Source organism: Actinophytocola glycyrrhizae, assembly GCF_042653545.1.
Classification (GTDB): domain Bacteria; phylum Actinomycetota; class Actinomycetes; order Mycobacteriales; family Pseudonocardiaceae; genus Actinophytocola; species Actinophytocola glycyrrhizae.
In genome coordinates, this window is sequence record NZ_JBHSIS010000002.1 from 740,107 (window position 1) to 855,449 (window position 115,343).

Here is a 115,343-nt window from a genome sequence, read left to right on the forward strand (position 1 = left end):
GCCGCGACGCGGATGGCGTGGTTCTCGTGCGGGACGGTGGACGTCACCGGCGCCATCGACCTCACCGGGCCGGGGTTCGACGTGTACTCCAGCTGGCCGCTGCCGCTGCGGTACAAGACGATCTCCGGCACCAGCATGGCGACACCGCACGCGGCCGGGATCGCGGCGCTCGTCGCGCAGGCGACCGGAGCACGTGGGCTGGAGCTGTGGGCCCGGTTGTCGCAGTTCGCGCGGCGGCTGCCTTTGCCGTGCACCGACGTTGGGGCAGGATTGATGCAAGCGCCCTGACAGATCTCTGGGAGGCCTGGTGGCGGACGAGCAGGTGGTCATCTCGGTGGCCGACGACCAGGTCGACGACATGTCCGCCGTGGTGGACGCGCTGCGGGCCGCCGGTCTGCGGGTGAGCGAGGTGCTGGACAGCGCGGGAGTCGTGACCGGCAGGGTCGACAGGGAGGCACTGGCCTCCCTGTCGACCGTGCCGGGGGTCGTCGACGTGGAACGGTCCCGGGTGCACCAGGTGCCGCCGCCCGACTCACCCGTGCAGTAGACCCGCGATCTCGGTCATCTGTTCCGCACGCAGTGGACCGTGCGCGAGCGCGCCCGCGTTGTCCCGCGCCTGGGCGGCGGAGCGGAAGCCGGGGATCGGGATGGTCCGCTCGCTGCGTGCCCACACCCACGCCAGCGCGCCCTGTGCGAGGGTGCGCCCGTCGCTGGTGAGGATGTCGCGCAGGCCCGCCACGGTGGCCGCCCACCGCGGGGCCGGCACGCCGTCGGCGAAGAACCGCAGCCACTCCGGTGCGGCCGAGCGGATGTCCGCTCCGGTCGCGGGCCTGCTCCTGTCGCGGCGGCCGAGCAGCCCCATGGCGAGCGGGGTGCGGTCGACGCTCGCCAGGCCGTGCCGCTCGCACAGGTCGATGAGCTCAGGCGCGTCGTGCAGCACGGACAGCTCGTGCTGCACGGCGACGTAGCCCGGCCTGCCCACCCAGGCCGCCGCGCGTTCCTGGTCGTCGGTGCTCCAGCCGAACCCGAGGACGAGTCCCTCCTTCACCATGTCCGCCGCGGCGTCGGCGAGCGCTTCCGCTTCCGCGACCGACGGGCTGGTGTGCAGCTGGTAGAGGTCGAGGTGGTCGGTGCCGAGCCGGGTGAGCGTGGCCCGGATGGCCGTGCGCATGTACTCGACGGTGTTGTCGGCGCCGGTGAGCACCTTCGTGTCCTCGTCGAACAGGTTGCCCCACTTGGAGGCGATCACCACCTCGTCGCGGCGGTTGCCCAGCGCCCGCCCCAGGACCCGCTCGCTGCGGCCGGCACCGTAGACGTCGGCGGTGTCGAAGAAGGTGACGCCGAGGTCGAGCGCGGCGTGGATGGCGGCGATCGACTCGTCGTCGTCGACCTCGCCCCAGCCGAGTGGTTTCCCGTCGGTGTCGGAGAAGGGGCCGCCGATGGCCCAGCACCCGAAGCCGAGTGCGCTGACCTCGCGGTCCCCCAGTCGTCGTGTTCTCATGGCTGACCATCGTGCTACCTGGAGCGCGCTCCAGGTCCATAGTGGTTTCTGAGCGGAGCGAACATCGGGAGGCTGCCTGTGCGCAGGGAAGTGAGCCAGAAGCGGGTGCGGGTGTACGCGGGTGGCCGGCTGGTCGCCGACAGCACGGCGCCGGTCCTGGTGTGGGAGGTGCCGTACTACCCGACGTACTACCTGCCGGCGTCGGACGTCCTCGCGACGGTGACACCGGACGGGGATCTCGTGGCCGGTGCCGTGACCGTGCCGGGGGCGGCGCGCCGCGTGGACGACCTGGTGCGGCTGGAGTTCTCGGCCATGGACGAGTGGCTGGAGGAGGACGAGCCGATCTACGTGCACCCGCGCGACCCGTACAAGCGGGTGGACGTCCTCGCCAGCTCGCGGCACGTGGAGGTGCGCGTCGACGGGGAGACCGTCGCGTCGTCACGGCAGCCGAGGATCCTGTTCGAGACGTCGCTGCCGCCGAGGTACTACCTGCCGCTGCCGGACGTGCGGACGGACCTGCTGCGCCCGTCGCCGACCACCACGTCCTGCCCGTACAAGGGGACCGCGTCGTACTGGAGCGTCGGCGACCACGAGGACGTCGTGTGGATCTACCGCACGCCGTTGCCGGAGAGCCAGAAGATCGCGGGCCTGGCGTGCTTCTACAACGAGAAGGTGGACCTGTACGTCGACGGCGAACCGCAGCAGCGACCGAAGACGCCGTTCAGCTAGCGTGCGGTCCGCCGATGGTTGGCGGGTCGAGACCAACACGCAGCCGCCGCGTTCACGGCACAACCAGTGCCGTGCATGGACCGTTCACGACGTCAACCCGACCAGCAGACACCTGCCAGCGAGGACCAACCCACGGAATCAGTCAGCTGATCAGGGGTATCCCAGTGCCTCGTCGATGGCTCGGTAGATGCGTTTCTCCGAGACCGGGTACGCGGTCTTGAGGGTCTGCGCGAAGTAGCTGATGCGCAGCTCCTCGATCATCCACCGCACCTCGCGCAGCTTCGGGTCGTCCTGGCCGAGCTGGGAGCGGGCCTCCTCGTAGGCCTCCCACACGCCCTGCACGGCGTACGCCCAGTCGGCGTCGCGGGCCGGGCGTTCCGGGAGTTTGTCCAGGCGCCGCAGGATGCCGCCGAGGTAGCGTTCCACATCGGGCAGGTGGCGGTAACCGGTGGCTGTCACGAAACCGTTGAACACCAGCGCGTTCCGTTGTGCGTGCATGTCGGCCACCGACTCGGCGAACACCTTGCCCGTCATCCTCGACAGGGCCGCGTCCAGGCTCGCGTTCACGGTGAGCGCGCTCCTGGTCCTGGCCAGCACGTCGTACAGGGCGTCGTGCAGGTCCGCTCTCACCCTGTCGCACAGGGACCTGAAGGCGGCGGCTGTCCACACCGGACCGCCCGCGACGGTGATCAGGTGGTCCGCCGCGCAGTTGAGGCAGTCCTCCAGCAGGCCGGGCACGCTGCCGTGCGGGTTGGCCGACAGTGCCAGCTTCGCGGCGTTGTCCAGGCGGCGCACCACCTGCTTCACCGGGGACGGCACCGTCAGCAGCACCAGCCGCCGCGTGCCACGCCACATGGCCGACGCCTGTTCGCGCTGGTTGTCGAACAGGCGGACGGCGACCGAGGTGCCTTCGTCGACCAGGGCCGGGTACGCCGTCACCTGCTGGCCGGCCCGGCGCAACGACACACCGCGAGGCAGTTCGCCCGCCCCGTCGCCGAGGTCCCACGACGTGAGGCCGGACCGCGTGATGCCCTCGGCGCCCGTCGACAGCGACTCGCGCACCCGGTCCGCCAGCTCCCGCTTCAGCGCGCCGAGGTCCTTGCCCTCGATGATCGGCCTGCCGTCGGACTCCTCCACCACCTGGAACGTGGTCTTCAGGTGCTGCGGCACCTGGTCGAGCTGCCACGCGTCCGGCGGCACGACCACACCGGTCAGTTCCCGCAGTAGCGCGGCGACGTCGTCGACCGTCGGATCGGGGCCCAGCCGGGCGAGCACGGCGGCCACGTGGTCGGGCACCGGCACGAAGTTCCGGCGCACCGGCTTGGGCAGCGACCGGATCAACGCCGTCACCAGTTCGCCGCGCATGCCGGGCACCTGCCACGGCAGACCGTCCGCGCGCACCCGGTTCAGCAGCGGCAGCGGCACCTGCACGGTCACGCCGTCGGTGGCCTCACCCGGCTCGAACCGGTAGGTCAGGGGCAGCCGGACGTCGCCGGTGCGGATGACGTCCGGGAAGTCCTCGACGCTGACCCCGACCTCCGGGTTCACCAGCAGGTCGCGGGTGAACGTCAGCAGGTCCGGCTGCGACTCCCTGGTCTTCTTCCACCAGGTGTCGAAGTGCCGCCCGGACACGACGTCCTGGCCGACCCGTTCGTCGTAGAACGCGAACAGCGTCTCCTCGTCGACGACGATGTCCCGCCGCCGTGCCTTGTGTTCCAGCTCCTCGGCCTCGGCGAGCAGTTCGGCGTTGCGCCTGAGGAACTTGTGCCTGTTCTCCCACTCCCCGGCCACCAGCGCGTGCCGGATGAACAGCTCACGCGCCACCGGCGGGTCGATCCGGCCGTAGTTCACCGACCGGTCCACCACGATCGGCACGCCGAGCAGCGTCACCCGCTCGGTGGCCATCACCGCGCCGCGTTTCTTCTCCCAGCGCGGCTCGCTGTGGTTGCGGCGCACGAGGTGCCCGGCGAGCGGCTCGATCCACTCCGGTTCGATCCTCGCGACGATCCGGCCCCACAGGCGGGTCGTCTCGACCAGCTCCGCGGCCATGATCCAGCGCGGCTGCTTCTTGAACAGGGCGGAACCGGGGAAGATGCCGAACCGCGCGTTGCGGGCACCGAGGTAGTCGTGCTTGGCCCCGTCCTTCGTGTCCTTCAGGCCGATGTGCGACAGCAGGCCCGCGAGCAGCGACATGTGCACCTGCTTGGCGGTGGCAGGCGAGGTGTTCGGCAGGACGTCGAGGCTCTTGGTCATCTGCTTCAGCTGGCCCGCCACGTCCTGCCACTCCCGCACCCGCAGGTAGTTCAGGTACTCGGCGCGGCACAGCTTGCGGAACCGGTTCGCCGAAAGGTCGCGTTTCTGTTCGGTGAGGTAGTCCCAGAGCTTGAGGTAGGACATGAAGTCCGACTCCGGGTCCCGGAAGCGGGCGTGCTGCTGGTCGGCCTGGGTCTGCTTGTCGGCTGGCCGCTCGCGGGGGTCCTGGATGGACAGCGCGGCGGCGATGATCGTGACCTCGCTGACGCAGCCGTTCCTGTCCGCCTCGAGGACCATGCGGGCGAGGCGCGGGTCGACCGGAAGGCGGGACAGCTTGCGCCCCAACGGGGTCAGCCGCGGTGTGGTGTCCTTCGTGGACGTGTCCAGCGCGCCGAGCTCGTGCAGCAGGTTCATGCCGTCGGTGATGTGGCGGCGGTCCGGCGGCTCGACGAACGGGAACTCCGCGATGTCACCGAGGTCGGCGGCGGCCATCTGCAGGATGACCGACGCGAGGTTGGTCCGCAGGATCTCCGGGTCGGTGAACTCGGGTCGCGCGTCGAAGTCGTCCTCGGCGTAGAGCCGGACGCAGATGCCGTCGGAGGTGCGGCCGCAGCGGCCCTTGCGCTGGTTCGCCGACGCCTGCGAGATCTTCTCGATCGGCAGCCGCTGGACCTTCAACCGGTTGCTGTACCGGGAGATCCGGGCGAAGCCGGGGTCGATGACATACTTGATGCCGGGCACGGTCAGTGACGTTTCCGCCACGTTCGTGGCGAGCACGACGCGGCGCCCGCGATGTCGCTGGAACACCCGGCGCTGTTCGCCCGCGGACAGCCGCGCGTACAGCGGCAGGATCTCCAGACCCGGTTTGTCCAGCGCCACCAGCGCGTCCGTGGTGTCGCGGATCTCCCGTTCGCCGGAGAGGAACACGAGGATGTCGCCGGGCCCCTCCGTCGACAGCTCGTCGACGGCGTCGAGGATCGCCTGCGTCTGGTCACGGTCCGGATCGGCGTCGGGGTTGTCGGGGTCGACGATCGGGCGATAGCGGACCTCGACCGGGTACGTCCGGCCGGAGACCTCGACGATCGGCGCGTCACCGCTGTGTTGACCCCGGGGGGACGACCCCCCGAGCCCCCCGAAATGCCGCGAGAAGCGCTCCGGGTCGATCGTGGCCGAGGTGATGATCACCTTGAGGTCGGGGCGGCGCGGCAGGAGGCGCTTGAGGTAGCCGAGGATGAAGTCGATGTTGAGGCTGCGCTCGTGTGCCTCGTCGATGATCAGCGTGTCGTACTGGCGCAGCATCCGGTCGGACTGCAGCTCGGCGAGCAGGATGCCGTCGGTCATCAGCTTGACGTTGGTCCTGTCGCCGACCTGGTCGGTGAACCGGACCTTCCAGCCGACAGCGTCACCGAGCTTGACGTCCAGCTCTTCGGAGATGCGTTCCGCGACGGTGCGCGCGGCGATCCGGCGCGGCTGGGTGTGCCCGATCAGGCCACGCACGCCGCGGCCGAGCTCGAGGCAGATCTTCGGCAGCTGGGTGGTCTTGCCGGAGCCGGTCTCCCCGGCCACGATCACGACCTGGTGCTCCTCGATCGCCTTGCGGATGTCGTCGCGCCGCTGGCTGATCGGCAGCTCGGCCGGGTAGGTGATCTTCGGCACGGACGCGGCGCGGGCGGCCACGCGCGCCTCGGCCCTGTCGATCTCCTTGGCGATCTCCTCGGCCCGCGCGGCCCTGGTCTCGGCGTCCTTGATCTTCCCGAGCCCGTCGACGCGGCGGCGCAGGCGGCGCTCGTCCCGGATCATCAGGTCGGACAGGCGCGCACGCAGGTCATGGGTGCGGGTGGGCGTACTCATCTCGTTACGAGCTTAACGACGGGTACCAGCGAATTGTTTCCCCGGGCTGGTCCGCCTGCCCGGATCACCAGTGCCGGTCCCGACCCGGCGACACCCGCGGACCGCGGGCGGTTGGTGGCCCGGCGCCCTCACGGTCCCCTGAGGCAACTGCCGACCAGGCCCATACTCCGCCCAAGGATCCCCAGGACGCGCTCTAGCCCAGGCCGAACCTGGCCAGGTCGCCTGCGCCCTCTCGAATGACCTCGGCCTCGTCGTCGGAGAAGTCGATGACCGTGGTCGGCTCGGTGCCGCAGTCGCCGGAGTCGATCACGGCGTCGACGACGTGGTCGAGGGCTTCCTTGATCTCCCAGCCCTGCGTCATCGGCTCCTCCTCACCCGGCAGGAGCAGCGTGCTCGACAGCAGCGGCTCCCCCAGCTCGGCGAGGATGGCCTGCGTGGCCACGTGGTCCGGGATGCGCACGCCGACGGTCTTCTTCTTGGCGTGCATGAGCCTGCGCGGCACCTCCTTCGTCGCCGGGAGGATGAACGTGTACGGGCCCGGCGTGGACGCCTTCACCGCGCGGAACACCGTGTTGCTGAGGTAGACGAACTGCCCGAGCTGCGCGAAGTCGTGACACACGAGCGTGAAGTGGTGCCGGTCGTCGAGCTGCCGGATCGCCCGGATCCGCTCCAGGCCCTCCTTGTTGCCGAACTGGCACCCCAGCGCGAAGCAGGAGTCGGTCGGGTACGCGATCAGCCCGCCGGACCGCACCAGGTCGACGATCTGCCCGACCGAGCGCCGCTGCGGGTTGTCCGGATGCACGTCGAAGTACTTCGCCACCCGCGCGAGCTTAGTGGTCAGAATCGGAAGTCCTTCGTGGGTATCGGCGGATCCAGGTTTTCGCTGGGCGTGCGGCCGGAAGGTCCTCGTACTGGTTGTACTCGGGCCTTGCGGCCGTACGTCCAGCGGGAAGCTGGGCCGTCGAGACCCCGAAGGACTTCCGATTCTGACCACTTAGGGCGGTCACCGTTCCGCACACCTGTTCACACGCCGACGCCGGTCCAGGGGCCGGCCGCGGGGCCGCTCACCTCGGCAAGCCGGCGGCAGACGTCCTGTCAGAGGTGGACCTGTGTGCGGACCAGGCGGTCCAGTTCCGCCGCCGGGTCGTCGGTCAGGCCGGTGTGGGCCGGGGAGGTCTGCAGGATCGTGCTGCGGGGGGCGGTCAGCCAGCGGAACCGTTGCCCGACGCTGGTGCCCGACATGGGGCCGGTGCCTTCGCAGGCCTGGCACATCGAGCGGAGGGCGGCGTCGAGGGTTTCCAGGTCCAGGACCGGGTCCAGGGCGCGGAGGCGGTCGTGGTCGACGGCCACCGCGCAGCGGAGGTACCGCAGCGGGGCGCAGTAGACGATCGCGCCCACGTTCATGAACTCGCCGCGTTCCTGGCGGGGCACGGCACGTACGAGGACGTACTCAAACACGTGCGGCACGGGTCTCCTCCAGTGCGGCGACCCAGTCGGGTGCGTCGGCGAGGCGCGCCGCGAAGTATGCCGCATACGCGTCGCGGACCTCCGCCGGTGAGCCGAGCGTGGGGTCCAGCCACTCGTCCGGGACCAGTTCGAGGACCTCGCGCACCAGGCCGGGGGTCACCCGCGGGCGCAGCGCGGCGTCGGCGTCGGCGATCGAGGCCGCCACCGGCATCATCACGTGATCGGCGGCGTCGTAGCGGTACGTCGGCGCCGGCTGCCAGCCGGGCAGCCAGCGGTGGTGGAAGATCAGCGAAGCGCCGTGGTCGATGAGCCACACCTGTCGGTGCCAGAGCAGCATGTTCGGGTTGCGCCAGCTGCGGTCGACGTTGAGCACGAGCGTGTCCAGCCACACCAGCCGCGCCGCCAGCTCACCGCCGGGGTCGCGGACGTGCGGGTTGAAGTCGAACGAGCCGGGCAGGTAGTCGACCCCCAGGTTCTGGCCGGGGCTTGCCCGCAGCAGGTCCTGGATCTCCTCGTCCGGCTCCGCGCGGGACAGCTCCGGGTCCAGGTCGACCAGCACCAGCTCCGGCACCCGGAACCCGAGCCGCCGCGCCAGCTCGCCGACGATGATCTCCGCTGTCAGCGCCTTCAGGCCTTGGCCCGCGCCGCGGAACTTGAGTACGTACATGCCGAGGTCGTCCGCCTCGACGAGACCGGGGAGCGAGCCGCCCTCCCGGAACGGCGTCACGTAGCGGGTGGCCGCGACGGTACGCAGGCTGTGCTGATCCACGTCCGCATGATGGCAGGTCAGGCCCCGGTGCTCACACCGGCTTTCCAGCCCGGCCGCTATCGGATCGCCGCCGCGTACTGCGGTACCAGCTCCCCGCGCAGCGACGACTTGAGCTCCGGTTTGCCCCTGCCGACGATCACGCCCTCCTTGCCGGTCCGGTGGGCGTACTCCACCATGAGGCGGTAGTGGTCCAGGTACAGGTTGGGGCGGTCCGGCCGGGTGGCCGGGCGCGCCGACCAGTGCCGGGTGACCGGCCACCTCGGGTGGTCGAGGACGGTCACGAACGCCTCCAGCTCACCTGTCCCCTCGGCGCGGTAGGCCCCCACCACGACGTCCGGCTGGCGCAGCAGCGCGGTCAGGTAGCCGGTGGTCTGCTGGAGCGGGGCCAGCCTGCCAGCGTACTTCTGCTCGTTGTGGCGCAGCACCCGCGCGACCTCCAGCGGGTCGAGCTCGGCGCCGGGGACCACCTCGGCGGTCAGCGTCCCGTCCTGCTCGACCGCGCGGACGATCTGGCGCATGTTCTGCCTGCGCTTGCGTTTCATGCCCGCCATCCAGTCCGCCACCGACGACCACGCCGACACGCGCAGGATCGCCAGCGACTCCGTCGGGCGGGACACGCAGCGGCCCATCGCCGTGACCTCGTCGGCGGTGAGCTGGCGCAGCAGCGCACCACCGCAGCCGATGCCCAGCGCGCGGCGCATGGCGCTCATGTAGTCGCGGAGGAACTCGCCGGTCGGCAGGCCGTCCGACCACCAGCCCGGCACCGACCCGGAGCCGGGGTTGCGCACGTGCAGGCCGCCGAGGAGACGCGCCCGGCCGGCGCCGACGAAACCGTTGCGACGCACCGGCAGCCCCGCCCAGTTCGCGAACACGACGCCGTCCGCGGCCGGCCCGTTGCGCAGGACCGCCACGAACAGCGGCGTCCTGGCCGTCCATGCCTGCGCGGCCAGCACGTCCCACGCCCAGTCCGCACGCAGCGCCGCCCGCGCCCGTAGCCCACGCCAGTAGGGCGGTTCCCGGTCGTGGCGCGGATCCAGCACCTCCCAGCTCATCGGCCCACCAGCGGTCCCGGCACACCGACGACGCACATCGGGCGGGCACCGAAGCCAAGGGATCCCTTCTCCGTGGACTTCCCCCGGCCCGCGGACAGTTCCTTGCGGCCGCCCGCGATCACGTGCCGGATCGCCCTGGCGTGGCAGTCGAAGTAGAGGTGCCCCCGGTCCTCCCGGCTCGCCCAGAACTGGAGTATCGGGGTCACCGGATGGTCGAGGTAGGTGCTGAACGCGAGCACTTGACCGTCCACATCGGAGTAGGTGAGCGTGTGGACGTCCGGCCGCCGCACCACTTCCGCCAGGTACGCGCCCGCGACCGGGGTGCGCGGGTCGAACGGCTGCCTGCCGAACTTCGCCCGGTGCGTGCGCAGCATCCCGGCCAGCGCAACACCGTCCACATCGGTCCGGCCGGGACCGAAGCGCACCACCAGCGACGGGTCGGCCGCGACGAGACGGTCGACGCGGCGGATGTTCTTGCGCCGGTTGCGGGACAGGCTCGCCAGCCATTCGTCCTCGTCGGCGAACGTGTTCTCCAGCACGGACGCCGCCGGGGTCACCCGGCGCACCAACCGCCCGCGACCGGACACCAGCGGCGCGAGCGACACGGGGACGTTCCGGTAGACCAACCCGGCGAGCAGCGGACCGACGTGCGCCCGCACCCCGCGCTCCAGCGCGCGCACCACGTCCTGGTCGCCGGACGGCACGAAGAAACCCTCACCGCCCAGCCACGGCTGGTACACCTGGGCGATCTTCGGGACGAGGCGGTGCGTGCGCGACGGCGCGTACCGGTCACCACGACCGGGCACGCACACCAGAACGGCCATCGCACCGATGATCTCGTCACCCGACCGGGCCACCGCCAGCAGCGGCGGATTGCGGGACAGCCAAGCCTCCATCCCCAGCAGGCCGTACTCCCACGGCGGGTAGAGGTGTTGACGCGTCACGAAATCGGACCAACCGGACGGCGGCGGGTCGTGGCGGGGATCGTGGACGGAGACGGTCACGGCAACACCACCGGCGTCCCGTGGCGCGGGCAGCGGCCGAGGGTGGCGGGCCCGGCCACGATGTCGACGAGGCACGGCGAACGCTGCCCCAGCACCGTGACCGCGAGCCCGGCGTCGGTTTCCCGCGCGTACACCCGGGGCCAGTCCAAATGCCATCGTCCACACTGCCGCAACGTGCCGAGAAACCCCAGCAGTGGATCATGAAGAAGGCCGTACGGTCCGCCGTCGAGTTCCGTGATCGTCCTGCGGGGCACGACGTCGAGCCGGACCGCGAGTTCCTCAGGCAATTCGGCGACCAGTTCCGCGAGTCGCTTGTCGTCACCGACGGCGAGCACCGGCGCGTCGCGTCCCAGCGCGACGGTCAGCGCGCGCCACGCGCTCTCGGTGGGGCCCGTCGCGAGATCGAGGACACAGCCGGTGACTCCGCGTGGCAGGTCCGTCGGCGGCAGTACGTCCGCTTTGTCCAGTACGGCGACGAACGCCCCGTCCGGCAAGGAGAAGCGCGCCGACAACGCGGGCCCGAGCCCGCGGAGCAACTGGACCGTCGCCGTACCGCCGGCCAGTGGAACAAGGTCGGCCAACCGGCGTAACGTGTCTTCGTACTGAATCGCTCCACTGTGGACCCCGAGGCGCCCCGGCACCACTACGGGGTCCGTCCGACCCGACAGTGCCCACCGTTCGCGGTAGAGCGGGACAGTGCGAAACGCGGACGCGACTTTTCGCCGGTAAGCCATCCGCCACCAGGGCTCGACGTTCACGAGCGGGCAGTGTGCCATCCGTTTGCCCTGACCGGTCGAATCGCGTCACGGTGCGGCCGAACGTCGCAGTAACGCGGATCCGTCACTGAACTGAACGGCCGAATTACGGGAGGTGAACTGCCTTTCGATCGCCACGCCTGCTAGGAACTTGTCCGCGTGCCAGCACCCACGGCACATCCGCAGCGGGACGGGATCGGAGATCCATCGATGAAGGTTGGCGTCACGGGGGGTAACGGCTTCATCGGCCGTTACGTGTGCGAGGAGCTCATCAGCAGGGGCCACGAGCCGCTCGTGTTCGACCACCACAGCAGAACCGCAGGTCAGGACCACCCGGTGATGCTCGGCGACATCCGGGACGCGACGGCGATGGTGGAGCTCGCCGCGCACTGCGACGGCATCATCCACCTGGCCGCGGTGCTCGGCACCCAGGAGACGATCCGCAATCCCCGGCCCGCCGCGGAAACGAATCTCGTCGGCGGACTGAATTTCCTCGAGGCGGTCGCGCAATACGATCTTCCCGGCGTCAACATCGCGGTCGGCAATCACTGGATGAACAACAGTTATTCGATCTCCAAGTCGGCGGTCGAACGTTTTGTGCACATGTTCAACGCCGACCGGGGAACACGCGTTAACAATGTCCGCGTGGTCAACGCCTACGGCCCGAGGCAGCTGGCCGCCGCACCCTTCGGCTCCGGCAAGGTGCGCAAGATCACCCCCGCTGTCATCTGCCGCGCGCTCGCGGGCTGGCCCGTCGAACTGTACGGCGGCGGCCGCCAGATCTCCGACATGGTGTGGGTCGGCGACGTCGCCCGCGCGCTCGTGGCCGCGCTCGAGGTCGCGGCCCGCGGCGAGGTGCTCGACCGCGTGGTGGAGGTCGGCCCGCACGAGTCGACGAGCATCCGGTCGGTGGCCGAGCTGATCATCGAGCTGTGCGTCGAGCGCGGCTACTCCCCCGTGCCCATCGAGGACCTGCCGATGCGACCGGGCGAGCAGGCCGGCGCGGTCGTCACCGCCGACCCGGAAACACTGCACGCGGTCGGCATCGACCCGGTGTCGATGGTGTCGCTGCGCGAAGGCATGGCCAGGACGGTCGACTGGTTCATCGAGCACGAGGGCATCCACTGGTCGGTCCCGGAAGGCGAACAGCTCGTCCGCACGGCCAACTAGGGCGGCGCACATGTCCGGTCCGGTCAGCACGGGCGTGACCGCGGTGGTGCCCTGTTTCAACGAGGCGGACAACGTCGAGCACGCGTACCGGGAGATCGTCACCGAGCTCTCCGAGATCGACCTCGAGGTGCTGTTCGTCGACGACGGCAGCTCCGACGACACGCTGGAGAAGGTCCGCGCGCTCGCGCGGACCGACCCGCGCGTGCAGTACCTGTCGTTCACCCGCAACTTCGGCTTCGAGGCGGCGTTCTCGGCCGGCTACCGGTACGCGAGCAGGCCGTGGGTCCTGCACGTCGACGCGGACGTGCAGTTCCCGGTCGCCGAGGCGCACAAGCTCGTCGCGGCCGCGGAAGCCGGTCAGGACGCGGTGTTCGGCGTCCGCGAGACGCGGCACGACCCGGTCGTGCGGCGGGTCGGCGCCCGGTTCTACCACTTCGTGGCGCGACGGGTGCTCGGTATCGAGATCCCGCCCGGCGCGACGACCTTCCGGCTCGTGCGTACCGAACTGGCCCGCACGATCGTGGACCTCCGCCTCGGCACGCCGTACTTCCTCGCCACCGTCCCCCGGCTGACCAACCGGTACTCGACGGTGCCGGTCGCGCACCGGGCGCGGCAGCGCGGCGGGTCCAAGCTGAACTTCCGCTGGCTCGTGGGGCACGCGATGGGACTGTTCGTCGGCTTCTCCAACCGGATGGCGACGGTCGCGGCGCTGCTCGCCCTGTTCGCGGCCGCGGTCGCCGGGCTCGGCGCGGTCGGCGCGGCCGTCGGTCTGCTGAGGACGGACGTGGTCGCGACCGTGGTGCTCGGTGTGCTGCTCGCGGTGCTCGGCGTGCTGGCGGTGGCGGTCCGCTACCTCGTCGCCGTCGGCGCGGGACAGGCGAGACCGGCGCTGTTCTACGTGCGGGAGGCGACGGTGCCGGTCGACCCGGCCGACCAGCTGATGGCGGAACCGACCACCGAGGAGGCCCGGTCGTGACGGCTCTTGTGGTTCTCGGCGCGGCCGACGGCGCGGTGCCGACCTACCAGCGGGCCGCGAAGCTGGGCTACCGCACGATCTGCGTGGACATCCAGCCCGGCGCGCCCGGGGTCCCCTACGCCGACGAGTACCTGCACATCAGCACCCGCGCGCCGGAACAGGTGGCGGCCGCGCTCGCAGGCAGGAAGGACATCGTCGGTGTGCTCGCCCCGGCGAGCGACATCGCGCTGCCCTCCCAGCGGTGGCTCGCGCGCCACTGGGGGCTGCCCGACCCGGTCTCCGAGCAGGCCGTGCTGGCCTCTGCGGACAAGTCGGTGTTCCGGCAGGTGTGCGAACGGCTCGGGTTCCCCGTCTACGGCGCGGTCGCGGGCACGGTCAACTCCGGGCTGCGGGACGCGGCGCTGCGGCTGCGGTTCCCCACGCTCGTGAAACCGGTGGACAGCACGGGCAGCCGAGGGGTCGTGCCGTGCGGCGAACCGGGTGGGCTGACGGCCGCGATCCGGGCCGCGATCGAACACTCGCCGTCGGGGCGGGTGGTCGTCGAGGAACACGTCACCGGCGAGCACCTCACGGTGGAGGCGGTCGTGTCGGCGGGCCGGGTGGTGTTCCACGCGGTGAGCGCGCGGACGCTGACCGCGCCGCCGTACTTCATCACCGCGGCCCAGCTGCTGCCCGCGGACCTGCCGCAGGAGACCGACCGCAGGCTCGTCGCCATGCTCGACGAGCTGTGCGCCGAGCTCGGCTATGTCAGCGGGCCGCTGAACCTGGACGTGGTGCACACGCCGGACGGGCAGCTTTACCTCGTCGAGATGGGTGCGCGGACCGGCGGCAACGGGCTCGCCGAGCTGATCGAGACGATGTGCGGGGTCGACACGCTGTCGGCGTCGATCGCGCTGGCGGTCGGGGACCCGGTGGTCGTGACCCCGCGCACGCCACGACCGGTGATGCTGCGGGTCATCGCGGCGGACCGGCCGGGCACCCTGGCCGCCGTCCACGGCATCCGGCAGGTCACGGCGCTGCCCGAGGTGGTGGACCTGCGGCTGTTCGCGCAGCCGGGCGACCAGGTGCGGCCCTACACGCAGGCCGCGCACAAGGTCGGCTATGTCGTGCTGTCCGCCGCGACCAGCGGCGCACTGCTGGCCGCGGCCGCGGTGGTGGACCGGACGTTGCGGGTCGAGTTGGCCACGCCATGACGCTCGCGTCCACGGCGCCGCCGAGGCTGTCGGTGATGGTGCGCCTCGCGGCGGGCCGCGGGGTGTTCCGGCTGACGAGCCAGCTGATGGCGGTGGCGCTCGCCGTGGTGTGGGGTGCGGAGTCGTTCGGCCAGTTCGCCAACGCCATGGGGTTGTGCGCGTGGCTGCTGTTCGTGCCGACGGCGGCGGAGAAGGCCGCGCTGAAGGTGCTGCCCCGCATGCGTTTCCTCACCGCGCACGTGGCCAGGCTGGTGGTCCGGCTCGCGGCGGTGCCCGTGCTGGCGCTGGTCGCGGCGTTCGTGGTCGCGGTGGTCGCCAGTCCGCACGGGACGGTCACGCTGTACCTCGTCACGGCCGCGTGGTCGGCGGCGGGCGGGCTGCTGATGACCGTGTCCGGCCTGCACCGCCTGCGGGGCAGGCCGATGCTCGACGCGGCCGCGTTCGGCGCGATGACCGCGGTGGTGCTCGCGGGCACCGCGGTCACCTGGGTCACGGGCTGGTCGCCGACCGCGCACCTGTCGCTGCTGCTCGTCGGGCTGCTGGCCGTCACCGGCTACTCCCTCGCCGCGCTCCCCCGCGACTGGGTGCTCGGCGCCGGGAGCGACCGGCGGCTGCTGCCCGCGCTCGGGCGCAGCACGTGGCTGCTGGGGCTGTCCGAACTGCTCGACGTGGCCGCGCTGTCCACTGTGTACCTGGTGCTGGCGCTCACCGGGCGCACCACCGACAGCGGACCGATGTACCTCGCGGTGCTGGTGGCGAGCATGGTGGGCTCGCTGGCGCTGTACCAGCTGAAGCTGTACCAGCCTGCGACGTCGGCCCGGCTGCGCGGCACCGGTGGCGCGGGCGGGCGGGCCCGCACGTTCCGGCTGCTGCGCACCGCGGAACGCGGCGGGCTCGCGTTCGCGGTGATCGTCGCCGTGCTGGCAGCGTTCCCCGGCACGAGGGCCGTGCTGACCGCCGAGTCCTACACCGTGCTCGGCGCCATCCTCGCCGTCGAGGTCGCGGTGTCCACGCTGGTCATCTACGCGAACTTCCTGCTGGAGAACACGAACAGCAGCGTGCTCACGCTGACCTCGGCCGCCGCCGTCGTCGGGCTGGCCGCCACCGCGCTGATCGCGCTCGCGGTCGTGCCGTGGCTCGGCGTGGCCGGTGGCCTCACCGCGCTCGTCCTCGCCGCCGCCGTCAAGGCGGGCACCCTGCGCAGGCTGCTGCTGCGCAGGCACCCCGAACTCCATCCGTAACACGAGAAGAACAGCGGAGCCACCATGTACGTACTCGGTATCAGCCGCCACCACGACGCCGCCGCGGCGCTGGTGCGCGACGGCGAGATCGTCGCCTTCGCCGAGCAGGAGCGGTTCAGCAGGGCCAAGCACGACGGCCGCTTCCCGACCGACGCCATCCGGTTCTGCCTCGAGCAGGGCGGCATCACGCTGGCCGATGTCGACCACGTGGCGTACTTCTGGCAGCGCTGGCGCGAACCGCTGCACGCGGCGAAGGTGTTCGCCAGGTACTTCCCCGCGACGCTCGAGGTGTTCCGCAACGAGGGCGATCAGGGCGCCAGGGCGTCCGGGCTGGTCGAGACGTTCCGCACCGGCGGCAAGGGCGTCGACAACTTCCACGTCGGCGGCGCGGTCCTCGGGCACGTCAAGCGCGGCTACACCCTCGGCCGGGACGTGCGGGAGGCACTCGGGTTCACCGGGCAGGTCAAGTACAAGGTCCACCTGGTCGACCACCACCGCGCGCACGCCGCGAGCACGTTCTTCATCTCGCCATGGGACGAGGCCGCGATCCTGACACTGGACGGCATCGGCAGCGACGGCACCAGCACGTTCCTCGCGGTCGGCAAGGGTGACCGGATCACCGACCTGCGGCGGTTCAAGTTCCCGCACTCGCTCGGCGCCATGTACGCCGGGGTCACCAACTACCTCGGGTTCTACCCGACGATGGACGAGGGCAAGGTGATGGGCCTTGCCCCGTTCGGCAGGGACACCTACGTCGAGCAGTTCAAGGACCTGGTGTATCTCGCCGACGACGGCGGCTACGAGCTGAACCTCGACTGGTTCCGCCACCACACGTCCGGCCGCCACCTCATGTCCCAGAAGTTCATCGACCTGTTCGGTCCGCCGCGCGAGCGCACGAAGGTCACCGCGGACAACCCGATCTCCCAGCACTACATGGACATCGCGTACGCGCTGCAGGTGCGGCTCGAGGAGGTGGGCCTGCACCTCGCGCGGTGGCTGCACGACAGGACCGGGCTCACGAAGCTGTGCGTCGCCGGTGGCGTGGCGCTGAACTCGGTGATGAACGGCCGGATCTTCCTCGAGACGCCGTTCGAGGACTTCTTCGCCCAGCCCGCTGCCGCCGACGACGGTTCGTCGCTCGGCGCAGCGCTCGCGGTCAGCGTCGGCAAGTACGGCAGGCCCCGGCCGGTCGACGGGTTCATGTACACCGGCCCGGAGTTCGCCGAGGAGCGGATGGAGCAGGCGCTGCAGGACGCGGGCCTGGCGTACCGGCGGGTCGACGACATCGCGGCGCACACCGCGAAGCGGATCGCCGACGGGCTGATCGTCGGTTGGTTCCAGGGCCGGATGGAGTGCGGGCCGAGGGCGCTGGGCAACCGGTCGCTGCTCGCGGACCCGCGCGACCCCGAGTCGAAGACCCGGATGAACGAGAAGGTCAAGCACCGGGAGGCGTTCCGGCCGTTCGCACCGTCGTGCCTCGTCGAGCGGGCCGGCGACTACTTCGCGAGCGGCTACCCGTCTGCGGTGATGCTGCTGGTGTTCGACGTGCTGGCGGACAAGCGCGACGTGGTGCCCGCGATCACGCACGTGGACGGCACCGCCCGCGTGCAGACCGTGAGCCGCGACGACAACCCGCTGTACTGGGACATGATCTCGCACTTCGAGAAGCTGACCGGCGTGCCGATGGTGCTCAACACGTCGTTCAACGACAACAACGAACCGATCGTGTGCACCCCGGAGGACGCGGTCGCGTGCTTCCGCAAGACCGACGTGGACGCGCTGGCGCTCGGCCCGTTCTGGGTGGAGAAGTGACCACGACGACCGGGCCGACGACCGGGCCAACGGTGCTGCACCGGCTCTACGCGGCACGGCGGTGGCTGTGGCTCGCGGCCGCGGTCCCGGCCGCCGTACTCGCCGGGCTGATCATGGTGGTGCTGCCGCCGGACCAGACGCTCGACAACCTCGCGGAGTGGCTGTTCAAGCTGAGCCCGTTCCTGTTCGCGGTCGCCGCGGTCGCCGTGTTCCCCCGCGGCCGCTTCGGGCCCGCGCTGGTGGTGCTCGGGGTGCTCGTGTACATGGGTTACCTGGACACCGCGCTGATCCTGCGGATCCTCGAGTACCGGGCCGACGGCCAGTTCTCCGTGGTGTACCAGTTCCAGCTGTTCGTCGTCACCTACATCGTCCTGTTCGGGCTGCTCGCGTTCCGGCTCGGCGGCGCGCGCGCCGCGACGGTGCTGAAGGTCGGCGCGGCCTGCGTGCTGATCGTGATCTCCGGGCTCAACGACCTCGGGTTCTGGGTCATGAACGACTGGGGCGCCGCCGGCCGTCCGTCCACACTGGAATGGGCGTCGCACATCATCGTGTTCACCGGCGGGCCACCGAGCGTCCCGACGGCGGTGGTGTTCCTGCTGATCCACTTCGCGCTCGCGGCCGCCGTGCTGGCGGCCCCGGTGGAGCGGTGGGTCGACCGGCGGCTCGGGCGGTGAGCACGCTGGTGGTCCTCGGTGCGGCCGACGGTTCGCTGTCGACCTACCGGACCGCCGGCGCACTGGGGTACCGCACGATCTGCGTCGACCGGTCGCCGACCGCGCCAGGGGTGCGCCTCGCCGACGAGTTCCTCCCGCTGTCGACCCGCGACACCGACGCGATCGCGGCCGCGCTCGCCGGCCGTGACGACCTGGCCGGCGCGCTGGCCCCGTCCACCGACATCGCGCTGCCGACGCTGCTCGCGCTGACCGAACGGCTCGGGCTGCCGGTCACGATGACGCGGGAGGCGGCGGGCGCGTCGCTCGACAAGCGGCACTTCCGCCGGGTCTGCGAGGAGCTGGGCTTCCCGGTGTACCGCTGGCGCGCGGTGACCGGCGCGACCGACTGGGAGTGGCGCGGCCCGGCCGTGGTGAAACCGGCCGACGCCCAGAGCGGTCGCGGTGTCACCCGCTGCGCGGACGAGTCGATGCTGGCCACCGCGGTCGCCACCGCACGCGGGCTGTCCTACGGCGGCGGCGTTGTCGTCGAGGACGAGGTGACGGGCACCCACTGCGGGTGCGAGTGCGTGCTGTCGGACGGCGAGGTGGCGTTCCTCGCGCTCACCGAGAGGACGCTGTCCCCGCCGCCGCGTGCCGTCACGACCGCGCACCTGATGCCTGCCGACGTCCCGGCGAGGACCCGCAGCGCGGTGGTGACGATGGTCGAGCGGCTGTGCGCGCGGCTGCGGTACCGGACCGGCCCGCTGAACCTGGACCTCGTGGTGGCGCGGGACGGCGAGCCGTACCTGATCGAGATGGGCGCGCGCACCAGCGGCAACGGGCTCGACGAGCTGGTGCGGCACTGCCACGGCGTGGACACGATCGCCGCGTCCGTGGCGGCGGCCGTGCGCGCGCCGGTCACGGTCACCCCGCACGCGCCGCGGCCGACGCTGTGGCAGGCGCTGTCGAGCGACCGCGCGGGCAGGCTCACCGCGGTCCACGGCCTCCCCTCGGCACTGGCCATGCCGGAGGTCGTGGCCGTGCGGCTGTTCGCCGAGCCCGGCGACGAGGTCCGCGCACACGACAACGTGGCGAACAAACTGGGGTACGCGGTCCTGACCGCCCCGACCACGGCCGGACTGCGTACCGCAGCGGAACGCCTGGCACGAACGCTCGTGTTCGAGGTGGCGCCGATGGCGTCCCCCGCGTGATCTCTCCGGGTCGGTGGGCGGCCCCGGCTCGACCGGGACGAGACGGAGCGGCCCACCGGACCACGTGAGCGCGGCAATTGTTCCGCCACGGCGGAACAGACACCGGCGTCGGTTCGACAGCGTTCGTCACCTGCCGCCGGGCGGTGCGCACCGCCCGGCGCCGAACCGTTCCAGCGCGTCCGCGCCGTGGACGGCGGCGAGGAACTCCCGCCCCCGGTCCTCCGCGACCGGGCGCAGGTGCGGCATGACCGGGTTGTCGACGACCACGGTGCGGTTGGCGCGGAACTCGTAGGCGCGGATGGGCGTGGTGAGGCTCAGGTTCACCACGGTGTGGGGCCAGCCCTTCTGGATGGGGAGCACGTCGCCGCGGTGCTGTACCGCCTCGAACTCCAGGTTCTCGCCGAACAGGGTCAGGGCGCCCTCGTCGCCGCAGTCGTAGACGAGCACGATGACGTCGGTTTCCACGTGCCGGTGCGGGTTCGCGATGAACCCGCCCGGCACGTCCAGCCCGCCTGCACACAGGTCCATGCCCGGCGTGTTGCCGTTGTCGCGGCCGTCGACCAACGGCCGGATCCGGTGCCCCTGGGGGGTGAGCACCGGGTCGATCGACTCAAAAGGGATCGCGGTGGGAGGTTTCTTCGTCATGGGCATTCCTCTCGGTCGGGGCGCCCCGGTGCCCACAGCGTGGAGCTCCCCGGCGACCTTGGGAAGGGAATGTGATGTGACGGAGTAGACATGTTTGCGAAAATTCATCAAGGCGTCTTCGCGGCATCAGCGCACGCGCGACCTGCCCCGAAACTGCCATCAGGAATTGCCGACAAATGCCACGGCAACAAATGGGTCGCTGTCAGTCCGGGAACGGCGGTCCGGTAGTTCCGGCAAATGCCACGGTTCCCTCCGCGGGTGGAGCGGACCGGTACTCAGGAGGGACGTGCGGGCGGGGCGAGCCGGCGAGAGTGTGGTCATGGACATCGTTCGGACCGTGGCGGTGACCGCGAGTCTCACCGCCACGGCACTCGGCGCCACGTGGCTGGCCACCGGCACCCGCAACCCGCTCGACCACCCCGGCCGCCCGTTCGGCTCGGCGCTGTCGGCATACCCGGACGACTGGGTGGGCGCGATCTTCCTCGGCTGTGTGCTGGTCGCGCTGGCCGCCGCACTCTGGCCACGCGGGCTGCCGGGCCGGGAGTGGGCGGCGGGCACCGCGATCGTCGCGCTGCTGGCGCTCATGGACGCGTCGACCCTGATGGCCGTCGGCTACCTGCCCGCGACGCTGGTCGGTCCGCTGTTCGGGCTCGACGAGGCGGACCCCGCACTGTTCCTCTCCCCCGGCCTGCTGCTCCAGTTGCTGCTGCTCACCGCGGTGGCCGCGTTCGGCGCGGTGCTGGCCCGCCGGTTCCGCGCCGGGGACCACGACCTCGCCCGCGCCACCGCCAGAACCAGGTTCTGGACGCGGATCGCCGTCGAGGCACCGCTCGTGTACGCGCTCACCAGGGTGCTCATGTTCTTCCTCGTCCCCGGGTTCGACATCGCCCCCTTCGGCGACCCGATCCTGTGGGCCGGCCTCGGCCTCGCGGTGTCCGCGAGCCTCGGCGCGTGGCTGACCTGCGGACTGGTCCGGCCGTGGGGCGAGGTGTTCCCCCGCTGGCTGCCGGGGCTCGCGGGCAGGCGGGTGCCGATCCGGCTGGCCGTGGTGCCCGGCCTGCTCGTGGCGGTGATGGTGGCGACCGCGGCGAAGGACATGCTCCAGTCGCTCGGCGACGGTGCCGCGCTGGTCGCGATCACCGACTGGCCGCTGGTCACCCTGCCCACCTTCCTCTGGCCGCTGTGGGCCTTCGCGCTGGCCATGGCGACGTCCTGCTATGGGATTCGCCGCACGCTCACGGAAGCGAAAGTCTCGGCCCGCCACAATGCGGCGAAAATGGGATAGCTTTCGAACGCGCGCACGCAATCTCCGAATTTCCGGCAACCGGGGCGGTTTCGCTGCTCCCGTCAGGGAATTCCGGGCATGGTCACGTGCTGTCGGCGGATCGCCTGGTCCCCGCGCCGACGGGGACCGGGCCGTCCGTCTCGTCCTCGGTGAGCAACCTGCCGGCGACGGTCCTCACCGCGGCACGCAGATCGGTGCCGGGTGGGCGGCCGATGTCCCGCTCGACACGTTCTTCCAGCCACGCGGCCCACGCCCGGCCGATCAGCTCGGCCTCGTGCCGCCCGGTCGCGGTATGGGTGTACGCCCAGCCGTCGCGGGTCAGGTAGCCCGCGCGCGCCGCCCGGTCGAACACCGGCTCCAGCACCTCGGCGGGCAGGCGGCGGCGGGCGGCGATCGCGTGCAGGTCGGCGCGGCCGGTCATTCGCACGGCCACCTCGACCTGCACGACCGCCCACGCGCCTGCGACGTCCAGGCGGGTACCGGAGTCGGCGACGATGCGCCGCATGGTGTCGGCCTCGGTGCCGCGGATGATCCGGCCGACCGCGGACTCGAGCAGGCGCTGCGAGTCCCCGCCGGTCGGCGACGCGAAACCCTCCCCCATGTCGGTCGAGCCGATGCGGGCGCTGTCGCGGAGCCGGACCTGTTTGAGGAACAGGGACACGACGAACCCCAGCAGCGCCACCGGCACCGTCCACAGGAACACCGTCCGCAGGGCGTCGGCATACGCGTGGACGATCGGATCGGCCGCGGCGGGCGGGAGCGCGTGCAGGCCCTGCGGGCTCTGCGCCGCGGCGGCGATCGTGTCGGGGTCCTCGGCGCCGGTACCCACGGCCGCCGCCACCCCGGCGGTGAGGTCCGAGGCCAGCGCGTTCGAGTAGATCGTGCCGAACACGGCCGTGCCGAACGCGCCGCCGAGCGTGCGGAAGAACGTGACACCGGACGTGGCCGTGCCGAGGTCGGCGTAGTCGACGGTGTTCTGCACGACGATCGTCAGCACCTGCATGCACAGCCCGATGCCCGCGCCGAGCACGAACATGTACAGCGACACCAGCCACCCGTTCGTGTCCGGCCCCATCCGCGACAGCAGGAACAACCCGAACGCGGTGACGGCCGAGCCGACGACGGGGAAACTCCGGTAGTGCCCGGTCCTGCTGACCACCGTGCCGCTGAAGATCGAGGCGCACAGCAACCCAACCACCATCGGCAGCGTGCGCACGCCCGCGAAGGTCGCCGAGTCGCCGTCGACGTACTGCAGGTAGGTCGGCAGGAAGATCATCGCGCCGAGCATCGCGAAACCGACGATGAAACTCAGCAGCGAGCACACCCCGAACACGGGGTCTCGGAACAGCCGCATCGGCAGCATGGGCTCCGCGGCCCGGGTCTCCGCCCAGCAGAACAAGCCGAGCGCGACCGCCCCGCCCACGAACAGACCGACGATCACCGGCGAGCCCCACGCGTACTCGGTGCCGCCCCAGCTGGTCGCGAGCACCAGCGCCCCGGCCCCGGCCGCGACGAGCCCGATACCCAGGTAGTCGACGACCGCGCGGGCCCGCGCCCGCACCACCGGGATGGTCCGCGCGGCCGCGAACACGACGACGATCGCGATCGGCACGTTGACGTAGAACGCCCACCGCCACGACAGGTGGTCGGTGAACAACCCGCCGAGCAGCGGCCCGACCACCGTCGACACCCCGAACACGGCACCGATCGCACCCTGGTACTTGCCGCGCTCACGCAACGGGATGACGTCCGCGATCAACGCCATGGACGTGACCATCAGCCCACCCGCGCCGATCCCCTGCACCGCCCGCCACGCGACCAGCAACGTCATGGAGGTGGCGGTGCCGCACAGGAACGAGCCGGTGATGAACACGATCGTGGAGACCTGGAAGACCAGCTTGCGCCCGAACAGGTCACCGAACCTCCCCGCGATCGCGGTCGCGATGGTCTCGGCGAGCAGGTAGACGGTCGCGACCCACGACATGTGCGCGGCACCACCGAGCTCCGACACGATGGTCGGCAACGCGGTCCCGACGATCGTCTGGTCGAGCGCCGCGAGCAGCATCCCCAGCATGATCGTCACGAAGACGATGTTCCTGCGCCTGCCGTCCAGCACCGGGGGCGTCGTGGTCGTCACCCGGTCACGATCACACGAGGTCAACGCCACCGCACCTCGGACAGACCAGCCCGGACACCCCGCCTGGGTCAGGCGCGTGGCGTGACGATGATGCGAGCGCCCCGGCTGGGGATCAGCGTGATGTTACGTGGCTTGGCGAACTCCGGAGCTTCGCGGGCGGGACGGATGTCGTAGCGGGTGAGGGCCGCGCGCAGGACAGCCGACATCTCCTTCAGGGAGAAGCCCGCGCCGAGGCAGCGGCGGACGCCGCCACCGAACGGGATCCAGGTGCCCAATGGCAGTGGTTTACCCAGGAAGCGTTCCGGGCGGAACTCGCGCGGGTCCTCGTGGTGGTCCGGGTTCTCGTGGGCGAGTGTCGTGTTCGCCGCGACGATCGTCCTCGCCGGGAGGTGGTGGCCCGCGATGTCCGTCGGTTCGGTGAGCACCCTCGGCACGTTCTGGATGATCGGGTGCCGCCTCAGCGCTTCCTTCGCCACCGCCTGGAGGTAGTCCTCGTCGGCGATGTCGGCCGCGTCCTGAGCCCTGCGCAGTACGGCCGGGTTGCGGGCCAGGTCGTGGAAGGACCACGCGAGCGCGGTCGCCGTCGTTTCGTGGCCCGCGAGGAGCAGGGTGATCATCTGGTCGCGCAGCTCGGCGTCGGTCAGGTCGGTGCCCGCCACGCTCAGGAGCCGGGACAGCACGTCACCTCTGACGGCCACGTCCGTCGCCGCCCTTCGGTCGGCTATCTCCGCGTACAGCAGGCGGTCCACCTCGCGCAGGTTGTCCGCGCTCCTCCGCCACGGCGGGAACCGTGCCAGCGCGGGGTAGCTCCAGCCGAGGGCCGTGATCGGGTTGATGTCCGTGAGGGTGCGGATCCTCGGACGCAGCTCGGTGAGTCTCGGGCCGTCAGCCATGCCGAACACGACACGCAGGATGATCTCCAGCGTCACGTCGTTCATCGCCGCGTGCACGGGGAACTCGCGGTTCGCCTGCCAGGTTTCGACGTTGCGCTCCGCCAGGTCGGTCATCATGTCGCCGTAGCCGCGCAGGGCGGCGCCGTTGAACGCGGGCATCAGCAGCTTGCGGGTGCGCAGGTGCTCGTCCTCGTCGGTGATCATCACCGAGCGGGGGCCCATCACCGGGCGGAGGATCTCGTTGCCCTCGCCCGCGTGGAACACCGCGGGCGTGCCCGCGAAGACCTCGCGGATGTGGTCCGGACTGGACAGTGTCACCACCGTCTGCCCGCCGAGCAACCGGATCGTGAACACCTCGCCGTGACGCCGGCGCAGGTGGCGCAGCAGATGTGGGCGCACGGTCATGAAAAGCGCGGTCTGGACCAGTGCCGGCAACCGTGAGCCGGGCGGCAGCACCGCGGTCTGGGTCTGCGCGAGCGTCACCATGTGCCGAGTTATACGGCGGGGTTCCCACCGCGACAAGATCGCGCGAGTGGCCCGCGAGCGCTGCTCATGACAGTTACCGCGCAATGGATCCGGGCCTGTTTACTCCTCGGACAACGGTGCTCGTCGGGCGAATGGGATGGCACATGGTAGAGGGGCGCGTACGCGACGTGATCGCGTCGGTGTTGGCGGTGGCACCTGCCGAGGTGCCGGACCGGTTGTCGCCGGAGACGGTGCCGGGCTGGAGCTCGCTGCGGCAGGTGCAGCTGGCTCTCGCACTGGAACAGGAGTTCGGCGTCGAGGTCGATCCGAACGTCATCCCGGACCTGGTGTCGCAGGCGGCGATCCTGGCCTACGTGCGGGAGGTGGCCGCGTGAGCCCGAGAACGGTGCACGACGTCGTCGCGCACCACGCGGCCCGCCGGCCCGACCGCGTCGCGGTGCTCTGCGAGGACCGCGCGGTCACCTACGGGCAGCTGCACCACTCCAGCACCAGGACCGCGAACGCCATGCACCGGTCCGGTGTGGAGGCCGGCGACCGTGTCGCCTACCTCGGTAAGGAATCCGAGCAGTACTACGACATCCTCTTCGCGTGCGCCAAGGCGGGCGCGGTGCTGGTGCCGGTCAACTGGCGCCTGACCCCGGCCGAGGTCCACCACATCCTGCTCGACTCCGGCACCACGCTCCTGTTCGCCGACGACGAGTTCCTCGACGTCACCGCGAAGCTCAAGGCGGACCTGCCCCGGCTGCGGCGCATCGTGCCCATCCCCGCGCTCGAACAGTGGCGCGGCGCCGACGACCACGACCTCGCGCCGACGTTCGACGAGGCGCAGCCGATCGCACAGGTGTACACCAGCGGCACGACCGGCAACCCGAAAGGCGTGGTGCTGGCGCACCGCAGCTTCTTCGCCGTCAAGGCCGCGCTGGAGTCACACGGTCTCGACTGGATCGACTGGCGCGACGACGACATCAGTCTCATCGGCATCCCCGGCTTCCACATCGGCGGCCTGTGGTGGGCGATCCAGGGGTTCGGCGCGGGCATCACGATGGTGTCGGTGCCGGTGTTCGCCGGGCACGAGACCGTGCGCCGAATCAGGGAGCTCTGCATCACGACCGCGTGCGTGGTGCCCGCACAGCTGCAGATGATGCTCGCGCCGCCCCGCCCGCGCCGCACGGACTTCGCGTCGCTGCGCAAGGTGGTCTACGGCGGTTCGCCGATCTCCGAAGCGCTGCTCGGCCGGTGCATCGAGACGTTCGGCTGTGAGTTCGCCCAGATCTACGGCCTGTCCGAGAGCGGGAACACGGCCGTGTGCCTGCCACCGTCCGAGCACGTGCCGGGCGGACCACGCATGCAGGCGGCCGGGCGCCCCTACCCCGGTGTCGACGTGCGGATCGTCGACGATGCCGGCAACGCGCTGCCAACGGGCGAGGTCGGTGAGGTGTGCCTGCGCACCCCTGCCGCGATGCTCGAGTACTGGGGGCTGCCGGACGCGACCGCCGCGACACTCGTCGACGGCTGGCTGCACACCGGTGACGCCGGCTACCTCGACGCCGCCGGGTTCCTGTTCATCCGGGACCGCATCAAGGACACCATCATCGTCGCCGGTGAGAACGTGTACCCGGCGGAGATCGAGAACGTCGTGTCCGCGCACCCCGCGGTGCTGGAGGCGGCCGCGGTCGGCGTCCCGCACGAGCACTGGGGCGAGGTCGTGCACTGCTTCGTGGTGCCACGGCAGGGCGAGACCATCACCACCCGCCAGCTCGTCGCGTTCCTGCGTGGCAGGATCGCCGACTTCAAGATCCCGTCCGGCTTCGAGATCACCGACTCGCTGCCGCGCAACCCCAGCGGCAAGATCCTGCGGCGTGAGCTGCGGGAACGCTTCTGGCAACACCTCGAACGCCGAGTGGCATAGCAGCACCCGGCGTCCCTGTCCTCCTCACCGAACAAGGCGGTATCCCCCATGCGAATCTCCTTACGGCACAACAGCGACCGGCTCGCGTTACTCACCGGCAGGCCGAAGCTGCTGTCGGTCGGCTACTCGGCGGACCCGTCGATCGTGGCGCGGGCACTGCCCCGCCGGGCCGACGACGAGCGCAAGAACGTGCTCCTGCTCGGCGGCAACGGGTTCGTCGGCATGCACTTCCTGCACGACCTGCTCGACGACGAGCGCATCGAGAAGGTGTACGCGCTGGTCCGTCCCAAGGGGAGCAACTCCGGCGCGGCGCGGATCGCGCGCCAGGCACGCAAGTACAAGATGGCGCTGCCGGAGTCGGACAAGCTCGTGGTGCTCGAGGGCAGCTACCTCGAGCCGTCGATGGGCCTTCCCGAGGCACGGTACGAAGAGCTGCTGTCCGAGGTGGACGTGGTGATCGACGCCGCGGGCGGCACCACCCACGAGTACCCGTACTCCCGGTACCGGCGGGAGAAGGTGCTGCCCACGGTCACGCTCGCCGAGTTCTGCCTCACCCGGCGGTTCAAGACGCTGCACGTGATCGGTTCGGTCGGCAGCGAGGTCTACACGCGGCTGCGTGACTTCTACCGCCCCAGCTTCTTCTTCTGCGGCTACAGCAAGATGAAGTACGTCGTGAAGCACCTGTCGCTGCGGATGAACCGCGACGGGGTGCCGATCCACGTGTACCAGGCGCCGTTCGCGCTCGGCGGGCCGGGCACCCGGTTCAAGGACCCCGGCATGGAGTACTCGTTCTGGAACATGGTCTGGCACATGGTGCAGCAGGGCAGGACCTACCAGTTCGGCGGCACGAACCCGATGGTCGCCGGTGACGTGCTGACCAGGGCGGTGCTGAACAACGCGCTGTCGCAGGCACCGAGGCCTATCAGCTACCCGGTGACGCCGGTGACGAACGAGCAGCTCGCCGAGCGGCTCGGACTGGACCTGGTGCCGTACAAGGAGTTCCGTCGCGGGCTCGTGCGGACCAACCGGTTCCGGCTCGGTGAGGTGAAGTGGCGCAACCCGATCGCGAGCGCGCGCCGTGAGTGGCAGCGCGCGAGCTTCGTGCGCTCGCTGTTCCCCCGCTGCCTGCCAGAGCTGCTGACCAGCATCGACACGGCCGTCCGCGCGCCCGCCGTGCCACTGAACGCGGGCATCCCGGCCATCGACGTGCTGGTCGAGAACGCCAGGAACATCCGCAAGATCGCGAAGGACCTGCCTGCCCTCGCGCGGGCGGAGCAGGTGGCCACGCCCAAGAAGGCCGCCTGAGGCACCCAGGAACAGGGGTCGGATCATGAGTGCACCAGAGATCGACGAGTTCGTCCCGGTGGTCGACCTGTCCGCCCGGGGCAGCGCGGAGGGCCGCGCCGCCATCGCCGCGACCATCGGCAAGGCGTGCGAGACGTCGGGATTCTTCACCGTCGTCGGGCACGGCGTCGCGCCGGAGCTGGTCAACCGCATGTACCGGACGACCAGGGGCTTCTTCACCAGCCCTGAGGACGAGAAGGACCGCAGCCTCAACCAGGGCTCCGGCGTGTCCGGCCTGCGCCGGGTCGGCGGCCCGTACGAGGCGTTCGCCGCGCACGTGACCGGTGACCTGCCCGACGAGGAGCGCGCCGCGCTCGGCACGCACCCGGCGACGTGGAAGGCCGCGAACATCTGGCCGGACCAGGGCTTCAAGGCGACCTGGTACGACTACATCGCGGCGATGACCGACCTGTCCTCGGACATCATGCGGTTGTTCGCGCTGGCGCTCGACCTGCCGGAGCGGTTCTTCGACGGCAAGTTCGACAACCACGTCTCGCTGATCCTCGCCAACTACTACTACGCCGGACCCGACCCCGACGCGCTGCGGCGGGAGAAGCACACCGACTGGGGCAGCCTGACCGTCCTGTACATCGAGGACGAGCTCGGCGGCCTGCAGGTGCAGCGCGGCGACGACTGGCTCGACGTGCCGTCGATCCCCGGCAGCTTCGTGGTGAACATCGGCGACCTGATGGCGTTCTGGACCGGTGGCCGCTGGGCCTCGACCGTGCACCGCGTGGTCACACCACCGGACGCGGCGGTGCGGTCCAGGATCTCGATCCCGTTCTTCTACCTGCCCAACCACGACGCCACGATCGAGCCGATGCGGCCGCTGGCGGAGGCGGACACCGGGCTTGACCGCGTGACGGTCGGCGAGTGGTTCTCGCACAAGATGCAGTCGGTGTACAAGGCAGCGGCCTGAGAAGGGGTGTGCCATGCGGCTCGAGACGCGGGACCTCGCGTGGAGCGACACGTGGCGGGCGGCGCGGCTGCTGGCGCACGCCTACCGGGACGGCACGATCTGGGCGGCGGCCGGCGTCGTCCCCGGGTGGCGCAAGCAGACGGCGCTGACGCTGCTGTACCTGGCGGAGCTGGTGATCTGCCGGCTGGAGAAGGGTTTCGCGCTCGGCGCGTTCCGCGGCGACCGGCTCGACGGGGTCATGATCTCCTACGAGCACGGTGAGCGGCCGACCCCGTGGTGGGGCTGGCTGCTGCGGGCCTTCGCCTGCGTGTTCGCGGGCCCGGTCGCGGTGGCGCGCTGCGTGCGCGTCTCGAACGACCTGGAACGGCTCAAACCCAGGGAACCACACGTCTGGTACGCGGTGCTCGGCAGGCGGGACGACGCACCCGGCGTCGGGTACGCGCTGTTGCGGGCCGGGCAGGCGCGGGCGGACGCGCTCGGGCGGCCCGGCTACCTGGAGACCTCGGCCGGCGAGGAACAGGTGCGGATCAACGAGCTGCTGGGCTGGACGCTGCGCGACGAGTACGTGCTGCGGACCGGTGCCGTGGTCCGCACCATGTGGCGGGACTGCCCGGTGAAGGTGTCGTCATGACCGGCGTCATGAGCACGGCGTTGTCGCTCGACGGGATGTACCTCGTCCCGGGGGAGCACCACGTCCCCGACACCGACCGGGCCGCGGCCGCGGAGCTGCTCTGCTGCGACGAACAGACCATCGACGCGCTGGTCCAGAGTGGTCTCACGGTGCGGGACGGCCGGTTCGACGGCCGGGACCTGTTCAACCTCGGCCTGCACTCCGGCACCGGGCGCACGGTGCCGGAGCAGGCGTTCGCGTTCTCGCTGCGGTGGATGCGGGGCACGGACGACGCGCTGCTGTCGCCGCGCACGCTCGGGTTCACCCTCACCGCGGACTGCGCGTGCCAGGACGTGGCACTGGCCGTGCCGCGACCGGACCGGTACGGCGGCACGGTGACACCGGTGCCGGAGCACGACGTGGTCGACGCGTCGGCGGTCACCGCGACCATCCGCACCGAGGGCCGGGCCGCGCCGCTGCGGTCACCGGCGCTGCGCGGGCTCGTCGAGGAGTTCGCGGGTCTTGGCGTGCGGTGGGTGAAGCTGCCGGACGCGTTGCGGGAGGACGAGTCGCTCGTGACGGCGCACCGGGTGGCGACGTGCGAGTCGGCGAGCCGCTGGCTCGCGCGCCGCTTCCTGGCCGCGGGCTACCCGGCGGCGACCAGGATCGGGTGGGTCGTCGGCATGCTCGACCTGGTGCACGCATGGGTCGAGGTGACAGACGACGACGGCGAGACCAAGGTCGTCGACCCGGTCTTCTCGTTGTTCGCCGCGACCGTGCCCGGCGCGAACCCGCTGCTGACCGACCCTGCCGTGGCGCTGCGCACCAACCGCCTTGTCCCGACCGGACTGGCGGTCGGGGACCGGGTGGCCACCCACGGCTGCGACCTGCCCGTCACCGTACGGATCAACCCCGTCAAGGAGGGGTCGTGAGTGTGCCCGCGTTCATCACCGACTTCCTGCACCGCAAGTGCCCGGACAGCGGCCCGATCGGCGAGGACGAGGACCTGGTGCTCACCGGTGTCCTCAACTCGATGCACTTCGTCGAGCTGCTGTACCTGATCGAGTCTGAACTGGACACCGAGATCTCCATGGACGACGTGTCCAGTGCGGACTTCCGGACGATCGCGAGGATCAGGAACCGGTTCTTCCCCGAGGCCGCCTGACATGTCGCTCGACACGGCGCTGGCGGTGGCGCGGGCCCGGTTCGTCGCGGACAACCCGGCGAGCCGGGCCGCGCACGAGCGGGCGGTGGCGCACCTGCCTGGCGGCAACACGCGGACGACGCTGTTCTACGAGCCGTTCCCGCTCACCATGGCGCACGCGGACGGCTGCCTGCTGACCGACCTGGACGGGCACACCTACGTCGACCTGCTCGGCGACTACACGGCCGGGCTGTACGGCCACAGCAACCCGGTGATCCGCAGGGCCGTCGAGTCGGCGCTGGACAACGGCTGGAACCACGGCGCGCACGGCACGGACGAGGCCCGGCTGGCGGCCGTGCTGTGCGAGCGCGTGCCGAGCATGGAGCTGGTGCGGTTCACCAACTCCGGCACCGAGGCCAACCTGCTGGCGCTGGCGACCGCGACCACGCACACCGGCCGCGGCACGGTGCTGGTGTTCACCGGCGCCTACCACGGTTCCGTGCTGTCCTTCGGCAGCGGCGCCTTCCCGCTGAACGTGCCGCACCGGTTCGTGGTGGCCGAGTACAACGACATCGCCGACACGGCGGCCGCGATCGACCGGCACGCGGACGACCTGGCCGCGATCCTGGTCGAACCGATGCTGGGCAGCGGCGGCTGCCTGCCCGCCGACCCCGCGTTCCTCGCCTACCTGCGGGCCCGCGCGGACGAGACCGGTGCGCTGCTGGTCTTCGACGAGGTGATGACGTCGCGGATGGCGGGCGGCGGCATGCAGGAGCTGCTGGGCATCACGCCGGACCTGACCACGCTCGGCAAGTACACCGGCGGCGGCATGACGTTCGGCGCGTTCGGCGGCCGCGCCGACGTGATGGCGATGTACGACCCCCGCCGCCCCGGCCACCTGGCCCATGCCGGGACGTTCAACAACAACGTGCTGAGCATGGCGGCCGGGTACGCGGGCCTCACCGAGCTGTTCCCGCCATCGGCGGCCAGGGAGCTGTTCGACCGCGGTGAGCGCCTGCGTGCCCGGCTCAACGCGGTGGCCGGCGGCCGGATGACGTGGACCGGCATGGGCAGCATGCTGACGGTCCACTTCGGACCAGGTCCGGTCACCGGTCCGCGCGACCTGCGCCCGGCGCCCGCCCACCGGGAGCTGTTCCACCTGGACATGCTGGCCCGCGGTTTCCACCTGGCCCGCCGCGGCATGATCGCGCTGAGCCTGGCGGTCACCGACCACGAGTGTGACGCGTTCACCGCCGCCGTCGATGGCTTTCTGTCCGAGCTGCCCGACCGCTGATCCGGTATGGTGGCGGCAACCCGCCCGTGGAGCAGCACGCATGGCCGACAGCGAGCCGATCGACTCCGATGTGGACCTGCGGGTCCCCGCACAGCGCACCGAACTCGCCCACCACCTCCTCCCGGTGCTCGGCGTAATCGCGCTCGGCGGCGGCCTCGGCGGACTCGCCCGTTACGGCCTGGCCACCGCGCTGCCGACCCCGCCCGGGCACTTCCCGTGGGCCACGTTCGTCACCAACGTGTCCGGTTGTTTCCTCATCGGAGTGCTGATGGTCCTCGTCACCGAGGTGTGGGCGGCCCACCGGCTGGTTCGGCCGTTCCTCGGGGTCGGGTTCCTCGGCGGGTTCACCACCTACTCCACCTACGCGGTCGAGCTGCACGGTCTGCTGCGCCCCGGCACCGCGGGCGTCGCTCTGCTCTACCTGGGCGGCACCCTGGTCTGCGCGCTGCTCGCGGTGCTCGCCGGGGTGGGGCTCACCAGGAAGGCCCTCGTGTGACCGCCGTCCTGGTGTTCCTCGGCGCGGCGGTCGGTGCCCCGCTGCGCTACCTCACCGACCGGCTGGTCCAGTCCCGCCACGAGACCCTCTTCCCGTGGGGCACCTTCACCGCGAACCTCGTCGGCAGCCTGGTGCTCGGTGCGCTCGCCGGTGCGGGCACCGCGGTGCCGCACCCGGTGCTCGCGCTGGCGGGCACGGGTTTCTGCGGCGCCATGACCACGTACAGCACGTTCAGCTACGAGACGCTGCGGCTGGCCGAGCGGAAGGCGTACTTCTACGCCGCGATGAACGTCGTCGTGACCGTCGTCGCGGGGCTCGGCGCCGCACTGCTGGCGTTCGGCACCACGCACGCCCTCCTGCGCTGACCGGGCCGTATGGTGGCTTCGTGAGTACGGACGAGCCGGTCACCCTGATCGCACTGGCGCGCGCGGCGGGGGTGTCGAAGACGACGGCCTCCGACGCGCTGCGCAACTCCGGACGGGTGTCGGAGAAGACGCGGCGGCACGTGGTGGCGGTCGCCAACCGGCTCGGGTACTCGCCCAACCCGTCGGCGCGGTCGCTGCGGCGGGCGAGCACCGGCGCGATCGGCCTGCACCTGCCGGAGGTGCTGACCCGGTCGGAGTACTACATGTCGTTCGTGTTCGGTGTGGTCGACCAGGCCGCGCGGGAGAGCTACGACGTCACGCTGATCACCTCGGGCGGGGTGCCGACGCGGCGGGTCGACGGGCTCGTGCTCGGCGACCCGCTGGAGACCGACGCCGTGGTGCGCGGGCTGATGGCCTCGCACGTGCCAGTGGTGACGTGTGAGCGGTTCACCGGCGACGCCGAGCCCGCGGGGGTGGTGCTGTCCGACCACGCCGCGATGTTCGGTGAGCTGCTCGACCACCTGCACGGCGCCGGGGCGCGGCGGATCGCGCTGCTCGCGTCGAGCGCGGTCACCGACTGGGGCGCGACCCTGCAGCGCGCCTACCGCGACTGGTGCGGCGGGCACGGCATGCCGGAGCGGCTGCGTGACCTGCCGTTCGGGTCCTCGACCGAGGCGTTGCGGAGCACCGTGCGCGCGCTGCTCGACTCCGACCCCGGGATCGACGCGCTGGTGTGCGCGCCGGACGGCGCGGCGGTCGCCGCCGTGCCGGTGCTGCGCGCCGCGGGGCGGCGCATCGGCGACGACCTGCTGCTCGCGTCCTGTGTGGACTCCTCACCGCTCGCGCACGCCGACCCGCCGGTCACCGCGATCGACCTGCGGCCACGCGATGCCGGTGCGGCGTGCGCACGGCTGCTGTTCGACCTGTTCTCCGGCGCAGCCGAGCAGGGCACCGTGCGCGCCCAGCCGATCGGGCTGGTGAAGCGCGCTTCTACGGGAGCGTGACCACCCCGTCGACCCGCCGGGGCAGCCGCCACGGGTTGCCGGCGCGCAGCGGCGGCGGCAGCGCGGCGTCCGGCACGTTCTGGTACGCGACCGGCCTGGTGAACCGGCTGAGCGCGCCGGCGCCGACCGACGTGGTCGCGGGCCGGGTGGTCGCGGGCCACGGGCCACCGTGGTGCTGCGCGCCGGTGACGGCGACCCCGGTCGGCCAGTCGCCGACCGTGACCCGGCCCGCGAGAGCGGTCAGCCGCTCGACCAGCCACGGCACGTCCTGGTCGTCCTCGCCCGCCATGACCGCCGCGGCGAGCGTGCCCTGCAGCTCGCCCAGTGCGTGCTCCAACTCGGCGCGGTCGGCGTACTCGGTGACGATCGCGACCGGGCCGAAGCACTCCTCGAGCAGGCGCGAGCCGCTGCGGAGCTTCTCGATCGGCGCCGAGAGCACGGTCGTCGGTGTGGTCCATCCGTTGCCGGGTCCCGGCGCCTGACCGGCGACGGTGCCACCGGCGGCGACGAGTTCGGCCAGCCCGGTCGCGGCCGACGCGGCGATCTGCTCGGTGAGCAGCCACGCCTCCGGCGCCAGGTCCACGAGCGCCGCCGCCACGCGGCCCGCCATGCCACTGCCCGCCGGGACGAACAGCAGGCCCGGTTTGGTGCAGTACTGGCCGGTGCCCCTGGTGAACGACTCGACGAACCCGCGTGCCAGTTCGTCCGCGCGGGACAGCGCGGCGGCGGTGACGACGACCGGGTTGACGGTGCCCATCTCCGCGAACACCGGGATCACCACGTCCCGCTCGTTCGCCAGCCGCCACAGCGCGAGCCCGCCGCGCTGCGAGCCGGTGAACGCGACCGCGGCCGTGTGCGGCGAGGCCACCAGCGCGCCGCCCGCCTCGAACCCGCTGACCAGCGCGAACCAGCCGGCGGGGAGCACGTCCGCCGCGAGCAGGCGCAGGCGGGCGGAGAGGACCGGCTGCGCGGGGTTGGCCTTGACGACGACCGGGCAGCCCGCGGCGAGCGCGGCGGCCGTGTCGGTGCCGAGCACTCCGAACAGGAACGGGAAGTTGCTCGCGCCGAACACCGCTACCGGGCCAAGCGGCACCCCGGTCCTGGCGAGCCGCGGGGCGCCGGTGTCGATCGTGACGTCCAGGTAGGAGCCCTCGACGGCGACGTCCGCGTGGTAGCGCAGCTGGCCTGCGGCGCGGCCGATCTCCATCCGCAGCCGTTCCTCGCCCAGGCCCGTCTCGCGGTCGGCGAGCGCGACCAGCTCGTCGGCCCGTCCTTCGAGCGCGTCGGCGAGCGCACGCAGCAGCCGGGCCCGTTCGACGGGTGGGGTGGCGGCCACCCCGGGTGCTGCGGCCGCGGCGGCCGCCAGCGCGGTGTCCACTTCGAACGGCGTGCTGACGGCGACCTCCTCGACGGCGGCACCGGTCCTGGCGTCGTAGCTGACATCGACGGTCACAGCGTCTCCTTCGCCGACAGGGACTGCCACGTGTCGGCCGACACGCGGCACGGGCCGCCCTCGTGCACGTCGATCCGGCGGGCGGCGACGTCGATGCTGATCGTCGCGAGGCTCGCCCACCTGGTGTGCGGCGGCAGCGCCGGGTCGGCGTGCGCGCACAGCGGGGCGCCGTCCGGACCGTGTACGAGCAGCGCGGTGGCCCGGTCGGTGCGGTCCTGCGCGTTCAGTGCCGAGGTGCGGGCACGCAGTTCCGCGAGGCGGGCGGCGGTGCTGGACTCCGCCGCCACCGTGCGCTCCCCCGGCGCGAGCACCGGGTCGAGGAAGTGGTTGGTGTGCAGCAGGTTCCCGTCGACGGCCGGCAGCTCGGCGACCCCGGCGGGGCTCAGTTCGAGGCAGCTCGCCGCGTCTGCGGTGACCACGGTCAGCACGCTCGACGCGGACAGCCGCGCGGACCGCGCCACCGCCACCGCCTCCTCCACAGTGGACGTCTCGGCGAGGATGCGCCGCGCGACCACGTGCACCGGCACGCCGATGCCGGGGTGGTCGCTCGCGTGCCGCAGCACGTTGAAGTGCAGGCCGAGTCCCGCGCTGTTGACGCCGATCTTGGCCGCGATGCCGAACTCGGTGAACGTGCACACCCGCAGACCTGGCCGCACCTCCAGGTCACGGAGCAACATGACGTCGGCGAGGGTGTCGTGCCAGTCCCAGGTCTGCACGGTCCTCGGCGTCACGCCGCCGCCGGGCAGGGCGACCGACGTGGAGCACTCGCCCTCGCCGCCGACGGCCGCGGCGGCGAGGATCTCCGTGCGCCCGTTGAGCGCGCCGAGCAGCCACGGTTCGAGCCCCGCACCCGCCGCGACGCCCTCGATCTCGTCGGCGATGCCGGGCGCCCAGTCCCTGGTCGCGGCCAGGGCGGCGGCGCCCCAGTCGCGGACCTGCCCGCCCCGCACCCCGTGTGCGGCGAACAGGTCCACATAGGACGCCGCGGTGCGGGTGAGCTCCGCCCGCCACGCCGCGCCCAGGGCCCTGCCCTGTGCCGATGGCGACGGTTCGCGGGAGGTGTGTACCGGAATGGTCATGCCACGCTCGACAGCACCGCGTCCCACGCGACCTCCGACGCGAGCGCACCGAGCCCGGCGCCGGTGCCGGTCAACTCGACCTCGTCGGTGGTGAGCGCGAACAGCGTGTCCCCGTCGAGCTCGGTGTGGAACGGCTGGATGGCGCGGTGCATGGAGCTGTGCACCTGGGTGGCGAGCTGGTTGAGCGAGTAGTCGGTGAGCCTGACGTTCGTGACGAGCACGGTGAGTGTCGTGTTCCCGGCCACCGTGTTCGTCGGCACCGGTGACGCGTAGTCCAGTGCGGGCAACCGCCGTTCGCCGGTGTCGGCGTGGTAGTTGCCGCGCACGACAGCGCCGTCGCGGTCGACCACCACACCCACCGCGTTCACCACGGTCACGACCAGCACCTTCGCGTCGCCGAACGTGCCGAACGCGGCGCCCTGCCCGGCGAACTCGGCCCGGTCGTAGTCGATCTTGCCGACGGACACGGCCCGCCCTGCGCCGCACAGCCCGACCGGGACCTGGCCCTCGACCGCGTTGCGGAACGCGGCCCTGCCCAGCGCCGCGTCGGGTGCGATCGCGTTCTCGCGGGTGGAGAAGTCGTACACGACGGCGCCGGACACGTGCGCGAGCGCGGCCCAGTGCGTCCGGTTCTCCACGTGGTGCAACAACTCCGTGTTCACCCCGGCGGCCGCCGCGAGCCCGTACACCGAGCCGCCCGCGAGCACGACCGCGTGGTGGAAGGGGTAGCCGCCGGACAGCCCGACCGCGCCACCGCGCGCGTCGACCGCGGTGCGGGCACCCTTGGGCACATACACCACGGTGCAGCCGGTCGGCCCCTCACCGTACTCGGCGGTGCCGACGCGCACCCCCGGGAAGTCGTAGGGGACCACGTCACGGCCCGGGCTCGGCTGTGGTGCCAGCGGCAGGTCGTCGTTGGTCAGCGCACCGGGCGCGAACCGGGACCGGACAGCCAGACGAGGCTCGTTCACAAACCCTCCACCAGTTGACGTGAGTACTCGTGCCGCGGGGTGCCGAAGAAGACGTCCGCGTCGGCGGTCTCGACCACCTCGCCGTGCCGCATCACCGCGATCCGGTCCGCCACGTACCGCACCGCGGCGAGGTCGTGGCTGATGAACAGCGCGGCGAACCCGAACTCGTCCCGCAGGTCCTTGACGAGGTTGAGGATCTGCGCCTGCACGGACACGTCCAGCGCGCTGACCGCCTCGTCGAACACCACGAACGGCGGCCGGGTGATCAGTGCTCGCGCGATCGACACCCGCTGCCGCTGCCCGCCGGAGAGCTCGTGCGGGAACCGGTGCGCGAACGACGCTTCCAGCCCCACCTGCTCAAGGCTTTCCCCGGCGCGCCGTGCCAGGTCCGCCTTGTCCGTGCCGCCCAGCACGGCCAGCGGCTCGGCCACGCACTGCCCGACCCGCATCCTCGGGTCGAGCGACCACTGCGGGTGCTGCAGCACCGCCTGCATCCGCCCGGCCAGCTCGCGCCGCCGCTTCGGGAACGGCCGCCCGTCGAACCGCACGGTGCCGGTGCTCGGCGCGCACAGGCCGAGCGCGACCATGCTCGTGGTGGTCTTGCCGGAGCCGGACTCCCCCACCAGCCCGAGGATCTCCCCCTCGGACAGTCCCATGGAGACGTTCCGCATCGCGTGCACCTGCTGCCGCCGCCACGGCGGACCGGTCTGGAACACGACGCCGACGTCGGCCAGTTCGAGGATCACCGGCCCACCGCCACGGTCGCGCGGTGGCACAGCACCTCGCGGTCGCCTGCGACGACCAGCGGTGGCCGGGAGCCGCACAGGTCCAGCGCGTCCGGGCAGCGTGGCGCGAACGCGCACCCGTCGGCCGGGCCGGTGAGCACCGGCGGCTGCCCCGGGATCGACGTGAGCCGCTCCCCCCGCGCCGCCGCGCCGGGCACCGCGGCGACGAGCGCCGCCGTGTACGGGTGCCGGGGCGCGCCGAACACGCCGGCCGCCGTGCCGGACTCGACCACCCGGCCGCCGTACATCACCGCGATCCGCGAACAGCGTTTGCCGACCGCGGGCAGGTCGTGGCTCAGCCACAGGATCGTGGTGCCCGCCGCGGCGGCCAGCGAGAAGATCACGTCGAGCACGTCGTCGCGGATCTGGGCGTCCAGCGCCGCGGTCGGCTCGTCGGCGACCAGGATCTCCGGTTCGCACGCCATGGCCATGGCGATCGCGACCCGCTGCGCCATCCCGCCGGACAGCTGGTGCGGGTAGGCCCGCGCCACCCGCGCCGGGTCGGACAGCCGCACGCGGTCCAGGTGGGACAGGACGTCCCCGCCGCGTCCGCGCAGGGCGAGCGCGACCTGCTTGCCGACGCGCATGGTCGGGTCGAGCGAGCCGATCGGCTCCTGGAAGACGAACCCGAGCCGGTCCCGCCGCAACGCCCGCAACGCCTTGGGGCGCAGCCGGTGCACCTCCGCCCCGTCGACGCGGACCGCTCCCGAGGTGATCCGCGCCGACGAGGGCAGCAGGCCGCCGACAGCGGCGCCCAGCGTGGACTTGCCGGACCCGCTCTCGCCGACGATCCCCACTGTCTCCCCAGCCGAGACAGTGAGGGTGGCGCCGTCCAGGGCACGGACGCCGTTCTCGTAGTCGACGGCGAGCCCGTCGACCTCAAGCACAGGTGTCATGTCAGCGACCGCGCCTTCCTGGGTTCGAGGCCGTCCCGCAGCCCGTCGCCGAAGACGTTGACCGCGAGGATCGCCACCACGAGCACGACCCCGGGCGTCACCACGAGCCACGGCGCGGCGAGCAGGTAGGTGCTGCCCTGCTGGATCAGCGCGCCGAGCGAGGACCGCGGCGGCTGCACACCGAACCCGAGGAAGCTCAGCCCGCCCTCGACGAGGATGCCAACCGACAGCGCGTACGTGCCCTGGACCGCGACCGTGCCGGACACGTTCGGCAGCACGTGCCTGGTCAGCACGCGTGGCCACGCGGCCCCGCTGATGATCGCCGACGTCACGTAGTCGCGCTGCGACACGGTGACCGCGGCCGCGCGCACCAGCCGCGTCATCAGCGGGATGGTGATCAGCACGACGCTGCACACGGTCGCCGCGAGCCCCGGGCCGATCACCGCCGCGACGAGGATCGCGAGCACGATCGTCGGGAACGAGTACAAGACCTCGACCAGCCGCAGCACGACCTCGCCGACCCAGCCGCCCCAGTACCCGGCGACGAGGCCGAGCGCGGTGGCGAGCACCGCGGTCACCAGCACGGCGACCGTCGAGAGCAGCAGCGTGGTCCCGATGCCCTCGAACAGCCTCGGCAGCAGCGACCGGCCGAGCTGGTCGGTGCCCAGCCACCACTGCGCGCTCGGCGGTGCGAGCCGCGGCCCCACGATCGCGTCCGGTCGCCCGCCGATGCCGAACACCGTGCCCACGACGGACACGACCACCAGCACCGCCAGTACCACCAGCCCGGACCTGGTCAGCCAGTCGGCCCTGCGCCACCACCTCATGCGGTCCTCCCCCGCGCGGCCGTGCCGAACCGCGGATCGAGCACCCCGGCGACGGCATCGGTGAGCGCGTTCATCACCACGAACACGACGGCGGCGAGCAGGACGCCCGCCTGCACCACCGCGTAGTCGCGCCTGCCGACCGCCTGCACGACGTAGGACCCGATGCCCGGCAGGTTGAACAGGTACTCGATGATCACCGCGCCGCCGAGCAGGTAGGCCGTGACCGCGCCGAGCACGGTGACCACGGGGATCGACGCGTTGCGCAGCACGTGCCGCACGACGATGAACGCCGGGCTCTCACCACGCGCGACCGATGCCGCGATGTAGGGCTCCACCAGTACGTTCAGCACCGCGTCGCGGGTGGTGCGGGCGGTCACGGCGATCACGAACACCGAAAGGACGGCCGCAGGCAGCACCACCGCACGCAGGTTCCCTGCGGGGTCGGCGCCGAGCGGGACCCAGCCGCCGACCGTGAGACCGAGCGCGTAGCGGGAGAACAGGAACACCACGAGGCTGCCGAGCACGAACTCCGGCACGCTCACCCCGAGCCCGCTCGCGAGCCGCCCGAGCGCACCACCGCCCTTGCGGCCCGCGCGGATCGCGGTCCACACCCCCAGCGGGACACCGAGCAGGAGCGCGGCGGCCATGCCGAGCAGTGTCAGCTCGGCGGTCACCGGCAGCCGCAGCCCGAACTCGGTCGTCACGGGTTCGCCGGTGATCATCGAGATGCCGAAGTCGCCCCGCACGGCCGCGCCGACCCAGAGGCCGTACTGGACGACGATGCCCTGGTCGAGGCCGTACTTCGCGGACACCTCGGCCTTCTCGGCCGCGGACGCGAACGGCCCGAGCACCACCTCGGCGAACCCGCCCGGCATGAGCCGGGACGCCGCGAAGATCAGCAACGAGATCAGGAACAGGGTGACGACCGCGCTGAGCACCCGCCGCAGCCACCACGAGACCAACCGCACCGGTCCACCTCCCTCCCGCTCGATTGCCATGAAAGACGCTTTCGGGACGCTCAGTGCCCCGAAAGCGTCTTTCGGGGCACTGAGCCGTTACTTGGTCAGCAGCCGGTAGTCGGCGATCGCGCGCAGCAGGTTGCCGTAGCCCTCGTTCTCGTACAGGGTCGGGCTCACGGCGTCGGTCCGGTACCCGACCAGCGCGGGGCGCGTGACGAGCGGGATCATCTGCGCGTCCTCGTCGACCGCGGTGCACAGGTCCCGCAGCGCACCGGCCCGGTCCTGGCCCTCCGGCGTGGCGATCGCCGTGTCGAGCACCTGGTTCAGCTCCGGGTTCGGTTTCATGAAACCGAGGTTGAACACCGCCTTCTCCGGGTTCCACCACTGGGCGACCATGCCCGCGCTCGCGTACCCGGCGAACCACGACATCGCCGCGTCGAACGTCGCGGGGACCTCTCCGTAGACCCGGCCGGCCCAGCTGCCCTCGTCGAGCTGCTCGATCCGCACGTCCACGCCGATCTCACCCAGCTGCTGCTGGATGACCTGCGCGATCACGGGCGCGGGCTCGGTGGAGAACACGGCCAAGGAGAACGACAGGTCCTCGGCACCTGCCGCCTTCAGCAGCGCCTTGGCCTCGTCGATCGAGGCGGTGGCCGACGGCAGCGCGGCCGGGTCGCACGAGCCGGGCAGCCCGGCCGGGGTCACACCGGTGGGCTTGCCGAGCCCGTTGAGCGCGGTCCTCGCGATCGCGTCCCGGTCCATCGCGATGTTGATCGCCTTCCGCACCCGTTCGTCGGCGAACTTCCCGCCGGGCGCGTTGCTGTTCAGCATGAGGTAGTAGAAGTCGGTCGTGGACTGGTTGCCGACGGTGGCGCCGCGGACGCCGGTCAGCAGCTCTGGCGCGTCGACGTTGCCCAGCGCGACCAGGTCCGCGCTGCCGTTCTGCAGTGCCGCGATCCTGGCCTGCTCCTGCGGCGCGATCGTGATGTTCACCTGGTCCACGCCTGGCTTGTCCTCGGCCCAGTAGCCGTCGTGGCGCGTGAAGGTCCAGGAGACGTCCTGGCGGTGCGACTCCACGACGAACGGGCCGGTGCCGAGCATGGTCCTGGTGAGGTCGAGCGACCCGTCGGTCACCTCCTTCATCGGCAGCACCGCGGCCGGGGTGTTCGCGAGCGCGGCGAGGAACGGCGCGTACGGAGTGGACAGTGTCACCCGGACAGTCTGCGCGTCGACCGCGGTGACCGTCTCGACCGGACCGATCTGCGCGCGCCACACGCCCTGCCCTGCCATCAGCCGCTCGAGGCTGCCGACCACGTCCTGCGCGGTCATCGCCCGGCCGTTGGAGAACGTCACGCCCTCGCGCAGGTGGAACACGTAGGTGGTGTCGTCCGGGGTGTCCCAGCTCTGCGCGAGCGCGGGCTGGGCGGTGAAGTCGGGGCCGACGGTGACGAGCGTGTCGTACACCAGCGACATGAGCTGCCACGATACCGCGACGTCGGCCAGTTGCGGGTCGAGTCCGCTCGCCGCGCCGCTGTCGACCGGGATCTGGATGTCGAGCTCGCCGCCCGCGCCCACCGCGGGGTCGGCCACCGCGAGGTAGCCGGGGGTGGCCGCGCCACCCGCCTGCTGGTCGGCGGGTGCCGGGGAGCACGCCGCCGCCACCAGCGCGGCGGTCGCGGCCGCCGCGAGGAGGAACGTCTTCGGGATCCGCATCGGACCTCAGCTTTCTCGGGGGTGACGCCGCGTAGTCGGGGCTGGACCGCCGGAGGATGCCGGAACGTTCCGACATGGGTGGTGATTAAACGGCCGCACCCTGCTCGCGTCAAGGCTCAATGTGCGGGTCCGGCCCGATCATTGACCTGATCGAAACACCGGGCTAGCCTCCTGACCCAGTTTGCCGGAACGTTCCGGCGTCCGGCAGGAACCCAAGGAGCCGCAGGTGACCGACAGTCGCGACAGCCACCCGCTCACGCCTCTGCGCGCCGAGGAGATCACCGACATCAGGAAGATCCTCGAGGCCGCCGACGTGCTCCGTGCCGCGACCCGCTTCTCCTACCTCGGCCTGTCCGAACCGGCGAAGGCGGACGTGGCACGGTACGAGCGCGACGGCACGGCCGTGCCCAGGATGGCCCGCGCGCTGCTGCTGGACGTCGAGACCGGTGCGGCCGAGGACGTGCTGGTCAGCCTCACCGAACGGGCGGTCGCGCGCCGCACCCCGGTCGACCCCGCGCTCGGCCAGGTGCCGGTCCTCGTCGAGGAGCACGAGCTGGTCCGCGAGATCATGGCGAAGGACGATGGCTGGCGTGCCGCGCTGCGCGCACGGGGCATCGACGAGCCGACGCAGGTCTACCTCGCCGCGCTGTCGGCAGGCCGCTTCGAGTCCACCTCCGACGGCCACCGGCGGATGGTCCGCGTGCTGGCGCACTGGCGGCCCGAGGAGTCCACCATGGTCTGGGCACACCCGGTCGACGGCCTGGTCGCCTACGTCGACCTGATCGCGCGGACCGTGGTGGAGATCGTCGACACGGGCGCGGTGCCCATCCCGGCCGAGTCCGGCGACTACGACGACCCCGCCGTGTCGGGCCCGATGCGCACGACGCAGCGGCCGATCGAGATCACGCAGCCGGACGGCCCCAGCTTCACGCTCGACGACAACGTGCTGCGGTGGGAGAACTGGCACGTGCGGCTCGGCTACGACATGCGGGAAGGCCTGGTGCTGCACCGGGTCTCGTTCCGCGACGGCGACCGCGACCGGTCGGTGCTCCACCGCGCCTCGGTGGCCGAGATGGTCGTGCCCTACGCCGACCCCGGCCCGATCCGGTTCTGGCAGAACTACTTCGACACCGGCGAGTACCAGCTCGGCAGGCTCGCGAACTCCCTCGAACTAGGCTGCGACTGCCTCGGCGAGATCACCTACGTCGACGCGGCGGTCACCGACGGCGCGGGCGACCCGACGACGATCACCAACGCCATCTGCATCCACGAGGAGGATGCCGGAGTGCTCTGGAAGCACACCGACCCGGCCAACGGCAGCAGGCAGACGCGGCGGCAGCGGCGGCTGGTGGTGTCGTTCTTCGTGACGGTCGGCAACTACGACTACGGCTTCTACTGGTACTTCTACCTCGACGGCACGATCGAGCTGGAGTGCAAGGCGACCGGCATCGTGTTCACGGCACGCCACGACGAGCGGATCGCGCCGTACGCGTCGGAGGTGGCGCCCGGGGTCGCGGCGCCCTACCACCAGCACCTGTTCAACGTGCGACTGGACATGGCGGTCGACGGCGACGTCAACGCGGTCGACGAGGTCGAGGTGGCACCGGTGCCGATGGGTCCCGCCAACCCGCATGGCAACGCGTTCCGCCGCAGCGCCAGACGACTCGCGACGGAGTCCGCCGCGGCGCGGCTGGCGGCGCCGGAACGCGGCCGGGTGTGGCACGTCGTGAACCCCGCGCGGCGCAACCGCCTCGGCGAGGCGCCCGGCTACGTACTGACCCCGCAGGGGCTTCCGGTGCTGATGGCGGCGGAAGGATCGGCCATCCACGGCCGGGCCACGTTCGCGACGAAGCACCTGTGGGTGACCCGTTTCGACGACGCCGAGCGCTTCCCGGCCGGGGACCTGGTGAACCAGAGCCCGCCCGGCCAGGGCCTGCCCGCGTACACGGCCGCGGACCGCGACATCGACGGCGCGGACATCGTCGTGTGGCACACGTTCGGGATGACGCACTTCCCCCGACCGGAGGACTGGCCGGTGATGCCGGTCGACACGTGCGGGTTCACCCTGAAACCGTCGGGTTTCTTCGACCGCAACCCCACCCTCGACGTGCCGCCGCCCGCGAGCGCGCACTGCCACCACCATGCATGAGTTCCCGCGCTACGCAGCCCCCTCCCCCGCGGCTGTCGCGGACCTGGTGCGCAGGAACCCGTTCGCGCTGGTGGTCTCGGGCGGCTCCCCGCCGGTGGCGACGCACACCCCGGTGATCCTGCCCGGCCCGTCGCTGGACGGTGCCGTGCTGCTCGGCCACATGGCGCGGGCGAACCCGCAGTGGCGGTCGTTCGGTGCCGAGGTGCTGGTGGTGTTCTCGGGCCCGCACGGCTACGTGTCCCCCACCGCGTACGGCTACACCCCGGCGGTCCCGACGTGGAACTACGCGGCCGTGCACGTGACGGGCCAGGTGGAGGTGATCACGGACCGCGCGGGAACCCTTGCCGTGGTGGAGGAAACGGTGCGGGTGGCGGAGTCGTGGCGCGACCCGCCGTGGGACATGACGACGTCGCGGACGACGTTCGAGTCGCTGATCGACGGCGTGGTGGCGTTCCGCGTCCACGTGCGGACCGTCCACAGCAACTTCAAGCTGAGCCAGGACATGCCGCCGGACGTCCGCGCCAGGGTCCGCGCGGACCTGCCCAGGGAGGTGGCCGGCCTGATGCCGGACTAACGTCGGCGGCATGAGCTGGCTGGCGAACACGAGGACGTCGTACGACGCGGTCGCGGAGCACTACGCCGACCAGGTCCGCGGCAGCCTGTCGACGAAGCCGTACCTGCGTGCGATGGTGATGTTGTTCGCCGACCTGGTGCGCGGCGCGGGCGACGGCCCGGTCGCGGACGTCGGCTGCGGTCCCGGGCACGTCACGGCGTTCCTGCGGGACCTTGGCCTCGCCGCGTTCGGCGTCGACCTGTCACCCCGGATGGTCGAGGTGGCCCGCCGGGAGCACCCCGACGCGCGGTTCGAGGTGGGCTCCATGACCGAGCTGGACCTCGCCGACGACTCGCTCGCCGGCCTGCTCGCGTGGTGGTCCCTGATCCACCTGCCCGACGACGAGGTCGCGATCGCACTGGCCCACTTCCGGCGGGTGCTGCGGCCACGGGCCCCGCTGATGATCGGGTTCCACGAAGGCAACGGCACCACCCTGAAGACCGACGGCTACGGCGGCCACCCGATGAACGTGCACGTCCACCGCCGCCCACCCGCCCGCGTGACGGCGTGGCTCCACCAGGCGGGTTTCGCGGTCGAGGCGAGCGTCACCCTCGATCCGGCCGGCCGCCTGCCGGGCGCTGTCCTGTTCGCCCGCTGAACAGCTGCGGCCGAGGTCGTCGGAGCGCGCGGGCGGCGGGTGCGTGCCGGGCGAGACCCGCTCGTGCCGGCTACGCCTTTCCATCGCTCAACGATATGCGGGCACCCCGGTCAGGGCCTGGCCGATGGCCAGTGTGTGGATTTCCGCGGTGCCCTCGTAGGTCAGGACCGACTCCAGGTTGTTCGCGTGCCGGAGTGGGGCGTACTCCAGCGAGATGCCGTTCGCGCCGAGGATGGTCCGGCACTCGCGGGCTATGGACAACGCCTCGCGGACGTTGTTCAGCTTTCCCACGCTCACCTGTTCCGCGCGGATGCGCCCGGCGTCCTTCAACCGGCCCAGGTGCAGCGCCAGCAGCATCGACGTGTTCAGTGACACCGCCATGTCCGCCAGTTTCCGCTGCGTCAGCTGGAAACCGCTGATCGGTCTGCCGAACTGCACTCTGGTGTCCGCATAGGACAGTGCGGCGCGGAGGCAGTCGCGGGCCGCGCCGACGGCGCCGAACAGGATGCCGAACCTGGCCTCGTTCAGGCACGACAGCGGTGCCGACAGGCCGGTGGCGGCCGGGAGCCGGGCGGTGTCGGGCAGGCGGACGTCCGCGAGGTGCAGCTCCGAGGTCACCGACGCGCGCAACGACAGCTTGCCGTCGATGTCGCGCGTGGTGAATCCCGGCGTTCCCCTCGGCACCAGGAACCCCCGGATCCCCTCCTGGGTGGTCGCCCAGATCGTCGCCACGTCCGCGATGCCGCCGTTCGTGATCCACGTCTTCGTGCCGTTCAGCACCCAGTCATCGCCGTCGCGGACCGCTTTCGTGCGCATCCCGGCCGGGTCGCTGCCGTGGTCGGGTTCGGTCAGGCCGAAGCAGCCGATCGCGGTGCCCGCCGCCAGCCGGGGCAGCCACTCCTCCTTCTGTTCCCGCGAGCCGTACCGCCAGATGGAGAACATCGACAGGGAACCCTGCACCGACACGAAGCTCCGCAGACCGGAGTCCGCCGCCTCCAGCTCGAGACACGCCAGGCCGTAGCCGGTCGCGTGGACACCGGCGCAGCCGTAGCCCTCCAGGTGCATGCCCAGCAACCCGAGCCTGCCCAGTTCCGGCGCCAGCTCGCGGGGGAACCGGCCGTCGCCGAACCACTCCGCGACGTGGGGGCGCACCCGGTCCGCGACGAAACCCGCCACCGTGGACTGGATGTCGCGTTCCTCGTCGGTCAGGACCGTCGGGATGTCCAGCAGGTCCAGGGGGTCGGTCATGGCAGCTCCTCGTTGTGTTCGCCCAGCCTCGGTGGGCGGCGGCGGTACTCGGGCGGGGTGCGGGACAGGCCGATCGGGTTGGCGACCACGTCGAGCCCGTCCAGCGGCACCGTCGGGGCCAGGCCCAGCCGCGCCGCCAGCTCGAACGCGCCGGCCACGTCGTTCACCGGGCCGCACGGCACACCCAGCGGGGTCAGCAGGTCGAACCACTCCGCCGCCGTACGGGTCACCAGCCGGTCGGTCAGCAGCGCGGCCAACGACGCGACCTGCGCGACCCGTTGCGCGTTCGTGGCGAACCGGGGCTCGGGCGGCAGGTCGAGCGCCGCGCACAGCCGCGCGAACTGCCGGTCGTTGCCGACCGCGAGGACCATCGGGACGTCGGCGGTCGCGAACACCTCGTACGGCGCGATCGACGGGTGCCGGTTGCCCATGATCCCCGGCACGACCCCGCCCATCGTGTAGCCCGCGCTCTGGTTGACCATGCTGGACAGCAGGCAGCTCAACAGGTTCACCTCGACCAGCTGCCCCTCGCCGCTGGTCTCCCGCTCCCGCAGCGCGGCGAGGACGCCGACCGCCGCGTGCAGGCCGGTCAGCACGTCGACCAGTGCCACACCGGTCTTCACCGGCTGTCCCGGTGCCGGGCCGGTGACGCTCATCAGCCCGCCGACCGCCTGCAGCAGCAGGTCGTAGCCCGGCAGCGTGGCGCCCTCGCCCGTGCCGAAGCCGCTGACCGAGCAGTACACCAGCCGCGGGTTGAGCTCCCGGGCCTCGGCGTAGGACAGGCCCAGCCGCGCCATCGTGCCGGGGCGGAAGTTCTCCACCAGCACGTCCGCCGACCGCACCAGCGACCGCACCCGTTCGGTGTCGCGCCGCAGGTCCAGCGCCACCGACCGCTTGTTGCGGTTCACGGCGAGGAAGTACGTCGCGTCGTCGCCCGCGAACGGCGGGCCCCACGCGCGGGTCTCGTCGCCGGTGTCCGGGTGCTCGACCTTGATCACGTCGGCGCCGAGGTCGGCGAGCAGCATCGTGGCGTATGGCGCGGCGAGGACGCGACCGAAGTCGGCGATCACCACACCGGACAGAGCGTTCACACCCGTCATCCTGCGCGACCGGACGACCGGACGCAGTGGCCGAGATGTCCACCCGCCGATCTCCGAACACGCCGGTTCGGCCATCGCCGGAGGTCGCGCGAGGTGGTTGCGTCCCGGGCATGACCGTGACTCCTGAGCAGTTCCGGCGCGTCCACACCGACGTCCCCGGCCCGCGTTCCCGTGCACTGCTCGACCGCGCGGGCGCCGCGCTGCCCGCCGGGCTGGGTTCCGTGCTGCCGGTGTTCGTCGAGGCCGCGGGCGGCGGCGTGGTCGTGGACGCCGACGGCAACTCGTTCATCGACCTCGGCAGCGGGATCGCCGTCACGACCGTCGGCAACGCCGCGCCCGCCGTTGCCGAGCGGGCCGCGGCGCAGCTGCGCCGGTTCACGCACACCTGCTACCTGGTGAACCCGTACGAGTCCTATGTGGAGGTGTGCGAGCGGCTCAACGCGCTCGCCCCGGTGCGCGACGCGCGGACCGCGTTGTTCAACACCGGCGCGGAGGCCGTGGAGAACGCCGTGAAGGTGGCCCGCGCGGCGACCGGCAGGCCCGCGGTGGTCGCGTTCGACCACGCCTACCACGGCCGGACGCTGCTCACCATGAGCCTCACCGCCAAGAACACGCCGTACAAACAGGGTTTCGGCCCGTTCGCGACCGAGGTGTACCGGGCACCGATGGCCTACCCGTACCGGTGGCCGTCCGGGGCGGACCGGTGCGCGGAGGAGGCCACCGCCGCGCTGACCGAGCTGGTCGACCGCCGGATCGGCGCAGGCAACGTGGCCGCGGTGGTGGTGGAGCCGATCCAGGGTGAGGGCGGGTTCGTGGTGCCCGCACCGGGGTTCCTGCCCAGCGTCGCGCGGCTGTGCCGCGAGCGCGGCATCGTGCTGATCGCCGACGAGGTGCAGTCGGGGATCGCACGCACGGGCGCGTGGTTCGCGTGCGAGCACGAGGGCATCGAGCCGGACCTGGTCACCACCGCGAAGGGTCTCGGCGGCGGCCTGCCGATCGCCGCGGTCACCGGCCGGGCCGAGCTGATGGACGCGGTGCCCGCAGGTGGCCTCGGCGGCACGTTCAGCGGCAACCCGGTCGCGTGCGCGGCCGCGCTCGGCGTGTTCGAGGAGATCGAGACACACGACCTGCTGGCCCGCGCACGTGCCATCGGCGACACGATGCTGACCGCGCTGCGTGCCATCGCCGAGGAACACGCCGTGGTCGGCGACGTCCGCGGCCGCGGCGCGATGGTGGCGATCGAGCTGGTCGGGCCCGGCACGACACCGGCACCCGAGCTGACCGCGCGCATCGCCCGGCGCTGCCACCGCGACGGCGTCCTCGTCCTCACCGCTGGTACCTACGGCAACGTGCTGCGTTTCCTGCCCCCGCTGTCCATCCCGGACGCGTTGCTCGCGGAGGCACTGACCGTGCTGCGGGCGGCGGTGGCCGCCGAAACCGGCAGGTCCGGCGCGTTCACGGCACAACGAGTGCCGTGAATGGGCCGTTCAGGGCGCCCAGCGCCCTGAACGCGCCTTTCAGGGCACGACCACGGACACCACGTCATGGAGTCACACCGAGGTCAGCGCGAGGAGCAGCTCGGCGCGGACGTGCGCGTCGTCGAGGTCCACGCCCAGCAGCGCGCGGATCCGGTCCATGCGGCCGCGCAGCGTGTGCCGGTGCACCCCGAGCGCGGCGGACGCGGCCTCGGTGTGCCCGTTGTGCTCCAGGAACGCCAGCAACGTGCCGGAAAGTCCGGTGCCGTCGAGCGGCCGCAGCCGGGTCGCCGCGACCCCGGCGAGCACGGCCCGCGTCGCCGGTGCGGCGGACAGCACGTGCCCGGCGAGCGCGTCGAACCGGACCAGCGGCACGTCGCGGGCGCGCGCCACGTCCGCGGCCGTGACCGCCTGCCGCAACGCCGATGGCAACCCGGCCGGTGCGCACACCGCCGACCGCCCGGCGTGCCCTGGCGTGCGCACCTCGACCCCGGCGGGTACCACCACGACCGCGCACCCCGCGCGTTCGGTCGCCAGCAGCGGGAACCCGGACAGCGCCCGCTCCGCTGCTTCGAACACCGCCACCGGCGGCGCGTCGCGCACGGCGAGCACCGCGAGTTCGTCCGATGTGGACAAGCCGGCGGCCCCGGCGCCGACCACCCCGTCGAACAGCAGACCGGCGAGCGTGCCGCCCAGCCGGTTCAGCTCGTCGCGCGGCCGCTCGCGGTCGAGCGCGATCAGCGACACCGCGTGGCCGAGCAGCAACCGGTCCGCTGCCGTGGTGGCGGCGTCGGTCACCAGCACCAGCCTGCCGTGCACGCGCCGCCCGACTCGCACCACCTGTCCGGCGACTGACCCGTCCGGGCCGACGCTGGCGGTGCCGTCGGCCGGTGGCGCGGCGAGCACCTCGGCGATCCGCGTGTCGTGGTCTGGCCGCAGGCCGTGCGCCGCAACCGGTTCCGTGCCGCGTGGCCCGAACAACGCGGCCCCGCCGCCGGTGACGGCCGCCAGCTCCCGCACCACCGCGGCCGGCCCGCCACGCAGCGCCGCGCGCGTCATGGCGAGCTGGCCGCGGGCGGCGCGCGCCGTGTCCTCGTACTCCAGCTCCGCGAGCCGCGCGCTCACCGCCTTCGTGATCGCGACGAACGGCGTCGGCAGCGGCACCTCCAGCAGCGGGAGACCGAGCCGGTCTGCGGTGTCCACCAGCACCGCGGGCACCCGTTCGAACGACAGGCCGACACCGAACCCGAGTGCGGCGACCCCGGCGGTGACCAGGCGTTCCACGTGGGCACGCCGGTCGGCGGCGGCACGCGGCAGCCGCAGGCCGGTGGTCAGCAGCAGTTCACCGCCGTCGAGCCACGGCACCGGGTCGGCCAGGTCGATGCTGTGCGCCCACGAGATCCGCCGGTCGAGCGCCTCCTTCCCGGCCAGCACGGCAAGACCCAGCTCGTGCCGGTCCACCAGCCAGCGCACGGGAACGTCCATCTCCACCACGGACAGATCCTCACCCGGCCACGTGTCGCCGGTCCACTTGACACCGCGAACCGGCGGCGCAGTAGTGTCCAGTTCGAGCGTGACGTGTGGGAGCGTTCACGTTCGACAGGGGAACGGGGAGGAACCATGTCCGAACAAAGCGTGATGACCACGCCGATCTTCGACGAACTGGTCAACGAGCTGGGCAGCCGTCCGGAGGGGGAAACCACGGCGAACCAGCAGGAGCAGGACGAGGACCGGCCGCGCGACGACCGCTGACCTGACTTCTGGAGCGGTCCGGCAGGTGACCGGCCTCTCGGGGATTACCCGTGGGGGCGGCCGGTTACCCGGTAGGCATGCGCACGATCACGAGAACGACCACCAGCACGAGGTTCGTCGACCGCGAGCACGCGGGCCGGGAACTGGCAGGTGTGCTCACCCGGCACGTCCACGACGACCGGCCACTGGTGCTCGCGCTGCCACGCGGCGGGGTGCCCGTCGCCGTCGAGGTCGCGGCGGCCACCGGCGGCGACCTGGACATCGTGGTCGCCCGCAAGATCGGCGCGCCTGGACAGCCCGAGTTCGGGGTCGGCGCACTCGCCGAGGACGGGCCGCCGGTGCTCGACCGGCCCACGCTCGCCGACCTGGGAGTCACCGAGGCGGACCTGACCGAGACGATCCGCAGCGAACGCGCCGAGATCGGCAGGCGCACCCGCCGGTACCGGGACGGCCGGCCCGCGCCTGCCGTGGCGGGCCGCGAGGTGATCCTCGTCGACGACGGCCTCGCCACCGGCGTCACCGCCCGCGCCGCGCTGCGGTGGCTGCGGGAACAGGGGCCGAGGCGGGTCGTGCTGGCCGCGCCGACGTGCGCGGGCCAGGCCGAACGCGAGCTCGCGAAGGAGGCCGACGAGATCGTGTGCCTGCACTCACCGCCGTCGTTCTACGCCGTCGGCCAGGCCTACGCCGACTTCCGCCAGGTCGGCGACGACGACGTGATCCGGCTGCTGCGGGCTCACCGCTGACCGGCCCCGCTGGTCGGGGCCTTCTGACCGGGCACGACACCGAACACGGTCGCCGCGACGAAAACACTCATCACGACGAGCAGGTGGTCCACGTGCACGCCCGGCTGCACCACCTTCAGTGCCAGGTGGACGATCTCCCCGATGAACAAGCGCGTCAGCGCGACTTTGAACCAGGACATGACAGTCGATCCCCTCGACAACCGGACACAGGTCGGCTACCCGACGTTTCTGCTGGCAAACCCGGCCGCCGGACCATCACCTGCCGGCTCGCGAACGTTCCTCCGCACGTCACCCGGCCGCCAGCCACGGTGAGCAGGCTGTGCGCGTGGACACCGCCCCAAGAGCCAACGACATTTCGCGGCGCAGCCTGTTGTGGGCCGCCGCCGGCGCCCCGGTCGTCGCCGCGACCGCGGGCGGAGCAGGCGCCGGGTCGGCCGAAGCCGCCGCGGCCGGTGGCCGCCAGGACCCGGACAGCCCGCGCTTCGCCGTCGCCGTCCTGCCCGACACCCAGTACCTGCTCGACGAGGGCGGGTCGGACCCGGAGCCGGTGCGTGCCGCGCTGGCGTGGCTGGTGCGGTCGCGCGGCGAGGCCAACATCGCGTTCATGACCCAGCTCGGCGACGTCACCGAGCACGGCACCGAGACCGAGATGCGGCTCGCGGACCGTGTGTTCCGGACCGTGGACGGGAAGCTGCCCTACAGCGTCCTCGCGGGCAACCACGACATCCCGTCCGGCGACGACCAGCGCGGCGACACGCCGTACCTGCGCACGTTCGGCCCGCACCGCTTCCGTCGCGACAGGACGTTCGGCGGCGCGTCACAGGACGGCTACCACCACTTCCACGTCGTCAAGGCGGGCGGCCGCCAGTGGCTGGTGCTGGCGCTGGACTGGCGCGCCTCCGACGCCGGGATCGCGTGGGCGCAGGGCGTCATCGACACCCACCCGGCGCTGCCCGCGATCCTCACCACCCACGACCTGGTGTGGGCCGGCGACGACGGGCAGGCGCACCTGTCCGCCAACGGGCAGCGGCTGTGGGACCGGCTGATCCGGCGCAACGACCAGATCTTCCTCGCGCTCGGCGGGCACTACTGGCCGCCGGGGCGCACCACCATGACCAACGACCACGGCAACCCCGTGCACCTGCACATCACCAACTACCAGGACCGCTACTACGGCGGCGCCGGGATGGTGCGGCTCTACCACTTCGACCTCGTCCGCGACGTGATCGACGTCGAGACGTTCTCGCCGTGGCTGCGTGCCAGGGTCGAGAAAGACCCGTCGCTGCTCGAGGCCGAGACGGTGGCGCTGACCGGCGACGTCGACCGGTTCAGCGTGCCGGTCGACTTCGGCGCGCGCTTCGCCGGGTTCGCGCCGCCCGCGCTGCCCGCGCCGCGCCCGCCGCGTGCCGTGATGCCGCGCGGCACCGTCGCGTACTGGCGCTTCGACCGCACCGGCCTCGCGGGCGCAGGCACCGACGGCGCCCCCGTCCCGCCCGGCACGGTCGCGCGTGACCTGACCGGCAACGGCAACGACCTGACCTCGACGCTGCTGCACGCGAGCGGCCCGGCGACGCTCACGTGGTCCGCCGACCACCACGACGACGCGCCCGCGCACGCGAGCCTGCGCTTCGACGGCGGCAAGCAACCCGACCGCGGCGCGGTGCTGCGCACCGGGCCGGGCGCGCCGCTCAACGCCATGCGGTTCGAGTCGGGCTACACGATCGAGACGTTCCTGAAGCTGCCGTCGCCGTTGGTCGGCGACCACGCGTGGATGGGCATCCTGAGCTGGGAGGGCCGCGCCGGTGACGCGGGCAAGCACAGCGGCTGGTCCGACGACGAGCCCACGTGCAGCCTGAACCTCTCCGGTGAGCGGTTCCTGCAGTTCGTCGTGTACCCGGTGCCGGTGGACGCGGACCCGACGTCGTGGAGCCACGCCGTGCCCGTCGGCCGGTGGATGCACGTCGCGGTGGTGAACGACGGCAGGCGCACCACCATGTACGTCGACGGATCCCGGATCGCGAGGAACGCGGCCGAGGAGTCCACCGGCATCGCCACCCTCGGCAAACCGTTCGCGCTCGGCGGCACCCAGTTCGCCGGGTCGTACGGCCAGGGCTTCCACGGCTGGCTCGGCGACACCCGGGTCGTCGCCCGCGCCCTGCGCCCGGACCAGTTCCTCACCGCCCACTGAACCCCCTCCGACCAGCGGTGCCCTGCTCGTCAGGGCACCGCTTTTCGCATGCGTACCCGGTTGATGTCGATCTTGCGGGTTGGGCCGTCCCGGGGACGGGTCGTGTGTGAAGCTGTAGCCGCGCCGCACACGAAGCCGAAAAAGTCGGCATCCGGTGAATCCGAATCGGGCTTCGGTGCGTCGGAGCCCGTGACAGTCCCGCGAGGGGGAAGCAGACGATGTCCGAACACGACGACCGCAGGGCGCAGCTGGAAGCGCGCAACGCCGCCATGCGCGAGAACGTCGCCGCGCTGATGAGCGACCTGCGCCGCCGCACCGCAGGCCTCGCCGAGGCCCAGGCCAAGGCCAACGAGGTCACCGGAAAGGCCACGTCCGAGGACGGGCTGGTGCGTGCCGAGGTGAACCCGGCCGGGGTGCTCACCAACCTCGAGTTCTCGTGGGCGGCGTTCGACCGGTACACACCGGAGAGCCTGGCCAAGGCGGTGCTGCAGACCTCGCAGGCCGCGGCCAGGTCAGCGCGCCAGCAGGTCGAGGGCGCGCTTGCCCCGTTCGCCGAGGAGACGCCGGACCTGTCCAACCTCTTCGAGGGCGCGCCGTCGTTCGCCGACCTGCTGCGCCCGCCCGCCCCCGGCGAGGAGGGCCAGGACGGCACCCGGCCGTCACGGTCGCGGCGCGACGAGGACGACGACGACAACGGCAGCATCTACGGGAGGGACTAGGCGCCCATGCCTGACGGATTCAATGTCCAGACAGACCGGCTACTGCGCGGAGCCGGTGGCTTCGGCAGTTCCGGGGACGCGCTGACCCAGGCGGGTACCACCCTCGGCAGCGCACTGGACGCGCAGGGCGAGTGCTGGGGCGGCGACGAGTCCGGGCAGGCCTTCGCCAAGGACTACGTGCCGAACTCACAGAAGGTACGTGACGCGTTCGGCTCGCTGGCCGAAGCGCTGCACGCGATCAGGACGGCGCTCGAGGAGTCGGCCAACTCCTACGACAACGTCGAAACACAGAGCACCGACGGCTACCGGGCGATGGAAGGCTGAGCAGTTGTCGATCACCATCCCACCAGAGATCACCTGGCTGTTCCCGATCGTCGTCGGGGAGAGCTGGCCGGAAGGCGACGAGGACAAGCTGCGGGCGCTCGGGGACGCCTGGCGCGCGGGGGCTGTCGACGTCGGTGAGGTCATCGCGCAGGCGAAGACCGCCGCGGACCAGGCCATGGCCGGGATGGAGGGCCCTGCGGCGGACGCGTTCGAGCGGTACTGGAACACGTTCGTCGAGGGCGCCGACGCTTACCTGACACAGCTCGAGGAGGCCTGCGAGGGCCTCGGCGACTCGTGTGACAACTGCGCGCTCGAGGTGGAGTACGCCAAGTACTCGATCATCGCCGCGCTGATCCTGCTCGCGATCGAGATCGCCGCGCTGATCGCCGCCGCCTTCGGCACCTTCGGCGCGTCCACCGCAGGCATCCCGATCGCGCAGGCCGCCACCCGCATCACCGTGCAGATGATCTTCCGCCAGCTGATCATGGCGATCCTGCGCGAGGTGCTGATCGAGGTCGGCATCGACGTCGCCATCCAGGGCCTGCAGATGGCCAAGGGCGACCGCACCAGCTGGGACTGGAGCAAGACCGGCAACGCCGCCCTGTCGGGCGCGATCTCCGGCGCCATCGGCGGCGGCATGGACTTCATCCCGACCAGGGCCACCGGCCTCGGCGGCAACATCGCGGAAGGCGCCGTCCGCGGCGGCGTCGAAGGCGTGACGTCGACGGTCGCGACCGCCGCGATCACCGGCCAGGACATCACCGCGGGCGACCTGCTCCGCGCGGGCGTCTCCGGTGGCGTCGGCGGCAGCATCGGCGGCGCGACGAACCACTACAACACGCCGACGGTCAACTCGCCGGACAGCTCGAACATCCCCGGCGGCCCCGGCTCGCCGGATTCGCCTGGGACTCCCGGCGCACCCGACGGCCCATCGCCATCGCCGACCCCCTCGCCGACGCCCGGTTCGTCCAACTCGCCGGACGGTTCCGGTCCGTCGCCGACCCCGTCCACCCCGGGGAACCGCAACCCCGACAGCACGACCTCGGCCAGCGGCCTCACCCCGCCGCCGGACGGGCCATCCCCCTCGAACTCGCCAGGGTCGAGCGCGCCGCCGCGCCTCCCCATGTCCGGCCCCGGTGACGGCCCGTCGCAGAACTCGCCGAGTGGGTACACGGGTGGCCAGCAGGGTGGCGCACCGTCCCAGGCCCCGGGTGGCGGCGCCCCCCGGCCGGGCGGACCCGCGCCCAGCGCACCGAGTGGCTTCTCCAGCCCTGGTTCTTCGCCTGGCGGTTCTCCCGGTGGCAGCCCCGGCGGTTCTCCCGGAGGGAGTCCCGGGAGCTCCACGCCGGGTGGTTCCACACCGGGCAGCTCCAGCAGTACCCCTGGCGGCAGCCCCGGCTCGACGCCGGGCGGGACTGGTTCCGGCAGCCCGGGCAGCGGCGCACCGACGCCTGGCAGCGCCAACCCTGGCGGCCCGAACACGGGCAACCCCGGTGGCGGTCCCACGCCCGGCGGCCCCGGCGCGGGCAACCCCGGCGGCGGCACACCCGGGGGGCCCAGCGCGGGCAGTCCCGGCGGCGGGCCCACGCCCGGCGGCCCAACTCCAGGTGGTCCTACTCCAGGTGGCCCGACTCCGGGTGGTCCGACGCCAGGCAGCCCGATGCCCGGTGGCCCCAGCGCAAGCGGCCCGGCTCCAGGTGGCCCGACGCCGGGCGGCCCGGCTCCAGGTGGTCCCACGCCCGGCAACTCCATGCCCGGCGGTCTCAACGCAGGCGGCCCGACTCCGGGTGGTCCGACTCCGGGTGGTCCGACCCCGGGTGGTCCCACGCCAGGTGGTCCGGTCCCGACCGGTGGGCCCGGCTTCGGCCCGACCGGCTCCACCCCGGGCGGCAACAGCGGCCCGGCGCCGAGCGGCTTCAACTCCCCCGGCGACGGCCAGGGCGGCAACCAGGGTGGCGCGGGCCCGGTGGGCGGCGCACCCGTGGGTGGCGCCCCCGGCGGTGGCCCCGGGGGCCGCCAGGGCGAAGGCAACGCGTACCCGACGACCGGTGCCAGCACGGCAGCCCCGTCCGCGTTCGCCGACACCGGCAACACCTACGCCGACCCGCGCGGCGGCAGCCCGTCCGACCGGATGCCCGACCAGCGCGGTGTCCCCCAGCAGCCGAACCAGGGTTACGCGGGGTCACCGGCAACCGGCGGTTTCGGCCCGCAACCTGGCGGACCGGCCCCGCAGTCTGGCGGACCGGCCCCGCAGCCGGGTGGCCCCGGCGGACGCCCTCCGTTCGGTCCCGGTACCAACCCCAACCCGGGCCAGGGCTTCGGCCCCCGCCCGGACGGCGGCCCCCAGGCTCTGAACCGCCCACCGCAGTCCGGTCAGCCCCAACCGGGTGGCCCGTCGATGCGCCAGGACACCGGCAGCCCGGCCCGGCCCGACGCCACCACGCGTCCCGACGGCACCCCGGCCCGACCCGACAACACGCCGAACCGGCTCGACACCACCCGTCCGGACGGGACGCGTCCCGACGGCACCCCGACCAGGCCGGACGCCACCAACCGACCGGACACCACCACCCGTCCCGACGGAAACCGGTCCGAAGCCACCCCGGCACGGCCCGACAACACGCCGAACCGGCCGGACACCACGGACCGCACCGACACCGACACCCGTCCGGACACCACCCGTCCCGACGGCACGCCGGAGCCGGGCCGGTCCCCCGAGCCCGACGTGTCCCGCTCCCCCGAGCCGGACGCGTCCCGGTCCCCGGACGAGGGCGCGCCGACCCCGGACGACGGCACCAAGCCGGACCAGCCCATCAACGGCGAGGACTCGGACGGCCCCACGCCCGACGACGACGCACCGGCCACCGACAGCACGGACCCGGACACGGACGCGCCGCCGGTCAAGGGTGAGCCCGACGACGGCCCGCCGGTCGACGAAGAAGGCGTGCCGCTCAACTACCTCGGCAACCGCCACGGTGAACACCCGTTCGCCGACATGGGTCCGTACGTCCCGATGGGCGGCGACCGCTCCAACGGGATGGGCAGCTACGACCAGCGTGTCGCCTCGCTCATCGGGGACCACAACCCGTGGGGTGTGCACGGCACGCGGGACGAGTTCAACGCCAACCACCGGCCCGACGGGACCTTCGCGACCAACCGGTGGCCCGACAACGACGGTGCGGTGCCCGGTTCCGAGCGGCAGGTCACGCTGCCCCCGGGCACGGTCATCGACCGGTTCGGGGCCGAGAGCGGGCGGTTCTTCTCGCCGCTCGACCCGAACGGCCAGCCGTACCACTACCGCGACCGGGCGATCTTCCCGGACAACGCGCAGGTCGGCTACCACGTCTACGTCGTGACGGACCCGAACGGGCTCCAGGGCGAGCTGGCCGACGTCGCGCCCGCGCTCGGGCAGCCCGGCGGCGGCAGGCAGTTCACGCTGCCCGAGCACGTCAAGCTGCAGCAGCTGCTCGATGCGGGTCTCCTCACCGAGGTGCGCGTCCCGCCCGCCGACGGCCGGGTGCTGCCGGACTCGTTCGGCCGCGACAACGGTGACGGCACGCAGAACACCGACACCGTCTCCCTCGACGACACCGGCAACGACACCGGCACCGGCACCGATCCGACGACCGACCCCGACCGGACCGCGCCGGACACCGGCGCGGCACCACCGCTGCCGGACGACCTGCGGCAGGTCGCGGACGACAGCAGCTTCCGCACCCCGGCGGGCGGCGCGCTGTTCGACGGGTCGGACGTCCGCACCCGGAACGCGGCGAACGCCGTCGCGCCGATCGACGGGCACTTCGTCCTCGACGTGCACAGCGACGGCCGGCACGCGATCGTCGACGGTCAGCAGCTCAACGGCGGCGACCTCGCCGACCTGGCCCGGCACCTGGGCTGGAACGGCACCGACCCGATCATCCTCAACGGGTGTGAGGCGGGGCGCCACCCGGACGGGCTGGCCGCCGACCTGGCGCGGGCGTCGAACGCACAGGTCATCGCGCCGACCGAGCGGTCGTGGTCCGGTGAGCAGAACACGACGCCGTACTCGTCCAGCGTCGACAGCGTCGACGACCGGGGCCGGTCCCGGCCGACCATCCCGCCGGACGGCGGCTGGCGGTCGTTCGACCCCGAGGGCGGCATGCGCGACACCGGCGGCAACGGCCTGCCCGTCGACACCCAGAACACGCAGGCAGGCGACCAGACCGGCAGGCCGGACCCGGACACCACCACGGACACGGCCGGCACGCCGGGCGACGGCCCGACCCAGGAGAACCGCCAGCCGATCCCGCACGGCAACGATGTCGACCGCGGCCGGATCCAGTCGCCGTTCAACCCGCCGACGGTCACCGACCCCGGTGCGCCGCACACGATCCGCGTCGACGACAACGCGGCCGCGTCGGCGAACCAGAACGACCCGCACCGGCCGCTGCGCGATGGTGAGCGGCTGATCGGGCGGACCGGGCTCACACCCAACTCGCAGTACGACGTCCCCGGTCGCGGCACCTACTACACCGACGGCACCGGCACGATCACGCACGCCGACCTCGAGGTGTCGAACACGCGAGACGGAATGAAGGCGTCCGGCGCCGACCAGAACCCGGACGCGTCCTACCCGGAGCCGAACACGACCTACCGGATCGACGTGGACGGCTCCCAGCACACCTACACCACGGACGCCGCCGGACTGCCGCCCAGGTACACGGAGTGGAACCCGCCGCAGCCGACCGGCACCCCGGCGCAGTTCCCCTCCACCGACCCGAACCTGCCGCCGAACGACCCGAGGGTCCGGCCGCCGACACGGGGCGACGCGCTCAGCGACCGCGCCTGCTGGCCGCCGAACTCGGAGGTCGTCCACGTCACGCCGAACGGGACCACCCGCCTCTACACCGGTGACGCGGACCCGAACACCGGCATGGCCGGGGTCGTGGCGATCGACACGTGGTCGAGCCCCGGCAACGGCGCCAACAACAACGTGCTCGTCGCCGACCTCAACCCGGAGCTCAACAACCTCCCGCCGAACACGGTCACGCGGATCAACGGTCAGGACGTCTACGTGACGAACGACCATGGCGTGACCTACCACGCGACCGACGAACGCACCTACGGGCACTCGGCACCACGCAGCCAGGAGGCGCAGGACCTGATCGCGGCGCTGGGCTCCGGCACGGACGGCGGGCACATCCGGCCCACCGCGGCCGACGGCGCACCGGACGCGCGCAACCAGTTCCCGCAGGACAGCAACGAGAACCGGCCGCAGTCGGGCCAGCCGTCCAGGGAGACCTGGTACGGCCAGGACCGGGAGGCCGGGCGGGAACAGCGCCGCGGCACCGACTACCTGTGGCACGACCTCGAGACGGAGGGTTCGCACACGGCCAACCCGGCACAACCGCAGGTGGTGCACGAGCGGTGGGTGATGCGGGACAGCAGTGGCAGGATCAGGCTGCACTTCCGGCGTTACGACAACTAGCAGGAGAATCGCGACACCATGTCTGAGCCCAGGGACGAGCAGGCCCGGCAACAGCGGTACGAGGAGTTGCTGCAGCAGGTCGGTGCGGCGCTGATCGGCGCCGCACCGCAGGGGTGGCGCCGGATCGACCTGATCGCGAAGATCGCCGAGGGCGTGCAGGACTTCGGCCTCACCGTGATCATGTCCGACATGTCCTACGCGGAGGTCGACACGCCCCCGCAGGCCGGGCAGGCACTCCTGGAGCTGCGCAAGCTGATGTACGAGCCGGACCGCGGCGCGTGGCTGTCGGCGAGGTACGTGATCAACCCGCCCGGCGAGTTCCGTATCTTCTACAACTACGACCACGACCCGCTGTGGGAGCCACCAATCCCGCCCGCGTACCTCGAGCGTGACCTCGCGACCTATCCTCGGCCCGCGGAGAAGGTCCCCGGCTGGCTCCGGCGTTCGATCGAGCAGGCCAGGACGAGCGGCCGGCCCGAAGCACACTGATCTCGCCTGCTAGGAGGGACCTTCTTTCATGACCCGCCCAACGCCGCTCGGTTTCGAGGAACAGCGCGACCTGCAGCGGAAGATCGCCGATCTGCTCGTGGTGCGCGCGCCGGCCGATCGCGACCAGATCCGGGTGATGTACCGCGCCACGGGCAACCACGAGGAGATGGTCGGGCACATCCTCGGCATCGACGGCAAGCTCCGGGAGTGGGAGCCGCCGCGTGAACTGGTGGAGTACTACCGGCAGTTGCGGGCGGGCATGTACCGCGAGGAGGCCGGCACGTGGTCGGCCGCCAGCACGGTGGTCGAGTACCCGATCAAGATCTCGGTCAACTACCTGTTCGAGGAGGACCCGCGCTGGTTGCAGGCGCCGCCCCGCACCGCGGTGCTCGACGAGCTGGAGATGTTCCCCAGGAAGCCGGACAACGTCGCCGACTGGATGAAGACCGTGCTGCCGAACGCGGAGCGGGTGGCCGAGGTCGCGGGCCGGTTCCGGCACGCGCGCATCTTCGACTTCCGCGACCAGGGCGGCAGGCCGGTCGTCAACCGGCCGCCGGTGCCCGACGGCGAGGTGGCGCAGGTGCTGGAGTACCTGAACACCGCGCACGTGATCATGGGTGGCCGCGGCTTCGACAAGGACCTGTTCGACCCGAACAGCGCACCGGACGTGCCTGCGGCGTTCCACACCGACGGCACCTGGATCTGGCCCGCTTCGGTGCCGCACTACCTGGCCAAGCACGGCGTGCCGCCGGAGGCGGACCTCGTCGCGCACATCCGCGGCCAGGCGTTCACCCCGCCTCCGCTCGACCAGGACGCCAAGGACGCCGCGTACATCGCGCTCACCGGTGAGGTCCCGGCTCCTACGGCACAGGCACCGGCGGCTCCGCAGGCTCCCGCGGCACAGGCACCGGCGGCTCCGCAGGCTCCCGCGGCACAGGCACCGGCACCGTCCGGCGACCTGTCCGAAGGCGACCGCCGGGTCCTGGCGATCATCGAGCGCCGGGTCAGCGAGGCGGGCGCGATCCCCGAGGCGTACCGGATCCTCGGCAGTGCCGAAGGCGCCACGTGCCTCGAGCGCGTCGGCGACGAGTGGCAGGTCGCGGACTACGAGCGCGGCAAGGCCCGCAACCCGCAGCGCTTCGCACACCTGTGGGACGCGGGCGCGTACCTGCTCGGCACGCTGACGATCACGCCGGTGAGCCTGCGTGCGGGCGGCAGCGACCGGAACACGGCGCAGGCGCTCAACGACTGGCCCGTGCAGCCGCTGCCGGGCGAGCCGCCGCTCACGCTGCTCGCGGAGAAGCACATGGCGGTGCTCATGCCGGGCCGTGAGGTGATCCGCTACGGCCAGCCCGCCGGGAACCTGACCTTCGCCGGGGACACCGAGTTCGCCGCGATGTCGCTGCGTGCCGAGCGCGAGCAGCAGGGCCCGCGCCGCTACCGCGTGATGCGGGAGCTGCGGACCCTGTCGGGCCGGACCGTGCCGTGGCACAACCAGCCCGGCGGCGGCACGGCGTACCTGCTGCCCAAGTCGGTCGACGAGCACCTCGCGGACGGCAGCCTCACCGAGGTCACCGAGTAGAAAGCTGGGATCGGCAGACAGCGCGCCCCACAGCACGGTGCGGACCCTGGTGTCCAAGCCGCACCCCCCACGGTCCGGCGAGACGGTCCTCGCCGACCCGCGCAGGCCGGGCGCGTACCTGTCGCGGGCCCAGCGATGGCGTGGCGCGGATCAGCCGGACAGCCTGCACCGGCACCCGGACCACGCGGGCGGGTCCGGTTTCCCGGATCACAGGCCGAAGGCGGTCAGTGTCGCGTCCAACATGGACCGCTGGGCCCGTGGTGGGTAGGTCGCCGGGTCGGCGGAGGCCAGGGCCGCCGCGCCTTCGACCATCGCGATCAGCGCGAACGCCGTCGTCGTCACGCGCGGCGGCGGCCACGCCGGGGCGACGGCCGACACGAGCCTGCTGATCCGGTCGCGCCAGGCGTGGTTGCCGGTGCGGTGCAGTGCTGCCAGTTCCTCGTCGCCGACGGTGGCGGCCAGGAAACCGACCCATACGACGCTTTCCGTCGCGGTTTCCTCGTCCAGTGCCATGCCCTGTGCCAGTACCGCGTGCAGGGCCGCCCTCGGGGTCGGTGCCTGCGCTTCCAGCGTGTCGGCGCGGGCTCGGGTGCGTTCGTGGAGCAACTGCCGTGCGTGCCGGAGCAGTGCCCTGCGGTTGGGGAAGCGGTGCATGACCAGGCCCGTCGTGCAGCCGGCCGCGGCGGCGACCGCGCGGATCGTGAGGCGCTCGATGCCTTGCCCGGCCAGGACTTCCCACACCGCACGGGAGAGCCGCTCGTGCTGGGCGGGCAGGTCGGCCGTTCGTGACACGCGTCCCAGCTCCTCACCAAGGCGTCGTAGCAACTGTTACGGTAACAGATGTTATGAGAGGAGCGGGCGTGGCTGACTGGACCATCGAGACCCGGCCCTGGGACGACCCGGCCGGCGCGGAGCTGCGCAGGCGGCAGCGGGCCGAACTCGACGCCCGCTACGGCAGCGACGACCACGAACCCGGTCCCCCGCCGTCCGCGGCCGACGTGGACGTCTTCCTCGTCGCGGTCGGCCACGACGGCACCGCCATCGCCTGTGGTGCGCTGCGTTGCCTGTCCGAGGACGCCGCCGAGGTCAAGCGGATGTACGTGGTGCCGGAACGGCGTGGGTCCGGTGTCGCCACGAGTGTGCTGCGGGCACTCGAAACGGCCGCCGCCGAGCGGGGCAGGCGCACGCTGCGACTGGAGACCGGCACCGAACAGCCTGACGCGCAACGGTTCTACCGGCGCGAGGGCTACCGCGAGATTCCCCTGTTCGGCAACTACGTCGGTTCGGCGCTGTCGGTCTGCTTCGAACGCGCGCTGTCCTGACCGTTGAGGCCCGGCTGATGCCCCGAACGGGTGGATGGGCGGCGGGACGCCCCCGGTAGGTAGCGTCGGAGTGTGCGCAACCGCGAGCGACGCGTAGCCGAGGCGATCACAGCCTACCTCGCGCGGGACGGTCAGCAGCCGGACCCGCGTGCGCTTGCCCGCGTGGTCGGCGAGGCGGCCGGGGCGACCGGCTGCGCGCTGGTCGTCGACGGCCGGCGGTACCAGTGGGGTGTGGGCACCGGGCCCTGGCTGGAGCACGAGATCACCAACGGTGGCACGGTCGTCGGCACGCTGGCGGTCGCGCCGGAGTCGGTCGGCGCGCTGCCTGCGGTCGCCGCCGTGCTGGGGGCGCCCGCCGCGGTGCTCGCGCTGGCCGGGGAAACGGACCGGCTGCGCCGCGACGGTGACGCCGCCGCCAGGGCGCTGGTCGACGACCGGTGGCGGGCCGCGGCGGAGATGGAGCAGGAGCGGCGCGGCCTGGAACGCGACCTGCACGACGGCGCCCAGCACCACCTGGTGGCGCTGCGGATGTCGCTGGCGCTCGCCGAGCACGCGATCGGCATCGGCGCTGGGCGCGAGCGGGTCGCGGACCTGCTGGCACAGCTGGACCGGGCCGAACGGGTGCTGGTCGACACCGCTGCCGGGATCCTGCCGGTCGCGCTGGTGGCCGACGGCCTCGCGGCGGCGCTTGGCGCGGAGCTGGCCAGGCACGGCAACGTCACGCTCGACACGGCCGCGCTGCGCAGGCGCTATCCGGCACCGGTCGAGTCGGCGGTGTACTTCGTGGTGCTGGAGGCGGTGAACAACGCGCACAAGCACGCGGTGGGCGCGCGGGTCACGGTCACCGTGCGGGACAGCTACCAGGGCCTGGAGTTCGGCGTGACCGACGACGGTCCGGGGTTCGCCATGGCCGCGCCCGGTGCGGGCCTGCCGGGTCTGCGGGCACGTGCGGCTTCGGTGGGCGGGGCCGTCGAGGTGCGCTCCGCACCGGGCGCGGGCACCACGGTGACCGGCGTGGTGCCGCTCTGAGCCACCGTTTCAGTGCGGCAGCAGACCTTCAGCGGTCCGGACCAGCACCTCGCACGCGGCGCGGTCGCGCCCGCCTGCCGCGGGATGCGCACCGTGGGCGCGCCAGCGGGTGATCGCGGCACGGGCGGCGGTGGTCACCTCGTCGTCGGTGGCGGTCGGGGGCAGGCCGAGACGGTCGCGGACAGCCATGCCCTCCGCGCCGAGCAGGCGGGCCGCGACCACGGTCAGTCCGCGCAGCACGCCGCCGCGCGCGAGGTCGTCCAGCAGGTCCAGCTCGGCGAACTCGTGCGCGTCCACGCCCACCCGGTCGACCGCCCACCGCAGGCGGTGGTCGGGTGGCAGGGCACGCACCAGGTCGGTCATCGCGGTCACCGCGCGGCGGGCGGCGATCACCGGGCCGCGGAGGGCGAGCGCCGTGGTCAGCACCTTCAGGCGGGACGCGAACTCCCCCTGCTCCGCCTCGGTCAGCGCCACCCGGTGGCGGCCGCCGCGCAGCGCGGTCCGGAACTCCGGTGCGGGCGCGGTCCGGCACAGCACCGCCGCGACACCGCCGCGGGGGCCGTGCTCGGCGAGGAACTCCTCGGCGAGCGCGCGATCCGCCTGCGCGTCGACCACCAGCACCGAGACGCCGGGGACCGCGTGCGGGGGCTCCCCCTTGCCGACGACCGCGAGCCGCACCGGCATGGTCAGCCGCTCCGCCACCGCGTCCCACGCCGCGCGTTCCGGCCGGCCCTCGGTGGCGTCCTGGCCCTGCCGCACCAGGTCGCGCACCTGCCGGTAGACGGCACACCGCTCCAGCACGGCCGGGTCGGCCACCGCCGGTGTCGCCGCCTCGATGCGTTCCGCCAGCCGCACGGTGACCACCGCGGCGCCGTCCGCCACCCCGCATGCCATGTCGCCGCCGAGGACCGCGACCCGGTCGACGTCCTGGACCAGGGCGTGGCGCAGGTCGGCCGCGGTGAGCGGGCCCTCGGCGCGGACGCTGGCACGCAACGCGTCGTCGCGGCCGAAGGTCACCGTCACCGGGTGCGGGGAGTCCTCGCCAGCCAACAGGTTCAGCGCGGCCGCCACCGCGTGGTAGAAACCGGACTCCAGCTGCCAGCCCACCCGCCTGCCCAGATCGCCCGCGAAGGTCACCGGGCGGGGCAGGGTCGCGGCCAGCTCCTCGAGCGCGGCGCGCGGCCCGCGGTCGGGCAGCATCGCCGGGAACACGCCGCGCACCACGACGCGAAAGCCGTCGATCAGCTCGTCCAGCGCGTCGCGGGCGACATCGAGACCGGAGCCGTCGGTCGCCGCGGCACGCAGGCGTTCCCGCACGGCGGCGAGGTCGCGCAGGGTGGTCGCGGTGATCGCCCTGACCAGCCGGTGCCGTTCCAGGTCGCGAACCCGGTCGAGGCGGGCGCGAGCGGTGGCGAGCTCCCCGCGCAGCCTGCGTGCCCGCAGCTCCGCGGTGTCGTGCTCGGTGCGCTGCCGAGCGAGGCGGACGGCCGGCCCGAGCCAGACGGCGGTGTCGTGGAGCAGGGCGCCGGCCGCGTCGTCCTGCCGGGCCGGTGCGAGGACGAACACCGACCCGCCGCCGGCGACCGGCCGCACGCCTGCCGCGTCGGCGACCGAGGTCAGCCCCGGCGGCCACGACTCGACGACGGCGTGACCGCGGTCGGCGGGCACCGCGTAGGCGGCCTGTCCGCCGACGCCGTCTGCGAGGTTGCGGAGCAGCGCCGCGGTCAGTTCCTCCGCAGGCGCGGCGGCGGCCACCTCGTACGGCGCGACGCCGCCCCTGCGCCTGCGCAGCACCTGCCCGGTCACTGCGCGGACCCGTCGATCCGGTTCGCCTGCAGGTAGGCCAGCACCGCGAGCACGCGCCGGTGGTGCACCGTCGCGTCACCGGGCAGGCCGAGCTTGGTGAAGATCGCCGCGACGTGCTTCTCCACGGCCTTCGCCGAGATGAACAGCTCACCAGCGATCGCGTTGTTCGCGCGGCCCTCGGCCATCAGCCGCAGCACGTCGGTCTCCCGTTCGCTCAGTGACGCGAGCGGGCTGCCGGTCTGCCCAGCGCCACCCCGCACCAGCCGCCGCGCCAGCACCGGCTCGATCACGATCTCACCCGCCGCGATCCGGTCCAGCGTGTCGCCGAGCACCCGCACACCGGCGACCTTCTCCTTGAGCCGGTAGCCGATCCGCTCGGCGCCGATCTCCAGCACCCGCATGAGGTAGTGCGTCTCGGCGTAGTGCGACAGCAGGAGGATGCCGGTGTCGGGACGCAGTGCGCGCAGCCGTTCGGCGGTCCGCAGCCCGCCGTCGGGACCGGGTGGCATCCGGATGTCGAGGATCGCGACGTCGACGGGTTCCACCGCGACGGCCGCCACCAGCGCGTCGCCGTCGGGGTAGCACCCGGCCACCTCGTGCCCGGCTGCCTGCAGCAACAACGCGAGGCCCTCCCGGAAGAGGGCACCGTCCTCGGCGACCGCTACGCGCACCGCAGCACCGCCCGGTGTTCGCGGCGCGCGGTCCCGCCCGGCTCCTGGTCGGAGATGCTCACCCGCACGATCCGTCGTCCCCGTACGCGCACCCGCACCACGCTACCGGGGCGCAGCGTGTGGAAGTGGTCGGTGACCAGCAGGCCGGCCCGCGACCTGGCCTCCGCGCACAGTTCGGCGCGCGGCAGGTCGAGCAGCAGCCGCAGCCCCCGGTGCTCCGCGACGGCGAGCAGGCCCGGCCCGAGGCCCGCGGTCGCGAGCACCGGCGGGTAGATCACCGAACCGACGCGGCGCAGGTCCTCCAGGATGTCGGTGACCCGGTCCTGTGCCGCGGCGATCCGTTCCTCGACGCGGGCGTCACCCGCGGTCGCCGAGATCATGCCGAGTTCCAGTGCCAGCGCGGACATGTCGGCCACCGCGCCGTCGTGGAGGGTCCGTTCGAGGCCGAAGCGGTGCCGGACGTCGGCGCGGCCGGGCGGCCGGAGCAGGCCCGGCAGCGAGACGCAGATCCGGTGCAACCAACGGACGAGACGGGGCACCCTGCCAGGGTTCCCGCACCACGTACGCGCGACAAGGGTGCCGCCCCTCCTCCCAGGTAGGGATATCCCCCGCACCATGTTGCTCCGTACTGTAATCAATCTGTGCTTGTGTGTGATTGACTTGACTTACGTGGGCTTGCTTTGATGACGAGACGGATCACATGGAGGTGTCGTGCGGTACGCCGTGGGTATCGATCTTGGCACCACGTTCACCGCCGCGGCGGTCGGGGACGCGGCCGGGACACGGATGGTGGCGCTGTCGCCGGAGATCGTGGTCCCGTCCGTCGCCTGCCACACCCTGGACGGCACGCTGCTCACCGGCGCCGCCGCGGTGGCGGCGGCGGCCGACGACCCGGCCCGGCTGGGACGCGGGTACAAACGCAGGCTCGGCGACCCGACGCCGCTCATGCTCGGCGGCGCCGCCTACTCGCCGGCCGCGCTGATGGCCGCGCAGCTGCGGACCGTGCTCGACCAGGTCACGCACGTGGTCGGCGCCGCGCCGGAGTCGGTGGTGCTGACCTGTCCCGCGATCTGGGGCCCGTACCGGCGCGAGCAGTTCGCCGAGGTGCCAAGGCTCGCCGACGTCGGCGAGTACACGCTGATCACCGAGCCGGAGGCCGCGGCACGCCACTACAGCCGGGAACGCACGCTCGGCGACGGTGAGATCGTCGCCGTGTACGACCTCGGCGGCGGCACCCTCGACACCACCGTGCTGCGCATGCGGGCCGACAGCATGGAGATCCTCGGCACGCCGGAGGGCATCGAGCACCTCGGCGGCATGGACTTCGACGACGCGCTGCTCGCCCACCTCGACGAGCGGCTCGACGGCGCGATCAGCAGGCTGGACCCGATCGACCCGGTCGCCGCCGACGCGCTCGCTCGGATCCGCGCGCTGTGCGTGCGCACCAAGATCGAGCTGTCAACCGAACCGGACGTGACGCTGACCGTGCCGCTGCCCTCCGGGCCGCGCGAGGTGACGGTCACCCGGCTGGAGTTCAACACGGTGATCCGGCCGTCGGTTGAGCTGACCATCGGCGCGCTGCGGCGCACGATCACCTCCGCGGGTCTCAGGGACGACGACCTGTCCGCTGTGCTGCTCGCCGGCGGCTCGTCGCGGGTCCCGCTGGTGACGCAGCTGGTGTTCGAGGAGTTCGACAGGCCGGTCCGGGTCACGCAGCACCCGAAGTTCACCGTCGCGCTCGGCGCGGCGACCGTCGCGGCACAGGCGCTGACCGCACCGGCTCCCCCGGTGGCCGCACCGCCGCCGCCCGCCGAGCCCGTCGTGGTGCCCGCCAAGGGCAGGCGCCGCTGGCTGGTGCCGGCGGCCGCCGGTGTGCTCGTCGTGGCCGCCACCCTGGTCGCCGCGCTGCTGATGGTCGGCGACGACGGGCACACGGTCGGCGCGGCCGCGAACACCAGGTCCCAGGAGCAGACGACCACCACCACCACGACCGCCGAGACCACCACGGCGGCCACCGCCGCCGCCCCCGGCACGGTCGCCGCGCCGGGCACCGGGTCCGCGACCGGTTCGGTGACCGCGCCCCCGCCCGCACCCGAGCCGCTGACGGTGTTGGGCGACAAGCTCGCCCCGCCGTACCGCGCGTTCATCTCCTCGGCGGAGAAGTGGGACGGCACGGAGCTGATCGGCGCGAGCACCGCGTCCCACGCGGCGATCTCCGCGAACCTCGCCGACGGGCTGCGCGTGTCGTGGCCCGGCGGCTCGCCGGGCCAGGTGTACCTGCAGACGGTGAACCACAGCCGGGACTTGTCCTCCTATGTGGACAACAAGGGTGCGCTGCGGTTCGACGTGCAGGTGCACAAGGCGGGCCCCGGCGCGACGTCCGTCGCCGCGCACTGCCGCTACCCGTGCGGCGGCCAGCTGAACGTCACCGAGCTGTTCCGGCAGCTGCCGGTCGGCAAGCAGACGCGGCTCACGATCCCGTTGACGTGCTTCACCGAGGCCGGTCTCGACAAGACCGTGGTCGACACCCCGTTCCTGGTCTACGCGGAAGGCCCGCTCGACGTGACCTTCCGTAACGTGGAGTGGGTCATGGATGCCGCCGATGACCCGAATGCGACGCCCTGCTCCGACCTTTTGTGACGCAGAGTCGGTCAATGGGGTTATCCCTACCCGAGGCCGCGGGATAACCTCCTGACCTGGGGGGATATACCCAGCGACTTCCCTGTCCGCCGGCGCGACGCTTCTTCTCGAAGCGAAGCGAGACGGGGAGGTCGGGACATGGTCAGCACCGGGGTCACCATCGACGCGGTCATGAGCGCGCACGGCGCCGCTCTGCAGAACTACGCCACGCGCCTGACAGGTGGCGACCGGCACGCCGCGGAGGACGTCGTGCAGGAGACGTGGGTACGGGCGTGGCGCCACCTCGACCGGCTCACCGAGCACCACGGCTCGGTCCGCGGCTGGCTGATGCGGGTCGCGCACAACATCGCCGTCGACCAGCACCGCGGCCGCCGCGCCCGGCCCACCGAGGTCGAGCTGCCCGACCAGGACCTGGAGTACGCCGCCGTGCTGCCCCCGGCGAGCGACGAGGTGGAGACGCGGGTGGTGGTCGGCGCGCTCCTCGACCGGATGTCGCCGGTGCACCGCGACACCCTCGTCGAGGTCTACTACGCCGACCGCACCGCCGCGTCCGCGGCCAAAGCGCTCGGCGTGCCGGCGGGCACGGTGAAAAGCAGGCTGCACAACGCTTTGCGCGCACTGCGCGACGTCGTCCCCGGCCGCCAGCTCGAAGCGGCCTGAGGCCAGGGCACCGCGCGCCCGGCGACTCATGCCCTGAAAGGCGCGTTGAGGGCGGTGAGCGCCCTCAACGCGCCTTTCAGGGCAGTGGGCGCCTCACGGCGCGGGGTCCGGGCGGGACGGTGCCGGTACGTCCTCCGGCAGCAGTACGCACAGGTCGTCCATCGTCGGGTCGGTCAGCGAGCGGGTGCGGCGGGCGTGGTGCGCGATGGCCTCGTCGAGCACCTGCCTGGCGTAGCGGCCGTTGCCGAACGACTCGCCCCTGCGCATCTTCGCGAAGTGCGTGCGCAGCGCGGCCACGGTCGGGCCGGTGCACTCGTAGCCCGCGGTCGTGGCGTGCTGGTTGACGATCGTGACCAGTTCGTCGGGGGTGTAGTCGGCGAAGCGGACCCGGTGGGAGAACCGCGACGACAGCCCGGGGTTGGCCGCGAGGAAACCACCCATCTCCCGCTCGTAGCCCGCCGCGATGACCACCACCTCGTCGCGGTGGTCCTCCATCAGTTTCACCAGCGTGTCGATCGCCTCGCGGCCGAAGTCGTGGCCGCTGCCCCGGCTCGACGACAGCGTGTACGCCTCGTCGATGAACAGCACACCGCCGCGGGCCCGGTCGAACGCCTCCGTGGTGCGTCGCGCGGTGTGGCCGACGTACTCGCCGACCAGGTCGGCGCGCGCGACCTCGGTGACCTGCCCCTGCGCCAGCACGCCGAGCGCGGCCAGCAGCGACCCGTACAGCCGGGCGACGGTGGTCTTGCCGGTGCCCGGCGGGCCCGCGAAGATCAGGTGCCTGCTGACCGACGGCGCGGGCAGCCCCATCGCCTGCCGCCGCCGCGCCGACGCGAGCAGGTCGACCATGTCCGACACCTCCGCCTTCACCTCGTCGAGCCCGACGAGGCCGCGGAGCGTGGCGAGGAGCTGGTCGATGCGTTCCTCGTCCACCCGGCCTGCCCCCGCGCCGACCGAGGAGCCGGGCAGCGGGCCGAGGTCGTCCGGCAGCAGCCTGGTCAGTGCGACGTGCCCGGCGTCCGGGTCGTCGGCCAGCCGGTAGGCCTGCCTGCCGAGCATCTCCTCGAACACCTTCCGCGCGGTGCGGCCGTTGCCGAACGCGGCGTCGCGCGGCAGGTTCGTGAAGTAGGCGTGCAGTGCCGCCCTGGTCTCGAACTCCAGCCGGTAGTCGTGGCCGCGGCACAGGCCCTCGACGATCGTGACCAGCTCCGCGGAGGAGTAGTCGGCGAACTCGATGGTCCTGGAGAACCGCGACGACAGCCCGGGGTTGGCGGCCAGGAACGAGCGCATGTCGTTGGTGTAGCCCGCGACGATCACCACGACCTCGTCGCGGTGGTCCTCCATCAGCTTCACCAGCGTGTCGATCGCCTCCCGGCCGAAGTCCGGGCCGCCGCCGCTGCCGTTGCCCTGCGAGAGCGTGTACGCCTCGTCGATGAACAGCACGCCGCCGATGGCCCTGGTGAACATCTCGGTGGTCTTGATGGCGGTGCCACCGACCACCGACGCGACCAGGTCCGGCCGCGCGACCTCGACGAGCTGACCGTTCTTCAGCACACCGAGCGCGGTGAGGATCCGGCCGTAGAGCCGCGCCACCGTGGTCTTGCCGGTGCCGGGCGCGCCGGTGAACACGAGGTGCCGCGACAGCGGCGGCGAGGGCAGCCCGGCCTTGGCGCGGCGCTCGGACATCTGGTGCAGCCGCACCAGCGTCTCCACCTCGCGCTTCACCCCGTCCAGACCGACCAGTGCGGACAGCTCGGCGAGCAGTGCCTCCAGCTCCTCGGCGTCTCCGGCGGGCGGCCCGGCGCCCTGGGTGTCCGCTGTGGACCCGCCGCCGGGGAGCGCGGTCGGCGCACCACCGGGCAACCGGGTGTCGTTGCCCAGGTTGCGTTCCGCGACGCAGTCGGTGACCGCCACGTCCTCGTCGGAGAGCACGGCGATGCCGTCCCCCAGGTTGTCGCGTACCGCGCACGAGGTGATCGACCCGCCGGCCTGCCCGCGCCACACGACACCGCTCTGGCACTCGCGCACCTCGCCGCCGTCGATGTCCAGCCGGGCCTGGTCGCGGGCGAGCAGGCCGGCCGCCGCCGCGCCGACGACCCTGGTGTCCCGCAGGGTGATCCGGGCCTGCCGCTCGGCCAGCACGCCGTGCCCGGACCCGCCGGTGATCTCGCAGCCGGTCAGCCGGATCACGCCGTCCGCACCGGCGACCACCGCGTCGTGCCCGGTGCCGGTGAACACGCAGTCGGTCAGGTCCGCGGCGGAACCCTCCAGCACCTGCACCGCGTGCCCGCGGGCACCGTCCACGGTGACCTGATCCAGTTCCACGGACGCGTTCTGCGTCACCACGATCGCCTGCGCGGTGGTCTCGGTGATCCGGCAGTCGCGCAGTACCGGCCGCGACCCGCCGGCGGACAGCACCGCCACGCCATCCACTGTGGACACGTCGGTGCCGGTGACGGTCAGCTCGCTGTTCTCCTCGACGACGATCGCCGTGCCGGTGATGTCCGTGATGCGGCAGCCACGCAACTCGCCGCGACCGCCGTCGGCGGCCAGGACCGCGCCCTTCGCCCCGGTGACCACGCAGTCCACCATGGTAGGCGTGCCACCGGAGCGGGCGACGACCGCGGTCGTGCCGACCGAGGTGAAGGTGCAGCCGGTCAGCTCGGTCTTGGCGCCGTCGAACACCAGCACCCCGGCGCCGCCCGGGTTGCGCACCGTGGTGGCGCCGGCGCGAAACGCCGCGCCGCGGCGGACCACGACGGCGACCTCGGAATCCGCGGCGACCACGCACTCGTCCAGGTTCAGCACACCGGCCCGCAGATCGATCGCGACCTCGCCGTCGGAATGCGCGAACTCGATGCCCGACACCTCGGAATGCTCGACGGTCACCCGCAGTACCGGCGCGCCTGCCGCCTCGATCCGGACTTCGCCGGGTGACCCGGAACCGGACAGCGTCACGTCCCGGTCCAGCACGATCGACTCCGGGTAGACGCCGGGCCGGACGGCGATCACGTCGCCGTCGCGGGCCGCGCTGATCGCGTCACCGACGGTGCGGAAGCAGTCCGGTTCGGTCGGCGAGACACCGAGTACCGACCGGACTCCGGTCATCCTGGTCGTCACGATGTGCCCTCCTGGTCGGCCGGGTACGGGGTCAGGGCCGCGCGAACATGGTGGCGGGCAAGGGGATCCAGCCGAGCCCGCGGCGAGCCGGACACCGCGTGCCGGACGAGTTCGGTGTCCGGTGCCAGCTGATGGCGGTCGAGGTAGTACCGAGAGGCGTCCGACCACACCCACGTGCCGTCGGACCGCAGGCTCGCCGGGACGGTGGCCGCACCGCTGAACACATCCTCGAGCGGCGCGTCCGCGGTGAGCACCACGTCACCCGCGGCCAGGAAGTCCAGCAGCCGCTTGCGTTCCGCGGGGTCCACCACGAGTTCGTGCCCGGGCTCGAACCATGGCCCGTCGTCGCCCGCGCCGTCGAACGCACGCGCCACGCGCACCGGGGGCGCCGGGGTCCTCGACCACAACAGGGTCGCGGCGAGGAGAGCGTGCTCGTGGTAGGCGGGCAACGGATCGCCGGGCCCGAACACCTCCACCAGGGGTGTGTCGACCAGCCCGTCGAGCGCCCGCTGCGCCGCGGCGGTGATCGTCGGCAGGTCGTCGGCGGCCTGCACGAGGTAGACCCGGTCGGCAGCGTCGCGCACCGTCGCCCAGCACGCCTGCGCACCGGCCGCGGCCACGACCGCGGTCACGACGGCCGTGTCCGCCTCCTCGTACCCGATCCACGCCGGCGCGAAAACATGGGGTGCGGTCCGGGTCTTCCCGGTGTCGAGTGCGTCGTAGAGGGTGCCGAGCCGTTCGGTGTCCCCGGCGGCGAGCACCTCCCGGGCGATGGCCAGCCAACCGTCGGGGACGCGGCCCGCGCGCGTGAGCAGGTCGTGATGGTGGTCCACGGGTTCTCCTCTCACGCCGCGGGAAGCGGTCCGAACCACCGGCTGCCTGGCTCGGCCCCGCTCTCCGGCCGGGCGAAGGCCGCCGCCCGGAGCCGGTTCAGGGCGGCGGCCCCGGTCGTGCCGTCCTCGGCGAGCAGCACCCGTCGGACCGGATCCGGCTCGACGGCCAGCACGCGCAGCCGCGTGTGCCCCGGCAGGACGACGTCGCTGCCCCGGTCCGGTTCGTCGAGCAGCCCTTCGAGCCTGCGGGCGGTGGTGGTCCAGATCAACGCCTCCGCGGGCCCCGCGGGCGCGGTGGCGGCGGTGGACGTGGCGATGACCGGCACCGGAAGCCGCAACACCGCCCCGGGTGTGACGTCGGTGTCCGCCGGGATGCCGCGCACCACCACGGCTCGCGCCGTGGGCAGCCGTCGCAGGCCGTCGGCGAGGCAGACGTAGAAGTCGGCGTCGTAGGGTGCGTCGGGATCGTCGGCGAACACCCGCACCACGGCCAGCTCCGCGAGCAGCGCGGCCCGGTCCCCCACGCCGAACCGCAACCCCGGGCGCTCGGACAGCAGTTTCGTAACCGCTCTGGTGGCGACGTCGTAGCGGGAGCCGAGCGCCGCGCGCATGGCCCTGCGTTGTTCCGCTGTGCTGCGCACGTTCTCGGGCACCTCGACGATCGAGGACGCGACGTGCGCCGCCCGCCGAACCCCCCGTCCTGGCAGCAGACCGGCCACCGATTCCGTCCCGCCGGCATCGGCGAGCGACGGGGACGCGGGAACCGGTTGCGGCACAGCGGAAGGCGTCGACGCTGACGGTGCGGTGGCCAGGACACCGGCAGGCGGCGTGGTGGGCAGCGTGGCCACGGACATCTCCTCTGCAGGTGCCGTCTGCCGAGGGACGGGACTCGGGGACATCACCGCGGGAACCGTCGGGGGAACCGCCGGGGCCGCCGCGACCGCGGCGACCGCCGGGATCGGCTCCGGCGGCGACGGGGCCGCCTCGGGAACGCCGGGCGACGACGCGAGGAAAGCCGCTCCGGAAGCCGCTGCCTCGTCCGGAGCTGTCCTGGTGGCCGTGGCCGGGAAGACCGGAATCCCACCGAGCACCGGTGCCGTGACCTGTGCGGCGACCGGGCTGGCCTTGGCAGGCACCGGCGTGTCACCGCCCCGGCTCAGGCCCGGCGCCACGGAAGACGCTTCGCTCGCGGGCAGGTCCGCCGCGGGCGGCGGGTCGTCGTCGGCAAGCGGGACCACCAGCACGCCGTCCTGGATGTCCACCGTCCGGGTGCGCGTCGGTGGGACGGCGAGGATCGGCGCGGCGGGGACGACCCGGCCGTCAGCCAGCACCGTCACCGCGCCGACCGGCGCCGGGACGGCAGCCGCGTGTTCCGGCGCCCGCGCCGGGTCCGCTGCCGCGACGTCGGCGTCGGTGTCGGTGACGGTGACCACCCGGTCCGCGGCCTCGACAGCCGCGGCTGCGGTCTCCGCATGGGTGCCGACGGGCACGATCCGCAGGTTCTGCCTCGTGTCCTCGGGCAACGCGCGCACCAGGCGGTCGATCGCCGTCACCACCTCGGCGGGCACCGGGGCGTCGGCGACGAACAGGATGTCGGCCGTGGCGCCGGCTTCGGCCGCCACAGGCACCGGGACCTTCCTCGGCGACGCGGGCCGCACGATCAGCCCACGCGGCACGACGTCCACCAGCCACTCGCCGGTCAACCGGTAGGTCCCCGGCTCGGCCATCGCGAGCGCGGGCGGCGCCATCCAGCGGTCCAGCACCGGCGGACCGTCCGGCCGGTACACGCTCTCCAGCGCGAACGGCCGCCAGCGCGCGACGCCGGCCTCGTCGACGTACCTCAGTCCGTCGTCACCGGGCACACCGTGCGCGACCCGCACCGGCGCGCCCAACTCCGCCGCCACCGCTCGGGCGCGGGCGTCGACCCCGCCGCCGGAGCCGTACCACACCAGCACCGCCCGGTCCCGGCCCTCGTCCGGCAGCGACCGCAGCACCCCGGTCACGGCCGTCGCGTCCGGCGGCTGCTCCCCCGGCGCACCGAGCACCACGTACATCCGGTCCGGGTCGGGCACCCGGCGCGACAGCGGATCGGCCGGGCGCTCGGGCGCGCCTGGTCCGCGGACCCACAACCCGGCGGGCACGTGTGTGATCCGGTCGTCGTGCGGGGGGAGGCCGTCCTGCCACCACGGCGCGGGCAACCGCGCACCGACGCGGATCCGGCGGCCACCCGGGCGGAACGACACCCAGCCCGCAGTCGGGCCGGGAACGAACATGCTGCCGTCCGCGAGTCCGACCGGATGACCGTCGGCCGCGGTGACCTCCACGCCCAGCCGGTCGGCGAGCAGCCTGGCGGGCGGGAGCGTGTCGTCGCGGCCCATCGAACCGAAACCCGGTGCCACCACACAGAGGTCGCCGTGCACCTCGTCGGCGAGGTCGGCGACCAGCCACGGGTCGAGCCTGCTCATCGCGCCGACCGACGACGCGCCGACCACGACGAACGTGCGGTCCCGCTTCGGCGGCAGGTTCGCGGCCAGCAGCACCGCGGCACCGTCCGTGTCGAGCCGACCGACGACCAGCGCGTGCCGGACCCGCTCCACCGTGATCGACTCGTCCACTCCGTCACCTCCACTCACTGGGAGACACGGGTCCGCGCCCGCGGAGAGTTCACTGCCCGCCGACCGGCTGCGGGCGGCCGCGCGGCGGGAAGCGCAGCACCTCCGGCGCGACGACCGGTTCGCCGTCGTCCTCGTCGTCCACCGCGTCCGGGCCGATCACCAACGCGATCACGTCCCGGCCGCTCATGGTGGCCAGTTCGGCGGCGACCGACGCGGTGACCAGCGCGCCGACCAGCCGCAGCCCACCGAGCGACGGGACCAGGCGCCCGTCCGTACCCGGCACCGGGATCTCCTCGCCCGCCGCCGCGGCCGCGCGCATCCGGTGCTCCGCCACGGCGCGCTCGTACCCGGCCACCTCGTACGGATCAGAACCGGCCGGCGGGGTGGGCTCGGACTCGGCCCCCGCGACGTAGTTCCCGTCGGCGTCGAGCGGGATCGCGTACACCCGGTCCAGCCACGGCAGCGCGTCCGGCGTGGCCGGGGTGACCGTGCCGCCCTGGGCGTCCACGAGGAACACGGAGCCGTTGTGGTTCACCAGGTTCCACGCGTGTCCCGCGCCGTCGCGCGGGAAGCCGAACACGAGCGCGTCCGCGCCGTGACCCGCTCGTTCCACCCGGGCGATCACCTCGCGAAGGCCCGCGGCCCCTCGGCTGAAGAGCTCCGGCGCGTACCCCAGTTCCTCCCCCGCGGCGGAGGCGCCGCTGCGGAGGCCACCGGGCGCGCTGCCGGCGACGCGCGGCTCACCGTGGTAGGTCGCGTGGAAGGCGAGCGCGGCGTCCACGCAGTTGACGTCCCGGCCCGCCCCGTACCGGGACGGGTTGATCAGACCGGCGAAGGTCGCCGGGTCGGTGAACTTCCGGCCCGGCGTGACGACGTCGAGCAGCGCCGCGGTGTCCTCGGGCGCGGGTTCGACCAGCCGCTCCGGCACGGGCCGGACCTCCTGCGGTCCAGGCGTGGTGACCGGACCGTCGTCGGCCTCGAAGGCGTCGCGGGATCGCTTGCCGGGCCTGGCCTCCGGCGCCCTCCCGGGCACCGGCGGGTGGTCGCCGGGCGACTCGTCACCGACGCCGGCGCGCCCGCCGAACGTGCCGGTGTCGCCACGCGGCTGACGCGCGTCCGCCACCGGCGCCCCGGCGTTTTCCGGTGCCGACGGCGGCCGCATGCCGATCGCGTCCGTTGGCGGGCGCACCGGTTTCTTGCCCTTGTCACCCGGGACCAGTGGCCGATTCCCGACGTCCGTCGCCGGTGTCCGCGTCTCCGCCGCTCCGGTCGCCGTCGTGGTCGTGCCTGCGGGTTCCGGGGCCGTCGGTTCCGGGAGGTCGCGCACGGCGACCTGGATGTCCGTCGCCGTGAACGGGCTGCCCGGGGCGACCGTGAAGGTGGCGGGACGCATGTCCGACGGCAGCGAGCCGATGAACGCCGTCACGTCCGGCCGGGAGACCCCCGGTGCGATGTGCAGGGTGCGGCCACGCGGTCCGGACACCGGCGGGCCCGCGGCCGGCGCGGGGTGCCCGGCTGGGTGAATGGTCGCGCCGTGCGTGCCGGGCGTCACCGTGTACGGCGCGTTGTCCGGCAGCCTGCCGCCGTGCCGCCACACGTCGCCGATGGCGAGCAGACCCTTGTCCAGCGCCGTGTTCTCCCACACCCGGACCTTCATGTCCGCGAACGAGCTGATCTTCACCGTGCTGTCCGGCCGGTGCGCCCGCCCACCGAACGCGTCCTTGATCGCGGTCAGCGGCCGGTGCGTCCAGTTGGAACCGTGCCGCTCGACGTTCGAGTAGAAGTCGGCCCGGCCCACGACGAACAGGTACGACCGGCCCTCGTACTTGCGGCCCTCGGCCGTCCCGGTCTTCGACGAGGTGGCGGTCACCTTGTCGTTGCCGATCGACTCCGACGCGGGCGGGCCGAAGACGGCGTTCGTCGGTGCGGGCCCGGCCGCGTTGTGGGTGTTGGCCCCGCTCGTCGTCACCGCCGGGCCGAAGCTGGTGCTGACCGTCCTGGTGGTGCCCTTCGGGGTCGCGGTCTCGTTGTCCTTGCCGAGGTTCATCGTCGTGTCGGGCGGCAGCGCCTTGTCGAACGTCAGGTTGCCGTGGAGGTGGCCGGTCAGCCGGTAGTCGAACAGCGCGTCGTAGAACGGGTGCTTGCTGCCGAGGATCCTGCCCACCTCGTGGCTGCCGCCGCTGAACACGTAGTTCGACACGTTGTGCACGGTCGTGCCCTTGACGGCGTTGTGCAGGATGTACTCCGAGTTGCTGCCCGGCCTGGTGTACTCGGACCGGACGAGCGCGGAGTCGGCCATGTCCCGTGCCGAGGGCCGTGGCCGCGTCGGCTGGTCGCCGGACAACTGCGCGTACGCGGCGTCGTGGATCGCGTTGACCGTGTCTGCGCCGATCGACTCGACCCGCCACCCGTCGCCCGCGCCGAACAGCGGTGTGTTGTTCGGCGGCGGCCCGGCCACCACCTCGAACTCGGGCGCGCGGGCCGGCCGCAGCAGCGGCGGTGATGCCTGCGCACTCGGTGACACCAGGTCGATCTCACCGCGGAGCGTGACCGGCCGGGGGCGCGGCCCGGGGTTGCCGCTGTCCTGGCCGGTGGCCGTCGCGCCCGGACCGGCCTGCGGGGCCGCCGGACCCAGTTTGTCCCAGTTGAGGTGCTTCGGGATGCCCAGGCCCACCGTGTCGATCGCCGGCATCGGGCCGCGGCGCCGGGTGATCTCGAGAGTGTGGACGACCTGACGGGTGTCGCGGCCGACCTTGTCCGTCTCGACCTGTGTGGTCTGTTTGGTGCTGCCGCTGCCGTCCATGACGGACTCGGTCTTCCAGCTCCGGGCGCCGCCCACGACCTGCGGTGTGAACGACCCGCTCGAAGCGCCCGCGTTCGGCGGCGCCTGCTGGACCACGCCGTTCGCGTCCGGTTGCCCGGGCGGCGTCGCCGGGACCTCGGCGCGGCGCACGCCCACGTTGACCGCGCCGGACAGCGACCAGGTCGTGGCTTCCTGGTCCATCCTGGACACCGTCACGTAGTCGGCGGTGGACTGCTTGCCCGGCACCAGCTTCTCGATCGTGGGCTGCGGTCGCACGTCGGCCGCGAGCTCGGTCCTGACCCGGATGTCCACGACGTCCTCGAACGCCGGTCCCGGGTCCGGCACCGAGATCAGGCCGCCGTGGCCCTGCTCGCCGGTCAGCGGGTCGCGCAGCCACACGTGCCCGGCCGGGCTGTTCAGCAGCAGGTCGACCTGTCTGGTGACCTCGGCGCGCCACTCCTTGTCCGTCACGCCCAGCTCGGTCAGCCGGTCGCCGATTTCGTCGAGTGAGCCGGTCAGCCGCGCCTCCAACACCGACGTGTCGCTGTAGGACGCGTACCCGTCGCCTGTCAGCAGGGTGTGCGCCGGGTCGCTGACCGGTGCCTTCGCCGCCGGCCGCAGCGCGGACAGCTCGGGCGGCACCGGAAGACCGAGCTGTGTGAACATGTCGATGGCGTGCGCCACCGGCATCTCCACCAGCACCCCGTCCGGCTCGTCGACGGTCACCGGCACGTCGGCGAAGTCGCTCCGGTGGAACATGGTGCGCAGGTTCATGTCCGCCGAGTACCGGTACCGCACGTCCATGGCCACGAAGGCGGTCGGGCCCGTGTACTCGAAGGTCTGCCTGCCACCGCTGGTGAGTTCGAGCGCGTCGCTGCGGCCGTACTTCCCGCCACCGCCGACCACACCGACGATGAGCGCGCCGGTTCCGTTGTCCCGCCTGGGAATGACGCCGCCGCTCACCTCGCCGTCGAGGCCGACGCCCCACGACCTGGTGCTGCCCGCGACCTGGTCGCCCGCCTGGTTGCGTTTGAGCGTGCTCTCCGGCCGGACCTCCACGAGCCGCGGTGCCGAGTACTCGGCCTTGCCCGTCAGCGTGCCGTTGAAGTCGGACAGCCTGCCTTCCCTGAGCATCTTCCCGGTGGAGTTCGGCTTGCCGCCGAACCCCTGACCTGCCGTGCCGTGGCTGCCCACCCTGCCGACGAAGTCGCGCACCGCGCTGCCCGGCGTGGTGCCGGGGCGGGTCAGGTCGGAGCGCTTGTAGGTGTAGCCGGTGACGTGCCGGCTCCCGTCCGGGTTGTTCCTGGTGTCGGTGACGTCGCTCTGCCCCCACGCCGACCAGTTGCCACTGCCCTTCGGCGGCCTGCGCGTCACCGGAGCCGGTTGCCCGGTCCCCTGCGGCGCACCCGCGGCCGGTGCGATGCGCTTGGCCAGCGCGATCTCCACGCCCTCGGTGACGTTCGGGCTGATCCGCACGTGCTCGATGTTGGTGTACTCGCCGAACAACCCCGGGTCGATCGCCGGGTTCGGGTTCGGGGGCGGCGTGCCGAGGTAGACGCCCGGTGTCATCGTGCTCGGCGGCAACGGTTTCGTCGCCCAGCCGAGCTTGTCGGCGGGCGTGGTCACCTTGATCGCGTCGGCGACGACGCCGGTGCGGATGTCCTCGTGGCTGTTGTTCCCGGCCAGCGCCTGCTCCACGTCGGACTTCGCCGGGCCGGAAAGCCTGCTGTCGACGCTCGGCCCGAACAGCAACCGGTCGCCGAGGAAGAACCGCTGGGCCCAGTTGGGCGCCGGTGTCGTCCGGTGGACGACGACGAAGTGGACAGAGCCGTCGTAGTCGCGCATCTCGCCCGCGTACCTGGCGGCACGGCCGTCCTTGCCGGAGTACCCGGACTTGTTGGCGATGCCGACCTCCCCGTTGAGCGCGAGGGACGCGCGCGGCGCGGCGGTGGCCGCGGTCGGGCCGCCCTGGTACGGGTTCGGGTTGCCACCCTCGGGCGTGGTCTTCGGCGCGTTCGGGTTGGGGCTGTCGGTGCCGACCGGGAGGTAGGCCCCGCCGACGCCGGCTCGCGCGGTCCGCACCGAGCTGGTGGTGCGGCCGACCTTGTCGGTGTGCGCGTCCTCGGTGCTGGTGTCGGTCTGGCCGGACGGCGCGGTGCGGGCCGGCGGCACGGGAACGGCGTGGATGTCGACGATGTGGGTCTTGCCGCCCTTGGTCCAGACGGCCTGCGCACCGCCGTGCAGCGCGTCGAAGACGGTGTCGCGGGCGGTGTCCTGCGAGCCGAACAGGGCGGCGATCGCATTGCGGCCGGTGTCGCTGAGCCCCGTCGGCGTGTCCGTGAACGCGCCCGCGACGAAGTTCTCGACCGCGTCGATGTCGACCGAGGTGATGTCGTCGCGGCCGAAGACGTACCGCTGGCCCGCCGGGCCAGGTGTGCTGCCCGACAGGTGCGGCGGCAGCGGCAGACCGAGGTCGCGGGCCTGCGACACCGGCACCTTCACCATGCCGGACACCGTGTCCTGCGCGTTGGTGCCGCCCTGGTCGGCCCGCATCGGGCGGTCCACCTGGTAGACCAGGTCGGTGCCGGTGCGCGACTGTGTGATCGAGTCGTCCACGCCGGGCGTGCTCGCGGCGGTGAGGCCGGTGCTGAAGTCGGCGAACCCGCCCACGTACCAGCTCTTGGGCCCGCCGTAGAGGCCGAACCCGAAGGTGGCGTCACTGCCACGGGTGGTCTGCCAGCTGCTGCCGTGGCTGCTGCCGTGCGAGGTGGTGGACGACGTGGTGCCTGCGAGGGTGATCCGGGCGGGGCCCGCGGGCGTGACGACGATGTCGGTGCCGTCGACCGTGACGGTCTTCGGCCGCGTGTCCTGGGTGAGCAACAGCTCGCCCAGCGTCTTCGCGCTGTCCGGCGAGTTGCCGAGCAGGTCGCGGAACGCGGGCGGCACGACCGCGGGTGCGGTGCGCACGCCGTCGTAGTCGTTGTTCGGCAGCGGCACCTGAACCGGGTAGACGCGGGTGATGTCCGGTAGCCGCAGTCCGGCGTCGATCGAGCTGGCCACCGGGTCGGTGTTGCCGGGCCCCGACAGGGTCAGCGAGAGCCTGGTCGGCACGTGCGCGGTCCACTCGGTGGAGGTCGAGCCGCTCGCGGTCGTCGACGACTCGAACTTCTGGGCACGTTTGCCGGTGACCCCGACGTAGGCGATCGGCCGCATCACCGTCCCCGCCAGGTCCAGGGGCGAGATGAACAGCAGCGGGATGCGGATCGGCACCGTGCTCGATGTCGCCTCGGTCACCGGGACGCTGCTCTCCCTGGCTGACTCGGCCTTGATCGCGGCCGGCTGCCGGTGCCGGGACGCGGTCCTGGTGTCGGCCGGGCGGTGGAGGTCGACGTGGACGGTCACGTCGACCGGGCCGCCGCTCGGTGTGGTGAGGCCGAAGGTGCCGCTGTTGATGGCGTTCGTGACCTGCTCGTCGCTCATGGCGTCGACCTGGTCCGCGACGTCGCGGCGCGGCAGGCCGGACGCGCCGGCGAGCCCGTCGATCAGCTGGTCGCGGTCACCGAGCGTCTCGATGTGCAACTCGGAGTTGTGCGGCAGGAACGACAGCATCGTGAGGCCGCGTTCCACCTTGCCCTGCTTGGCCGCGTCCTCGGCGACGGCGATGGCCGCCTCGGCGGCCGCCACCGCGTTCTTCGCTTCCTCGCGGCCGGTGTTCGCGGCGGTCCCGGCGTTTCGCGCGTCGCGGACGTGGCCGTCGATCCGTTCGAGGTCGGTGTTGATCGCGCGGACCGCTTCGTCGTACTGCTCCCCGGCGGTCCGGGCGTCGGTGGCGAGGCGGCCGGCCACCAGCTCCTGCGCGCGGATCCGGGTGTCCAGTTCGTCGATCCGCGTGTTCAGGCCGGTCCGCTGGGCTTCGAGGTCCTGCCGGTTCTCGTCGGTCACCGGTTGCGCGTCGACCTCGTTCCGTTGCCGGACGAGGTCGTCGCGCCTGCCGGTGAGCGTGGTGATCGTCTTGTTGGTTTCCTCGATCCGGCCGGTGAGCCGGGCGACCGTGGTGTCGGCGGTGTTGGCCCGCCGCACGGCGTCGTGGAGGTCGCTCCGCACCGTGTTCGCCGCACTGGCTGCCCTGTTGGCGTCGTTGAGGGCTGCCTGGGTCGTGTCGTAGGCGGTGGTGATCGTGGTGACTGCGTTGTTCGCGGTCTCGAGCGCGGTCGTCGCCCTGTCGTGTGCGTCGCGGGCGGCCGTCATGGCGATCTCGGTGGCGCGGGCGTGGTCGAGGTCCCGCACCGCCTGGTGATGGGCGATGTCGGCCCGCGCGACGTCGTTCTCCGCGGTGCCGACGTCGCGGGCCCGTTCCCGCTCGATCCTGGCCCAGCGGCGAATGCCGTCGTCCGTGTTGTTCTCCCTGGCCTCGGCCAGCTTGTCGGCAGCTTCCTCGTGCCGGTTCCTTGCCGCGTCGAGGTCCTCGCGGGCGGTTGCGAGGCCCTCGGCCGCCGCGGTGAGGTTCCGCTGTGCCTGGCCGATCCGGTCGGGGTTGGGGCCGAACGCGTGTTCCGTCGCGATCACGGCGCCCCGCGTGTCTGCTGTGGACTGCTCGATCGTCGCGACGTGGCGCTGGGCCTTGGTGTTGTCGACCTTGATGGGGCCGAGGGTGGACGCGATGTCGTCACGTGCCTGGGCGGCGCCGTCGACCGCCTCGGTCGCGGCCGTGATCCGGTCCGCGAACGGGTTGTGCCGGACGGACGGGTCGCCGGCCGGGTTCTCCTGGCCGGTGGTGAGGTCCCGGCCGGTTTCCTGCTGCTCGGTGCCGCCGGTCGGCACGACCGTTTCCGGGGACGCGGGCGGCGTGGGCACCGGCCCCATCTCGATCTCCTCCGGCACGGCGAACTCGACCCGCTTCGGCGCCGCGGGCGGGTTCGGAAACGCCTCCTCCGCGGGCGTCACCTCGATGACCGGAACGTCCTGCGCCGGGGTCACCTCGATCACCGGAACGTCGAGCGCGGGCGTCACCTCGATCACCGGAACATCCCGCGCCGGGGTCACCTCGATGACGGGCACGTCGGTCGTGAACTCCGGTGACGGCTCCGGCGTGCCCGCCCTGGGCTCCGGTGCCGGTGGCGCGGGAGCCGGCGATGACCATGGCGATGGCGATGGCGATGGCGAACCGGTGCCGGACCGTCGCCCCTCCCCCGTCTCGTCCGGAGGATGGCCGGTGCCCAACTGGTCCGCGAGACGCTGTGCCAACGCGTCCGCGCTGTCGTGTCCCCCGGACAGGTGCCGGAGTCCGACCACCGCCATGATCTCGCCGAACATCGAGTTCCCCGGGTTCCGGTCCTCCGGAAGCCGGTGCCGCCGCTTGACGATCTCCGCGACCTCGTCCGCCGCCGCGGTGTGGGCCGCCTTGCCGTCGGCACTCAGCGCGTCCACCACCGCCAGCGCACGCTTCACCCGGTAGGTCCACGGCCCCGGATCCGACGTGCCGACGGCCTCCGGCCGGGCGGCGAGTCTGCTCGCCAGCTGGTCCGCGTGGAAATGGCCGTAGCTCTGGTACTGGAGCGCGACCGCGTCCACGATGTCGTCGAACACCACCCGGCCGGGGTCGCCGACGGGAGGAGGCGGCAGGTGCCGTCCGGTTATCACCTCCGCGGCCGCCCAGGCCACCACCGGCTTCTTCTGCTTCTGCGGCGTCTGCGGGGGAAACTCCAGTTCGCGATGCCCGCCGGCCGGCCGTGTCTCGTCCGTGGAGGCGATGCTGGCCGTGTCCGTGCCCCGGATCCGGCCGGTCAGGTCCATGCCCTGACCGCGTGCCAGCGCGTCGGCGATCTGGTCGAGCGACCGCCCGCCCTGGAACAACTGGTCCATGTCCTTGAACGCCACCGGCTGGAAGCCGGATTCCAGCAACAACCGCGGCAGCAACAGATGCACGTTCAGCCGGCGGTTCGTGTCGTTGAACGGATGGACGATGTGCACGGTGCGCACCGCGCGGCCGATGGCCTTGAACCGGTCGGCGTCCGTGCGCGCGTTCGCCATGTCGTCGTAGAACTGGTCGAACACCGCGTCGACGAGTCCCTTGACGTCCTTGAACTCGTAGTTCGTCGTGATGTACGGCCGGTTGCCGGTCCGGTCGATGAACGCGACCGCGTTGCCCCCGACGAGATAGTCACCGCCCTCGACCAGCAGCGGTCGCCCGGCGACCGTCTCGGTCAGCACGTCCGGGCTGGGATTCTCGGCCCGCAACGGGAACGTCGTCGCCTCGTAGTCCTGGGCGGTCCAGTTGGTCTTGTCCTTCAACGAGGAGTTGACGACATCGTGCATCTGTTCGTACACGTCGGCGTTCAACCGCTGTTCCGGGAACTTCTCCGGGTCGAGGAACCGTTCGTAGGCCGCCTCCATGCTCGCCTGGAAGCCCGGGGACTCGTCATGGTCGTAGAACGAACCGGGATCGTGCGGGAACAACGCCTCGGCCAGGTCGAAGTGCGCCGGGTCGAGGTAGAGCCGGTACCAGTCCTCGCGCGGCAGAACGTCCGTGAGGCCGCGGTGTGGTGCGGGCGGGGACGGCTGCTCGGCCAGGCTCGCGGCATCGTCCGTGTCGTGCAGTGACTCCGCGTCGCCGAACGCGTCGTTGAGCCAGCCGTGGTATTCCAGCGACGACAGGCGATCGTTGGCGGCTTCCAGCGCGGATGTCGCGGCGGCCACCCGGTTCTCCGCGGCGGCGATCGCGCGCGGGTCCGGCACGGTTGCCCCGGTCGCGTGAGCGAGCTGGCCCTCCGCCGCGTCCAGCCGCCTGCGCGCGGCGTCGACCGCGGCGTGTGCCGCCTCTTCGCCGGGTGCCCTCGGCGGGTCGGGAAACTCGCCGGGCGGGGCGGGCAGCCCGGCGGTGGATTCGAGCGCGTTCATGCGGTTCTCGACGAGCCACATGTTGCGTGGCTTGAACGTCGCACCGGCGTCCTCGAAGAGCGCGGTCATCGGGCCCTTGTCCGCCGTGACGTGGCCCTTGCCGTCCTGGTGGTTGAAGACCGGCTTGACCTCCCCGGTGCCGAGGTACTCGTCGTGCATGCCCTGGAAGTGGCCGACCTCGTGGCCGAGCTCCCGCGCGGAGGCGTCGGCCGACCAGTTCAGCTGGTTCATCGAGCTTCGCGGCACGCCGACCCTGATCACCCCGTGTGCCTCGGCGGGGTTGTCGGTGAACTCCACAGACACGTGGAACTGGCGGCCACCCGCCGTCCGGTAGCCCTGGTTGTACATCTCGTCCACACCGGACCGCACCCGCTCGCGCAGCGCGTCGACGTCGACGCCGGTGTTGCCGGGGTCGAGGTGCAGCTTCGTGGTGTGGTGTTCCACCGGCACCGTCACCCGCACCGGTGTGCCGTCCGGGCCGGGTACCACGTGTGCCACGTCGAACCGGCGGATGTCGTAGCCGATCGGCCCGCGCCACACCGAACCGTCCGTCCGCAGCCCGCCCTGCTCGCCGCGCACCTGACCCACGACCGGCTGGGAGCTTGCCACGTTCTCGACCACCTGGGGCGGGACGTGGCCGGCCTTCGGGTCGAACCACTGGGCGTTCTCTGCGGTGCTGTGCCGCCACGACTCGTCGCCCAGGACCTGCTCGGCCGGGTCCTGGTTCGCCCGCGTCAGGCTCCAGTCGACGTGCACGTCCGCACCGTCGGCGCGACCCGGCTCCGCCTTCGCGTCGATGCCGTGGTCCGCGAGCGCGTCCACGATCACCTGCGCGCCCTCGCCCGACACCGTCACCGGGGGCGGCAGGTACCCGTCCTGGCGCCGGGTCTCCGCCGCGTTGGTGAGCACGTCGGCCAGTGAGTCCAGCGTGCCCCGCTGCTCGTCGCCCAGCCGCGTGCCGTCCGGTGTGAAGGTGAAACTCGCCTCCGGCTCCGAACCGAAGGACCGCTCCGGCTTGTCCGCCGATCCGGTCTCGGTGGTCTCCGCCGGCGTCCCGTGCGGTGTCGAGCCGGGCAACGGCGGCGCCGCGGGCGGTGGCGCCGCCGGTGGATGGGGGAACGCAGGCTCGTCCCCCGCCATGCCCAGCAGCTCACGCAGTTCCAGCGTCCGGCCGATGCCGGGGGCGCTCGCCGGATTCGAGGCACCGGCAGGCGGGACCGGGGTCGCGGCATCCGCGTCCGTGGTGGCACTCTCGCCGGACGTGCTCGGGCTGGGCGGCGGCGTGCCGATGGTGTCACGGATCGAGTCGAACGCCGTTCCCACCGGGTCGCCGCCGTGGTTGTACCACCAGTCGGGCGAGCCGAAGTTCCTGGCGAGGCTCTCCGCCTGGTCGACGGCCGTGTCGAGGTTCTCGGTGTCGTACGTGTACGCGACCAGGTCCTTGACGACGTCCAGCAACGGTTCGCGCAGGTGACCGCCGGGCAGGTCGCCGTGGACCTTGTCGACGACGTACGACGCCGCGTCCTTGGCCATGTCCCGGCGTTCCGGTGACAGACCGTCGAGATGGGACCGCATCGCCTCGATGTCCTCCCGCACCGACGGGATGTCGTTCAGCGCCTGCGTGGGCAGGTCCCCCAGCTTGCCCGCGAAGTCCGCCTTCGCCCCCGGGCTGAGGTCGCGGAACCAGTCCTGGACGTCGGCCAGGTCGTCGCCCTGCAGCTGGTTGTTCGCCAGGTTGAACCAGGCGTTCTCCGTGCTGGGCAGCGCGTCCACCCAGTCCCGGAAATCCTGGCGTTCCGACGCCTCGAGGGTGTACCCGGCCATCCGGTTCTCGACCGTCCGGGCGAGCTGGTCGGCGGCGGCCATCGAAGCCGGGCCGCGCACATCACCGTCACCGGTCACGTTCAGCCAGGGCGGCGTCATCGCGAACGGATCGGTGATCAGCACCCGCGGCTCGCCGGGGACGAGTTTGTGCGCGCCCAGGGGGTGCCGGTACGGCTTCGGGTTGTTCAGGTCCTGGTCGGCGAAGCCGTGCTCGACACCGGCCAGCTCGAGCCATCTCCGCAGGTCCAGCACGCCCTTGCCCATGGCGGGGTCGAGCACCACGTGCCTCGGCGAACCGCCGTCGGGTGACTGGATCGCGATCACCGGGGCCACGTGGTAACCCCAGACGACCGGTCTCGGGTTGCCCGTGGTGGCGCCGAGCGCGTTGCTCGACATCGTCTTCAGCGGCGGGAGTCCACGCCCGACGAACACCTTCCGGACGTCGATGCCCTTGGCCTGCAACGCCTCCGTCCACTTGTGCGCACGGTAGTAGCACCCGTCCTCGGGATGCCGGGTCGGCAGGGGCAGGTTCCCGAACGTCGGGTGGTGGAACGTCGAGTGCACGAACTCGGTGTAGAGCGCGGACGCGTCCGCGTCCGTGGGCGCGATCGGCGTCCACGCCGGCGCCGGGGGGACACCGTGCGTCGGGGTCGGCGGCGGGACCGAGTAGTCCCGCGTACCACCGGAGTCGGCCATCGTCACGATGCTCGGCGGGGCGACGGTGTGCTCGGGGTTCTGGGACAGCTGGTAGCTGTCGGGGACGGACTGGGAGCGTTCCTGCGTGACCCCGCCGAGCGCCGCGGCGGCCTCCCCCGACGTGGCAACGCGTGGCGGCGCGGCAGGCGGGTTCGGGAACTCGGCCTCCTGCGAGGCGCTCGTCATCTCGGGCGTGCGGGTGTTCGGCGTCGTGCCGGTGGACCGCGCGGGTTGTGTGCTGGGCGGCGCCGGCTTCTGTGTGCCGCCGGACTGCGCAGGTCGTGTGATGGGCAGCGCCGACTGCGGCGTCCCGCTGCTCGTGGCGCTGGACTGCGCCGGTTGTGTGCTGGGCGGCGCCGTGTTCGGTGTCCCACTGGTCGTCGGCGGTGTGTTCGGCGACGGTTGCGCGACGGGAAGCACCGGTGTCCCACTGGTCGTCCCCGCCGTGCTCGACGACGGTTGCGCAACGGGGGGCACCGACTGCGGTGTCCCCGGCGGGAGTTGCGTCGTGTTCGGCGGCTGGGAGGTACTGGGTGACTGGGTGTTCGCCGGTTGGGCGTGGCCCGTGCCGGGCTGGTTCGCGGCGGGCTGCGGCTGCCCGGTCCCCGTCGCGGTCGGGTCCTGCTGCGTGAGCGGTGGCGGCCCGAAGGTCGTGTCCTGCCCCTGGGGGTTCGCCTGCTGCGCGACTGGCGCGGGCTCGTGGTTTGTGCCCGGCCCCTGCGTGGGCGGCTGTTGCGTGGGCGGCTGTTGCGTGGGCGGCGATGTCTGGTCGTTGTTCGGCGGCCGCGTCTCCGTGCCCCGGATGTTCGGGTCCTGCGTGCCGGGTGGGACCTGCCCGCCGTCCGCCAAACCCGAACCGGGCACGACGGGCTGCCGGTCGCCCGAGGGCGACGTCCCCGGTCCGTCGACCACCGGCGGCTGCGTGACCTGACCGTCGCCCGGCAGCGGCGTCGCCCCGGTCCGGTCCTGCGTGACCGGCGGCACCTGACCACCGTCCGGCAAACCCGAACCAGGCACGACGGGCTGCGGCGAACCCTGCGGCGCCGGGCCGTCGCCCGGCAGCGGCGTCGCTCCAGTCGGGTCCTGCGCCACCGGCGCGGACTGACCATCGCCCGGCGACGTCACCCCAGCGGGGCCCTGCGTCGCAGGCGGAACCTGACCACCCGGCTGCTGCGCAACCGGCACCGACTGCCCGTCGCCCGATGACGACGTTCCCGGACTCCGCGGGTCCGCCTGCGGTGGGATCGGCGCGTTCCCCGGGTTCGACGTCACCGGTGGTGGGACGGTGTTCGGGGTGGTGTTGTCCGCGGACGGGCCCGGCTCGGTGCCGCCAGGGCCCGTTACGGTGCGGTCCGTCGGCTGGTTGCCGCCGGAGTGGCCGTTGGTGACGCCGTCCGGGCCCCTGTCGGTCCGGCCGCTGTTGCCCGCACCGTCGTCGGCACCGGACTGGCCACCGTTCGGACTCCCGTCCGGCCCGCCGTTGGGACCGCCGACCGGCCCGTTGTTCGGCCCACCCGACGGACCACCCGACGGACCACCCGACGGACCACCCGACGGACCACCCGACGGACCGCCGGACGAACCTCCGGGCGAGCCGCCGGGCGAGCCGCCAGTAGCGCTGTCGACGGGGTTGTTCGGGGGGTTGTCCGACGGGCCGCTTCGGTCGTTGCCGCCACCGCCGCCGTCCTGGCCCTTGTTGTCGAACAGCTGGTCGCCGATGGCACTACCGGCCACCTCGGCGCCACCGGACGCGGCGCCTGCCGTGGCCGCGTAAGGGTTCAGCTCGAACTCGCCCTCCGTGGCGTACTTGTAGAGCGCCTCGGTCAGCAGCTCGTGGAGGGCCTCGGTGCCGATCTCGGTGATGTTCTTGATGGTGCTCTTGGCGAACGCGTTGGTGACGATCTTGCCGAGGCCTCCGCTGACGAGCTGGCCCAGCCCGCCGACCGGCAGCGCCAGCGCGGCACCCATGGCACCGACACCGGCCGCGTTGGCGGTGTGCTTGGTGTTCCACTCGTGCCGGGTGCCCATGGCGAACTGGATGGTCTGGGCCGCGGCGTCGATCAGCAGCTGGAAGGCGATGCTGAACACCGCGATCTGCAGGACCTGCAGGATGATCCGGCGGAGCAGGTTCTGGATCATGAATCGGACGATGGCGAACCGGGCCGCGAGCCACGCCATCGTGGCGCCCCCGGTGAACGGGGACATGGCGATCGCCCACGCTATCTCGGCGATGAGCGCGATCAGCGACAGGATGATGACCAGCTTCATGTACTCGACGTCGAGCGCGAGGTCGAGCAACGTCTTGGCCAGGTCGTTGAACAGCTGCGCGGCCACGTCGATGAGGTTGTCGCCCTCGATGAACGGGGCGACGCGTTCCGCGAAGGCCCGTTCCGCCTCACCGGCGAAGTTGGCCCGGATCGCCGCCACGGCACCGCGCAGGCCCACGGCCAGCTGCCCCAGGTCCTGCGCGGCGGCCGCCCACTCGGCCGCGAGTGCGCGCAGCTGGTCCTCGTCGGCGTCCGGCCACTCCTCGCCGGTGAGCACCTGGAACAGCTTCGCCACTTCCGGGCTGACGGCCATCGCCATGGCAGATCCCTACGCGTTCGGTGCGGCGTGGTCGGCCTCGTTGCTGGTGTCCTCGAAGTTCCGCGCCACCTGCAGCGTCCGGTCCGAGTAGCTGCCCACGACCTCGTTGAGCAGCAACAGGAACTGCAATGCCTTCGCCTCGCCCGGTTTGTAGTTCGTGTTGTACTGCTCGCCCATCTCGCCGCCACCGCCGGCGTTCCGGTACAGCGAGACAGCGGCGTCCACCTTGGCGGCGATCTCCTTCGCCAGCCTGGACCACTCGTCGAGGTTGACGCCGCCGCCTGCGAGCGCGGCGACGTCGACGTAGAGGCGGTCGCTCATCGCGACCACCGCCCGGCGTCCGCGATCGCGGAGTCGATCATGGCGTCCAGGTCCGGTCCGGTCTCACGCAGCCTGCCCAGGTCCACACCGTCCGGGATGAGACCGGTCATCAGCTCCTGCACCGAAGCCGCGGCCTTCCCCTGCGCGTCCGCGACCACCTCCACGATCTTCGCGCACAGTTCCTTCGGCGCCATCTCACGCCACCGCTGGCCCTTGAACGCCAGCTCCGTCAGCCGGCCCTGACCGTCCACTGTGGCCCTGACCAGCCGGTCCTTGGTGGTCGCGCTGGCGGCGACCTCCCCGACCTTGCCGAACGCGGTGGCGAGCTGCTCCTGCCTGGCCCGCAGCTCTCCGATCGCGTCGTTCAGCTCGTTGTGCAGTGGGGAAAACATCCGGCCTCCTAGCTGGTCGCTGTCTGTTCGGCCGTCTGCCCGGCCTGCTTCTCCGGCAGCTTGGCCTTGTCGGCAGGCGTGTCGCGCGGCGTCGCGGTGCTGACGTGCACGTGGGTCGGCGCGAGTGGCTCGTCGGCGGAGAAGTCGATGTCGTTGGGCAGGCCGATGACGCCGTTGCCCGCGCCGGGCTCGGTACCCCAGACCTTGTCGTCCTCGGACAACCAGGTCTGCCGTTCACGTTCCTTGCTGCCGCCGCCCTGGTTGCCGGGCATCATCGGCGGCATCATGGGTGGCATCATCGGGGTGCCCGGACGCTGCCCGCCGCCGCTCTGGAAGGCGGAACCGTCGGTGTCGGTGTCCTGGTTCTGGCCGGACCAGTCCGACCAGCCCTCGCCGCCGAACCCGCCCGTCGAACCGCTGCCACCGCCCGGCAGGTTGCCGAACCCGCCGCCCGGCGCGCCGCCACCACCGCCTCCGCCACCGGGCAGATTCGAGAAGTCGCCGGGTGTGTTCACCGCGCCACCCGGCATGTTCGTCGCGCCACCCGGCATGTTCGTCGCGCCGCCGGGCGGGTTCAGTGTGCCGCCGGGCAGGTTGTCGTTTCCGCCGGGCAGGTTCGAGAAGTCCCCGGGGAGGTTGCTGTTCCCGCCGGGCGGGAAGTTCGTGAAGTCGCCGGGCAGGTTCGTGCCCCCACCGGGCGGGTTCTCCAGCCCCGGCAGGTTGGAGAAGTCGCCGGGCAGGTTCGTGCCGCCACCGGGCGGGTTCTCCAGCCCCGGGAGGTCGGTGACGTCGCCTGGCAGGTTGCTGGTCCCGCCCGGCGGGAACTCCGCGACGTCAGGCGGCAGGTTGCCGGTGCTGAACGACGGGCCTCCGTTCGCCGGGTCGAACGGGTCCGTGATCGGATTTCCGTTGCTGTCCAACGGGTTCCCGTTCGAGTCCACCAACCTGCTGTTGGCCGGCGGGGTGTTCGTGGCCGTCGGGCCGACCAGACCGCCAGGAGGGACGAACGGGACGGGACTCCCCGTGAGGTCGTTCCCGCCGCCAGGCGGCAGGTTGCCCGTGACGGAGTCCGGGAACGGCGGCAGGTTGCCGTTGCCGTTCGTGAGCGGCGGATTCGTACCACCGGCCGGCGGCGGCACGTTACCGTCACCCGACGGGGGCGGCACATTCCCGCCACCGACCGCCGGTGGCTGGTTCCCCCCACCAATCGGCGGCACATTCCCACCACCGACCGGCGGCGGCTGGTTCCCCCCACCGACCGGCGGCGGCTCGTTCCCACCACCCACCGGCGGCGGGACATTCCCACCACCGACCGGCGGCGGCTGGTTCGTACCACCGACCGGCGGCGGCTGGTTGTTGCCACCAGGCGGAGGCGGGAAGTTGCCAGCGCCGGGCGGGGGCGGGAGGTTGCCGCCACCGGTCGGCGGCGGGAGGTTGCCACCGCCACCACCGGTCGGCGTCGGCTTGTACGGGGTGAGAGCCTTGAGCGGAGGCATGGCACGGGCGTACGCGGACGCCAGGTTGGCGATCAGTTCGCCTGCCAGGGTGTCCATCGGCTTCATCGTGGTGCGCACGTAGTTGCTGATCTTGAGGTTGATGTCGTCCCATGTGGCCTGTTGGTCCAATGGGCCGCTGAGCACACCCAGATCCTTCGGAAGCGGTCCCGGAGGGAACCTATAAGCCGGGTCGTCCCAGGAAATGGTGTAGCTGTCGTGGGCGGTCGTCGAATGCGCCGCGTAGTGGTTGCCCTGGGTCTGCGTGTAGGTCGTCGAACCGACGACCTTCGGTCCCTGTACCGCATTGGACGAGTAGGACGCGATCACGTTCTTGATGTGGGTCTCCGCGGCCTCCCTGCTGCCGTACTCCACGAGCAGGTCCAGCACGTAGTTGGAGTCGCCGTGCACCAGCCCCATGCCGTGCAGGTACTGGCTGACGTTGCCGATGACAGCGTCCATCGTGGAGCCCACGACGTTTCGCAGACCGTTGACGTACCAGTGCCACACGAAGGCCATGCTGCCGGCGAAACGGTTCAGCGCCTCCGCCGTCGCCTGAAGCGCCTGGGGTGTCTTCCTCTTGACGGCCACCTCGTCGTGCAGGTGGTCCATGTGGTCCGCGATCCGGTCCAGCGCTCGCTGGATCGCGTACGCGGCCTTGCCCTTGAAGGCCGAGTCGTCACTGGTGAGCTTCTTGACCCACTGCCGCAGCGTCTCCTCGTTGGTCTTCAGCCAGAGGAGCCACTGGTCGACCACCTGTTTGCCGGACCACAGCTTGTTGACGTCCATCAGGCCGTACCTGCCGCCGGCCAGCTCGTCCATGCCATCGTGGATGCGGTTGACCCCGGTGGTCCAGTTGCCCGCCTGGACGTCGTCCCGGTTGACGTTGACGTACCAGATGTCCCACGCGTGGTAGGTGTTCGCGGTGCCGCCCGACTGGCCGTCGGTCTGCGCGTCCCCCGGTTTCGGGGTGCCGCCGACGGTGAACCAGCCCTTGCCGGGTGTCTGCCCGGTGTCGAGGATGCGGCGCAGGTCCACGCCCTTGCCGGTGACCGTGAACAGCACCTGCTCGTAAGTCGCGCTCGCGTAGTCCTCGCCGGTGATCGCCGGCGGCGGGCCGAAGGGATCAGTCACAACTCACCTCCAGAGACGGTCACGCGCCGGGGAGCCCGCCGTTGAAACCGGGATACTCGGTGGTGAACTTCGTCGCGTCGTAGGCCGCGAGGTCGTCGGTGTTCTTGAACACCGCCTTCGCCTCCTCGAGAGCGTCGTGGAAGCTGGACAGCGAGTCGCCGAGGCTGGTGTTCTGGGTGTCGACCGAGCCGCCGAAGCCGCTGCCCTTGTTCACCAGATCCACCGCGGGAGGCCATTTCTGGCCGGAGGGCTGGAGTTTCAACTCGGTACCGAGGTAGACGTCGCCCATGACGACGGAGTCGAACACGCCGGCTTCCACGTCCGCGATCACGTTGATCAGCTGGTTGTACTGGCCCTCGTCGAACTTGACGTTGGGGTCGGGTCCGACGTTGCCGTCCGCCGGCGGGACGGTGGTCTGACCGTTCGTCCCCCCGAGCGTGAAGGGACTGGTGTGGGGATTGGCGCCGACCGACTCGGGGCTGCCGACGACCGCCGGGACGGCCGTGGTGCGGTACGCCGGAGTGGACTGCGAGTTCACCTCGGTCGGGGGCGGGACCGGTGGGTTCCCGGAGCCGTCCTGCTGCGGCCGCGGTGTCGTGACCACCGGCTGCAGCGGGACGGGTGGCGGGGTCCCCGATTCGGTAGGCACCGGCGTCGGCGCCAGCATCCGGTAGCCCCGCGCGGTCTCGGCCGGCTTCGACGGCGACGTGTCGTCCTCGTTCGGCGGGGCGGCCGGGACGAACTGGGCGGCGGGGACGAGCTGGGCGGCGGGGACCGTCTGTCCAGCTGGGACACTGCTCGTGGTCGAGGCAGGCTTTTGCGAGACCAGCCTGGCGGACTGGGCGGGCTTTCCCGGCCCGGGGCCGGAATCGGCGAGCTTCTCGAGCCTGTTCGCCCGCGGCGGCGGTGCCATCGTCTCGCCGGGCGTGTGCTTCGTGGCGTCCGGTGCGCGGTGCCGGACCGCGTACGCGGTCTCGGGTTCGGTGACCGGCCGTTCGTTCACCGACTTCCGCGCGCGCTCGTCGCGCGGTGTGCCGTCCCCCCGGCTGTCCGGGTCGTGCTTGCCGTCGCCCTTGCCGTCGTGCTTGCCGTCGTGGCGGCAGTCGTCCTCGTCGTCGTGCTTACCGTCGCCCTTGCCGCCGTACCTGTCGCCGTGGTCGTCGCCGTGCTCGTTGCCGTGGCGGCCGGGGCGTTGCTCGTCGCCGTCCGGGCCGCAACGGTCGTCATCCTCGTGTTCGCCGCGGCCCGCCGGATCGTCCTGGTCGTCGATGACCGGCACGCCTGTGGCGGTGTCGCCGGACGCCCGGTCGAAGTCGTGGTGGTCGCCGCAGCAGCAGCAACACGAGTCGGATTCTCCGTTCGTGGGGACGGGATCGGTCACGTCGCCCGCGGGCTTGACGGCGCGCTCGAGCCCCCGTGGCTCGCCGTACCCCGCCGGAACAGCCGGATCACCCGAGGGCACATCGTCGTGGACGAGCCGCGGCTCGTTGTCGCGCACCGCGTCCCGGGTGGGCGCGCCGTCGTCGTCGAGCCTCGGCTCACCGTCGTGGGCGCGGTCGTGCCCGCGCTCGAAGGGGCGGTCCTCCTGTCCGTCATGGGTGTCGCCGCAGCACCGGCAGCGCGAACTCTCGAGTGGCTGGAGCGGCTCGATCCCGCCTTCGGCCGGTGTCGTCCGCGCGAGCAGGCCGCGCGGCTCCAGCGGTGTCGCGGGCTCGGCCGTGATCCCGGGCTCCAGGCGCTCGAACGTCCGTGGCACCACCGTTTCCGCCATGGTGGCGGGGATCACCGGCGTGACCGCCTCGTGCGCCGTCACGGCCAAAGGCGCGCCGAACGGTTCGGCGACGGTGTCCGCCGGGAGGTCCGGCACGTCGTCGGTGTCTGCCGGCCCCCGCGGCTCGCCGGGCGTGGCCGGCTGGTGCGACATCGGCATTCCCATCGGCGGCATCATCGGCGTGGTCCCGGCGGGAGCGGACACGTTCGTTTCCGTGACCTGTTTCCTCGCGGGCAGGATCTGCGCCGGATCCGTCTCTCCCACCGAATTCTCCTTTCCAGCCATGCCGTCTACAGGAATGCCGATGTCACCGTGGGTCAGCCGAGGAAGATGCGGGCACCCGACTGGTCGCCACCCTTGAAGATCTCGTGGATGTTGACCGACGAGACCGAGGTGAGGTTGATCCGCTGGGTCATCTCCGCGTAGGCGGAGTTCCACTGCTGCTGGTTCTCCAGCCAGATGGGCGCGGCCTGGCCCCACGTCGCCTGGGGGATGTTCCTCAGGGAGGTGTTGAGCTCCTCGATGATGGTGCCGAGCTGGCCGACTGCCCGGTAGAGCTGCTCGTTCACGTCGAGGTAGCCGTCGTGGTTGACGTCGAACGCGGTCATGGGTGGGTCCCTTCTGGAAACGTGGGGCCGGCTACTGGGCCGCGCCGCCGGTCTCGACCTCGATGTTGCGGTTGAGCTGGAGCAGGCCCTGCGCCTTGGTGTTCAGCTCGGACAGCTGCGTGACGATCTTCTGGTAGTCGGAGCTCCAGTCGCCGAGCAGTCCGGCGAGCTTCACCCCGGACGTGGAGTTGTTGACCACCGGCATCTGACCGGAAATCCCGAGCACGGCACTGTTCACCTGGTTCATCTGGCCGAGCGCGGTTTCGGTGGCGCCGATGACGTGCAGCAGCATCCCGTCGTCGTAACCGTATTTCGCCATCAGAAATCTCCTCCTTCGTTGGTTTCATGACTCGCCGGCGCTAGCCGATGAGGTCGAGCACCGGTCCGGTCGGCAGCAGCGCCAACAGCTCCGCGGGGACCAGCTGGGCCGCGTCGATCGAGAACCCGAGTGCTTCCGCCGCCTTCTCGTCGGCAACCGGGAACTTCGCGCCTGCTTCGGTGACCAGGTAGACACCCGCGCCCGGGACGCCGGGCGCCGGGCGGGTGCGGGCGAGCAGACCCGCGCCGGGGGCGACCTCGACGAGGTCGGCCACCCGGCCGTCCCGCGTCACCCCGACCGGGTCCGACGAGGACCCGCTCATGCCCGGCGCGGCGACGAGCGCCGCCCGGTCGTCCTGCCAGCGCACGCAGGGCACCTGACCGGAGAGGTCCATCGCGGCGGGCGGGCTCGGCGGCAGTTCGGACTGCCACACCGGCGCGGGCAGCACGTTCTGGGCGGCGAGCTGCGCCGGTGTGATCGCGACGGCCGGCTGCCGCGGCACGTCCGGCTCGGCGCCGAGCAGCGTCGCGACCGTCCGCGACACCGGCACCAGCCCGCCTTCCGCGACGACGAACGTCTTGTCCCCCACCGCGTCCGGCACGGTCACCAGCTGGCCGCGCACGGTCGGCCGGCCGGCGACCACCGGACCGGCGCCGCCGTGCGTCACCGGTGGCGGCCCGAGGTCCGGGCCGGACGGCAAGGTGTTGAGCCAGGCCGAATCGACCGGCACGGCCGCGGCCGGGTCCATGCCGAGCGCGCGCGGCACCCACGGCGCGGTGATCCGCAACCGGGTGCCACCCCACGCGAGGTACCGCTCGCCGCCCACACTGACCAGCACTGCTTCGTCCTCGCTCACCTCGCTGAGGCCGGGCAGGTCGCCGACGGTGATCGAGACGTCCGGGTCCTTGTCGTCGACCCCCGCGCACACCGTCCACGGCTGGTTCGACGGGCCGGCAGGCGGAAGCGTGTCGGGGGCGCCCGCGATGCCGATCGGCGCACCTTTGGGGAACCCGGCCAGGTCTGCCGAGCCGACCGTCGCGACCGGCGGGCTGCCCTCGACCAGCAACCGCGCGGACGCGTAGTTGAGCACCGGCCGCAGCCGACCGTCGATCAGCAGATAGCGGTTGCCGGAGTCCTCGTCGACCACCAGGGTGCCGGGGGTCTCCCGCCACGCGTCGCTCCCCCGGCCGGTGAACAGGGCGACGATCAGGACGATCGCCATGACGAGGATCGCGATGCCGATGCCACCCGCCATGCCGACGGTGGTCCGCCGCAGCGGCCGATCCGGTGCGTCCGGGTCCGTGCGCAGCACCGCCGCCAGGATCCGGCCTGCCAGGAACGAATGAGCTTCGACCTGCTCGCGCCTGCCGTACATCAGCGCCCTCCTTTCCCTTTCCGCACACGGTTCCCACGACGCGAAAGGTTCACAGCCACGACGCGACCCACCCGTAGAAGCCGGTCACGGTCAGCACCAGCGCGAGGACGGCGAGCGCACAGCACCAGTGGAGGATGTCGCCGAAGCGGCCCCAGCGCGGCACGAGCCTGCGGCCGGGCAGCACCTGCGCACCGGCCACGGCGTTGCCGACCAGGCCGAGCAGTCCGACGATCACACACACCTGCCCGAGCAACGGCAGGTCCGCGGCCCAGCGCAGCAGCAGGGAGGTCATGGCCGCGCAGGCGGGCACCAGCGCGGCGACGCGGTGCCAGGCGCCGGACAGCTCGCGCGCCTGCAGCAGCAACAACACGGCGACGACGAGCGTGAGCGCGATCGTGTCCCACTCGAGCCGCGCCGAGACGACCAGCAGTGCGACCGCGCCGACCGCGCCGAGCGCGACCATGAACGCGGTCAGGTGCGCGTCTGCGCGCGCCGCCCGGTCGAGGACATCCTTGCTGGGCAGGGGGTCGAGGCCCTTCTGGAACTCCTCGGCGGTGGTCGGCACCGGTTCCGCCGCGAGCCCGGCCAGCCACGCGGCGAGCTGCGGCGCGGCCCGTGTCACGGCCAGTACCATCGCCACCAGCACGGACGCGGTGGCCGGCGCGCTCAGCCCGATCAGCAGTCCGGTCACACAGCCGAGCGCGGTCAGCACCGCCGCGCAGGCCACCGCGAGGAAGCCGGCGTTCGCCACCCCGAGCGCGGCACGCGCGATGGCCGCGCCCGCCGCGACCGCCACCGCGGCGGCGAGCACGCCGGCGCCGGTGACCCAGTCCGCCGCGGTCGCCGCACCGGCGGGCATCGCCAGTCCCGCCACGCCGATCGCGACCACGCCCACCGAACCGAGCGCCGTCGCGGCGCCCCGGTCGTCGAGCAGACGCGCCGCCGCCGCGCCGCCCGCGATGAGCACCAGCCCGACCCCGGCCGAGCTGATCGCGGTGGTGGTCCCAGCGGCCGCGAACGCGGTGACCAGTACCGCGAGCAGCCCGCACAGAGCGGCGAGGCCGATGCAGGCGCGCCGGGTCAGCACGGGCCGCCAGCTGTCCGCGCGTGTGGACAGTCCGGTGTGGATGCCGTCGACCAGGTCGTCGAAGTCGGCGAGCGGCAGCTGGTCGTCGCGTGGCCGCAGGTGCAGGACGTCGCCGTCGTACAGGCCCGCGGCGGCCGTGCCGTGGTCCTCGGCGAGCGGCGCCTCGCCGAGCTTCTGCAGTACCCAGCCGCCGTGCGCGAGGCCGGTCGTGGCGAGTGCCGGGTCGAGGTGCCCGAGGACGGTGGGCATCAGGTCGGCGATCGGCACGTGTGCCGGCACCGCCAGCTCCACCCGTGAGGCCGGGCCGCAGATGGTGAGCCGGCACATCTCCCCGGAACCACCGGCCGGCTGGTTCGGTTGGTTCGGCTGGTTCTGCTGCGTGGTCACCGCGCCGTTCGAGTTCGTCGCCGCCATACCCCTGACACGGCGGCGCGCTCGCGGAAGGTTCACCGGTCGCACGGGACTGAACCATCCGGCGCCCCGCGGGCCGTGTAGGGGGTGGACCGGGCACACGACGAGGAGCCGACCGCGATGACGACGACCTTGTTCCGCAGGCCGAGCCGGGAGCAGCCACCGGAGATGCCGAGCGGGGACCTGTCACTGCAGGAACCGCCCGCGCTGCCGGAGACCGTCGGCCGGGACTTCCTGTCCGCGCTGATGATGCTGCCGATGATGTTGGGCAGCGGCGTGTTCATGCTCATCTACATCGCGCCGAGCAACCCGGTGCTCGGGCTGAGCCTGTTCGGCCTGATGCTGCTGATGGGCCTGATGATGTTCGTCGTCTCGATCGCGCGCGGCGGCAGCGAGCGCCGGGGCAAGATGCGCGGTGAGCGGCGGGACTACGTGCGTTACCTCGGCCAGGTCCGCGTCCAGGTGCGGGCGGCGGCGGCCCGGCAGCGGGAGTCGCTGTCCTGGCGCCACCCCGACCCCGGCGGGTTGTGGACCGTGGCGATGACCGGCAGGCTGTGGGAACGTCGCGCCGCGCACGGCGACTTCGCCGAGGTGCGGATCGGCACCGGCGCGCAGCGGCTCGCGATCCGGATGACCCCGCTCAACACCAAGCCGATCGCCGACCTCGAGCCGTTGTCCGCGCGGGCGCTACGCCGGTTCATCAACGCGCACAGCACGGTCCCCGGCCTGCCGACGTCGCTGTTCCTGCGCGGGTTCGCCAAGGTCCGGTTCTCCGGCGACGAGGACGCGATCCGGGCCGTGACCAGGGCCGTGATCGCCCAGCTGGTCACGTTCCACTCACCGGAGGACCTGCGGCTCGCGGTGTGCGCCGAGCCGGGCCGGGTCCATCTGTGGGACTGGGTGAAGTGGCTGCCGCACGCCCAGCACCCGGTCGAGCAGGACGGCGCCGGACAGGCGCGCCTGCTGGCCGACGGCGTGGACGCGCTCACCGAGCTGCTCGACGCGGAGCTCGGTGAGCGCGGCAGGTTCGAGGCCGCGTCCTCCCCCAGCGCGGACGAGCCGTACGTGGTGGTCGTGCTCGACGGCGTCGAGGTGCCCGCCGAGTCGCGGCTGGCGGGCACCGGGTACCGCAACTCGGTGGTGCTGGACACCTCCGGCGCGCTGGCGGGCGCGGCGGGCCGCACGACGCTGCGGCTGGACGTCTCCGCGGAGCAGGTGGAGATGGTGCGCACCGACCGCACCGGGCAGGAGGTGCGCACCTCGCTGTGCACCCCGGACCTGCTGAGCATGCCAAAGGCCGCGACGCTGGCGCGGATCATCTCCCCGTACCGGCTCGGCGGCACCACCGACGTGGCCGAGCCGATGGTGGCGAACTTCGAGCTGCCACAGCTGCTCGGCGTCACCGACCTCGACACGTGGGACCCGGCGACGCTGGCACGCACCGGGCTGACCCGCGACCGCCTCCGGATCCCGTTGGGCATCACGGAAAGCGGCGGTCCGATCGAGCTGGACATCAAGGAGTCCGCGCAGGGCGGCATGGGCCCGCACGGGCTGCTGATCGGCGCCACCGGCTCCGGCAAGAGCGAGCTGCTGCGCACCATGGTGCTTGGCATGGCGATGACGCACTCGTCGGAGGTGCTGAACTTCGTGCTCGTCGACTTCAAGGGTGGCGCTACGTTCCTCGGTCTCGACCGGCTCCCGCACGTGTCCGCGGTCATCACCAACCTCGCCGACGAGGCGACGCTCGTGACGAGGATGCAGGACGCACTGCACGGGGAAATGGTGCGGCGCCAGGAGTTCCTGCGGTCGGCGGGCAACTACAGCTCGCTCCTGGACTACGAGAAGGCGCGGCTGTCGGGCACGCCGCTCGACCCGCTGCCGACGCTGTTCGTGATCGTCGACGAGTTCTCCGAGCTGCTCGCGTCCAACCCGGACTTCGGTGAGCTGTTCGTGATGATCGGCCGCCTCGGCCGCTCGCTCGGCGTGCACCTCCTCCTCGCCTCGCAACGTGTCGACGACGGCCGCATGCACAAGCTGGAGAGCCACCTTTCCTACCGGATCGGCCTGCGCACGTTCTCCGCGATGGAGAGCCGGTCGGTCATCGGTGTGCCGGACGCGTACCAGCTGCCGAGCGCGCCGGGCAACGGCTACCTGCGCAGCGACGTGGCCACGCTGATCCGGTTCAAGGCCGCCTACGTCTCCGGCCCGCACCGCAGGCGCACCCGCGAGCAGCGGCAGGAGGAGGTGCGCAGGCAGGTGGTCCCGTTCGGGGTCGGCAAGCTCCCCGCGAGCGTCACGTCGCCACCCGCGCCGCTGCCCGCCGACGGGGACGGCCAGGACGACACGGAGACCGGCGAGTCGGTCCTGTCGGTCGTGGTGGACAAGCTGATCGGGCACGGCCCGCCCGCGCACCAGGTGTGGCTGCCGCCGCTGGCCGACCCGCCGTCGCTGGACCAGCTGCTGCCACCGCTCGTGCCCGATCCCGAGCGCGGGCTCACCGCGGCGGGCTGGCCGGGCTGCGGCAGGCTCGTGGCGCCGGTCGGCGTGGTGGACAAGCCGTTCGAGCAGAGCCGCGACCTGCACGTGGTGGACCTGTCCGGGCCCGGCGGGCACGTCGGCATCGCGGGCGGCCCGCAGTCCGGCAAGAGCAACCTGCTGCGCACCCTGATCGCGGGGATCGCGCTCACCCACACCCCGGCCGAGGCGCAGTTCTACTGCCTCGACTTCGGTGGCGGCACGCTGTCCGCCCTGGACGGTCTGCCGCACGTCGGCGGCGTCGCCGGGCGGCTGCAGGCCGAGCGCGTCGCACGCACGATCGCCGAGGTGCAGACGTTGCTGGCGCACCGCGAGCAGGTCTTCGCCGAGCACGAGGTGGAGAGCATGGCCGCCTACCGCGAGCGGCGCGCGAACGGCGAGTTCGCCGACGACCCGCACGGCGACGTGTTCCTCGTCGTCGACGGCTGGGGTGCGCTGCGGACGGAGTTCGAGCAGCACGACATGGCGCTGCGGCAGCTCGCGGGCCGCGGCCTCGCATACGGGGTGCACCTGGTGCTGACCACGAACCGCTGGTCCGATGTCCACAGCGCACTGCGCGACCAGCTCGGCACCCGCCTGGAGCTGCGTCTTGGCGACTCGATCGACTCGGTGATCAACATGCGCAAGGCCGCGCAGGTGCCGCAGATCCCGGGCCGCGGCATGACCCCCGACCAGATGCACTTCCTCGCGGGTGTGCCGCGCATCGACGGCGTGGCGGGCACCGACGGGCTCGCCGACGCGACCCGTGACCTCGGCGCGGCCGTCGCGGAGAGCTGGGCGGGTCCCGGCGCACCCGGGGTGCGGATGCTCCCCGCCGTGCTGGACGTGGCGGAACTGCCGGCACCGCAACCGGGTCCGAAGGTGCCGCTCGGTGCGGGCGAGCTGGACCTGCAGCCGGTGTGGCACCACTTCGGCGACCGCCCGCACCTGACGGTCGTCGGCGACAGCGGCAGCGGCAAGACCGCGGCACTGCGCCTGATCGCGCGGGCCATCACGGCCGTCTACAGGCCGGAGGAGGCGCAGATCCTGGTCGTCGATCCGCGCCGCACGCTGCTCGAGTCGGTGCCCGACGCCTACCGGCGCGGTACCGCGGTGTCCGCGCCGGCGGCCGAGTCGCTGGTGCGCGAGGTGACCGAGGAGCTGAAGGCACGCGTGCCGGGCACCGACATCACCCCGGCGCAGCTGCGCAGGCGGGACTGGTGGAGCGGCCCCGAGATCTTCGTGCTGGTCGACGACTACGACCTGCTGCTCGGCCCCGCAGGCGGCCCGTTCCAGACCCTCGTGGAGCTGGTGCCACAGGCCGGTGACATCGGCCTGCACATGGTGATGGCCCGCGCCGCGGCCGGTTCGAGTCGCTCGGCGATGGAGCCGGTGACGCGGCGGCTGCAGGAGTCCAACACCCCGGAGCTGGCGCTGTCCATGCCGCCCAACGAGATGCCACTGCTCAACGGCGCGCGGGGCAGGCAGCTGCCGCCCGGCCGGGCGGTGCTCGTCACCCGCCGCGACGCCATCGGCCTGCAGATCGGCTGGACGGAGGAGCCGGCGTGAAGGTGATCCTGATCGGCGCCGTCCTCGGCGTGACCGCCGCGTTCACCCCGGTGCTCCCGACCGCCGGCGCCGCCCAACCCCCGGTGGGCCAGTGCACACCGCCGTCGGAGACCGCGATCACGCACGAATCGTGGGCGCAGCAACGGATGGGCGCGGACCGGGCGTGGCCGCTGACGAGCGGCGACGTGCTCGTCGGGGTGGTCGACACCGGCGTGAGCGCGACGACACCCGCGCTCGCTGGCGCGGTGCTGCCCGGCACGGACCTGCACGGCGGTCCCGGCGACGACGACTGCTTCGGGCGCGGCACGTTCATCGCGTCGCTGATCGCCGCGCGGGAGAGCGACGACCCGGACGTCCCGTTCGCCGGGGTCGCGCCGGGCGCGCGGATCTTCCCGGTCCGGGTCAGCGACGACCCGCCCAAGATCCTGGACCACGCCGGGCTCGCACGAGCGATCGGCGAGGGGATCGTCGCGGCGGTCGACGGTGGCGCCCGGGTGGTCGCGGTCGGGCTGGTGGCCACACTGGACATGCCGGAGCTGCGGGCCGCGGTCGCGTACGCGGCCGAGCGGGACGTGCTGGTCGTGGCGTCCGCCTCGGTGCCCAAGCGGGGGCAGCTCGCGTTCCCCGCGCGGATCCCCGGTGTGGTCGCGGTGGCCCCGGTCGGTCCGGACGGGCCCACCACGTCACCGGTGTACGGGGCGGACCCCACGATCGCCGCACCGGCACAGGACCTGATCGGTGTCGCCCCGCGCGGTGCCGGGCACCGGGTCGCGTCTGGCGACGAGCTCGCCGTCGGGTACGTGGCCGGGACGGCGGCGCTGGTCCGCGCGTACTACCCGGCGCTGTCGGCACGCGAGGTCGCCGACCGGTTGACGGGCACGGCCGACCAGCCCTCGACGCCGTTGCCGAACAAGCTGGTCGGCTACGGCGTCGTCGACCCCTTCGCTGCGGTGACGATCGTGCGCAACGCCGACGCGGCACCGACCCCGGCGGCCGAGGACCTCACCGTCCCCAAGCCGCCCGCGCCGGACGAGGCACCGGCGAACAGGGCGCTGTGGCTCGCGGGTGGTGTCACCGCGGCGGCGCTGCTGCTCGCCGGTCCGACGGTCGCGGCGGCCGCGCGCCGCCGCCGTGCCACCTGACTGTCCCGAAGTGGACTGATCCACGCCGCCCACTCCGGTTCGGCGTGAGGATCACTCTCCGGTCGCTGAAGCGCACGGGATTGGCGCTGTTCGGCCGATTGTGGCCGTGCCGCCACCCGTTGATGCTCGAAGTGGAACGCCCATTTTGGCCGGAGACGGAGACGCCCGTGACGGATGTAGCGACGGAACCGAGACAGTCGACCCGCAACGGCGTGGCCGTCGTGGCGAGCGTGGCAGCGGGCATCCTGCTCGCGATCCTGTGGTCCTACGAACTCGTCGACAGCGTGATCGGCGACAACGTGGCGAACACGCTGCTCGGCCACGAGGCGAAGGCGACGCCGATCACGGGGGCCGGCGCCGGGCTGCTGTTCGCGTTCGTCTCCGGGTTCGCGGGCACGTTCACCGCGTGCAACATCGCGATGGCCGCGTCGGTCGGGCCGATGAGCCAGGCAGGGCAAGGGGAACGCGCGAACGCGTTGCGTGCGCTGCTCCGTCCGCTCGGCGCGTTCACGGCGAGCATGGTCGCGGTGTCGGCGGTGTACGGCTTCGTCGGTGTCCTGCTCGGCGACACGCTCCCCCAGCTGTCCACGGCGATGATCGGTGACATGCCGGTGCGGCTGATCCAGTCGTCGGTCGTGTTCGGCCTCGTCGGACTCGGGTTCGTCTACCTCGGGCTGGCCGCGCTCGGCGTCGTGCGGGACGTCTTCGCGGACCGGCCGACGGCGCGGGTGGTGGCGCTCGGCGCGCTGGTCGGCGCGTTCCTCATCGGCAGGCCGTACGGGATGTTCGTGAAGCTGTTCGACTGGGCCGCCGAGACCGGCAACCCGTTGTACGGCGCCGCCACGTTCGCGCTGCAGTCCATCGGCAACATCGTGATCGTGACGGTGCTGTTCGCGTTGCTGATCGTCGGCACCCGCGGCCGCTTCCTGACCTGGCTCGCGGGCAGCCCGCGCCGGATGAGCCTGGTCAGCGGGACGCTGCTGCTGGCGCTCGGCGTGTTCACGGTCGTGTACTGGGACCTGCGCGTGCCGTCGATCTTCGGCTTCGGCTGGTTCCCGGAGATGCCGTACAACTGACGCCTCGAAGGTGCCCGACCGGGCGTTGAACATCCCGGCGGGCACCTTCGTGGCGTTACTCGGCGCCGTACGCGTCGTGCCAGTTCCACCAGTCGTACGGCGGGGTCCGCGGGTAGCCCTCCGGTGAGTCCTCCCACGCCTCCTGGCGTCCGAGCGCGGTGATGTCGAGGTAGGACCAGGTGCTGCCCATGGCCTCGTCGCCGCGGTTGTTGACGAAGTACGTGCGGTACACGCGGTCGCCGTCGCGGATGAACGCGTTGGTGCCGTGCCATTCCGCGACCCCGAAGTCGGCGTCGAAGTCGTCGAGCATCGTGTACCAGGGCATCGTCCAGCCCATGCGGGCCTTCACCCGTGCGATGTCCTGCTGCGGTGCGCGGGACGCGAACACCAGGCTGGTGTCGCGGGCGTGCAGGTGCCGGACGTCGGCCACCTGGTCGGCCACCAGCGAGCAGCCCTTGCACGCGTGGTCGGGCCAGCCGTGCACACCGGGTTCGAGGAACGCGCGGTACACGACCAGCTGGCGCCGCCCGGCGAACAGCCCGGACAGGCTCACCTTCCCGTCGGGCCCCTCGAACGCGTACTCCTTGTCCACCGCCTGCCACGGCATCCGCCGCCGTGCCGCGGCCATCGCGTCGCGGGCGCGGGTCAGCTCCTTCTCCTTGACCAGCAGGCGTTCCCACTCGGTCTGCCACTCGCCCGCCGAGACGACCCCCGGCGTTGTCATGGCTGTTGTCATGGGCTCTGTCATGGGCTCGGTCGTCGGCTTGGTCACGGCGCTGTCACCACCGGGTCGGGCACCTGGTGGGTGCCGTTCACGTTCGGGCGGCCCGTGCCGGTGGTGATCAGTTCCGGCAGGCTGGTCCCGACGTAGAAGCCCCACGCGTTGACGCACACGTCGAAGCACTCGTACTCCGGCACCAGGCCGTGGTGTGTGAAGCGGACCTCGGTGCCGTCGCCGGACTCCGCGATCTCGAACGTGACGGTGGTGCCGATCCACTCCGACTTGTCGGTGGTGAAGGCGAAGTGGTTGTCGAGCACGAGCCAGCCGACCCTGCGGTCCGGCACCACCTCGGTCACCCGGATCCGGCAGGTGTGCAGGTCCCGCATGTGGTAGTCGAACTCGTCGCCGACCGCCGCGGTGCCGCCCTCGATCTCCTCCGACCACCACCCGCGCACGTTCGTGACGGCCGAGAAGACCTCCCCGGGTGTCCTGTCGACGGTGAAACTGGTTGTGAAGCTCATGGTTCATCCCTCCAGATGTCTGCGTAGCGCGTCGAGGCGGCCGTCCCAGTCACGGGCGAGGGCGGCCAGGTACTGCTGCGCCACCTGCATCGGCGCGGAGTCGAGCCGGTAGCGCACGCGGCGGCGCTCCCCCGGCTCGGCGCACACCAGCCCGGCCTCGGTCAGCAGGTTGAGGTGTTTGGCGATCGCCTGCCGGGTGATCGGCAACCGCGCTGCGAGGTCGGTGGCCGTCGCCGGGCCACCCGACGCCAGCGCGGACAGGATGGCCCGCCGGGTCGGGTCGGCCAGCGCGACGAAGACCTGTTCGGCGACCGCCTCGGTGTCCGCCATCTCAGGCGGCGTCGAGATAGGCGACCAGCTCGTCCAGCTCACTCTTCCAACCGTGGGTGTTGCCGTCGAACGCCTTGTGGTGCGCGTCGTCCGGCAGCTGCGCGAAGCCGGTCTCGACCACGGTCAGCCGGGTGCCGCCGCCGAGTGGCTCCAGCGTGAACTCGACGTACGTGCGACGCGGGTCGTCCTCGGGCAGCCCGTAGATGTGCCAGGTGAACGCGAACACCGAGGGCTCCTCGACCCGCTCGACCCGCATGCTGGCCGTGTCGCCGCTGTCCCAGCTCATCTTCGCCGCGCCACCCGGCCGCAGGTCGATCGTCGCCTGGTTGCCGAACCACGTGCCGAGCCCCTCCGCCGTGGTGAGCGCGGCCCACACCTTCTCGCGCGGCTGCTTGAGCTCGACCACGCGCTCGATTCGATCCGGGAACCCCATGTCCTGCCTCCATCGTGTAGCAACTCAACGGTTGCTACATTATTGCAACCAATCGGTTGCGTCAACCACCAACACCACGGCGCCAAGGCGTGCTGAGAGCACGCAACAACTGCCAGGGAGTCAGCCGCCGAGGCGTACCGGCAGCCGCTCGAAGCCGCGGAGGATGCGGGTGCTCCGGCGGGTCGCGCCGGGCAGGCGGCGCAGGTGCGGGTACCGGTCGAACAGCGTGCGCAGGCCGACTTCGCCTTCCATCCTGGCCAGTGCGGCGCCCAGGCAGTAGTGCCGTCCCGAGGAGAACGAGATGTGCTCACGGGCGTTGTCCCTGCGCACGTCGAACCGCGCCGGGTCGGTGAACACGGCCGGGTCGCGGTTCGCGGCGGCGAGGATCGTGGTCACCAGCGCGCCCTTCGCCACCGGCACCCCGGCCACCTCGGTGTCCTGGCGGCACGTCCGGCCGGTCAGCAGCACCGGCGGGTCCAGGCGGAGGATCTCGTCCACTGCGTTCGGCCAGCACGCCGGATCGCCGGCGAGCACCTCGAGCTGGTCGGGGTGGTCGTGGAGCAGGGCCACCCCGTTGCCGAGCAGGTTCACGGTGGTCTCGAACCCGGCGGCGAGCACCAGGCCCGCGGTGGCCCGCAGCTCCAGGTCGTCGAGACCGACACCGTCCTCACGGGCCGCGACCAGCTGGCTCAGCAGGTCCTCGCCCGGCTGGTCACGCAGGTGGTCGAGGTGGCGGGCGAGCCAGGTGTCGAAGGCGGTGAGCGCCGCCTCGACCGCCCGGAACTGCCGCCACGGCAGGCCCATGTCGAGGCTCGGCGCCGCCGCGGAACCCAGCCGCAGCACCTGCTCCCGGTCCTGCGGCGGCACCCCGAGGATCTCGGCGATCACCGTGACCGGCAGCAGGCTGCAGTAGGTCTCGACGAGGTCGGCCGGCCCGGTGGGGTCGATGGCGTCGAGCAGGCCGTTCGCGATCTCCGCGACCCGGCCGCGCAGGTTCTCCACCGCGCGCACGGTGAACACGCGGGTGACGAGCCTGCGGTAGCGGGTGTGGTCGGGCGGTTCGGTGACCAGCAACGACGGCGGCGCGACGGGGTGGATGAACTCAGCCGCCGACCAGTCGGCCAGCCGCCCGGGCAGCCGGTTCGAGTCGGGCGCGATGCCGCTGCGGAAGTCGTTGCTCGTCAACACTTCCCGCACCGTCGCGTGGCTCGCGGTGAGGTAGGAGAAGGCGCCCTTGTGCAGTGGCCCGCGCCCGCGGATCTCGGCGAAGAGGCCGGCCAGCTCGGCCGTCGACTCGGTCCCGGAGCCGGCGAACAGCCGCGCCTGCAGGTCACCGCGGCGCGCGGCGGCCAGCAGCGCGGCACGCGGCAGCCCGTGCAGCAGGCCCCATCGCACTACGGGTTTGACCACGTTCCCGACCTGGCCCGCGAGCGTCATGTTCGTCCCCTCCCCGGTTGGTACTGGCGCGTACCAAGGGTACGCCGTCCCACGGGGAGGGGCCGAGCCCTGACCTCAGTTCCAGATCGCCCGCGCCCACTCCGGGTGGTCGACGAACGGGTTGCGGTTGTGCTGGAACCGGTCGTAGATCACCTGGTTGCGGCGCTTCTCGAACGCGTCCGGCGGGTCCTGTGCGTGCCACGCCAGCAACACCGGCAGCTTCCCCATGTAGGGCGCCGACCCGTTGCCGACGGAGTTGTTCATCTCCAGGTTGGCGAAGCCGTCGCCGCCCTCGTAGCGGACCGCCATGTAGAAGATCATCCGAGCCACGTCGCCCTTGACCGCGTTGCGGGGCTCGAAGGAGTCGGCGTCGGTGTAGCTGTCCGGCGCCTCGCCGACGGCAGAGCCGCCGTTGTCGAAGTCCTTGTTGCCGCGGGCGCCGTTGACGGTCACGTCCTCGGGCCGCAGGTGGTGGACGTCGGTGCCGGGGCCGGTCGCGGTGCCGAAGTCGCCGTGGGACTTGGCCCACACGTGCTCGCGGTTCCAGTCGTCGGCGTCGCCGCCGTTCGTGGTCTTCGACTGGGAGCGGCCGGAGTACAGCAGGACGACGTTGCCCGCGTTGGCCGGGTCCTGGTCGGTGACCTTCAGCGCGTCCCACACCTGCGAGTAGCTCAGCTTCGTGTTGGTGCTGATGATCGAGTGCAGCTCGGCCTTCAGCGCGGTGCCCGTGAGGCCGATCGCGGACCGGTAGTAGGTGTCGTCGTAGTCGCCGTCGCCCTCGCCCGGCGGGTCCGTTGGCGGCGGGGTGGTGCCGTCCGCCCGCGTGATCGCGGTCGGGGACTTCAGCCCCGGGTGGGAGAAGTACGCCGAGAGCGACCCGGTGACGTCGAGCCGGTCGCCCATCAGGTCCGGATTGGACCGCAGACCGTATGCCGCGCGGAACGCGGCCGTCACCTGCACGTAGAGCATCCGTGCCGTGCTGGTCTCGCCCGGCGAGTCCGCGAGCGCGATGGCGTAGTCGGACGGGAACGCCGACGTGACAACGGTGTTGGTGGCGGTCGGCTGACCGACGACGTATCCCCGGACGGTCGCCGGCGCGCCGGTCTGCCGATCCACGGCCTGGGCGACGGTGAGCGGTGTGGCCGCTGCCGCACCCGATGGCACCTGTAATACGGCGATGGCCAGCGCGGCGCCCACCACGGACGCGAGCAGCGGCCATCGCCTCATGCGAGCGATGTGCACGAGTGCTTCCCTTCCCCGACTTGTAAGGGAAGAGTCGCACGAAAATTTCCACCAAGAAGCGCCCGAATGGAGCAGTTCTCCACGGTGACCGCGCGCTGGAACCGTTGGTGGCACTGGAAGAAACGTCGCGGTACCCAGGACGTTGCCGTCACGTCACCGGACGGTCACCTCCACCGCACCCCTTCGGCACGCCGCAGAAAATCTATGGCGGCCGGAGTAGACATTCGATGACGGATGGGTGTAGTGTTCTACTCGTACCGAGAGAGACAACGTCGATCAGACGCGGGAGATGACGGAACTACCCGCGAGGTGGACAAGACGGTCAGACCGCACGGAGCCAGGCAAGAGATGGGCTCGGCGCGGTGACCAGGCAGTACCGATGCAGGACGCGGGCGGAGATCGCGCGCTCGCGGAGTGAGGTAGTAGCAGTACGCAGAAATTAGTAGGCAGTGAAGGCGGTCAGGTGCACCGGAGCCGATCAGTGAAGGGGCTCTGGAGCAGTGACCAGCGAGGTCCGGGTGCTGGGACCGATCAAGGCACGTGGTCCCAGCACCCGACGCTCGCAGCGGTATCAGGTAAGGAAATACAGAAAAGAAGGGAGAGGGCGCATCATTGGATCGCCCGCCGTGGCTGTCGTGCGCCGGGCGGGTACCGCAGGTCCATCGGATTGGTAGGTGGTTCTCGGTTACTGACAAGCGATCCCCGCACGTTCCGGTTCTCGAACGGACGACGCGGGTACGGTAAGTCGGCCTCACGGCCGGTTGGCAATGATGAAACCCAAACCCCTGGGCCCCTGGGTGCCGTGCACGGCACCCAGGGGCCCTTGTGATGTGGAGGTGGAATGATCCCTGACCAATCAAGCGCGTCCCCGCCGAGCGCGGACGACAAGTTCGACGACGAGCACTACCCCGCCTACACGATGGGCCGGGCCGCGGAGATGCTGGGCGCCACCCAGGGGTTTCTGCGCAGCCTCGACGAGCACGGCCTGATCCAGCCGCAGCGTTCCGCCGGCGGACACCGCCGCTACTCCCGCCACCAGTTGCGCCTCGCCGCACGCGTGCGTGAACTCGTCGACCAGGGCACCCCCATCGACGCGGCGTGCCGCATCATCATCCTCGAAGACCAGCTCCACGAAGCCCAGCAACGCAACGCCGAGCTCAGCTCCGACTGAACCCGTCCGCGCGGTGTGCCGCAGGCACGCGGCACACCAGCGGCGTCGGCCTCGGCGACACCCCTACCGCCACTGATCCGCGGGCCGTCTTCACGCGGTTTGCGAACATCGGTGTTCGTAGATGTTACGGTGGCCGCATGTGGCGCGGCGGCAAGGCATCGTTCGCGGGTCGGCGGGTGCTCGTGACGGGTGCCGCGCGCGGCATCGGCGCGGCCCTCGTCCGCCGCCTGCACGACAGGGGCGCGCGGGTCGCGCTCGCGGGGCTGGAACCGGACGGGCTGGCGGCGGTCGCGCGGGAGTGCGGCGGCGCGCCGTGGCGGGAGTGCGACGTGGGTGACGGCGCCGCCGTCACCGCGGCGGTCGACGAACTCGCCGAAGCGCTCGGCGGGCTCGACGTGGTCGTCGCGAACGCGGGCATCGCCCGGCAGTGGTCGGTGCTGCACGGCGACCCGTCGGTCCTGGCGACCACCCTGCGGGTCAACACACTCGGCGTGTGCCACACGATCCAGGCCGCCGCGAAGCACGTCGCCCACCCCGGCGGCTACGTGCTCGCCGTCTCGTCGCTGGCAGCGGCCGTCCACCTGCCCCTCCTCGGCGCCTACAGCGCGTCGAAGGCCGCGGTCGAGGCACTCGGGGACACCGCCCGGCTCGAGCTCACACCGTCGGGTGCCCGCGCCGGGGTCGCCTACTTCGCCGAGCTGGCAACGGACATGACCACGCGTGGCTTCGACACGAAGGCCGCGGCGGCGTTCTTCGGCGCACGCGGCACGCTGAGCCCCGTCACTCCCCTGACCGTCGCGATCGACGCGCTCGAACGCGGCATCCGCGGGCGCGCGGCGCGGATCTGCGCACCGAGGTGGGCATGGCCGGTCCTGCTGGCCCGCATGCCGGTCCAGCGCGCGATCGCGCTGCGCGTGCGGGGACCACGCATGCGGGAGGCGCTGGCGATCGCCGAGACCGAGGACGTCGCGTTCACCACCGAGCAGCCGGGATGACCGGTGCCCGCGTCAGTCCCGGCACCCGCCGCCAGCTCGGCTGGTTCGGCTGGACCTTCACGCGGCTGGCCGGACTCCGCACCCGCACGGCACCGCCCGCGCTGTTCACGGTGCTCGGCAGGCACCGCGGGTTGTTCCGCCGGTGGCTGGTGTTCGCGTCGGCGCTCATGCCGGGCGGCAGGCTGCCGCGCAGGGACACCGAACTGGTCATCCTCCGCGTCGCCACGCTCCGCGCGAGCGACTACGAACTGCGCCAGCACGTCCGGCTCGGCCGGGCCGCCGGGCTGACCGCCGAGGAGATCGACCGGGTGCGGGATCCCAGCGCGGAATGGGAGGGCCGCGACCGCGTACTGATCACCTCGGCCGACGCGCTGGTCCGCGACCGCGACCTCGACGACGGCACGTGGCGCGCGCTGCGCACCGAGCTGTCCGAAGTGGAGTGCCTGGAGTTCTGCCTGCTCGTGACCCACTACGACCTGCT

Annotated in this window: 89 protein-coding genes (2 of these 89 only partly in view); 44 read left to right on the plus strand and 45 right to left on the minus strand. The window is 72.2% G+C overall.

Going from position 1 to position 115,343, the window contains the following annotated elements:
* Nucleotides 1-288 carry the 3' end of a S8 family peptidase gene (locus tag ACFPCV_RS03380; RefSeq protein WP_378054326.1) on the plus strand. 888 nt of this gene lie to the left of the window's left edge, so only the last 288 of its 1,176 coding nucleotides appear in the window; its start codon lies off the left edge, out of view; it ends in the stop codon at nucleotides 286-288.
* 19 nt (nucleotides 289-307) lie between these two features.
* Nucleotides 308-547: a hypothetical protein gene (locus tag ACFPCV_RS03385; protein ID WP_378054328.1), complete on the plus strand. Its 240-nt coding sequence runs from the start codon at nucleotides 308-310 to the stop codon at nucleotides 545-547.
* Here ACFPCV_RS03385 and ACFPCV_RS03390 read toward each other — a convergent pair.
* Nucleotides 533-1,501, minus strand: coding sequence for an aldo/keto reductase (locus ACFPCV_RS03390; protein WP_378054330.1), 969 nt, complete (start codon nucleotides 1,499-1,501; stop codon nucleotides 533-535). The genes ACFPCV_RS03385 and ACFPCV_RS03390 overlap by 15 nt on opposite strands.
* A 78-nt stretch (nucleotides 1,502-1,579) precedes the next feature.
* Here ACFPCV_RS03390 and ACFPCV_RS03395 point away from each other — a divergent pair, with 78 nt between their 5' ends.
* The gene (locus ACFPCV_RS03395) at nucleotides 1,580-2,230 is read left to right on the plus strand and encodes a DUF427 domain-containing protein (RefSeq protein ID WP_378054332.1); all 651 of its coding nucleotides are present in this window, start codon (nucleotides 1,580-1,582) and stop codon (nucleotides 2,228-2,230) included.
* A 150-nt stretch (nucleotides 2,231-2,380) separates the two neighbouring features.
* Here ACFPCV_RS03395 and hrpA read toward each other — a convergent pair whose 3' ends face one another.
* From hrpA to ACFPCV_RS03430, 7 genes are all read right to left on the minus strand, one after another.
* Complete coding sequence (gene hrpA / locus ACFPCV_RS03400) at nucleotides 2,381-6,334, minus strand: ATP-dependent RNA helicase HrpA (protein WP_378054334.1); 3,954 nt, start codon at nucleotides 6,332-6,334, stop codon at nucleotides 2,381-2,383.
* 193 nt (nucleotides 6,335-6,527) lie between these two features.
* Nucleotides 6,528-7,154: an L-threonylcarbamoyladenylate synthase gene (locus ACFPCV_RS03405; protein ID WP_378054336.1), complete on the minus strand. Its 627-nt coding sequence runs from the start codon at nucleotides 7,152-7,154 to the stop codon at nucleotides 6,528-6,530.
* 275 nt (nucleotides 7,155-7,429) lie between these two features.
* Nucleotides 7,430-7,801 carry a DUF3037 domain-containing protein gene (locus tag ACFPCV_RS03410; RefSeq protein WP_378054338.1) on the minus strand — a complete coding sequence of 124 codons (372 nt, stop codon included), beginning with the start codon at nucleotides 7,799-7,801 and terminating at the stop codon, nucleotides 7,430-7,432.
* Nucleotides 7,785-8,570, minus strand: coding sequence for a HipA family kinase (locus ACFPCV_RS03415; RefSeq protein WP_378054340.1), 786 nt, complete (start codon nucleotides 8,568-8,570; stop codon nucleotides 7,785-7,787). The genes ACFPCV_RS03410 and ACFPCV_RS03415 overlap by 17 nt, the downstream gene beginning before the upstream one ends.
* A gap of 56 nt (nucleotides 8,571-8,626) precedes the next feature.
* Nucleotides 8,627-9,622: a GNAT family N-acetyltransferase gene (locus tag ACFPCV_RS03420; protein ID WP_378054342.1), complete on the minus strand. Its 996-nt coding sequence runs from the start codon at nucleotides 9,620-9,622 to the stop codon at nucleotides 8,627-8,629.
* Nucleotides 9,619-10,626: a GNAT family N-acetyltransferase gene (locus tag ACFPCV_RS03425; protein WP_378054344.1), complete on the minus strand. Its 1,008-nt coding sequence runs from the start codon at nucleotides 10,624-10,626 to the stop codon at nucleotides 9,619-9,621. The genes ACFPCV_RS03420 and ACFPCV_RS03425 overlap by 4 nt, the downstream gene beginning before the upstream one ends.
* Nucleotides 10,623-11,207: a hypothetical protein gene (locus tag ACFPCV_RS03430; RefSeq protein WP_378054346.1), complete on the minus strand. Its 585-nt coding sequence runs from the start codon at nucleotides 11,205-11,207 to the stop codon at nucleotides 10,623-10,625. Before ACFPCV_RS03430 ends, ACFPCV_RS03425 begins: the two co-directional genes overlap by 4 nt.
* Nucleotides 11,208-11,591: 384 nt before the next feature.
* On the opposite strand from ACFPCV_RS03430, the gene ACFPCV_RS03435 reads away from it, so the two are divergent.
* The 7 genes from ACFPCV_RS03435 to ACFPCV_RS03465 are packed head-to-tail and all read left to right on the plus strand — an operon-like array spanning nucleotide 11,592 to nucleotide 19,637.
* A complete protein-coding gene (locus ACFPCV_RS03435; protein WP_378054348.1) occupies nucleotides 11,592-12,551 on the plus strand; it encodes an NAD-dependent epimerase/dehydratase family protein in 960 nt (319 codons plus the stop codon).
* A gap of 10 nt (nucleotides 12,552-12,561) precedes the next feature.
* Nucleotides 12,562-13,527, plus strand: coding sequence for a glycosyltransferase family 2 protein (locus tag ACFPCV_RS03440; protein ID WP_378054350.1), 966 nt, complete (start codon nucleotides 12,562-12,564; stop codon nucleotides 13,525-13,527).
* The gene (locus ACFPCV_RS03445; RefSeq protein WP_378054352.1) at nucleotides 13,524-14,720 is read left to right on the plus strand and encodes an ATP-grasp domain-containing protein; all 1,197 of its coding nucleotides are present in this window, start codon (nucleotides 13,524-13,526) and stop codon (nucleotides 14,718-14,720) included. The genes ACFPCV_RS03440 and ACFPCV_RS03445 overlap by 4 nt, the downstream gene beginning before the upstream one ends.
* A complete protein-coding gene (locus ACFPCV_RS03450; protein ID WP_378054354.1) occupies nucleotides 14,717-15,961 on the plus strand; it encodes a hypothetical protein in 1,245 nt (414 codons plus the stop codon). Before ACFPCV_RS03445 ends, ACFPCV_RS03450 begins: the two co-directional genes overlap by 4 nt.
* 24 nt (nucleotides 15,962-15,985) lie before the next feature.
* Nucleotides 15,986-17,773, plus strand: coding sequence for a carbamoyltransferase family protein (locus tag ACFPCV_RS03455; RefSeq protein ID WP_378054356.1), 1,788 nt, complete (start codon nucleotides 15,986-15,988; stop codon nucleotides 17,771-17,773).
* Nucleotides 17,770-18,447, plus strand: coding sequence for a hypothetical protein (locus ACFPCV_RS03460; RefSeq protein ID WP_378054358.1), 678 nt, complete (start codon nucleotides 17,770-17,772; stop codon nucleotides 18,445-18,447). Before ACFPCV_RS03455 ends, ACFPCV_RS03460 begins: the two co-directional genes overlap by 4 nt.
* A complete protein-coding gene (locus ACFPCV_RS03465) occupies nucleotides 18,444-19,637 on the plus strand; it encodes an ATP-grasp domain-containing protein (protein ID WP_378054360.1) in 1,194 nt (397 codons plus the stop codon). Before ACFPCV_RS03460 ends, ACFPCV_RS03465 begins: the two co-directional genes overlap by 4 nt.
* 126 nt (nucleotides 19,638-19,763) lie before the next feature.
* Here ACFPCV_RS03465 and ACFPCV_RS03470 read toward each other — a convergent pair whose 3' ends face one another.
* Nucleotides 19,764-20,282, minus strand: a complete 519-nt coding sequence (locus ACFPCV_RS03470; RefSeq protein ID WP_378054361.1) for a hypothetical protein — start codon at nucleotides 20,280-20,282, stop codon at nucleotides 19,764-19,766.
* Between the two features lie 319 nt (nucleotides 20,283-20,601).
* On the opposite strand from ACFPCV_RS03470, the gene ACFPCV_RS03475 reads away from it, so the two are divergent.
* A complete protein-coding gene (locus tag ACFPCV_RS03475) occupies nucleotides 20,602-21,567 on the plus strand; it encodes a hypothetical protein (RefSeq protein WP_378054363.1) in 966 nt (321 codons plus the stop codon).
* 82 nt (nucleotides 21,568-21,649) lie between these two features.
* On the opposite strand, the gene ACFPCV_RS03480 is transcribed toward ACFPCV_RS03475, so the two are convergent.
* The gene (locus ACFPCV_RS03480; protein WP_378054365.1) at nucleotides 21,650-23,704 is read right to left on the minus strand and encodes an MDR family MFS transporter; all 2,055 of its coding nucleotides are present in this window, start codon (nucleotides 23,702-23,704) and stop codon (nucleotides 21,650-21,652) included.
* 68 nt (nucleotides 23,705-23,772) lie between these two features.
* Nucleotides 23,773-25,083, minus strand: a complete 1,311-nt coding sequence (locus ACFPCV_RS03485; protein ID WP_378054367.1) for a cytochrome P450 — start codon at nucleotides 25,081-25,083, stop codon at nucleotides 23,773-23,775.
* A 143-nt stretch (nucleotides 25,084-25,226) separates the two neighbouring features.
* On the opposite strand from ACFPCV_RS03485, the gene ACFPCV_RS03490 reads away from it, so the two are divergent.
* From ACFPCV_RS03490 to ACFPCV_RS03540, 11 genes are read left to right on the plus strand one after another with little or no spacing between them, the layout of a single operon-like run.
* Nucleotides 25,227-25,457, plus strand: coding sequence for an acyl carrier protein (locus tag ACFPCV_RS03490; RefSeq protein ID WP_378054369.1), 231 nt, complete (start codon nucleotides 25,227-25,229; stop codon nucleotides 25,455-25,457).
* Complete coding sequence (locus ACFPCV_RS03495) at nucleotides 25,454-26,992, plus strand: long-chain-fatty-acid--CoA ligase (RefSeq protein WP_378054371.1); 1,539 nt, start codon at nucleotides 25,454-25,456, stop codon at nucleotides 26,990-26,992. The genes ACFPCV_RS03490 and ACFPCV_RS03495 overlap by 4 nt, the downstream gene beginning before the upstream one ends.
* A gap of 48 nt (nucleotides 26,993-27,040) precedes the next feature.
* Nucleotides 27,041-28,297 (plus strand): SDR family oxidoreductase, encoded by a 1,257-nt coding sequence (locus ACFPCV_RS03500; protein WP_378054373.1) that lies wholly within the window; start codon nucleotides 27,041-27,043, stop codon nucleotides 28,295-28,297.
* A 25-nt stretch (nucleotides 28,298-28,322) separates the two neighbouring features.
* Nucleotides 28,323-29,255, plus strand: a complete 933-nt coding sequence (locus ACFPCV_RS03505; RefSeq protein WP_378054375.1) for an isopenicillin N synthase family dioxygenase — start codon at nucleotides 28,323-28,325, stop codon at nucleotides 29,253-29,255.
* 13 nt (nucleotides 29,256-29,268) lie between these two features.
* Nucleotides 29,269-29,886 (plus strand): hypothetical protein, encoded by a 618-nt coding sequence (locus tag ACFPCV_RS03510; RefSeq protein ID WP_378054377.1) that lies wholly within the window; start codon nucleotides 29,269-29,271, stop codon nucleotides 29,884-29,886.
* Complete coding sequence (locus ACFPCV_RS03515; RefSeq protein ID WP_378054379.1) at nucleotides 29,883-30,797, plus strand: hypothetical protein; 915 nt, start codon at nucleotides 29,883-29,885, stop codon at nucleotides 30,795-30,797. The genes ACFPCV_RS03510 and ACFPCV_RS03515 overlap by 4 nt, the downstream gene beginning before the upstream one ends.
* Nucleotides 30,794-31,030, plus strand: coding sequence for a phosphopantetheine-binding protein (locus ACFPCV_RS03520; protein WP_378054381.1), 237 nt, complete (start codon nucleotides 30,794-30,796; stop codon nucleotides 31,028-31,030). Before ACFPCV_RS03515 ends, ACFPCV_RS03520 begins: the two co-directional genes overlap by 4 nt.
* Nucleotide 31,031: 1 nt before the next feature.
* On the plus strand, nucleotides 31,032-32,303 hold the full coding sequence (locus ACFPCV_RS03525) for an aspartate aminotransferase family protein (RefSeq protein WP_378054382.1): 1,272 nt from the start codon (nucleotides 31,032-31,034) through the stop codon (nucleotides 32,301-32,303).
* A 40-nt stretch (nucleotides 32,304-32,343) separates the two neighbouring features.
* A complete protein-coding gene (locus ACFPCV_RS03530; RefSeq protein ID WP_378054384.1) occupies nucleotides 32,344-32,799 on the plus strand; it encodes a fluoride efflux transporter FluC in 456 nt (151 codons plus the stop codon).
* The gene (gene crcB / locus ACFPCV_RS03535; protein ID WP_378054387.1) at nucleotides 32,796-33,164 is read left to right on the plus strand and encodes a fluoride efflux transporter CrcB; all 369 of its coding nucleotides are present in this window, start codon (nucleotides 32,796-32,798) and stop codon (nucleotides 33,162-33,164) included. The genes ACFPCV_RS03530 and crcB overlap by 4 nt, the downstream gene beginning before the upstream one ends.
* A 20-nt stretch (nucleotides 33,165-33,184) precedes the next feature.
* The gene (locus ACFPCV_RS03540; protein ID WP_378054389.1) at nucleotides 33,185-34,168 is read left to right on the plus strand and encodes a LacI family DNA-binding transcriptional regulator; all 984 of its coding nucleotides are present in this window, start codon (nucleotides 33,185-33,187) and stop codon (nucleotides 34,166-34,168) included.
* Here ACFPCV_RS03540 and ACFPCV_RS03545 read toward each other — a convergent pair.
* The 8 genes from ACFPCV_RS03545 to ACFPCV_RS03580 form a co-directional block, all read right to left on the minus strand.
* Nucleotides 34,155-35,621 (minus strand): aldehyde dehydrogenase family protein, encoded by a 1,467-nt coding sequence (locus ACFPCV_RS03545; protein ID WP_378054391.1) that lies wholly within the window; start codon nucleotides 35,619-35,621, stop codon nucleotides 34,155-34,157. The two genes, ACFPCV_RS03540 and ACFPCV_RS03545, sit on opposite strands and share 14 nt — an antisense overlap.
* Entirely contained in the window at nucleotides 35,618-36,700 is a 1,083-nt protein-coding gene (locus tag ACFPCV_RS03550; protein WP_378054393.1) for a C45 family autoproteolytic acyltransferase/hydolase, read from the minus strand. The genes ACFPCV_RS03545 and ACFPCV_RS03550 overlap by 4 nt, the downstream gene beginning before the upstream one ends.
* The gene (locus tag ACFPCV_RS03555) at nucleotides 36,697-37,671 is read right to left on the minus strand and encodes a P1 family peptidase (protein ID WP_378054395.1); all 975 of its coding nucleotides are present in this window, start codon (nucleotides 37,669-37,671) and stop codon (nucleotides 36,697-36,699) included. Before ACFPCV_RS03555 ends, ACFPCV_RS03550 begins: the two co-directional genes overlap by 4 nt.
* A complete protein-coding gene (locus tag ACFPCV_RS03560; RefSeq protein WP_378054397.1) occupies nucleotides 37,668-38,417 on the minus strand; it encodes an ABC transporter ATP-binding protein in 750 nt (249 codons plus the stop codon). Before ACFPCV_RS03560 ends, ACFPCV_RS03555 begins: the two co-directional genes overlap by 4 nt.
* Complete coding sequence (locus ACFPCV_RS03565) at nucleotides 38,414-39,352, minus strand: ABC transporter ATP-binding protein (protein ID WP_378054399.1); 939 nt, start codon at nucleotides 39,350-39,352, stop codon at nucleotides 38,414-38,416. Before ACFPCV_RS03565 ends, ACFPCV_RS03560 begins: the two co-directional genes overlap by 4 nt.
* Entirely contained in the window at nucleotides 39,349-40,179 is an 831-nt protein-coding gene (locus tag ACFPCV_RS03570) for an ABC transporter permease (protein WP_378054401.1), read from the minus strand. The genes ACFPCV_RS03565 and ACFPCV_RS03570 overlap by 4 nt, the downstream gene beginning before the upstream one ends.
* Nucleotides 40,176-41,147 carry an ABC transporter permease gene (locus tag ACFPCV_RS03575; RefSeq protein WP_378054403.1) on the minus strand — a complete coding sequence of 324 codons (972 nt, stop codon included), beginning with the start codon at nucleotides 41,145-41,147 and terminating at the stop codon, nucleotides 40,176-40,178. The genes ACFPCV_RS03570 and ACFPCV_RS03575 overlap by 4 nt, the downstream gene beginning before the upstream one ends.
* A gap of 87 nt (nucleotides 41,148-41,234) precedes the next feature.
* Complete coding sequence (locus tag ACFPCV_RS03580; protein WP_378054405.1) at nucleotides 41,235-42,851, minus strand: ABC transporter substrate-binding protein; 1,617 nt, start codon at nucleotides 42,849-42,851, stop codon at nucleotides 41,235-41,237.
* Between the two features lie 226 nt (nucleotides 42,852-43,077).
* On the opposite strand from ACFPCV_RS03580, the gene ACFPCV_RS03585 reads away from it, so the two are divergent.
* The 3 genes from ACFPCV_RS03585 to ACFPCV_RS03595 are packed head-to-tail and all read left to right on the plus strand — an operon-like array spanning nucleotide 43,078 to nucleotide 46,211.
* Nucleotides 43,078-45,000: a primary-amine oxidase gene (locus tag ACFPCV_RS03585; RefSeq protein ID WP_378054407.1), complete on the plus strand. Its 1,923-nt coding sequence runs from the start codon at nucleotides 43,078-43,080 to the stop codon at nucleotides 44,998-45,000.
* A complete protein-coding gene (locus ACFPCV_RS03590; protein ID WP_378054409.1) occupies nucleotides 44,993-45,574 on the plus strand; it encodes an FMN-binding negative transcriptional regulator in 582 nt (193 codons plus the stop codon). The genes ACFPCV_RS03585 and ACFPCV_RS03590 overlap by 8 nt, the downstream gene beginning before the upstream one ends.
* A 10-nt stretch (nucleotides 45,575-45,584) precedes the next feature.
* Complete coding sequence (locus tag ACFPCV_RS03595; RefSeq protein ID WP_378054411.1) at nucleotides 45,585-46,211, plus strand: class I SAM-dependent DNA methyltransferase; 627 nt, start codon at nucleotides 45,585-45,587, stop codon at nucleotides 46,209-46,211.
* An 87-nt stretch (nucleotides 46,212-46,298) separates the two neighbouring features.
* Here the strand turns inward: ACFPCV_RS03595 and ACFPCV_RS03600 are convergent, their stop codons facing one another.
* Both ACFPCV_RS03600 and ACFPCV_RS03605 read right to left on the minus strand, forming a co-directional pair.
* Nucleotides 46,299-47,459, minus strand: a complete 1,161-nt coding sequence (locus tag ACFPCV_RS03600) for an acyl-CoA dehydrogenase family protein (RefSeq protein WP_378054413.1) — start codon at nucleotides 47,457-47,459, stop codon at nucleotides 46,299-46,301.
* The gene (locus ACFPCV_RS03605; RefSeq protein ID WP_378054415.1) at nucleotides 47,456-48,559 is read right to left on the minus strand and encodes a CaiB/BaiF CoA transferase family protein; all 1,104 of its coding nucleotides are present in this window, start codon (nucleotides 48,557-48,559) and stop codon (nucleotides 47,456-47,458) included. The genes ACFPCV_RS03600 and ACFPCV_RS03605 overlap by 4 nt, the downstream gene beginning before the upstream one ends.
* Nucleotides 48,560-48,669: 110 nt before the next feature.
* Here ACFPCV_RS03605 and gabT point away from each other — a divergent pair, with 110 nt between their 5' ends.
* On the plus strand, nucleotides 48,670-50,037 hold the full coding sequence (gabT, locus tag ACFPCV_RS03610) for a 4-aminobutyrate--2-oxoglutarate transaminase (protein ID WP_378054417.1): 1,368 nt from the start codon (nucleotides 48,670-48,672) through the stop codon (nucleotides 50,035-50,037).
* Between the two features lie 72 nt (nucleotides 50,038-50,109).
* Here the strand turns inward: gabT and ACFPCV_RS03615 are convergent, their stop codons facing one another.
* A complete protein-coding gene (locus ACFPCV_RS03615; RefSeq protein WP_378055020.1) occupies nucleotides 50,110-51,519 on the minus strand; it encodes a PucR family transcriptional regulator in 1,410 nt (469 codons plus the stop codon).
* Between the two features lie 135 nt (nucleotides 51,520-51,654).
* Between ACFPCV_RS03615 and ACFPCV_RS03620 the strand changes: the two genes are divergently transcribed.
* On the plus strand, nucleotides 51,655-51,786 hold the full coding sequence (locus tag ACFPCV_RS03620; RefSeq protein WP_378054419.1) for a hypothetical protein: 132 nt from the start codon (nucleotides 51,655-51,657) through the stop codon (nucleotides 51,784-51,786).
* A gap of 77 nt (nucleotides 51,787-51,863) precedes the next feature.
* Entirely contained in the window at nucleotides 51,864-52,529 is a 666-nt protein-coding gene (locus ACFPCV_RS03625; protein ID WP_378054421.1) for a phosphoribosyltransferase, read from the plus strand.
* Here the strand turns inward: ACFPCV_RS03625 and ACFPCV_RS03630 are convergent.
* Nucleotides 52,520-52,708 carry a hypothetical protein gene (locus tag ACFPCV_RS03630; protein ID WP_378054423.1) on the minus strand — a complete coding sequence of 63 codons (189 nt, stop codon included), beginning with the start codon at nucleotides 52,706-52,708 and terminating at the stop codon, nucleotides 52,520-52,522. The two genes, ACFPCV_RS03625 and ACFPCV_RS03630, sit on opposite strands and share 10 nt — an antisense overlap.
* 146 nt (nucleotides 52,709-52,854) lie before the next feature.
* Here ACFPCV_RS03630 and ACFPCV_RS03635 point away from each other — a divergent pair, with 146 nt between their 5' ends.
* The 6 genes from ACFPCV_RS03635 (at nucleotide 52,855) to ACFPCV_RS03660 (ending at nucleotide 63,298) form a co-directional block, all read left to right on the plus strand.
* Nucleotides 52,855-54,717 (plus strand): LamG-like jellyroll fold domain-containing protein, encoded by a 1,863-nt coding sequence (locus tag ACFPCV_RS03635; protein ID WP_378054425.1) that lies wholly within the window; start codon nucleotides 52,855-52,857, stop codon nucleotides 54,715-54,717.
* A 218-nt stretch (nucleotides 54,718-54,935) separates the two neighbouring features.
* Nucleotides 54,936-55,436 carry a YbaB/EbfC family nucleoid-associated protein gene (locus ACFPCV_RS03640; RefSeq protein ID WP_378054427.1) on the plus strand — a complete coding sequence of 167 codons (501 nt, stop codon included), beginning with the start codon at nucleotides 54,936-54,938 and terminating at the stop codon, nucleotides 55,434-55,436.
* 6 nt (nucleotides 55,437-55,442) lie between these two features.
* On the plus strand, nucleotides 55,443-55,760 hold the full coding sequence (locus tag ACFPCV_RS03645) for a WXG100 family type VII secretion target (RefSeq protein ID WP_378054429.1): 318 nt from the start codon (nucleotides 55,443-55,445) through the stop codon (nucleotides 55,758-55,760).
* A 4-nt stretch (nucleotides 55,761-55,764) separates the two neighbouring features.
* Nucleotides 55,765-61,227, plus strand: coding sequence for a WXG100-like domain-containing protein (locus ACFPCV_RS03650; RefSeq protein ID WP_378054431.1), 5,463 nt, complete (start codon nucleotides 55,765-55,767; stop codon nucleotides 61,225-61,227).
* Between the two features lie 18 nt (nucleotides 61,228-61,245).
* A complete protein-coding gene (locus ACFPCV_RS03655) occupies nucleotides 61,246-61,716 on the plus strand; it encodes a hypothetical protein (RefSeq protein WP_378054433.1) in 471 nt (156 codons plus the stop codon).
* Nucleotides 61,717-61,744: 28 nt separating this feature from the next.
* Entirely contained in the window at nucleotides 61,745-63,298 is a 1,554-nt protein-coding gene (locus ACFPCV_RS03660; protein WP_378054435.1) for a TNT domain-containing protein, read from the plus strand.
* 207 nt (nucleotides 63,299-63,505) lie between these two features.
* On the opposite strand, the gene ACFPCV_RS03665 is transcribed toward ACFPCV_RS03660, so the two are convergent.
* On the minus strand, nucleotides 63,506-64,090 hold the full coding sequence (locus ACFPCV_RS03665; RefSeq protein ID WP_378054437.1) for a TetR/AcrR family transcriptional regulator: 585 nt from the start codon (nucleotides 64,088-64,090) through the stop codon (nucleotides 63,506-63,508).
* A 68-nt stretch (nucleotides 64,091-64,158) separates the two neighbouring features.
* Between ACFPCV_RS03665 and ACFPCV_RS03670 the strand changes: the two genes are divergently transcribed.
* Both ACFPCV_RS03670 and ACFPCV_RS03675 read left to right on the plus strand, forming a co-directional pair.
* On the plus strand, nucleotides 64,159-64,620 hold the full coding sequence (locus tag ACFPCV_RS03670) for a GNAT family N-acetyltransferase (protein ID WP_378054439.1): 462 nt from the start codon (nucleotides 64,159-64,161) through the stop codon (nucleotides 64,618-64,620).
* A 72-nt stretch (nucleotides 64,621-64,692) separates the two neighbouring features.
* A complete protein-coding gene (locus ACFPCV_RS03675) occupies nucleotides 64,693-65,649 on the plus strand; it encodes a sensor histidine kinase (protein WP_378054441.1) in 957 nt (318 codons plus the stop codon).
* 9 nt (nucleotides 65,650-65,658) lie between these two features.
* Here ACFPCV_RS03675 and ACFPCV_RS03680 read toward each other — a convergent pair whose 3' ends face one another.
* From ACFPCV_RS03680 to ACFPCV_RS03690, 3 genes are read right to left on the minus strand one after another with little or no spacing between them, the layout of a single operon-like run.
* Nucleotides 65,659-67,455 carry a hypothetical protein gene (locus ACFPCV_RS03680; RefSeq protein WP_378054443.1) on the minus strand — a complete coding sequence of 599 codons (1,797 nt, stop codon included), beginning with the start codon at nucleotides 67,453-67,455 and terminating at the stop codon, nucleotides 65,659-65,661.
* On the minus strand, nucleotides 67,452-68,126 hold the full coding sequence (locus ACFPCV_RS03685; protein ID WP_378054445.1) for a response regulator transcription factor: 675 nt from the start codon (nucleotides 68,124-68,126) through the stop codon (nucleotides 67,452-67,454). Before ACFPCV_RS03685 ends, ACFPCV_RS03680 begins: the two co-directional genes overlap by 4 nt.
* Complete coding sequence (locus ACFPCV_RS03690; RefSeq protein WP_378054447.1) at nucleotides 68,117-68,665, minus strand: histidine kinase; 549 nt, start codon at nucleotides 68,663-68,665, stop codon at nucleotides 68,117-68,119. Before ACFPCV_RS03690 ends, ACFPCV_RS03685 begins: the two co-directional genes overlap by 10 nt.
* A 172-nt stretch (nucleotides 68,666-68,837) precedes the next feature.
* Here ACFPCV_RS03690 and ACFPCV_RS03695 point away from each other — a divergent pair, with 172 nt between their 5' ends.
* Together ACFPCV_RS03695 and ACFPCV_RS03700 are read left to right on the plus strand one after the other, a co-directional pair.
* Nucleotides 68,838-70,766: an Hsp70 family protein gene (locus tag ACFPCV_RS03695; RefSeq protein WP_378054449.1), complete on the plus strand. Its 1,929-nt coding sequence runs from the start codon at nucleotides 68,838-68,840 to the stop codon at nucleotides 70,764-70,766.
* Between the two features lie 138 nt (nucleotides 70,767-70,904).
* A complete protein-coding gene (locus ACFPCV_RS03700) occupies nucleotides 70,905-71,426 on the plus strand; it encodes a sigma-70 family RNA polymerase sigma factor (RefSeq protein WP_378054451.1) in 522 nt (173 codons plus the stop codon).
* 93 nt (nucleotides 71,427-71,519) lie between these two features.
* Here the strand turns inward: ACFPCV_RS03700 and ACFPCV_RS03705 are convergent, their stop codons facing one another.
* From ACFPCV_RS03705 to eccD, 12 genes are read right to left on the minus strand one after another with little or no spacing between them, the layout of a single operon-like run.
* Nucleotides 71,520-74,546 (minus strand): AAA family ATPase, encoded by a 3,027-nt coding sequence (locus tag ACFPCV_RS03705; RefSeq protein WP_378054453.1) that lies wholly within the window; start codon nucleotides 74,544-74,546, stop codon nucleotides 71,520-71,522.
* Nucleotides 74,543-75,379, minus strand: a complete 837-nt coding sequence (locus tag ACFPCV_RS03710) for a hypothetical protein (RefSeq protein ID WP_378054455.1) — start codon at nucleotides 75,377-75,379, stop codon at nucleotides 74,543-74,545. The genes ACFPCV_RS03705 and ACFPCV_RS03710 overlap by 4 nt, the downstream gene beginning before the upstream one ends.
* Nucleotides 75,380-75,390: 11 nt before the next feature.
* On the minus strand, nucleotides 75,391-77,994 hold the full coding sequence (locus ACFPCV_RS03715; protein WP_378054457.1) for a hypothetical protein: 2,604 nt from the start codon (nucleotides 77,992-77,994) through the stop codon (nucleotides 75,391-75,393).
* A 49-nt stretch (nucleotides 77,995-78,043) separates the two neighbouring features.
* Nucleotides 78,044-92,800, minus strand: coding sequence for a WXG100-like domain-containing protein (locus ACFPCV_RS03720; protein ID WP_417281548.1), 14,757 nt, complete (start codon nucleotides 92,798-92,800; stop codon nucleotides 78,044-78,046).
* Nucleotides 92,801-92,809: 9 nt separating this feature from the next.
* A complete protein-coding gene (locus ACFPCV_RS03730; protein ID WP_378054459.1) occupies nucleotides 92,810-93,121 on the minus strand; it encodes a hypothetical protein in 312 nt (103 codons plus the stop codon).
* Nucleotides 93,118-93,513, minus strand: coding sequence for a YbaB/EbfC family nucleoid-associated protein (locus ACFPCV_RS03735; protein ID WP_378054461.1), 396 nt, complete (start codon nucleotides 93,511-93,513; stop codon nucleotides 93,118-93,120). Before ACFPCV_RS03735 ends, ACFPCV_RS03730 begins: the two co-directional genes overlap by 4 nt.
* Before the next feature lie 8 nt (nucleotides 93,514-93,521).
* Nucleotides 93,522-96,140 carry a hypothetical protein gene (locus ACFPCV_RS03740; protein ID WP_378054463.1) on the minus strand — a complete coding sequence of 873 codons (2,619 nt, stop codon included), beginning with the start codon at nucleotides 96,138-96,140 and terminating at the stop codon, nucleotides 93,522-93,524.
* A 19-nt stretch (nucleotides 96,141-96,159) separates the two neighbouring features.
* Nucleotides 96,160-98,175: a hypothetical protein gene (locus ACFPCV_RS03745; protein ID WP_378054465.1), complete on the minus strand. Its 2,016-nt coding sequence runs from the start codon at nucleotides 98,173-98,175 to the stop codon at nucleotides 96,160-96,162.
* 53 nt (nucleotides 98,176-98,228) lie between these two features.
* Nucleotides 98,229-98,519 (minus strand): WXG100 family type VII secretion target, encoded by a 291-nt coding sequence (locus ACFPCV_RS03750; protein ID WP_378054467.1) that lies wholly within the window; start codon nucleotides 98,517-98,519, stop codon nucleotides 98,229-98,231.
* Between the two features lie 31 nt (nucleotides 98,520-98,550).
* Nucleotides 98,551-98,838: a hypothetical protein gene (locus tag ACFPCV_RS03755; RefSeq protein ID WP_378054469.1), complete on the minus strand. Its 288-nt coding sequence runs from the start codon at nucleotides 98,836-98,838 to the stop codon at nucleotides 98,551-98,553.
* A gap of 40 nt (nucleotides 98,839-98,878) precedes the next feature.
* Complete coding sequence (eccB, locus tag ACFPCV_RS03760) at nucleotides 98,879-100,213, minus strand: type VII secretion protein EccB (protein WP_378054471.1); 1,335 nt, start codon at nucleotides 100,211-100,213, stop codon at nucleotides 98,879-98,881.
* A 49-nt stretch (nucleotides 100,214-100,262) separates the two neighbouring features.
* On the minus strand, nucleotides 100,263-101,714 hold the full coding sequence (gene eccD, locus ACFPCV_RS03765; RefSeq protein ID WP_378054473.1) for a type VII secretion integral membrane protein EccD: 1,452 nt from the start codon (nucleotides 101,712-101,714) through the stop codon (nucleotides 100,263-100,265).
* 117 nt (nucleotides 101,715-101,831) lie between these two features.
* Here eccD and eccCa point away from each other — a divergent pair, with 117 nt between their 5' ends.
* The 3 genes from eccCa (at nucleotide 101,832) to ACFPCV_RS03780 (ending at nucleotide 108,012) form a co-directional block, all read left to right on the plus strand.
* Nucleotides 101,832-105,794: a type VII secretion protein EccCa gene (gene eccCa, locus ACFPCV_RS03770; protein WP_378054475.1), complete on the plus strand. Its 3,963-nt coding sequence runs from the start codon at nucleotides 101,832-101,834 to the stop codon at nucleotides 105,792-105,794.
* Entirely contained in the window at nucleotides 105,791-106,936 is a 1,146-nt protein-coding gene (locus ACFPCV_RS03775; RefSeq protein WP_378054476.1) for a S8 family serine peptidase, read from the plus strand. Before eccCa ends, ACFPCV_RS03775 begins: the two co-directional genes overlap by 4 nt.
* 167 nt (nucleotides 106,937-107,103) lie before the next feature.
* Nucleotides 107,104-108,012 (plus strand): hypothetical protein, encoded by a 909-nt coding sequence (locus ACFPCV_RS03780; RefSeq protein ID WP_378054478.1) that lies wholly within the window; start codon nucleotides 107,104-107,106, stop codon nucleotides 108,010-108,012.
* A gap of 55 nt (nucleotides 108,013-108,067) precedes the next feature.
* On the opposite strand, the gene ACFPCV_RS03785 is transcribed toward ACFPCV_RS03780, so the two are convergent.
* From ACFPCV_RS03785 to ACFPCV_RS03810, 6 genes are all read right to left on the minus strand, one after another.
* Nucleotides 108,068-108,748, minus strand: a complete 681-nt coding sequence (locus ACFPCV_RS03785; protein WP_378054480.1) for a DUF899 domain-containing protein — start codon at nucleotides 108,746-108,748, stop codon at nucleotides 108,068-108,070.
* 32 nt (nucleotides 108,749-108,780) lie between these two features.
* Nucleotides 108,781-109,254, minus strand: a complete 474-nt coding sequence (locus ACFPCV_RS03790; protein WP_378054482.1) for an SRPBCC family protein — start codon at nucleotides 109,252-109,254, stop codon at nucleotides 108,781-108,783.
* A gap of 3 nt (nucleotides 109,255-109,257) precedes the next feature.
* A complete protein-coding gene (locus ACFPCV_RS03795; protein ID WP_378054484.1) occupies nucleotides 109,258-109,584 on the minus strand; it encodes an ArsR/SmtB family transcription factor in 327 nt (108 codons plus the stop codon).
* A gap of 1 nt (nucleotide 109,585) precedes the next feature.
* The gene (locus ACFPCV_RS03800) at nucleotides 109,586-110,017 is read right to left on the minus strand and encodes an SRPBCC domain-containing protein (protein ID WP_378054486.1); all 432 of its coding nucleotides are present in this window, start codon (nucleotides 110,015-110,017) and stop codon (nucleotides 109,586-109,588) included.
* A gap of 120 nt (nucleotides 110,018-110,137) precedes the next feature.
* Nucleotides 110,138-111,454: a cytochrome P450 gene (locus ACFPCV_RS03805; protein ID WP_378054488.1), complete on the minus strand. Its 1,317-nt coding sequence runs from the start codon at nucleotides 111,452-111,454 to the stop codon at nucleotides 110,138-110,140.
* 75 nt (nucleotides 111,455-111,529) lie between these two features.
* Nucleotides 111,530-112,681 (minus strand): endonuclease, encoded by a 1,152-nt coding sequence (locus ACFPCV_RS03810; protein WP_378054490.1) that lies wholly within the window; start codon nucleotides 112,679-112,681, stop codon nucleotides 111,530-111,532.
* Between the two features lie 856 nt (nucleotides 112,682-113,537).
* Here ACFPCV_RS03810 and ACFPCV_RS03815 point away from each other — a divergent pair.
* From ACFPCV_RS03815 to ACFPCV_RS03825, 3 genes are all read left to right on the plus strand, one after another.
* Nucleotides 113,538-113,867, plus strand: coding sequence for a helix-turn-helix domain-containing protein (locus ACFPCV_RS03815; protein WP_378054492.1), 330 nt, complete (start codon nucleotides 113,538-113,540; stop codon nucleotides 113,865-113,867).
* Between the two features lie 137 nt (nucleotides 113,868-114,004).
* Nucleotides 114,005-114,862, plus strand: a complete 858-nt coding sequence (locus ACFPCV_RS03820; RefSeq protein WP_378054494.1) for an SDR family NAD(P)-dependent oxidoreductase — start codon at nucleotides 114,005-114,007, stop codon at nucleotides 114,860-114,862.
* A protein-coding gene (locus ACFPCV_RS03825; RefSeq protein ID WP_378054496.1) for a carboxymuconolactone decarboxylase family protein crosses the window boundary here: on the plus strand, nucleotides 114,859-115,343 show its 5' portion. The gene runs 49 nt beyond the window's last position; 485 of the gene's 534 nt are visible here — the first part of the coding sequence; the start codon lies at nucleotides 114,859-114,861; the stop codon falls past the right edge of the window. Before ACFPCV_RS03820 ends, ACFPCV_RS03825 begins: the two co-directional genes overlap by 4 nt.

Bases quoted from the DNA above. Each gene is read 5' to 3' on its own strand.
- ACFPCV_RS03815 (WP_378054492.1), top strand. From the start codon at position 113,538: ATGATCCCTGACCAATCAAGCGCGTCCCCGCCGAGCGCGGACGACAAG.
- ACFPCV_RS03795 (WP_378054484.1), bottom strand. From the start codon at position 109,584: ATGGCGGACACCGAGGCGGTCGCCGAACAGGTCTTCGTCGCGCTGGCC.
- ACFPCV_RS03805 (WP_378054488.1), bottom strand. From the start codon at position 111,454: ATGACGCTCGCGGGCCAGGTCGGGAACGTGGTCAAACCCGTAGTGCGA.
- ACFPCV_RS03810 (WP_378054490.1), bottom strand. From the start codon at position 112,681: ATGAGGCGATGGCCGCTGCTCGCGTCCGTGGTGGGCGCCGCGCTGGCC.
- ACFPCV_RS03455 (WP_378054356.1), top strand. From the start codon at position 15,986: ATGTACGTACTCGGTATCAGCCGCCACCACGACGCCGCCGCGGCGCTG.
- ACFPCV_RS03550 (WP_378054393.1), bottom strand. From the start codon at position 36,700: ATGACCATTCCGGTACACACCTCCCGCGAACCGTCGCCATCGGCACAG.
- ACFPCV_RS03470 (WP_378054361.1), bottom strand. From the start codon at position 20,282: ATGACGAAGAAACCTCCCACCGCGATCCCTTTTGAGTCGATCGACCCG.
- ACFPCV_RS03510 (WP_378054377.1), top strand. From the start codon at position 29,269: ATGCGGCTCGAGACGCGGGACCTCGCGTGGAGCGACACGTGGCGGGCG.
- ACFPCV_RS03750 (WP_378054467.1), bottom strand. From the start codon at position 98,519: ATGACCGCGTTCGACGTCAACCACGACGGCTACCTCGACGTGAACGAG.
- ACFPCV_RS03440 (WP_378054350.1), top strand. From the start codon at position 12,562: ATGTCCGGTCCGGTCAGCACGGGCGTGACCGCGGTGGTGCCCTGTTTC.
- ACFPCV_RS03435 (WP_378054348.1), top strand. From the start codon at position 11,592: ATGAAGGTTGGCGTCACGGGGGGTAACGGCTTCATCGGCCGTTACGTG.
- ACFPCV_RS03600 (WP_378054413.1), bottom strand. From the start codon at position 47,459: ATGACCGACCCCCTGGACCTGCTGGACATCCCGACGGTCCTGACCGAC.
- ACFPCV_RS03785 (WP_378054480.1), bottom strand. From the start codon at position 108,748: ATGACAACAGCCATGACAACGCCGGGGGTCGTCTCGGCGGGCGAGTGG.
- ACFPCV_RS03660 (WP_378054435.1), top strand. From the start codon at position 61,745: ATGACCCGCCCAACGCCGCTCGGTTTCGAGGAACAGCGCGACCTGCAG.
- ACFPCV_RS03420 (WP_378054342.1), bottom strand. From the start codon at position 9,622: ATGAGCTGGGAGGTGCTGGATCCGCGCCACGACCGGGAACCGCCCTAC.
- ACFPCV_RS03720 (WP_417281548.1), bottom strand. From the start codon at position 92,800: ATGGCGATGGCCGTCAGCCCGGAAGTGGCGAAGCTGTTCCAGGTGCTC.
- ACFPCV_RS03735 (WP_378054461.1), bottom strand. From the start codon at position 93,513: ATGTTTTCCCCACTGCACAACGAGCTGAACGACGCGATCGGAGAGCTG.
- ACFPCV_RS03530 (WP_378054384.1), top strand. From the start codon at position 32,344: ATGGCCGACAGCGAGCCGATCGACTCCGATGTGGACCTGCGGGTCCCC.
- eccD (WP_378054473.1), bottom strand. From the start codon at position 101,714: ATGGCGGCGACGAACTCGAACGGCGCGGTGACCACGCAGCAGAACCAG.
- ACFPCV_RS03490 (WP_378054369.1), top strand. From the start codon at position 25,227: ATGGTAGAGGGGCGCGTACGCGACGTGATCGCGTCGGTGTTGGCGGTG.
- ACFPCV_RS03790 (WP_378054482.1), bottom strand. From the start codon at position 109,254: ATGAGCTTCACAACCAGTTTCACCGTCGACAGGACACCCGGGGAGGTC.
- gabT (WP_378054417.1), top strand. From the start codon at position 48,670: ATGACCGTGACTCCTGAGCAGTTCCGGCGCGTCCACACCGACGTCCCC.
- ACFPCV_RS03505 (WP_378054375.1), top strand. From the start codon at position 28,323: ATGAGTGCACCAGAGATCGACGAGTTCGTCCCGGTGGTCGACCTGTCC.
- ACFPCV_RS03525 (WP_378054382.1), top strand. From the start codon at position 31,032: ATGTCGCTCGACACGGCGCTGGCGGTGGCGCGGGCCCGGTTCGTCGCG.
- ACFPCV_RS03820 (WP_378054494.1), top strand. From the start codon at position 114,005: ATGTGGCGCGGCGGCAAGGCATCGTTCGCGGGTCGGCGGGTGCTCGTG.
- ACFPCV_RS03570 (WP_378054401.1), bottom strand. From the start codon at position 40,179: ATGAGGTGGTGGCGCAGGGCCGACTGGCTGACCAGGTCCGGGCTGGTG.
- ACFPCV_RS03475 (WP_378054363.1), top strand. From the start codon at position 20,602: ATGGACATCGTTCGGACCGTGGCGGTGACCGCGAGTCTCACCGCCACG.
- ACFPCV_RS03645 (WP_378054429.1), top strand. From the start codon at position 55,443: ATGCCTGACGGATTCAATGTCCAGACAGACCGGCTACTGCGCGGAGCC.
- ACFPCV_RS03620 (WP_378054419.1), top strand. From the start codon at position 51,655: ATGTCCGAACAAAGCGTGATGACCACGCCGATCTTCGACGAACTGGTC.
- ACFPCV_RS03450 (WP_378054354.1), top strand. From the start codon at position 14,717: ATGACGCTCGCGTCCACGGCGCCGCCGAGGCTGTCGGTGATGGTGCGC.
- ACFPCV_RS03655 (WP_378054433.1), top strand. From the start codon at position 61,246: ATGTCTGAGCCCAGGGACGAGCAGGCCCGGCAACAGCGGTACGAGGAG.
- ACFPCV_RS03390 (WP_378054330.1), bottom strand. From the start codon at position 1,501: ATGAGAACACGACGACTGGGGGACCGCGAGGTCAGCGCACTCGGCTTC.
- ACFPCV_RS03630 (WP_378054423.1), bottom strand. From the start codon at position 52,708: ATGTCCTGGTTCAAAGTCGCGCTGACGCGCTTGTTCATCGGGGAGATC.
- ACFPCV_RS03625 (WP_378054421.1), top strand. From the start codon at position 51,864: ATGCGCACGATCACGAGAACGACCACCAGCACGAGGTTCGTCGACCGC.
- ACFPCV_RS03640 (WP_378054427.1), top strand. From the start codon at position 54,936: ATGTCCGAACACGACGACCGCAGGGCGCAGCTGGAAGCGCGCAACGCC.
- ACFPCV_RS03565 (WP_378054399.1), bottom strand. From the start codon at position 39,352: ATGACACCTGTGCTTGAGGTCGACGGGCTCGCCGTCGACTACGAGAAC.
- ACFPCV_RS03800 (WP_378054486.1), bottom strand. From the start codon at position 110,017: ATGGGGTTCCCGGATCGAATCGAGCGCGTGGTCGAGCTCAAGCAGCCG.
- ACFPCV_RS03595 (WP_378054411.1), top strand. From the start codon at position 45,585: ATGAGCTGGCTGGCGAACACGAGGACGTCGTACGACGCGGTCGCGGAG.
- ACFPCV_RS03590 (WP_378054409.1), top strand. From the start codon at position 44,993: ATGCATGAGTTCCCGCGCTACGCAGCCCCCTCCCCCGCGGCTGTCGCG.
- ACFPCV_RS03700 (WP_378054451.1), top strand. From the start codon at position 70,905: ATGGTCAGCACCGGGGTCACCATCGACGCGGTCATGAGCGCGCACGGC.
- ACFPCV_RS03515 (WP_378054379.1), top strand. From the start codon at position 29,883: ATGACCGGCGTCATGAGCACGGCGTTGTCGCTCGACGGGATGTACCTC.
- eccCa (WP_378054475.1), top strand. From the start codon at position 101,832: ATGACGACGACCTTGTTCCGCAGGCCGAGCCGGGAGCAGCCACCGGAG.
- ACFPCV_RS03730 (WP_378054459.1), bottom strand. From the start codon at position 93,121: ATGAGCGACCGCCTCTACGTCGACGTCGCCGCGCTCGCAGGCGGCGGC.
- ACFPCV_RS03580 (WP_378054405.1), bottom strand. From the start codon at position 42,851: ATGCGGATCCCGAAGACGTTCCTCCTCGCGGCGGCCGCGACCGCCGCG.
- eccB (WP_378054471.1), bottom strand. From the start codon at position 100,213: ATGTACGGCAGGCGCGAGCAGGTCGAAGCTCATTCGTTCCTGGCAGGC.
- ACFPCV_RS03485 (WP_378054367.1), bottom strand. From the start codon at position 25,083: ATGGTGACGCTCGCGCAGACCCAGACCGCGGTGCTGCCGCCCGGCTCA.
- ACFPCV_RS03605 (WP_378054415.1), bottom strand. From the start codon at position 48,559: ATGACGGGTGTGAACGCTCTGTCCGGTGTGGTGATCGCCGACTTCGGT.
- ACFPCV_RS03500 (WP_378054373.1), top strand. From the start codon at position 27,041: ATGCGAATCTCCTTACGGCACAACAGCGACCGGCTCGCGTTACTCACC.
- ACFPCV_RS03615 (WP_378055020.1), bottom strand. From the start codon at position 51,519: ATGGACGTTCCCGTGCGCTGGCTGGTGGACCGGCACGAGCTGGGTCTT.
- hrpA (WP_378054334.1), bottom strand. From the start codon at position 6,334: ATGAGTACGCCCACCCGCACCCATGACCTGCGTGCGCGCCTGTCCGAC.
- ACFPCV_RS03755 (WP_378054469.1), bottom strand. From the start codon at position 98,838: ATGGCGAAATACGGTTACGACGACGGGATGCTGCTGCACGTCATCGGC.